Raw genomic sequence first — 87,905 nt, forward strand, 5'->3', positions numbered from 1 at the left:
AGCGTCCGTTTGCGACGGCGACCTACGCCGCGCCCTCAACGCGCTCGAAACGATAGCGTTTGCCGTCGGCGGGCGCGGAACGATAGGCGAGCCGGACATCGAGGTTTTCGCGAAGGAGCGGCGCGTGCGCTACGACGCCGACGAAGACGAGCACTACGACACGATTTCGGCGTTCATCAAAAGCGTCCGCGGTTGCGACCCCGACGCGGCGATGTACTGGCTTGCAAAAATGCTCGTCGGCGGCGAAGACCCGCGGTTTATCGCCCGCAGGCTGCTGATTTTGGCGAGCGAAGACGTAGGTCTTGCGGACTCGCGCGGAATTCTTGTCGCAAACGCGGCGTTCGACGCATGCGAGCGCGTGGGGCAGCCCGAATGCGAGCTTAACCTTGCCCACGCCACGCTTTTTCTGGCGACCGCCCCCAAGAGCAATTCCGCAACGAACGCGCTTTTCGCCGCAAAGGCGGAGGTCAAAAACAAGCCCGTTCAGCCCGTTCCGCTCCATTTGCGCGACGCCCACACTTCGACGAACCGCAAGTTCGGCAACGGCGCAGAATACGTCTACAACCACGACTGCCCCGATTTCATCAGCGGGCAGGATTATCTTGAAAAAAACGTAAAATTGTACAACCCTACAAACTACGGTTCCGAAAAACAAATCGCCGAACGCCTGCAAGGCTTTCGCGAAATAAAACGAAGGATACAAAATGCGGGAAAATCTAAACGATAGCGGAGAACCCCAAACCTCCACAATGCGGATAACAAGAAGGGTGGAGCTTAACTTCTGGCGCACCTGCCTGCTCAACGCGGCGGGGCTGTCGCTGGCGTGGCTTACGACGCCGTCGATTCAGTTCCACAACATTCTCGCGTTCGGGCTGCTTGTGGTGCTCATATGGTTTCTGAACTGGATTCTCAAACCCGTGCTCGTGCTTTTTGCGCTGCCGTTTATAATTTTTACAATCGGCGTCGGAATGCTTTTCATCAACGCGTTCATCATATATTTCGCCGCGCGGCTTATCCCCGGCGACGACATAATAGTAGGCTCGTACTGGGCGGCGTTGTGGGCTTCGTTTCTCGTGTCCGTGCTCTCGTGGGGGTTTGCGCTTGCGCGGAGCGAGCGCATAACGGTGCGCACTTTTGTGCAGAACAAAAAAGACCCCGAAAAGTCGGATAACGACGACGTTATCGATGTCTAATAAAACCATGTTCGGAAAATCGGCATTTTTTACGGTATTGGCGGCGTGCGCGTGCGCGTCGGGGCTTTGGGCGCAGTCGTTCGGCGACGCTCCGAAAACAAAATATTCGGCGTTCTCGCAGGTGTTTGCGGACGTCGTATTCTTCTCGCCCGAGCAGGCTCTCGAAGCGTATTCGGGCAGTTGGGGCGGAACGCAGTCGATTTCCGTCGGCGACAGGCAGGTCGCGACGGCGGTCGTGGAGCAGAACTACTACCCGTCGCGCGACGTTTCGATGCTCAAACTCGTCGGAAGCGGCAAGCTCATGGGCGCGGGCGCGACAGTCCCGACCCGCTGCTACATGTACGTCGAAAACGGCAAACTGCGCCTCGACATTAAAACCGCCGACGACTTGGTCGTGCCCTATTCGGGAATCGTCGAAGACAACAGGGTAATCTGGGTTCCGTACTACGGCTTTTTCCTCTACGACGTGCAGACCGACACTTTCTCGAACTCGCCCGACGGGCTTCGCATAGACTCGCGCGGCGAGAAATTCGTATCGCTGCCCGTGTTCACGGGAATCATGGAGATTGACTCTGTGCTTGTGCGCAGCGCGTCCGCGTACTCGGCAAACAAGGTCAGAACTTCGCGCAACGCAAAGTTCGAGTTCCCGACCTCCAAAATGCAGGACTGATTCGTTTCCCGCTTTCAACGCGTCCGCCACCATGCGCGAGCTTCCCGTAGATTCGCTGAAACCCGCCCTCCAAGCCGCGCTTGCGCGGGGCGGGCGAAGGCTTGTCGTGTCCGCGCCGACGGGTTCGGGCAAATCAACGCGCCTGCCCGTAATGCTTCTCGAAAGCCTCGGCGGGCGCGTGCTTGTCTTGCAGCCTCGGCGCGTGGCGGCGCGAATGCTCGCAAAGGGCGTTTCGTCGATTTTCGGCATGGGCGATTCCGTCGGCTGGCACGTCAGGTTCGACAAACACTACGGCGACGACACGAAAATCGTCTTCCTCACCGAGGGCATTCTCGCTCGAATGCTGCTTTCGGACCCCGAATTGCGGGGCGTTTCCGCCGTGTTTTTCGACGAATTCCACGAGCGCAACATCTACGCCGACGTGTCGCTTGCGCTCGCGCTGAGAACGCAGAAAAACCTGCGCCCCGACTTGGCGATAGCGGTCTGCTCCGCCTCGATGGATTCCGACGCGATTTCCGCGTATTTGGGAGGCGCGGAAAAATTCGAGTGCGGCACGCGGCTTTTCCCCGTCGAGACCGAATACGCGCCGCCGAAGGACAGGGACTCCAAAATTTGGGACTGCGCCGCCCGCGAGTTCGACAGGCTTGCGCGGGAGGAGTCCGACGGCAGTTTTCTTATTTTCATGCCGGGGGTTTACGAGATAAACAAGACCGTCGCGAAAATTTCGGCAAGCCCGCGCTCGAAGGGCTTTGACGTGTTCGCGCTCCACGGCGATTTGCCGCCCGAACGGCAGGACAGAATCCTCGCCGACACGGGCAGGCGCAAGGTGATTGTGGCGACAAACGTCGCCGAGACATCGCTTACGATAGAGGGCGTGCGCTTCGTCATAGATTCGGGGCTTGCGCGCGTGGCGCGGTTCGACCCGAACAGGGGCGTCAACACCCTGCTGTGCGAGCGCATAAGCCTTGCGAGCGCGACGCAGCGGGCGGGGCGCGCGGGCAGAACGGCGGCTGGGCGCGTCGTCAAGCTTTGGCGGAAGGGAGACGAGGAGTATTTCGAAAAATACACGCCGTCGGAAATCTCGCGGCTCGACATCTCGCAGATTCTGCTCTGGCTTTCGGCGGCGGGCGTCTCGCTCGACTCCCTCGACCTCTTCGAAAAACCGCCGACGGAGTCGCTAATCCGCGCGGCGGCGACGCTCAAAACACTCGGCGCAACCGACTCGCTCGGGCGCATTACAAAGCTCGGCCGCGACATGGCGTCGTTCCCGACCGAGCCGCGCTACGCAAAGCTTTTGATTGACGGCGCGCGCTCGAACTGCCTGCGCAAAACCGCGCTCATCGCGGCTCTTACGGACGTCGGGCGCGTGAAGATTCAGCTTTCCGACGCGTTCGCCGAGGCGGAGCGCGACGCGCTTGTGGGCGACGCAAAAAGCGAGCCCGAGGAAAACGCGCGGCTTTGCGAAATCGCAAAGGAAAACTCCTTTGCGGAGGATTTTTGCAGGCGGCTCGGAATCCACTCCGCGAACGCCCGCAAGGCTTTTTACGTGGCCTCCGACTTGGCGCGGCTCGCCCGCAGGTTCGAAAATCCCGACGGCGCGGGCGATTTCGAAATCGCCAAATGCGTGCTCGGCGCGTTCTCCGACATGGTTGGCGTGCGCCTCAACAAGGGCACTCTCGCGTGCAGGTTTTCGGGCGGCAGGCGAGGCGAAATTTGCAGGGAAAGCCGCGCGTACGCCTCCGACGTGTTCGTCGCCCTCGACATGAGCGAGCGCAACGTCGCGGGGGGAGTTTCGATAATGGCGTCGTCTGTCGTGCCGGTTTCGCGCGGGCTTCTCGCCGAGCTTTTCCCCGACGATTTTTCCGAGACTGTGGAAACGAAATTCGACGAAATCCACAAGCGCGTGGTGTCGTCGTCTTCCGTGAAATTTCGCGACTTGGTTTTGTCGGAATCGTCGTGCGGGCGCGTCGACGCGGACGCCGCGGCGAAGATTCTGCGCGGGGAAATAGAGTCGGGGCGTCTGCGCCTCAAAAACATGGACGAGGGCGCGGAGGAGTTCATTGAGCGCGTGAATTTTGCGGCGGCGGTCTGCCCCGAAAGCGGAATCGCGCCGATAGACGACGCGGCGAAGTCGGAGATAATTTTGCAGATGTGCTGCGGGCTTACGTCCTACGCGGAGGTCAAAAACGCCGACGTCCACGCCGCCCTGCGCGACTGGCTTTCGGCGGGACAGCTTGCGCTGCTGAAATACCTCGTCCCGAAGACCGTCGAATTTCCGCGCAGAAAAAGGCCGTGCCAGATACGCTACGACGCGTCCGCGCGCCGCGCGACGGTGTCGTCGTTTTTCAGGGATTTCTTCGATTTCGACCCCAAGAAAATCAAAATCTGCGACGGCAAAATAAAGCCCACTTTCGAGCTTCTCGCACCGAGCGGGCGTCCAGTGCAGACTACGCAGAACTTGGAGGAGTTTTGGCAGACTTCGTGGGCTGCCGTCAAAAAGGAGCTGAAAGCCCGCTACCCCAAGCATTTTAAGCCCGACGACCCCCACTGAGCATTTCGGCGCATGCGGGTTTCCGCCAAAATTTCGGCGCGGAATGGGCTACGAGAGCGCGACAAACAGGCACATGACCACGAATATCAGCCACGTGGTTCTGCGTATTTCCCCTGCGCGTTTTTTCGCCACAAGAATGAGCGTGTAGGCTATGATTCCGAACGCGAAGCCCTCCGAAATTTTAAAGGTCAACGCCATTATCATCATGCAAAAAAACGTGGGGATAACTTCGTCGAGGTCGTCGAATTTCAGGTCTTTTAGCCCCTGCATCATCATGATTCCAACGAGCACGAGCGCGGGGGCGGTCGCCGCGGCGGGGATTGCGTTTATGAGCGGCGATATGAACAGCGAAAGCAGGAAGAGCGCGGCTACGACAAGCGGCACAATTCCCGTGCGCCCGCCCGCCTCTATGCCCGCGGCGGACTCGACATACGCGCCCGTCGTGGAAGTTCCCAGCATCGCGCCGCCGATTGTCGCGGTTGCGTCGGCTACGAGCGCGCGCCCTATGTTTTTCATATGCCCGTCCTCCGACATCATTCCGGAGCGGCGTCCCAGCGCGACGACCGTCGCGATTGTGTCGAAGAGGTCGAGGAAAAGCAGCATGAGGATTACGGGCATTGCGCGGCGGAAGTCGCGGAACGGATACGCCCAGTCGAGCTGCATGAAAGTTTCGGAAATTCCGTGCGGGAGCGAGAATATTGCGTCGGGAATCTGCGCCATTTTGCGCCCCTGCGAGTCCGTCGCAAAGAACGCCACAAGCGTCATGAGCGCGATTGTAGAGATTATCGCGGGTCTGAATTTTTTGCATGTAAGAATCGAAACCAGCGCGATTCCGCAGAGCGCGAAAAGGCATTCGGGAGAGGTGATGTCTCCCGCCGTCACAAGCGTGTTCGGGTTGCCAACTATTATTCCCGCGCTTTTCAGCCCGAAGAACGCGATGAACATTCCTATCCCAGCCTGCAAGCCTATTTGAAGCGCGCGTGGAACGCCCGCTATGATTTTCTCGCGCACGCCCGTAATCGAAATCAGCAGGAAGAAAAGCCCGTTGTAGAACACGAGCGCGAGGGCCTCGCGCCAGTCCATTCCCATTCCAACGCAAACGAGAACCGCAAAATACGTGTTCGAGCCCATCGCGGGGGCTACTGCGATTGGCATGTTTGTGAGCAGCGCCATCACGACGCAGCCGAATGCGGTCGCGAGCGCGGTCACCGTGACGAGCGCCGCCTTGTCCATGCCCGCAAGACCGAGAATCGCGGGGTTTACCGCGAGTATGTACGACATCGTCGCGAATGTCGTAAAGCCCGCCGCGATTTCGCGCGGAAGCGTCGTTTTGCGGTCGCGGAGTTTGAAGAATTTTTCGGCAGGGGTTGTCATGCGGTTCTGTCGAGGGAGCGGTAGTTGATTGCCTCGAAAAGGTGGTGGGTTTGGATTTTTTCGGACGAGTCGAGGTCGGCGATTGTGCGCGAGACTTTCAGTATTCTGTCCCACGCCCTCGCCGACAGGTTAAGCTCTTCCATTGCCGCCGAGAGAATCGACGCCTGTTCGTCGTCGAGGGCGCAGTATTTGCGAATGTCGGCGGCGTCCATCGACGCGTTGATTTTCGACGGCCTGCGGCTTCCCGCAAAACGCTCCGCCTGAATCCTCCGCGCCGCCGCGACCCTCTTGCGGATTTCCGCCGACGGCTCTCCCTCGCCCTTCGAGCGTAGCTCGTCTACGGGCAGGGCGGACGCCTCAACGTGAATGTCGATTCTGTCGAGCAGCGGGCCCGAGAGCCTTGCGCGGTAGTCCTGAATTTGGCGCGGCGAGCACCTGCACTTGTGGCGCGGGTCGCCGAGGTATCCGCATTTGCACGGGTTCATCGCCGCAACGAGCATGAATTTGCACGGGAGCGTGGTTTTGCCCGCCGCGCGGGAAATCGTGATTTTCCCGTCCTCGATGGGCTGGCGGAGGTTGTCGAGAATGCTCCCGAATTCGGGAAGCTCATCGAGAAACAGCACCCCGTTGTGCGCAAGCGAGACCTCCCCAGGCTTCGGGTTTGGCCCGCCGCCCGCAAGCCCGACGCGGCTTATCGTGTGGTGCGGGGCGCGGAACGGACGCCGGAAGCACTTGTTTTCGCCCGACTGCGTAAGCCCCGCCGCCGAGTATATTCCGAGGATTTCGAGAAATTCTTCGAGCGTCGGCGCGGGCATGATTGACGGAATCCGCTTTGCTATCATGCTCTTCCCCGAACCGGGAGGGCCGACCATCAGAATGTTGTGCCCGCCTGCGACGGCGACTTCCACGGCGCGGCGCACAGCCTGCTGTCCCTTGACGTCGCGGAAGTCGGGCATGGCGGAGTCGTCAAATTCGCGGCGGAACGGAGAGTCCTCCGCGCGGACGGGTTTGAGTTGGGCGTTGCCGTTGAGGAAATCGACAAGCTCGCGCAGGTTCTTCGCCGTGTAGACTTCTATTCCCTCCACGAGCGCGGCCTCCGCGGCGGAGTCGGGCGGAAGAATCACGCCGCGCATTTTCTTCGACCTTGCCAAAAGCGCGAGCGACACCCCGCCGCAAATCGCGCGGAGGTCTCCCGAAAGGCTAAGCTCTCCCGCGACGACGAACTCGCGCAGCTTTGCGTCGTCCACAACCCCCGTGGAGGCGAGGATTCCCAGCGAAATCGGGAGGTCGTAAATGGGACCCTCCTTTTTGATGTCCCCCGGCGCGAGGTTTACCGTCATCTTCGTCATGGGCATCGCAAAACCGCTGTTTGCCATCGCCGACGAAACCCTGTTTACCGACTCCTTTACGGCGGCGTCGGGCAGCCCCACCACGAACGTTCGCGGCTCTCCGCGCTCGCCCGAATTTACTTCGACCTCCACGGGCAGAGCCTCCACCCCTATCAACGCGCCTGAATTTACTTTGGAAAGCATGTGAAAAAATTTATCCGCGTTATAATTTCAATATTTCGAATTGTCAATTTATACTTGAAAGCCGCCGCCGCGGGGGTAGTTTTGCGCGTATGGATTCCGAATTGCAAAACGCAGCGCAAAGGCTTCTCGAAAAATGTACGCGGGCGGGCTTGACCGTCTGCGCGGCGGAGTCGTGCACGGGCGGTCTTGTTGCGTCGTCGATAGTTTCGGTGCCGCATGCGAGCGGGTTTTTTCTCGGCTCGTCGGTGGTCTACTGCGACGCCGCAAAGGAGAACGTGCTCGGCGTTCGCCGCGAAACCGTCGAAAAATATTTCGCCGAAAGCCCCCAGTGCGCCGACGAAATGGCGGAATGCGCCGCGCGCGCGTTCCGCGCCGACATCGCCGTTTCCGCGACGGGCTTTCTCGACTCCAACGTGGGCGGCAAGCCCGCGGCGCTCGCGGGGCGCGTGTTCATCTCGCTTTTCCTGCGCGGAGGCTTCGACAGGCTCGCGCTGTCGCTCGACGTTTCGCGCGGACGCGCCGAAAACCGAAAGGCGGCGGCTCTCTCCGCGCTCAATCTTATTCTGTCAAAATTGGACAAAATTTCATGAAGTATATCATATCGTTTCTCGGCAGCCTTGCGGCGAACCTGCTTTCGCTTGCGGTTTTCTTTCTGATTGTGCCCGCGTTTGCGGTCGCGGCGATTTTCGCGTTTTTGATGGCGCAGCTCGGTCTTGCGCCGTCGGGAACTTTCGACAACGCGGCGATTGTCCTCAACCTCTCCGACTCCGTGTGCGAGTTTGCGCCGCCCACCGACGCGCTCTCGAACCTCAAACGCGGCGGGGCGGCGTCGAGCGTGCTTTCCATTTGCTCAAAAATAGAGGCTGCGGCGCGGGACGACTCGAATAAGCTGGTTTTCATTTCGGGTTCTTTCGACTGTGCCGCCGAGGACGTCTCATACGCGCAGATTGCCGAGCTTCGCGCGGCTTTGCGCAAGTACGCGGAGTCGGGCAAGGAGGTTGTCGCGTACCTCGAAAATCCGTCCACGCGCGACTATTTCCTCGCAAGCGCGGCGACCACCGTCTTCCTCAACCCGTTCTCCGAACTCGAATTCAAGGGCTTGGGCGGCAACGCGGCGTTCTTCGGCAACGCGCTGAAAAAATACGGCGTCGAAGTCGAGGTCGTGAAAGTCGGCGCGCTCAAAAGCTTCGGCGAAATGTTCACCTCCGACAAAATGTCCGAACCCGTGCGCGAAAACTACGCGGGGCTTCTCGATTCCGTGTGGAATTCCGTCCTCGAAAGCGTCGCAAAATCGCGCAAGATTTCCGCCGCCGCGCTTGCTGGCGTCGCCGAAAAAAAGGCGGTGCTCTCCGCCGCCGACGCGCTGGCGGCGCGGCTTGTGGACAGGCTCGCATACCGCGACGAAGTTATAGACTACATTTCCGAAAAAGTAGGCGCGGACGGGGTTTCGTTCGCCCAGATTTCCGTTGCGGACTACGAATTCCCCGAGTGCGGCCCCGATTGCGGCGGCGTTGTGGCGGTAGTATATCTTAACGGCGAAATCTCCGCCGCAAAACCCGCAAACGACATCGTGGACGCCGCGACGTACTGCGTGCTCTTGCGCGAATTGCGCTTCGACGAAAACGTCAAGGCGGTGGTTTTGCGCGTCAACAGCGGCGGCGGCTCGGCCTACGAGTCGGAATCAATCAGGCGCGAGGTCGAACTGCTCGCAAAGGCCAAGCCCGTTGTGGCGTCGTTCGGCGGAATTTCCGCAAGCGGCGCGTACTGGATTTCCACCGCCGCAAACAAAATCTACGCCGACGCCGAAAGCATTACGGGGTCCATCGGCGTGTTTTCGCTTTTGTTCTCCGCCGAGAAACTCGCGGCGGATTTCGGCATAACCTTCGACGGCGCAAAAACCGCGCCCATGTCGGACATCGGAACGTTCTCGCGCCGCCCGACCAACGCGGAAATTGCGCGGATACGCGCGGCGACCGACACGGTCTATTCGAAATTCGTATCGCTCGTTTCGTCGTCGAGGAAAATCCCGCGCGATGCCGTTTTGAAGCTCGCCGACGGCCGCGTGTTTTCGGGAGCGGCGGCGAAAAAATTGAAGCTTCTGGACGAAATCGGCGGACTTTCCGAAGCCGTCGAATACGCAAAAAAGGCGTCGAAATGCGAAAGCGCGTGCGTGGCGGAATGCCCGCAGCGCGACGCCGTGCGCGATTTGCTCGACATGGTTTCGGAGGGCGGCGCGCCGTTCGCAAAATCCGTGCCGATAAAAACGCTTGAAAGATTTAAAAAGCTGGCGGAAACAAAACGCCGCTCCGCCGTCTACACAAGGATCCCCCTCGATTTCCACATCAGATAACACGGCGCGAGACGGCGCGTGAAAGCACTTCCCTAAGGGCGTTTCCCTGTGCCCGCAGACCGCTCGCGTACGAAAGTACGCCACGCACACGGGGCGTGAAAGCACCAGTCTAAGGGCGTTTCACGCGCGTCCCAGACCGCTTACATACGCCAAGTATGCTACGCGCCCTGTGCCGCGCGTAAAGCCGCCCTTATACAGGCACTTTGACGCCCCTAAAATTACACGGCGGGAAAGCCACCGTCTGAACGGCACTCTAACGCGCCTAATATTACAGCGCACGGCGCAGAAGATTTTTAAAATGCGCTGGGATAAAAGTGGAGCTAATCAGTTAGCGGAGAATCCATGTTAGCGGATTTCCGCTTTTTGTTTATCCGCGCAACGCGCGTCTATTTTATATATATTTCTTGCAAACGTTCGACAATCCCAACGCCAGTAATTGGCGAAGCCAATACGGACTAATAGAGGAAAGCGGCAAGTAATTTGCCGCGCATTACCACAGAAAGGAACGAAGTTCCGTAGGGAGGCGCACCTTGCGCCCGAGTGGCGCGGCTCGCGTCGGGGGAGTGGGTGGAGAATTTCGCAACGCGAAATCCACCCCTGGGGGCGCAAGCCCCCAAGTTTCGAGTGGCGCGGCTCGCGCCCTAGGAGAGGAGTTCGAGGGCTTCGCGGCCAGTCATGCCTACTGCGACGCCTTTGGCTTGGGCGGCTTTTGAGACGGCGACGACATTTTTTGCGAACATGTCGTCGTAGGAGTTCACGCCGGTGACGATTGCGAGGGCGTCGCCGAGTTTGTCGGCGGTTTCGACCTTGACGTATCCGCAGGCGAGCATGCCGTTTGCGGCGGTTATCGCAAGAAGCGAGGCGTTTGTGGTGGGGATAGTGTAGCCTTTGTATGTTTTTCTGTTGAATGTGATTTCGTCCATAAAAAAATCGATTCTGTCGACATTGAAGTATATTTTTCGCTCCGTGTGAAGAATAATAGTGTTGGAATTCGGGAAAAAACCTGTCAACATGCGGACAGGAAAATGGAAGGAATCATGAAAAGATTTTTAATATTCGCATTGGGCGTCGTTTTGTGTACCGCGTGCAATTCGACAACACGGAAGGAGGCTGCTAGGCAGCTGAGGGAGACCGCGGCGCAGCCGCTGGCGAACGAGGCGGCGGTCGCGAGGGCGGCGGAGGAGGCGTGCACGGTCTCCGAGCCGTTCAAGTCGGACCTTGCCGACACGACGTGGGTTCCCGTATTTTTGGCGGGGCAGGGCGAAGCCAAAATGCCGAAATCGGAAAACGAATTCGTCTACCTGCGCTTTGCGCCCGACCTCAAAGTCAGCGGAATGTCGGGCAACAACCTGTTCGGCGGCAGCTTCGTAATAGGGCAGAACGGCTCGTTCGGGGCGGCGAACATGTTCTCGACGCGCCGCATGGGCCCGTACGGCGAGTACGAATATAAATTCATGCAGGCGCTTCAAAAGGCGGACAGAATCTCGATTTCGTCGGACGGCAAAAAGCTCAGGCTTATGCGCGACAAGGACGTTCTGCTCGATTTCAGGAAAATCCCCAACAACACAGTCAAACAATGAGTCCGAAAACGATTATAGTTTGGGCGGGGCTTCGCGTGAAGCCCGAAGCCGCGGAGGAGTTTAAGAGACGCGCGTTGGAGGTTGTGGAAAAAACGCGGCTTGAAGAAAAATGCCTGCGCTACGACCTTCTTCAAGACGCCACAAACCCCGCCACATTCTACTTCTTCGAAGAGTACACCGACGACGAAGGCTACGCCGCGCACCGAGCAATGTCCTACATGCCGCCGTTCCGCGACTTCCGCGGCACGGTCGTCGAGGAATACCTCGGCATACGCGTGCTTGACGAAATAGCTTCGCACTAAGCCGAGCTACGGTATCGAGTTATTGCGCCGTCCGCGCCGCCCGACGTTTTGCCAAGCTCGTCCGTTGCCGTAGCAACCGCAGATTTCGGCGCGTCCGTTTTTGCTTGCGGAAAACGCGCAAAGGGCTTGAATACACAACCGCAACCGGCAAATACCCGCCGGCTGTTTTTGAAAATTTCAACCAAACAACAAACAATACAAGGAAAATTATGTCGTTAATACTCCGCTCTAAATTGAGCATTATGATGTTCCTGCAATTCATGCTGGTGGCGTCCTTCTGGGTTCAGCTGTCGAGCTATCTCGATAAAATGCACGTCGAAGGTATAATGTTCGCGCTGATTATGTCCACAATGGCAATCGGCTCGATTTTCTCGCCGCTGGTCGGCATGTTCGCCGACAGGGTTGCAAACAGCGAAAAGGTTTTGTTCGTGCTGAACGCGCTCGTGGCGGTTTTGCTGCTCGCCGCGTATTTTACGGTCAACCCGACCATGATTTTCGTATGGCTCGTTTTGGCGATGTGCGCGTACATGCCCACATGGGGTCTTACGTCGTCGATTGCCATGGCAAACAGCACGCCGGAAGCGTTCCCGCTTATCCGCGTGTTCGGCTCGCTGGGCTGGGTTTGCGCGGCGGTTTTCGCGTTCGGGGCAAAATTCTTCTTCGATGCTGTTATCGACGGCACGGCGGTTCCGCTCGCATGCGGCGCGGCGGTTGCGGCGGTTGCGGCGGTTTTCGCGCTCTTCCTCCCAGCGACTCCCCCGAAGGCGAAAGGTGAACCGATGTCCGTTGCCGACGCGCTCGGACTTCGCGCGTTTGCAATGCTCAAAGACCGCAACGTTGCGATTTTCATGGTTTGCGTAATCGTCTGGACGGTGGCGTTCACAATTTACTGGATGTACGGTTCGTTCCTCGCGAGCCTCGGCGTAAAGAACATTACGCCCACGTTGAACGTGGGTCAGGTTTCGGAACTGCTTTTCATGGTTCTCATTCCCGTCGCCATTAAATGCATAGGCTTCAAGAACACGATGGGCTTGGGCATCTTGGCGATGTTCCTTCGCTACGTCATGAGCGCGTTCGCGCCCGAAGTCGGCGGACTCTACTGGGGCGCGATTGCAGTTCACGGCATAATCTTCGGCTTCTTCTTCGTAGCCGCGCAGATGTACATCGACAAAAAGGCGTCCGACGACATCAAGGCTCAGGCGCAGGGCTTGTACTTCTTCTTCTACGGCATCGCGCAGATTTTCGGCACGTTCTTCTCGACATGGCTGATTTCGCACTACACAAGCAACGCAATCGTCGCCGACGCCGTTCAGGCGAGCACAAGCTGGCAGTCGATTTTCTGGGTTGAAGCGGCAATTTCGGGCGCGCTGCTCGTGTTCTTCTACCTGTTCTTCAAGGACGACACGAAAAAGGCGTAATTTGCGTATTTTGAATAGAAGAGCCTTCTCCTTTTGGGGGAGGCTCTTTTTTTGTTGCATTGACAGCCCGATTTGGTAAATTCGGCATTTTCATTAAAACAAGGAGAAGTACTTTGAGAGACGATTACATCAAAGAAGCACAGAAAATCATTCCCGACCCCAACATTCTCATCAATGTGGTATCGCGCCGCGTAAAACAGCTCAAAGCGGGGAGCGAGCCTACGGTTAATTCGTTGGAAAAGCTTGAGCTTGAAGATATTGCGCTGCTTGAAATAATCAGGGGCAATATAAGCTACGAACTCTTCTCGCCGCGCACGGATTCCGTAGAATAGGCTTCGTCGGCATTCGGATTGCGGCTGAATCCGCGCGGCATTGCAAATTGCGGCGCGGTTTTTTGTTCGGACAACATGGCAAAGAAAGAATCGGAAAGAAAGGCAGTAGAGATTCGCAACCGCAAGGCGAGTCGCGACTTTTTCATAGGCGAAACTTTCGAGGCGGGCATCGCGCTTTCTGGCACGGAAATCAAGAGCCTGCGCGGCGCGCACGCCCAGATAAACGACGCCTTTGTGCGCGTAGACAACGGCGAGGCAATTCTCTATCAGGCGCACATTTCCGAATACGATTTCGGCAACATCAACAACCACAATCCGACCCGCCCGCGCAAACTGCTCCTCCACAAAAAGGAGATTCTCAAATTGAAGTCGGCGACCGATTCGGGGGGAACCGCGATTATCCCGCTTAAAATCTATTTCAAAAAGTCGCTCGCAAAGGTGCTGATAGCGGTCTGCACGGGCAAAAAACTCTTCGACAAGCGCGAGGCAATCAAGAAAAGCGAGGCGCAAAAGGAAGCGCGGCGGGCGATGTCGAACTTCAAACGCCGATGAAAAGCGAGAATCCGCCCGTACATATAATATTGCACAACCCGAAAATCCCGCAAAACACGGGGAATATCGGCAGAATGTGCTCGATAATCGGCGCGCGCCTGCACCTGATACACCCGCTCGGCTTCATCATTACGGACTCCAAATTGAAGCGCAGCGGCATGGACTATTGGTACGAGCTTGACGTTGTGCACCATAAAGACTGGGAGAGCTTCAAGGCGTCGCCGCTCGCGCCCGATTTGTCGCGCATCTGGCTTTTTACGACAAAGGGCGACAAATGCCTTTGGGACGCAAAATTCGAACACGGCGACGGGCTTCTGTTCGGCGCGGAGGATTGCGGCTGCCCGCAGCGCGTCCACGACGACCTCGACGGACGCCGCCTGAAAATTCCGCAGTTCGCGCCCAAACTGCGCTCGCTGAACCTTTCAACCTCCGCAGGAATCGCCGCATACGAGGCAATGCGGCAAATTACGCACGGAAACGGCGGCGTTTGATTTCGGCTTCGCATTTTTTTCAATTCAGCCGATTTTTTTCGGCAAAACCAGAGTCGCGCGGCGGCAATTTGCCCATACATTCTCGCGCGATTTTGCGCGGATTTTCGCAATTTTGCCCGCATTCACGGCTGGTTTTTTTGTTGTGCGTTCGGAGTGCGGGCGCAAAAAAAGGCGCGTCGGGGAGACGCGCCTATGTTCGGTTCGTTGCCGTGTTCGGGCTAATCCAAGCCGATAAAGATGAAGTTGGGGTCGAATTTAAGCCCCCTGCCGTTCGACAGCTCGATTTCGTAGCCCTTTGCGTCTTTTTCAATCTTTACAATCGGCAGTCCCTTGAAGTTTTCCTTGACGTACTGCCTGATTTTTTCGGGCACGAGGTCGGCGGGAACTGCCGATGTCTTCGCCTTGATTTCCTTCCAGTTGCCGTCGGCGTCGAATTCGATTTCCGTGCCGTCGGTATAGACGATGTTATAGCCCTCGGTGATTGCGCCGAAGAGCATTGTATCGACCTGCGTCGACGCGAGCTGTTTGCCCTTGAAGTTTGCGTTTGCGAACTGTTGCGCCGCCTGCGGTATCGAGCCGAACGCCACTACTTTCTTTTCGGCGTTCGCGCAGACTGCGGCGAGGACGATTGCCAGAATTGCGGTTGTCTTTTTCATTGCGGTGTCTTTCCTTTCTTGAATTAAAGTTCGGTTATGATTCCGTCGGCGAGTCCGTAGTCTACGGCTTCCTGCGCGGTCATGAAGAAGTCGCGGTCGGTGTCGGCGGCGATTTTTTCGAGCGGCTGTCCCGACGCTTCGGCGAGGATTTTATTCAGCTCTTCGCGCATGCGTTCAAGCTCCATCGCCTGAATGTGCATGTCTACCGCCGTTCCGCTCATTTCGCCCATAATCAGCGGCTGGTGAATCATCACGCGCGCGCTGGGGAAGAGGAAGCGTCTGCCTTTGGGGGCTGCGGAAAGCAGTATCGAGCCCATGCTCATGGCGATTCCCACGACCACCACCTTGACGGGAGCTTTGATGAGTTTCATGGTGTCGTAGACCGCCATGCCCGCGCTGATTGAGCCGCCGGGGGTGCTCATGTAGAGGGTGATTTCCTTATCGTGGTCGAGCATGTCGAGGTAGAGCAGCTTGCGCACTATGTCCGCCGAGCTTTCGTCGCTGACTTCGTCCCAAAGGAATATTTTGCGCTCTTCAAGAAAACGCTTGTTGATTTCGTTGGCGAGCGGGTTTTTCTGCCCGTCGTTTTTTGTTTCGCATTCTTTTTCGTTCATTGTTTTTTGTCTTTTAAAATTTCGAATATCGCGTAGCCCGACAGCAGATTCGGCAGGAGGGCGCATGGCGTTTCCCAGTCTCCCCTCAGAAAGTGGGAACGCGCTATGGTAATATCGTTTTCTTTGCAGAATTCTTTAAACGAATTTATGGAAATGGGATTCATGGGGCGGGCGGTGTCCCACCTTTCGGGGAAGACGTCGTTTACTATGCGCGAGCCTGTGAGCGCCATGTAGAGCCTGTTCCGCCAATAGGCGTGGTTGACGAAGCCCACGGCGACGCGCCTGCCCACCCTCAACGCTTCGAACACGACTTCCCTTGCGTTTTCGAGTTCGGGGAGCGTGCGCGAGCAGATAATCCAGTCGAAGGAATCGTCGTCAAAGGCGGAGAGCAAATCCATTATGTCTCCGTGGTAGGCGTTGACGCCGCGCTTTATTGCGCGCGAGATTTTGTCGAAATCCGAATCGACCCCGACGCCGTAGATGTTCTTTTTCCGAGCAAGTTCGCTCAGCAGGATTCCCCTGCCGCAGCCGAGGTCGAGCACGCGTTCGCCGTCGGCAATCCATTCGCCGATTGCTTTAAGCTCTATCTTGCGCTTCGAGAGCGATTTTGTGTTTTTATTCTCCGACATTCAAAAACGATTCCACCAAGTTGTAAAGTTTAGGAGAGTGAATCAGGAACGAGTCGTGCCCCAAGTCGCTCTTGATTTCCGCGTATGACGCCGTTTTGCCTATGCGCAGCAGCGCCTTGACTATCTCGCGGTTCTGTTTCGGCGGGAAGAGCCAGTCAGACGTGAAGCCGACAACGAGCGTCCGCGCCTCGACGTTTTTAAACGCCGCCTCCAAGCTTCCGCCGTTTGTGCGCAGGTCGAAGAGGTCGAGGGCGCGGGTGAAGTAGAGGTATGTGTTGGCGTCGAACCTGTTGACGAAGCTTTGCCCTTGATAGTGCAGGTAGTTTTCTATCTCGAAAGACGGCTTGAAAATTTCGTCGCCCGCGATTTTTTTGTGTTCGCGCCCGAATTTGTCGTCAAGCCCCTTGTCGGAAAGGTAGGTGATGTGCGCCATCATGCGGGCGATTCCAAGCCCTACGCTGGGCACGCGGGCAAGCTCGTAGTTGCCGCCGTTCCAGACGGGGTCCTGCATAATCGCCGAACGCCCGACTTCGTTGAAGGCTATCGCCTGCGCGTTTTGGCGCGATGTCGTGGCGAGGGCGCAGATTTTTTCCATGCGGTCGGGAAAGTCAATCGCCCATTGTAGCGTTTGCATGCCGCCCATCGAGCCGCCGATAATCATTGCAAGCTTTTTTATGCCCAAGTGCGACACAAGCCGCTCCTCCACCGCGACCATGTCGCGGATTGTGATTGCGGGGAATGTCAGGTTGTAGCGTTCGCCCGTTTGGGGGTTTATCGACGACGGCCCCGTCGTGCCGCGGCAGCCGCCTATGCAGTTCGAGCAGATGATGAAATATTTGTTTGTGTCGAGCGGCTTTTCCGGGCCTATGATGTTGTTCCACCAGCCCGATTTTCTGTCGAGCAGCGAATAGACGCCCGCGCAGTGGTGGTCTCCCGTGAGCGCGTGGCACACGAGAATCGCGTTCGACTTGTCCTCGTTGAGTCTGCCGTAGGTTTCGTAGCGGACGTTGAACGAGTCGAGCTGGCCGCCCAACTCGAAGTCGAGCGGGGTGTCGCAAAAGAAGTCGGCGCATTCGACAATACCGACGTCGCCGCCGTATTTTTCCCGATGAATGCCTGTGTCGGAGTCGTTCATATTATTGCCATACATACTTCCGATTTTTTCGAAAGCTTCAACACTTATTTATCGACATTATGGAACGAATTTTGCGCTTCCGCAAGCCGCCTTTTTTTGCCTTTTTGCGCAAGCTCGCGGAGGTCGGCTTGCAATTTCTTCAACTTGCGGCACATGCAAAAGCTACTCAGGACGGGACTCGAACCCGTACGACCGTAAAGTCAGCGGATTTTAAGTCCGCTGCGTCTACCATTCCGCCACCTGAGCAAAATTTCCCTCCGCCTGTCGCGGGGATTTTCCCGTAGCCGAAATTGCGGAGTAAACGCCGTATCGCGAAAAAATCGCCGTTTCGCGGGCTTCGGTGTCCGCCCGCAAGCCGCTTTTCGCAACATTCGGCATTGTCTGCTTCAAAAAATACGCCCTTGGTCTTGGGGCGTATCGTTCGAAATTATAAAAAAACTGCGGCAATGGGGATACTCGGACTCGAACCGAGGACCCTCTGCGTGTGATGCAGATGCTCTAACCAACTGAGCTATATCCCCTGACTATCCGCCCATTCTTTCACATCGGCTTTGCGTTTGTCAAGTATCTTGATTGGCTTTGGCGCATTTTTTCGGCGCGGGGGCGGAAATTTTTGTGTTGAAATCGCGGCGCGGCGGCTCATTATCGTCGGGTATGAGTAAAGAAATAGAAGAAGGTCTCAATTTGCAGCTCGATTTCACGAAGCTTAAAAAAATCGCGCAATGCTCCGAGGACGTAATCCCCGCAATCGCGCAATGCGCCGACACGGGCGAAGTTCTCATCGTCGGATACGTCAACAAGCTCGCCCTCGAAACGGCATTCAAAGAAGGCATGGCTACTTTTTGGAGCACTTCCAGAAACGAACTCTGGATTAAGGGCAAAACCAGCGGCGACTTCCTCAAACTCGTAGACGTTCTTGTGAACTGCGAGCAGAATTCGGTTGTCTATAAAGTCCGCATGGTCGGAAAAGGCTCGTGCCACACCAAGGACAAGTCCGGCAATCCCCGCCGCGGCTGCTACTACCGCAGAATAAAATTCGCCGACGGCAAGATTCAGGGACTTGAATTTCTCGACGGCATGGAATAAATTTTAGCTGGATTTTTCCGCATTTGCATACTATAAAGGGGGCAGTTTTTATGTCCGATACGTTTCGGATTTAAGCCCCGCAAAAACAACCACCAAACAGATATGAAGTTCAAAATCAACAAGGAACATTTTGTGACGGGTTTGCGTCAGGTCGCAAACGTCGTAAGCTCCAAACCGCCGAACGCAGTTCTCAACAACGTGCTCATCAAGGCAGAGGGCGACGTAGTGACCCTCACCACAACAAACCTCGATTTGGGCATTCGCTGCTCAATCAAGGCGGAAGTCGAAAACGGCGGCGAAATTACGCTTCCCGTCAAGAAATTCGCGCAGATTGTGGGCGCGGCTCCCCAGCAGGAAATCACTTTCGAAAGCGACGACGGACAGACCGCAAAGGTGAAGTCGGGCGGCTTCTCCACAAAGCTCAACGGCCTCCGCGCGGAGGAATTCCCCGCGCTGCCGAGCTTCGTAGACCAGCACAGCTACGAGCTTCCCCCGCAGGAGCTTTTTAACATGCTCCGCTCCGTTTCCTACGCGAAAAGCTCCGACGAAAACCGCTACATCTTAAACAGCGTGTATTTCAACTTCTCCGAAGGAAAGCTCACTCTCGTTGCGACGGACGGCAAGCGCATGGCTCTCGTCTCGCGCGACATGAAGATAGAGCAGGAGGACGAAGGCAACGTCATTCTCCCCGCAAAGACCGTCGGCGAGCTTGAAAAGCTCCTCTCGCAGGGCAAGGTCGCAAAAATCAGCTTCAACGAACGTCAGGTTGCGTTCGACATCGACGTCGGCGGCGACGCCTCCGAAAACGGGCTTGTTGGGTCAATCTACCTCGTTTCGAAAATCGTGGAGGGCAGCTACCCGAATTACAAGCAGGTAATTCCCAAAGAGGCGGAGCACAGAATCAAGGTTGACCGCGAGCTCATGCTCGAAACCGTCAACCGCGTTGCGATTCTCACGAGCGACAAGCAGAATTCGGTAAAGCTTACGATGTCCGAAAACTCGCTCGAAATCTCGACGCGCAGCGCGGAGGGCGACGCAAAGCAGGCTATCGAAATCGAATATTCGGGTCCCGAAGTACAAATCGGCTTCAACCCCGAATTCCTCAAACAGCCGCTTGGCAGCATTTCGAAAGACGAAGTTTTCTTCGAATTCAAGGACGAAATGAGCCCCGGAGTTTTCAAGACGCTCGACAACTTTATGTGCGTCGTAATGCCGCTTAGAATCTAATGCGGATATTCGAAAACCCCGTTTACTTGGCAATCATCGCGCTTTTCGGCGCGATGATTTTCGTTGGCGGGGTCAACGCGCGCTGGTTCGGCTCGGCAAAGCTTGTGCTTTTGCGTCGCTGGATTCGCGCGGCGTGCTTTTCGCTCGCGGTTTTTGTCTGCCTGCGGCATTTTCTCGACGACCGCCCCGTTTGGGTCTTGGGGGCGAGTTCGGTTTTGCTTTTTCTGCTGCTCGAATCGGCGTTTTACTGGGCGGGAATTTCGCTTGAAAACACCGACGAGGACATCGAAATGTTCCCGAAGTTCGAGCCTACCGAAAGCGCGTGGAGCACCCTCGAACGCCACGCAAAACTGCGCGGGCGCATTCTTGCGGCGGGCTTTTGCGAGAGCGGCAAATTCAAGCTGCCCGTTGACGACGAGCTTGGGGTGTCGGTTTTTGCGACAACTTTCGATTCCGCCGACGGGCTTTCGCGCATGTGCGTGATGTTTCCGTTCGGGGGGACGTCGTTTGCGATGGCTTCGGTGAAATCGCGGCTTGCCGACGGGCGGGTAATGCTCACCGAGTCGCGCTTCATTCCGAACGGCTTGGACTATCCCGAAAACTACGACGCGCGGAATTTTCCGCTGGATTCGAATCCGCTTTCGGTCTACGCAAGGCATTTGAAGAGGCTTGCGGCGTGCGGTTCGAGCGCGGTCGCCGTTTCGGAAGACCCGCTTGCCGACCTCAACGGCACGATAGACGCGGAGCTTGCGGCGAACATCAAGAGCGGTCTGATAAACCTTCCGTCGGCTTGGGACGAAGACGGCGTCTACACGGACGAGGGAAAATACCGCATCTGGATTTCGACGATGAAAATGTCGTACATTCCGTTCGTTTAGTCGGCGGAATTTTGCGGGGCGTCGTCGCTTTCGCGCTTTGGGAAGCAGATTTTCTCGACGGCGGACTCGAAGTCTTCCTCGCCGCGGAGAATGTCTATTTCAAGCTTTGTGTAGTAGAACGGGATTTCCGTTTTCAGGTCGGGGCGAATGCGCACGGCGTCCTTTTCGGTGCAGACGGCAAGCTGCGCGCCCGCGTTTTTTGCGGCGTCGAAAAACGCGTCTAGTTCGGCGTCGTCGAACCTGTGGTGGTCGAGAAAGCGTTTTTTGTAGACGATTTCCCCACCGAGCTCCACAAGGAATTTTTCGAAGCCTTCGGGCACTGCGATTGCCGAAAAACACGCGACTTTCGCGCCTTTAAGTATTTCAAGCCCGACCCTTTCGTTCGTCGAAAATTCCGCAAGGCACGTCGGTCTGTGGGCGCATTCGATTATTTCGACCGACGGGTTGTATTTGCGTATTGTGCGCTCCAATTCCGGGTCGCGCCTGCCGTCGGATTTTGTGAGGAAGATGTACGACGCGCGTTTGAGGTGCGAGACAGGCTCGCGCAAAATTCCGCGCGGGAGCAGGCTGAAATTGCCGAAGGGGTTTGTCTTGTCGACAAGCAGCAGTTGCAGCTGCCCGCGCAGGGGCAGGTATTGGAAGCCGTCGTCGAGCACGAGGGTGTCGGCGCCGAATTCCGTTATTGCGTAGTGCCCCGCGCGTACGCGGTTTTTGTCTACAATTACAATTACCCCGGGGAGGTTGCGGGCGAGCATGTAGGGTTCGTCGCCCGCGAATTCGGAGTCGAGCAGAATCCGCTTGCCGTCGGAGACCACTTTCGGCTTGGGGGCTTCGCCGTGGGTGAGCCATCGGACGAATTTTTTCAGCGCGCCGTCCGACTTGCTTTTGTAGCCGCGGCTTAAAATTGCGACTTTTCTGCCGCGCTCGTTGAGGGAGCGCGCGAACTTTTCGACAATCGGCGTTTTGCCCGTGCCGCCCACCGTCAAATTTCCGACGACGACCACAAGGCAGCCGAGCGGGGCGTCGCGCATGATTCGTTTTTCGTACATGGCGTAGCGCGTCCGCGCGATTGCCTCGAACACAAACGAGAGCGTTTTCAGAACCGCCGCGTAGACGGAAATCCAGAAGCCCTCGCGGCGGTCGTAGATTACGTCGGCGGTCAGGTGTGCGAAGTCCTCGCCGAACTTCGACAGCCTGCGTTTCATGCGTTTGAGAAAGCCCAAGTTATTCCTCCCCCTTTTCGGGCTTCGCCTTTTTCGGCGGGGTCAGCGTTTCGCGCAGTTTTTCAGCCCTCGCTTTCGACAGTTCGTCGCGCGAGGCGCTTACGAACATCGACACCACCTTGTTCGCGCTTCGGTAGTCTTCGACCGACACGAAAAGTTTTGCAAGCGGCATCGTTATTTTGCGCAGGCACTCGTCGGGGCAGGAGGTCGAGTTTCTCACGATATCCTGATATGCGGGCAGGATTTCCGTTTTGTCTTCGGCGCGGGCGAACATGTCGGAAATCTGGTTCGCGTAGATGTCGATGCCAAGCCCCGTGTCGGAGCGCATTACGCCGCGCATTTCGGCGGTGAGCAGCCTGTCCGCCTCTTTGCCGCGCCTGAGGGCGATGAGGTTTTGGCGGTAGAAATTGAGCATTGCAATGCACATGTCGGGGTAGCGGCGGAACGCTTCGTAGCTTTTGCGCCAGTAAGAGTCAAGCTCGCCCTGCGACGCCCCGAAGCGCGCGCGCGCCGAGATGAACGCGATGTACGCCTCCCAGTTTTCGGGATTTTCCTTGCGGGCTTTGTCGGCGAAAACGGCGGCATCGTTGTTTTTGCCCGCGTCGTAGAGCATGCGCGAAATTTCGAGGAACACGCGCGAGAAGATTCCCGCCTCCGTCGTGATGTGGCGGCGGGCGAGCATGTCGATGTCGAACTTCTGCGATGTCCTCCATGTTTGCGGGTCGAGCGGGCGTCCGAAGAGGTGTTTTGCCTTTTCGCTGCGGGCGACGTCGTGCTTCCAGACCCCCGGCCGCGACATGTACGCAAGCCACGCCTGTTTGCCCTCGCGGAAGAAAAGGCAGGGTATGCCGTTGGCGTTTGCGATTCTCCACGCGCAGTAGACTTTTTCCGCCTCCGTGCCGCCGTATTTGAGGATATTTTTCGGGGTGAATTCGCGCTCCGACGCGTCCCAGTCGGCAACGACTCCGTTTGCGTAGCGCGACTTGTCGGTCTTTATCGAGTGCGCAAGCTTTTCTATCGCGAACGGCGCAATGCTCGTGTTTTTCAGTCCGCGCAGCTCGTCGAGCGGCCCGCCGATTCCGAACACCCAGATAAGTTCGCCGACCGTCAGCCTGTCCATCGGGAACACGAACGTATGCGGGTCTTCCGTGAAAATGTTGAAGGTTTCCTCCGCCTGAAACATCGGGACGGGGTCGGACGGCGTTCCGCAGTTCGGCCAGCCGCCGGGGGGCGGAACGTCGTAGACGAGCGAGACCGCGAACGCGCTCCTCAGGTATTTTTTGAAATTGTCGGGGTAGACTTGGTGGATTTGCGCGAGCGTTTTGCAGACGCCTTCGAGGTTGTCTTCGGGCTTCATTGTCTCGAAAAAGTCGCAGAGCGCGGGAATGTCGGATAGCATTGCGCGTTTTACCGCCGTGTGCAAAGACGTCCCCTCCTTCGAGAAGAGGTCCGCCGCCTTGTAGACGTAGAGCCAGCCCGCGGCTTCGGGGTAGAGCTGTTTGAGGGCGAGGTCGAGGGTTGTCGCGCGGGTCTTTTCGGCGTATTCGCCCCACGCCTGCGCGCTGTCGTTTTCGAGCAGTTTGTCTATGTCCGACTGCGAAATCGGCGAAACGGGAAGCTTGGGCAGTTCGGGCACTGCGTGTTGCGCCGACGCCGCGACCGCCGAAATGCAAAAAATTATTGCGCTAAAAAACCTCATAAATCCATATTTATTCCGCAGTTTTAAATGTCAAGATATGAAAGCGCGGACTGCCCCAAAAATGCAAAACCGAGCGCGGAGTCGGAAGCGGTGCGCGGTGTGGAAAAGGGGCGCGGATAGGCGAGGGTTGCGAATGCGCGCGCAGGAAGTTGCGCGGAGATAGAAGCATGCGCATAGCGCGTCGTTGCGTCGCCGCTTTGCGTTTGGCGTGTTGCCGCGCGGGTCATTTTGCGCGTTGCGTTGAATGTCCGCAAAAAACGCCCGACCTTGCGGCGCGGGCGTCCGAAATCCGAAATTCGGGGCTTATGCTGCGGGCTGTTCTTCCGCGGCGGGGGCAACCTTTGCCGCCTTTGTCTTGCGGCGGCGGCGTTTCGCCTTGGGCTTTTCCTCCGCGGGCGCGGCGGCTTCGCCAGATTCCGCGGCAAGTTCGCGTTCGGCGATGATGTCTTCAATCTTTTCTTTGAGCGTCGCGAGCTCTTCGACGGACATATTGTTCAACGGCTTGTTTTCGTTGACGGGAATGTCCATTCCGTGCGAACGCAGGATTTCGTCGATTTTATCCTGATTCTTTTTGTAGAGGTAGAAGCCTGTCGCTGCGATGCCGATGCCGAGCGCGGCTCCGATTATATGGTCTCTTGTCATGTTTGTTCCTTTCGGTTTTGATTTAAAGTTATTTTAGCGAAGGCGGACGCCCCATATCGTAAAACAATATTCTCATACTGTTGGCTACAACCAGAATTGTCGAGGAATTATGCATCACCGCTCCGAAAATTACGGGAATTGTTCCGAGCGCGCCCAGCATAAGCCCGAGTGTGTTTATGCCGACCGCCGCTATCAGGTTCTGCCGCACGACGTCCATCGTATACTTTGAAAGCCCGTAGATTCCGGGGAGCATGAGGGCGTTGTCGCCTGCTATCGTGATGTCGGAAGCCTCCATTGCGACGTCCGTGCGCGTCTTGCCGAGCGCGATTCCAACGTCGGCGTAGGCGAGGGCGGGGGCGTCGTTTATGCCGTCGCCTACCATCACCACCTTGTTCCCGCGAGCCTGCATGCCGAGCACCACGCGCGCCTTGTCTTCGGGCAGAAGCTCGTACTCGTAGCTGTCTATTCCGAGTCTGCGAGCCACGACGTCCGCCTGCTGTTCGAGGTCTCCCGTAAGCAGAACGATGTCGTCCACCCCCACGTTGCGCAGGCGGTTGAGAGCCTTTTTCATGTTCTCGCGCAGGGGGTCTCTAATTCCGATAAGCCCCGCGATTTCGTCGTCCTTCGAGACGAACACCACGTTTTCGCCCTTTGCGAAAAGCGCGGACGCCTGTTCGCGCATGGAGTGCGTGTGGATTCCGCTTTCGTTGAGGAATTTCTTGTTGCCCACGCGGATTGTAGAGCCGCCTACCGTGGTGTACACGCCGCGCCCGACAATCGTATTGACGTCGCCGTGCTGCGGAATGCGGACGCCCTCACGCGTGGCGGCGTCGAGAATCGCCGACGCCATAGGGTGTTTCGAGGTTTCCTCCGCCGCCGCCGCGTAGCAGACGATGTCTTTTTGCGTAAATTTTTTCGACTGCGGCACTATGCTTTCCACGCACGGTTTGCCCTCTGTGAGAGTGCCCGTCTTGTCGAGAATGAGCGTGTCCGCCTTGCTCATGGACTCAATCACGCCGCTTCCCTTGATGAGCACGCCCTGCCGCGCCGCAGTGTTGATTGCCGCCGACAGCGCCGCCGCCGTCGAAAGCTTTATGCCGCAGGAGTAGTCTATGATGAGCATGTTCAACGCCCTGTTCATGTCGCGCGTGAGCGCGTAGACCAAGCCCGCAAGAACTATGTTGAGCGGCACGAGGGCGGACGAAAATTTGTCGGCGTAGTTTTGTACCTCCGCCTTTTTGCCGCCCGCGTCCTCGACCATTTTTATGATTTTCGAGACCGCCGTGTTCTCGCCCGCAGACTCCACTTTGCAGGTTATTGTGCCCTCCACCACGAGCGTTCCCGCGAACACCCTGCCGCCCGTCTTGCGCGAGACGGGTTCGAATTCGCCCGTAATCGACGACTGGTTGATTACCGCGTGCCCCGAGACAATCTCGCCGTCGGCGCAGATTTTTTCGCCAGAATGCACCACGATTATGTCGCCCGATTTCAGGCTCTTTGCGGGGATTTTTTCGAGCGGGCTGCCGATTTTGTTTTTCAGCGGGTGCCAGACCGTTTCGTTTTCGACCGAAAGCATGTCGCGGATTGCGTTGCGCGTGCGGTTCATCGTGTAGACCGTCATCGACTCCGCCAAGTCGTGCAGGAATAGCACCGTCAGCGCCGACGCCGTTTTGCCCGAAAGCACGCTCGAAAGCACCGCCATTGCGCTCAGCGTGTCGGCGTTGGGAAGCATCGACCTTTTGAACGCGCCGATTCCGCTCTTGAAAAGCGGGTATGCGAGCGCGAGCGCGCCGATTCCCGGAAAGCCGAAAAGTCTGCCCGCGATTGTCGCAGGCACCGTCTTCTTTGCGAGCCACGAGCCGAGCAGTAGCGACGCCGAAACCGCGCTCCGCGTAATGAGCGTCGAAAGCGGTTCTTCGTGCAAATCGCGCTCCTCCACCAAAAGCCTGTTCTTTTCCTCCCGCTCCCTTTGAAGTATGCCGAGCGAGTGCGCGGCGATGATTTCCTCGACCGCCGACATGATTCTGTCGGGCGTAGTTTTTTCGGCGTCGAACTTCACCACGACGGACTCCGCCGCGGGGTTTATCCTCACCGATTCCACGCCTTCCAAAATCTGGAAGTGCGAAAGCAGGTGTTCGCGCTCGCCGCCTTTCCCGACGTAGCGCAACCCCCTGCATGTAATCCTTATTCTTCCGCGTAATTCGTGGGCGCGGAAGCATTTCAACAGAGGCGTTTTTTTCTTGAACATATCCTTATTTTAAATTGTCGAGCGCGGATTTTATCCGTTTTGCCAGCGTTTTTTCGTCGGCTTCGGCGGCGTCGGGCGAGCACGCAATTTCAAGCGTAGCGTTCCACGCGCCGCGAATCCACGCCATTACGGCGTCCTCCGACGTCTCGTTCGGATTGTAGGATACAAGCAGATTTCCCGTGATTTTGCAAAGCGAAACTTCCGTAATTCCGACCCTCTTTTTGAGGGCGTTCAGAAACATCGGCGCGTATTTTTCCGCGTATTCGGGGTACGACTTTATGCCGCCGACGTTGATTCGCAGGCGTCCGCGTATGCTGTGGAGCACTTTCAGGCTTCCGACAAACGAAAGCGCGATTTTTTTCAGCGGGTTCATTTGCAGATGTTCACGCTTTGGAAGAGCCACCAGAGCAGGTTCGTGGGGAACGACGGCGTTGTTGTCTGTATCTTGAATGTCCTGCGGAGAATCGGTACGGTTTTGAGGAGTTGGAGAATCAGCAGAATCGTCATGAGTGCGCGGAGGTCGAAAAGTCCCTTTGTGCGCTGCATGAGAGCCTGATTGAACGCGTAGCCTATTGTGGTAAGCTCGCTTGCAAGCAGCGATTTCCTCGACTTCACCTGCGCCTCGAAGTCGAAGCAATAGGTGAGGGCGGATACCACGATTACGGGCGAAAGCGTCTTGGCGTCGTATTCCACAAGCACCGTTCCGAGCATCGGGTTTGCCGATATTTTCCTTATGCCGCCCACTCCCGACAGCGTTTTTACGATTCGCTCCGCAATGGCGCGGTTCGACTTCATCGACGGTATGCGCACGCGCATTCTGCCCGCTATCGAGTGTTTTACTTCGAGAACTCCCTGAAACGACGGCGCGCGCATGGCGGCGTCCAAAATACTGTTGCCTTGTATATTCATTGAAATGTTGCCTCTTGGTTGGGGGCGTTTGCGCCCATTGTTGAAAAGTTAATTTAGTCTAACTTTTCCGTTTCCCATTGTCAAGTTTTTTGGGGGGCGTGGCGGTTTGGGGTGCAAAAAAAAGCCCGCCGCATTGCGCGTCGGACTCGTATACTTCATATTTTTCGCGGAATGTCCACTCTTTATTCGAACGGCTTTGAGCCGTCGAGCGAGCCGAAGAGCGCGGAGCTCCCAAGCTCCTCCTCTATGCGCATGAGGCGGTTGTATTTTGCGGTGCGGTCGCTGCGGCTAAGCGAGCCTGTTTTTATCTGCCCCGCGTTCGTCGCCACGGCGAGGTCGGCGATTGTCGTGTCTTCGGTTTCTCCCGACCTGTGCGAGACCACCGCCGCGTAGCCCGTGCGTTTTGCGATTTCCACGGTTTCGAGCGTTTCGGTAAGCGTGCCAATCTGGTTTACCTTCACGAGAACTGCGTTTGCGATTCCCGCCGCTATCCCCTTTTTGAGAATGCGCGGGTTTGTTGCAAAAAGGTCGTCGCCGACAAGCTGCGTGGATTTCCCGAGGGTTTCGGTCAGGAGTTTCCAGCCGTTCCAGTCGTCTTCGGCGCAGCCGTCCTCAATGGAGACAACGGGGAATTTTCGTTTCAGGCCGGAGAGGTAGGCGACCATGTCGGAGGCGGTTTTTACGGATTTGTCGGACTTCTCGAAAACGTAGCGTCCTCGCTTGGCATCGTAAAATTCGCTCGACGCAACGTCGAGGGCAACGAAAATGTCTTTGCCGAATTTGTAGCCCGCTTTGAGGGTTGCGTCGGCAATGGCGGAGAGCGCGTCGTCGGAGCTTGCGAATCTGGGGGCGAAGCCGCCCTCGTCGCCCACCGCCGTGGAAAGCCCGCGCGATTTCAGCACGTCTCTGAGCGCGTGGAATATCTCCGCGCCCGCCCGCACCGCCTCGCGCAGGCTTTTTGCTCCCGCTGGGACAATCATGAACTCCTGAATGTCTATCGGCGCGTCGGAGTGCGCCCCGCCGTTTACGATGTTCATCATCGGCACGGGCAGAACGCGGGCGTTTGCGCCGCCCAGATATTTGTAGAGCGGAAGCCCCGCAGCGTCCGCCGCAGCCTTTGCGCAGGCGAGCGAAACCGCGAGAATCGCGTTTGCGCCGAGCTTTGACTTGTTCGGCGTGCCGTCAAGCTCAATCATGGCGGCGTCCACTTTCGGCTGGTCGAGCGCGTCTATGCCGCGCAGCGCGCGGGCGATTTTCCCCTCGGCGTTTTCGACCGCTTTGAGCACTCCGTTGCCGCCGAAGCGCGAATGGTCGGCGTGCTTCGCGTTTTTGTCGCGCAGTTCGACGGCCTCCGCCTCTCCCGTAGACGCCCCCGAAGGAACCGACGCGCGTCCGAAAGCCCCGCATTCGAGAACTACGTCCGCCTCGACCGTCGGATTCCCGCGCGAGTCCAGAATTTCCCTTGCCTTTATTTTCGAAATTGCCGTTTGCATATCCGAACGAATCGGCACAAACGCGGCGCGTCTTAAATCGGCGGGCGGATTGCGGAAAATCGTTGAAAAAAATGGTTGAAAGAAAGGGGCGGCGTTGTAATCTGCCTTTTCGTAAAAACGTCGTCCGCGCGGTGGAAAAAAGACTTCGGAACAGCGTTCCGTCCGTTTTTTGTATGGGATTGCCGTACGGTTCGACGCGATTTTATCAACTATATATAAAAGGAAAAATCATGTCAAAAAGACCTCTAAACGTCGGATTAATCGGCGGCGGTTGCGGCGCGTTCATCGCGCAACCCCACCAAAAGGCAATATTCTCGGACGGCACCCGCAGAGTCGCCGCCGGGGCGCTCCACCCGAATCCCGAAGTCGCGATGAAGGAAGCCGAAAATTGGCCGTACCCCATCAAGGGCTATCCGTCGTACGTCGAAATGATTGAGGACCAGAAGAACCTCCCCGAAGACCAGCGTCTCGACTACGTCCTCATCGTAACCCCAAACTTTGTGCACTTCGACCCCGCAATGAAGGCAATCGAGGCGGGAATTCCGGTCATGTGCGAAAAGCCCCTTACAATCAACCTCGAACAGGCGGACGCGCTCGTTGCAGCCGCCACCGCAAAGGGTCTGCCGTTTGCCGTAGCGCACACATACCTAGGCCACTGGTCGTCGTGGTTCTCGCGCTTCGTGGTGACAAGCGGTTTGCTCGGCGACGTTCGCTGGGTGGATTCGTCCTACATTCAGGGTTGGCTCGCGAAGAAGATTGAACAACAGGGCGGCGAAAGCGGCGCGGACTGGCGCACAGACCCCAAGCGTTCGGGCGGCTCGCTCTGCTGCGGCGACATCGGCACTCACGCGCTCATGCAGCTGCGCTTCGTGACGGGTCTCGACGTAACCCGCGTTTCGGCGCACTTCGAAACTTTCGTAAAGAGCCGTCTGCTCGACGACCACGCAACCGTCTACTGCGAACTCTCCAACGGCGGCAGGGGCATGGTCAGAGCCTCGCAGGTTTGCATCGGCCACAAGAACGACATGGCAATCGAAGTCGCGGGCACTAAGGGCACGCTTGTATGGCGTCAGGAAGAGCCCGAAAAGGTCGTCATCATGCTGGCGGGACAGCCCGACCGCGTTTACTGGCGCGGCGACGTCCAGCCCAACGACGGCTTCCTCGGCGACGTTCCCGAATGGCTGCTCAAAGAACCGCGCATTCCGTCGGGACACCCCGAAGGCTTCCACGACGCCTACGCGCGTCTGCACCGCGAGTTCGAAAAGGACATTCGCGCATGGAAGGAAGGCAAGCCCTTCTCGTACGAACACACCCGCTACGCCACCGTCCTCGACGGCAGAATGGGCTTGGCGTTCGTAGACGCGTCCATCAAGAGCAACGCCAAGGAAGGCGCTTGGGAACCCGTCAAGCTCAGCTAATAAAACTTGCATACTCCGACTCCGCGCGGGCAAAACGCCCACGCGGCGTCGCTGTTTTTTGGACAAAAAAGCGGTGCTGGACAGGAAAGTTGAGAAAATTTCGAAATTCTTAGAAAATCGCGTTTTAATTTTGTTGACATTCCCGCAGGCTAAATAAGCTTTTACGCCTTGTAATTGATTTCGGGCATGCGTACGCGCTCCGCAGGCGGGGTTCGGAAAAATTTGCCCGGGGCATCTATTTCACAACAATAAAATATATCAAACCATGCAAAATCTTACTAAAAGAGAAATTGTGCAAAGAATTTATCAGGACAAAGAGGAATGCCGCCGCGGCGACATTCTCCAAAACGATGTAAAAGACATCGTCCAGCGCACGCTCGACATTCTTTCGGAATCGCTCGCGCAGGGCAAAAACGTAGAGCTTAGAAACTTCGGCGTGCTCGAAGTTCAGGTTCGCAAGCCCCGCGTCGGCAGAAACCCCACGAAGCCCGACCACGACGTCGTTATTCCCAAGCGCGCAATCGTCAAGTTCAAGGCGGGCAAGGAATTGAAGGCGGCCCTCAAAAACCTCGACCTTTCGCTCGTCGAGGAAAGCAAGGCCGCCCGCGCCAGAAAGTAGGCTTTTATGTTTAAAACGCTGCCGGGGTTCAGGGAGTTTTATCCCGAAGATTGCGCCAAAAAGAACTATATTTTCGGCGTCTGGCGGCGCGCGGCGCGCTCGTTCGGCTTTTCCGAGTTCGAGCCGCCCGTTCTCGAACAGCTCGACCTCTTCACCGAAAAAAGCGGCGAGGAAATCAAGTCGCAGCTGTTCGAATTTGTGGACAAGGGCGGCAGGGCGGTTTCGCTCCGTCCCGAAATGACGCCGTCGCTCGCCCGCATGGTCGGCGCGAAGGCGGCGGGAATCAGACGCCCAGTAAAGTGGTTTGCGATAGGCGAGAACTACCGCTACGAACGCCAGCAAAAGGGCAGGCTCCGCGCGTTCTTCCAGTACAACGCCGACATTCTCGGAGAGGAGTCTCTCGATGCCGACGCCGAGGTTATCGCGCTTCTGATAGAATCGCTCCGCGGCTTCGGGCTGACGGAAAACGAGTTCAAACTGCGCCTCGGCGACAGAACCCTCTGGGTGCTTTTCCTCGAAAGCGCGGGCGTTCCCGACGCGAAAATCATTTCCGTGCTTTCGGTAATCGACAAGCTCGAAAAGGTTTCGCCCGAAGCCCTGCGCGAAATGACGGTCGCCGCGCTCGACGGCACGGGGCTTGACGCCGACGCGCTTGTCGGCAAAATCAAAAATTTCATTTCGCTTCGTGATTTGGACTCGATGCGGGCGGCATTCGACGCCGACGGCGAACTCGCCGAACGCGTCGACGCAAGAATAGCCGACTGGCGCAAGCTTGTGTCGATTCTCGAATCGCTCGGCGTGGGCGCGTTCATCTCGCCCGATTTGGGCATTGTGCGCGGCTTGGCGTACTACACGGGCTTCGTGTTCGAGGCGTTCCAGACGGCCGGCACGGGGCGCGCGCTCGCGGGCGGCGGACGCTACGACAACCTCGTAAAAAAACTCGGCTATCAGGACATGCCGGCAGTCGGTTTCGGCATGGGCGACGTCACGGTTTCCGATTTGCTCGAACTCGTCGGCAAGTCGGGCGAATTGCGCGACGCCCCCGACGCGTATTTCGTGATAGGCTCGGAAAACGTCCGCCCGAAGGCTTTGGAGATAATCTCCGCGCTCCGCAGGTCGGGCGTCAAGACCGACTACCCGCTCAAACAGGCGTCGTTCGGCAAGCAGTTCAAGCAGGCGGACGCCGTGGGTGCGGCAAAGGCGTACATTTTGGGCGACGACGAACTCGCGCAGGGAATCGTAAAAATCAAGGATTTGAAATCGGGCGAAACGTCCGCTGTTGCGCTAAGCTCGCTGCTTTGAGCTTCGGCGCACGCGCCGTTTTACAGGACACTCCGCGCCGACAGGTTGCGGAGTTTTTTTTCGCCGCAAATTTGGCGCGGGGCCATGCTCGGGCGCGGGGAGGGCGGCGCGGAGGAAAGAGCTGCGATTCTTTTAATTTTTCATGCTTGCTTTTCTTTGTCCGTTTATTATAAATTATAGAGCATTAGATGAAGATTGATTTAAACAAAAAAACGCTTCTTGCGCTGTCGGCAATTTCCGCGCTTTTCCTTTGCGGGTGCGATTTCGGCGGCGCGGACGCCGCTGGCAAGTCCGCCGATTCGGCGGAGTCGGCGAAAATTTCGGCGGCGGCGAAAAAATATTTTCCCGACAGCCCCGAACTCCAATCGGAGTGGATTCGCAGACAGACCGACGCGCGCGCGGAGCTGTCGCGCTTTCTGCCGAACATATCGGTTGCGGACTTCGCGGAAATCCGCGACAGGGCGGCGGCAAAGTTTCCCGACAACTACGCGGAGAGACTCGCCTACACGGTTGAGCAGTGCGACTATTGCGCGGCGGCGGCTTCGGCGTATTCCGCGCTTTCGCAAAGCGACGCCGCGTTTGTGCGCAAGCTCGCCGAAGCCCGCTACCCCGACGACTACAAGGGGCGGTGCGCCTACGCTGCGGGCTGGCGCGAGGCGTTGTCCGAGCTTGACTACAAACTGAAACAGTTCCCGTCGGAGGAGTTCGAGCCTCTGCGCGCGCGGGCGATTGCCGCGGCTGGCGGAGACTCCGCAAAAGCCGTAAAACTGCTGGAAGCGCAGGCGAGGGCAAAGCGCGAGTTCGACTCGTTCCGTCCGCGCAGCATCTCGGTTGCGACGCTCGAAAATTTGAAGAGCGCGGCGATGTCGGAATCCGCCGACTATGCGGAGCGGCTCGCATCTCTCAAACGCGCGGTTGTAGGGGCGGCGAACCCGAAGCGGGATTCGGGCGCGTCGGATTCTGAAAGCGCGCCGCCGCTCTCCCGTGCGGAGAGGATTTTCGCAAAGTCGCTCTTCACAAAACGAGGCGTCGAAAACGAAATCCACGCGGCGGTGCTCGCAAAATTCAAGGGCAGGACGGTCGTGCTGTGCACAAAGGAATTCATGCCCGAAAAATTCCCCGTGGTGTTCGCAAACGCGGCGGGAAAAGTGTCGTGCTCGCGCGCGTTCGTTTCGGACGAGCTTCCGCTGCTAATGCTCGTGCCCGATTCCGTGCCGCAGTCGCTCGAAGCCTTGGAGATTGCCGACGACTCCGAAGTCCGCATGGGCGCGGAGCTTCTGGCGGTCGCCCCCGACGGCGGCGGATTCCGCTCTCTGGGAGTTTCGGTGTTTTCGGCGGACGAAAAATACCTCAACCTCACCGCCGACACGAACCCGCGCGTTTCGCATAAAATCGACGTAAAACACGTCGGCAGGGACGCAAAGACTTTCGTTTCGGTCTCGGAAATTTCGGAGGTCGGTGACGACGCCGTGGCGGTTGACGCGAAGACGGGGAAGCTTGTCTCGTTCTCGGTCAGGATATACAATCCGGGGGTGCTGTCGCACCACGGAAAGACGGGGTCAATCATCGGGCACGAAAATTCGCCCATTCCCGACTTCACGACTTTCGTAAGGCAGTTCGACGGCAGCGTGAACAAGACTTTCGTTCCGTTCAGCTCGATACGCTTCGTCCGCATGGGTGCGTTGGAAAAATGGAAGCCGCTCGACATCGCAAAATTCGCCCGCCAGAAAAACGAAATCAGGATTCTTACCGACGAAAACAACGACTTCATGATGTTTTTCAAAAACAACACATTCGGCGAGGCGTTGCGGTCGCGCAGGCTCGGCACAATCGCGGAGCGGTACAAAAAGCCGTTTCTGCACGACAGGCTCAGCCGCGAGTCCTACGAACGCTCTTACAGAAACTACATGATTGAAGTTTCGTTCGCGCTCAAACGCGAGCTTCAGCACTACGCCAATCCCGACGCATTCTACTCGATTTACAGGCAGGAGCTTCTCTACCAGCTGAAACTCCGCCGCTCGATGTACGAATACCTCGCGGAGGGAGTCAAGGACACGAACATCGTAAACATTCTCCACACGGACCTCGCAACCCGATACGACAACTGCGGCGTGAACACCGAGCGCGTCGGCGGTTCCATCGGGGGCGGATATTGAGGGCAAATCCATGAAAAATCTGCTGTTGATTCTTCTGCTCGCCGCAATCGGCGGCTGGTACTGCTACGACAAATACGGAAAAACCGCCGCCCCGCGGGGCGACTCCGCCGAGGTCTCCGACCCGCTCGCCGCCGAAATCCGCGCCCGCGCAAAAACGCTCTTCCCGACGAGGGAGGGCGACCGAAACGCTTGGATTTCGCGCCAAGTTGCGGCAATGCATGCGCTGGAATCCCGCGCGGAGGGGCTGTCGAAAAAGGATTTCGACTCAATCATGGACGCCGCCCGCCAACGCTACGGCGCGGACTACGAAAAACGGCTCGAATACGTTTCAAAGCAGAGAACCGCGGCAATCGACGTTGCGAACATCGAGGCGTCGCTCAAAATTCCGCCCGACGCGCTCGCCGAGCTTTCCGCGCGTTTCAGGGAGGCGTGCGAAGGCGACTTCTGCGCCATGCGCTCGGCGTATTCGGAGGTGTCTTCCGCGCTTTCGGAAATCGCGCGGAAGTCGGCGTCGCTGCCGGCGTCCGACGCGAAGAAACTCGCGGCAAAAACCGTTCCGCTGCTGCTGAAAAATCCCGTCCGCGCCGTGGAATTTTTCGACGCGCAGGCTTTGGCGCGGCACAACTTTCTTTCAAAACAAGTGCCCGAAGCCCTCGCAAACGCAAAGGCGGAAATAGAGCAGTCGCTGCCCGACGACTACGCCGCGCAGCTCGCCGCGCTCGACTCCAAATTGGACGGGTACATGCGCTCTGGCGGCGGGTTTGCAAGCTTTGCCGCAGACAAAATTTCGAAGCTCGGACGCGACTACTTCGCAAAATACATCTACGTTGCCGACATCGCCGGCGAGTCCCACCCCGCGTTTTTCGCGGAGGTTCGCGGCAGGGTGTTCGCGGTGTTCCCGAGCGAATATCTGGCGACGCTTCCGAAGTCGTTTTCGCTCGACGTCGGCGCGGGCGAAAAATTTTCGTCCGACAAAATCTACCTTTCTAAAACGTCGGCGTTCGCGATTGTCGCGCCGCCCGCGTCCGCCAACCCAGACCCGATTCCGACGGGCAAAATTTCCTCCGACGACGTCGCGGTGGAAATCGTGGGAATTTCCCGCGCGGGCGCAAAGCTTTCCGTTCCCGCCCGTCTGAAATACGGCAAAAAAATAGAGGCAAACTCCGAAAACGCTTCGCTGCTTGCCGAAAAAATGCGCTCCGGCGCGTTGGTGGTGGAATCGGAAACGGGGAAAGTCGTTGCGCTCTTCGAGGCTGTCCCCGCGCCCGACGCCGCAATCTACGCAAGGTTCGACGACCCCTCGGCGTCGGCTCTCGCAAAAATCGGCGAGCGCATTCCGCGCTGGCGCGGGCTTGACGAAGTGATGCGGACGGCGCGCGCGCGCATGGTATCCGACGGGCGGCGCGAGTTCGCCGCGGTCGCGCTGTCGTCGCTCGGCGACGTGTCCGCCTACGTTCCGTCGAAGTATTCCGCCCAACGCGCGAACCTCGAAAAAATCTGCGTCTCCAACTTTTCCGCGCTCCGCTTCATGCTGATAGGCGGCTACGCCGAAGACGTCGAAACACCGGTTATTTCCGACGTCGCCGAGAAGTACAGGCCGTTTTTCATCACGGGCTCTCGCGTGGGAACTCCCGCGCTATACTCCAAATTTTCGGCGTATATGAACGACGTCAAAAACGCTCTCGTCCGCAACGCGGCGTTCGCCCGCGGCGGCTTCTACTCCGAATACTACTACGATTTTTCCGAAGCCGCAAAGCGGCAGGCGGAGCTTTTCGCAAAGCTCGAAAACGTCATGACCCGCGCCATTGCCGCGCCCGACAAAACCGCGGTTCTCCACGCCGACTTGGCGAAATGTATTGCGGGTTCGTCGTTCGTGCCGTCGGGGCGCGTGTTTTCGCGTCAGGGTTTTTCCGACGGAGGCGGCGGAAACGTGTTGAGAATGCGCAATGTAAAAAAGGACTAAATATCATGAAATATCTTGCAATTCTTCTTGCCGCCGCCGCCGCGGGCGCGTACTTCTATTTCGGTTCGTCCGACTTCGGCGCGTCGAGCCCCGAGGACGCCGCGCTTGCCGCAAAGGCGGAAAAACTCTTTCCCGACGACCGCGCCGCGCGGAAAAAATGGATTGCCGCCGCAAAGGGAGTTTCGGCGCAAATAGCGGCTCTCGCGCCGTCCGCGCCGTCGGCGGATTTCGAAAAAATAAAAATCCGCGCCGATGGAAAGTTCGACCCTGCGTCTCCCGAAAAATTCGAGTACGTACGCGCCCAGCTCGCCGCCCTTGCGAAAATCGAAAGCGGCGCGTCGGACGACGACGTCCTCGACTCGGAGTTTGCGCTTGCAAAAAAAACCGCGGAGGAAAAATCGCCCGACGATTTCGTCGCGCAGTCCAAATTGGCGGCGTCCTACTGCGCGATGTTCGCCGACGCCCGCAGGGCGCGGGAAGGCTGCATGAAGTCCGCAACCGACGGCGCATACGCCGAGTTCATCGCGGCGTTTCCGTCGAACCCGTCGGGCGCGTTTGCGCGTTTCAAAAAGATTTGCGCCGCTCATGCGGCATTCGAAAACGCGCACGTTCCGCCGTTTCTCGACGGAATCAGGGAGCGTCTGTCGGCGGACGTTTCCGACCCCGTCGCGCGGGCTTCCGAGCTTTCGGCGGTTTTGGAGAATCCGCGCAGGCACTTGGATTCGCGCCTGTTCGCGTCGGCGCGTCCCGACTGGCGCGACTTGTCCCGCGCGGGCGAAACGCAGCGCGCCATGCTTGAAAATTCCGTATATACCGCGTCTGTCGGCGGACGCCGGCACACGGCGGTTTACTGCCGCATAAGGGGCGTCGATGTCTTCGCGGTTTCGGGCGCGTGTTTTTCGCGCGGAGAGGTGAAATTTTCTCGCGGCGGCGAAACGGTTTCGGCGAAGCTTTCGAAAGTCGGCAAAAACCTGCTTTTCTACGCGCCGATTGCCAAGCCTTCGGGCGCGCCCGCCGCCGTATCGCGGCTCGACTATGTTCCGTCGTCGGCGTTTGCCGTCGGCGGCAACGCGTTCGGAAAAACGGTCTCCGTCCGCGCCTCTCCCGAAAAAATCTCCGACGGCAAAATCGGCTTCTACCAAAGCGGATTTCAGGATTTGCTTTGCGACGGCGCGGTGCTTTTGTCGGCGGATTCGCGCGAGGTTTTCGCGCTAGGAATCCGCGGCGGCTGGGCTGAACTGCCCAACCCCGACGCGCCAGACGCCGAGGACGTCGCCGCCCGCGTGCGCATGTCGAAAAGCGCAATCCCCACTTTGGCAAAGGAGTTTGCGACGGATTTTTCCGCCGCAAACGCCTCCGCCGAACCGCTCCGCTATTGCCAGCTGGGCGCGGAGTTCGACCAGTCGCTTGGCTACGACGCCGAAAAGGACGCCGCGTTCGGGCATTGTCTTGCCGTGTTTACGCGCCAAAACAATGCCGCGTTCGCCGCGCTTTCCGACAACCGCATGGAAACTTTCCTTTCGCCCGACACCGAGCGCGACTTTCCAAAACTTTACGCGTCGGCAATGCGCTTCAAACGCGCGTTCGGCGACGTCCGCAACGCCGCGCAGCTCCGCGCGAACGCCCGAAATTTCATGCAGCAGGTCTGCTCCGACATGGACTCGTCGCTCCGCGATTTCCGCGCGCGCGAAATCTTCCCGTTCTACGAAAAGGCGGCGCAGGAGCAAATCGAATTCAGGGAAAAGCTCGTTTCCGCGCTGAAAACGGCGCTGAAAAAGTCCCCCGCCGACTCGCTCGTCCCGCGCGACGTCTCCGTGGTGTCGTCGCGCTGACGCGGGAAAAATGGCGTCTTGACAAGCCGCGCGTTCCTGCTAACTCTTTTAGCTTTACGCAACAAACACGCCGTACAGCTAATGAAACTTTTTTACACTCTCGCCGCAATGACACTCTCGACCTGCGCTTTTGCGCAGTCGTACCTGCTGACCGTCGAAACTTTCGTCGGAAACAAATTGGAGGACAAAATGTCCTTCTCTCTGCAAGTCGGAGAGCCACAGACAAAGGGCTTCGACGGCAAGCTTCTGGCGAAACGCTACCGCGCAAAGGGCTTCCCCAACAAGCGTTATGCCGAAATAAAGGCGGCGGCGGCAGACGCAAAAAAAACGGAGGCGGAGGCTAAAATGACCCCGCGCGAAGTCGTGAAAAACCTCGCCGAAAAAACGCGCGGCGAGCTTGCCGCGGCGGAACGCGCAAGCGAATCGGCGGCGGTTAAAACGGACTCCCTTTCGGAGAAACTCAAACTTTTGGAGGAGCTTGAAGAGCTTGGCTCGCGCAATTCGCCGTCGTTCGACAGGTCGTACGAGGCTTTCTGCAAAAAGTACGAGCTGACCCCCGCCGACTTGGAATACAAGAAAATGCTCAAAAAACGCCCCGCCTACACGGGCGACATCGAGGAAATCGACTACGGCTCGTTCTGCGCGGCAAAAATCACGAAGGCCGCCGACAAGGACGCCCTGCTCAATATCGACTACGCGTACTCGCGCATTAGCTCCAGCTTCTACTCGGACGGCACAAACAATTCGAATTCGATAACAAAGCACCCCGTGGTCGAGCGTTTCGAAAAATACGGAATGAAAAACGTGCACCTTGTGGTTGGCAAGCCGTATTGCGTGCAGTTCGGCAGACTGTCGGCGGAAAAGGCGCGGTCGCTGTCGGAGGCTCTCTCGAAATCGGGCATTTTCGGCGACGGCGAAAGCGTGGCGGGAGGAGAACAGGCGGAAGCGGAGGCGGACGAATCGGCGAAGCTCGACGCGCAGGGGCTGTACTCGGAAATCAAGCGCAAATATTCGGGCGAGGGCGGTCGCGTGCTAAGAGCTGTCTTTACTCTTAAACACGACAAAGGGGCGTGAAAACGCCCCTCTAAGAGCGTTTCGCGAGTGTCTCAGACTGCTCGCGTACGAAAGTACGCCACGCACACGGGGCGTGAAAGCACCGTTGATGCGGCGTTTCGCGAGTGTCTAAGACTGCTCGCGTACGAAAGTACGCCACGCACCCTTAGCCGCTCGCAAAGCCACCGCCTGAACGGCACTTTGACGCCCCTAAAATTACAGCGCGGAGCGCGGAATATTTTTAGAGTGCGTTGGGATAAAAGTTGGGTTTATAAAAAAGCGGAGAATCCATGTTTTGGGATTTCCGCTTTTTCTTTTTTCGCGCAAAGCGCGTTTATTTAAATTTTTATATCGCATATCCCAATGCTAGTAATTGCCAACGGCAATACAAACTAATCGGGGAAAGCGGCAAGTATACTTGCCGCGCATAATCACAGAAAGGAGCGAAGCTCCGACGCCGTGCAGGCAGCTTGCCTGCCGCACCTTGCGCCCTCTAATTGACTTGATTAAACAGAGGGTGGGGGTAGAGTTGTGGGGTATGATAAGGTATATAGTATTGGCGATGGCGGTTGTTGCCGTTGGGCTGGGCGGGTGCTCGACGTCGGCGGTGGACGACGGCTCGTATCCGATGGGGGTGATGCTGCCCGCGAAGGGAGTCGGGGCGGCGGCTTCGGCGGAGGTCGTGCGCGGCATGGAGCTTGCCTGCGGCGAGATAAACGCGGCGGGCGGGCTTGACGGCATTCCGCTCAAATTGCTTGTGCGCGACTCTTCGACATTTTTGGAAAGTTTTGAATCGCTGCGCCGCGCGGGGGCGCGGGTGCTGAGCGTGGGCTTCGGGCGCGAGTGCATTGCCCAAAAGGCGTTTCTTTCGAAGCGCGACGACGTTTTTGTAAACTTCATGTGTACATACCCGCCCGCCACGCTCGACATGCCGAACGCAACGCGCATATTCCTGAACGGGGCGCAGGCGGGCGACATCATGGCGAAGGCGGTCGCGCGCGGGGAGGACAGGGACGTTCGGCTTGTCGTCATGAACGTCGACGACTACTTCGGCAAGGCGGACGCCGACTACCTTTCGTTCGACTTAAAACTCGACCGCACAAAACTCTACCGCGACGTTTTCGGCGCGGACGAGCGCGACTTCGACATTTTCGCCTCGCAGATAATGAGGCTCGACGCCGACTGCGTGTTTTACGTCGGCTACGGCGATTCGCTCGACGCGTTCGTGTCGGCGTTGGCTCGCGCGGGATACGGCAAAAAAATCGTGGCGAACTGCGGAATCGCGGCGTCTAAAATCCCCGCCCCGAAAGGCGTCGAACTGTGCATCGTGGAGACCGACTTTGCGCGGGGAACGCTCGGCGGCGAAAAAACGCGGGCGTTCGTTTCGGCGTATCGGGCGAAATACGGCACCGAGCCGACGTGGCTTGCGGCGTACGGGTACGATTCCGTCCGCATGCTTGCCGACGCGGCGAGGAAGTCGCGCTTCAACCCGTCGAAAATGCGCGACTGTTTCCGCAACACGTCCTGCGAGGGCGCGGCGGGGAAAATCGAGTTCGACAACTCGGCGGATTCGCTCTCGCAAATTTCGCTCGTAAAGCGGTAGAATGGATTTCGGTCGGCGCGAGACATCGGGGCGGGGAACGCGTTTTTACACGCCGCTTCTTCCGTATTTGTGCGCGTTGATTGCGTCGTTTTTTGCGGCGGGAATTTTCGAAAATCTGCGGGAGTTTGCGGGCGCGTGTCTGTCGGTTGCCGCCGCGCTGTTCGTCGCCGAGTCGGGCGCGGCGTTGCTGGCGGACTGTTTCGAAATGCCCGAAAGCCGCGCGGCGGCTCTTCGGAAAATCCGCTTTGCGGCGCGGATAGTCGGGGTGTTCGCGCTGGGAGTGTGGTATTTTTATTTCCGCGTACCGCCGAATCCGCACGCCGACCTCGCGCCGCGGCGGGCGCGCGTGGAGGCTGTGATAGACGAGGTTTCGCGCGGAGTGAACGACTCCCGCTACGGAATCGCAACCATTACCAACGCGCCGTATTTTGCGCCGAACGCCGTAGGGCACAAAATGTGGTTTACCGTCTCCGACGGGAAAAACGCGGCGACGCCCAACAAAAATTTTGTCGTTTCGCAAAAAGTTTCCTTCGACGGCGTGTTCTCTGCGGTCTACCCGTCCGAGCCGAAATCGCGCGGCTTCGGCGCGAACACGCCAGAGGGTAGGGCGTTCGAAAAATACCTCCGAAGCCGCTTCGTCTATTTCAAGATGTCGGCGCGGATTGCGGACGCGTCGGTGTTGGAGGGCGAAAGCATGCGCTTCGGCTTTTACGAAGCCGTGCGGAAATACGCCGAGCGTTCTCTTTCGGCGTTCCCGCGCGAATCGCAGGCGGACGGCGAGGCGGCGCGGACGTATCGGGCGATGATTTTGGGCGACAAAAGCCTGCTCACCGAAGCCCAAAAGCGCGATTTCAGGGACACCGGCACGATGCACGTTTTCGCGATAAGCGGGCTTCATGTGGGCTTTGCCGCCGCCGTGCTTTACGGCGCTCTTGCGGCGGTCGGCGTAGGGCGGCGCTTTCAGCCGTTCGTTGCGCTGCCCGCGCTCTACCTCTACGTTTGCGCGTGCGGGGCGCGTCCGTCGGCAATGCGGGCGTTCGGAATGGTTGCCCTTGTGTGGCTTGCGCTTGCGTTCTCGCGCGGAATGCGCCCGTTCGGCGCGTTGGTGTTTGCGGCGGCAATAGCGGTCGTAGCTGCGCCGCAGACGGTTTTCGACGCGGGCTTCGGGCTTTCGTACGCGATTGTGGCTTCGATATTCGTCTATTCCGTGCCGCTTTACGGGTACCTTTCGGGGCTTGGTCGGAGCGGGGTTTCGGACGGCAAAATTTCGGCTTTCGGGAGTTTTGCGTCGTGGGCGAAGTCGTATTTTCTCGGCGCGTTTTGCATATCGCTTGGGGCGATGTTCGCCGCCGCGCCTCTTGGAGCTCATTATTTTTCGTACTTTTCGCCGATGTCGGTTTTGTACTCGCCCGTGTTTGTGGGCGGCGCTGGGCTTGCGGTGGGGCTTGGCTTTGCGGGGTTTGCGCTGCCGAATTTTATTGCGGGCGTTCTCAACACCGTCGCGGCGTGGATAGTGGGCGCGATGTCCGCATGGGCGAAGTTCTGCGCGGAAATTTGGAGCGGCAGGGTCGATTTCCCCTTGCCGAACGCTCTTACGGCGTACTCTGCGGTGGCTGTTTTTCTTGTCGTTTCTGCGTACTGCGCCGACTTAAAAAACGCCTTTTTGAGATTCGGGCTTGCCCCGCTGCTCGCGGCGTCGATAATGCTTTTATTCGAAAATGTTTAGGGAAATCAGAATATCCGATGCCGCCTCCGTCCGCGCGAATCTGGACGATTCCGCGTACGGGCGTCTGCGCTCGATTTTCGCGTCGGGCGGGCGTGTGGGCGTTGCGTGTTCGGGCGGCGCGGATTCGGTTTTCCTTTTGCGCGTTTTGGCGGCGGAATTCGGCGCGGAAAATCTTGCGGTCTTGCATTTCAACCACAAAGTGCGCGCGGCTGCGGAAATCGACGAAAAGTTCGTTGAGTCTGAGTGCGCCAAGCTTGGCGCGGAGTTCGTTCGCGGCTCTCCCGACGAAACCCCGCGAGACCGCTCGGAGGGCGGCTTGCGGGCTTTGCGCCTTGCGTTTTTCGAAAAAAGCGCGGACGATTTGAAGCTTGCGGCGGTTGCCCAGGGGCACCACGCGGGCGACGTCGCCGAGACGCTCCTCATGCGGCTTGCCCGCGGCGCGGGCTTGGGCGGTCTCTGCGCTCCGCGCCCGATTTCGCGCCTGCGCGGGGTGGAGTATCTGCGCCCGATTCTGGGCATGTCGAAGCGCGAAATCGTCGCGGCGATGGTGTCTGCGGGGCTTGCGTGGCGCGAGGACGAATCGAACGCGGGGCTTGACTATTTCCGCAACAGGATAAGAAACGCGGTTTTGCCCGCGTTTGCGGAGGCGTCGCAGTACGACGTTTTCGCGGGGGCGGTGCGCTCTCGCGGGCTTTTGCAGGAGGACGCCGACGCGCTCGACGCCCTGTTTTCCGCCGAGTACGCCCGCGCAAACGCGGGGAAGCCGGACGGCGGCGGCGTGTTTTTGTCGGAGTCGATTTTGGCGCATGCGGCCTTTGTCCGCAGGGCGGTCGAAAAATTTTTGTCGGAGCGCGGGCTTTGCGTGAGGGCGTCGGCGGTCGATGCGTTCGTGCGCGGAATCGCCGCGCATGCGGACGCGCGTCTCGACGCGGGCGCGGTGTTTGTTGATTTTTCGCCGCGCGACTTCTCTCTTTCGGCCGTCCCGAAAAAAACGGATTTCGAGCTTTCCGTGCGCGTCGGCGGAAGCGTCGCGCTTCCCGACGGTTCCGCGCTTTGCGCCCGCATTGTCGCCCTTTCGCCCGACCGCGCCGATTCCATAAAAAGCGGCGGCAACGACGACCGCGTTTCGGCGTATCTCAACCCGTCCGCGCTATGCGGAGGGGATTCGCTCCGCGTGCGCGCGCGCCGCGACGGCGACGCCTACGCGCCCGTCGGCAGGCGTTCCCCGAAAAAGCTGAAAACGCTCTTCGAGGGAAAAAAAACGCCGCGCCCGAAACGAATTTCCGCGCCCGTTGTCTGTAATTGCGCGGGGGAGATTCTGTGGGTGCGCGGGCTTGCCCCCGCCGATAAATTCAAATTGGCGGATTCCGCCGAGGCATTAGAATTGACCTTTTGCCGAACTGTATGATAGCTTTTAATCTTTCAAATGGACAATAGAGACAAGAATTCGGGATTTTCCAAACTGCCAAACAAGCCGTACTTTGTGTGGCTGCTGGTAATCTGCGCGGTGGTGTTTCTTGTGTCGCTCCCGCGCGGCGCGGGCGGCGGGCAAACGCAGGAGCTTGATGTGCGCAAACTCATGCATGCCGTCGAAAACGACACAATCGCTTCGATGACCGTGCGCAACGACCCAACCGCGGGCAAAGACTGGTACGTAATAGAGGGGAAAATCAAGAACCCGACTTTCGGCAAGGAGGGCGCGGACGCCAACACCCCGCGCACGCTTCCGTTCGTTTTCAACGGCCGCATAACCGACGAAATGTACAAAAAACTTTCCGACCCCGCCGCCCCGTGGGATTTGAAGGAAGTTCCCGCAAGCACTTTCTGGGGCAGCATGGTGATGTCGGTTCTGCCTTTCGTGATTGTCGTGGGCTTTCTGTATTTCTTTTTCATGCGCCAGATGCGCGGCGCGGGCAAGGGCGCGATGTCGTTCGGCAAAAGCCGCGCGCGCCTGCTTACGCCAGACAAGGACAGAATCACTTTCGCCGACGTCGCGGGCTGCGACGAATCCAAGGAGGAGGTTTCCGAAATTGTCGAATTTCTGAAAAATCCGCAGCGTTTCAAGGACATCGGCGCGAGAATCCCCAAGGGCATTCTGATGGTTGGCCCTCCCGGAACGGGCAAGACGCTTCTTGCCCGCGCAGTCGCGGGAGAGGCGGACGTTCCGTTCTTTTCGATAAGCGGTTCGGATTTTGTGGAAATGTTCGTGGGCGTCGGCGCGGCGAGGGTTCGCGACATGTTCGAGCAGGCCCGCAAGGCGGCTCCGTGCCTTGTGTTCATCGACGAAATCGACGCCGTGGGACGCCAGCGCGGCGCGGGTCTAGGCGGCGGCAACGACGAGCGCGAGCAGACTCTCAATTCGCTGCTCGTCGAAATGGACGGCTTCGACTCCCGCACGGGCATAATAATCATCGCCGCGACCAACCGCCCCGACGTTCTCGACAACGCGCTTCTGCGCCCCGGACGCTTCGACAGGCAGGTTGTAATCGACCTTCCCGACGTGAACGGGCGCGAGGAGATTCTGAAAATCCACGCAAAAAAAATCAAACTTTCGGACGGCGTGGATTTGTCGAAAATCGCCCGCATGACCCCCGGCTGTTCGGGCGCGGATTTGGCGAACCTGCTCAACGAAAGCGCGATTATCGCCGCCAGAAGGAGCGAAAAAACCGTCTCGGAAGCCGACATCGACGAGGCTCGCGACAAGGTCTTCTTCGGGCGCGAACGCAAAAAACTCATGGACGCCGACGAGAAAAAACTTACCGCATACCACGAGGCGGGGCATGCGCTCATTCAGGCGATTGTCGACAACGGCAGACTGCCCGTCCACAAGGTGACGATTATTCCGCGCGGACAGAGCTTGGGTTCCACAATGTTCATTCCCTCGCGCGATATCCGCACCGAAAGCAAGACGTCGCTTCTTAACAACATCTGCACGAGCCTCGGCGGGCGCGTGGCGGAGGAGCTTGTGCTCTCCGACATCACAAACGGCGCGGCGGCGGACATCAAGCAGGCTACGAAAGTCGCCCGCAAAATGGTCTGCGACTGGGGCATGAGCGACCTCGGCCCGATTTCATTCGGCGAAAATCAGGACCACATTTTCATTGGGCGCGAAATCGCCCGCGAGGAGCGCGTCAGCGAGCGCACCGCAATGGAAATCGACGAAAGCGTAAAGGCGATTATCGACGGACAGCTCGCGCGGGCGCGGAAAATCGTCTCCGACAACCGCGGGAAGCTCGACACAATCGCGAACGAGCTTTTGATTCGCGAGACAATCGACGGCGCGGACGTCTACAAAATCGTGGACGGAACTTTCACCCCGACCGACAGGGAGCAGTGGGAGTGCGAGCAGGCGGAAAAGCTTGCCGCCAAGCGGAAAGCCGCCGCGAATCCCGACGCGGAGCGGAAGCCCGAAGCCGCCGACGGCGCGGAAACGGACGCCTCGGACGCGTCGCCCGAAGCCGCGTCTTAGAGCTTCGATTTTGCAATTCAAAAAAGCCTTTCGGACGGAATCCGAAAGGCTTTTTTTGTGCCCGATTTGCGCGGCTTATTCGAAGCGGTAGAAGCGTTCGGGAGTGTCGAAAAATCCGTCGGGGGCGTCGGACAGCCACCCGTTAAGCTGCAAAAACTTCGGCGCAAACATGTAGCCGCGCAAAATTTCGATGTCGGGCGTTCCCGCGAATTTCAGCGCGGCGTAGAGCGCCTCTACGGTCGCGAGTCCGTGCGGGTCGGAGTGCATTTTGGACACGCGCGGATACGCCGTCTTTATCGAGGGCGGCAGCGAGCGCGACACAAAATTCCCGAAGACTTTGTTGCGTATGCGCGGCAGCAAATGCCATGTGGAGTCGAGCAAAAGCACGGGTCGGTCGGCGTCGGCGGGCGACATCTCTGGCGCGCCGATTTCGAGCAGGGTGAAGCCCGACGCGTCGAACGAAAATCCGTCGGTTGCCGCCAGAAATTCGAAGTTCGGGCGGCCGTGCAAATGGCGTAGGGAGCACTTTTTCAGGTTCTCGCGCGGGTGTCTTATCACGACGACGTTCATTGCCGCGTTTTTTTCATTCCCCGCGCCGATTGTCGAGCGTTTTTTTGCGCCGCAAGTCCTTATTTTTTGCTTGTGGGAGGGCGGCTTTTCGTATTCTAATCTGCGACGCATTTTTTTACATTTATGAGCGACAATATCATCAAAATCGAAAACGGAAAATTAATAGTGCCCGACAGGCCCGTAATGCCCTTCATCGAAGGCGACGGAATCGGACCCGACATCTGGGCGGCGGCGGTTCGCGTGTTCGACGCGGCGGTCGAAAAGGCCTACGGCGGACAGCGTAAAATCGAATGGCTCGAAGTCCTTGCGGGCGAAAAGGCTTTCAAGAAAACGGGTTCGTGGCTTCCGCAGGAAACCCTCGACGCGTTCAGAAAATATCTGGTCGGCATCAAAGGCCCGCTCACTACACCCATCGGCGGCGGCATACGCTCGCTCAACGTCGCGCTCAGGCAGGAGCTTGACCTCTACGTCTGCCAGCGTCCCGTGCGCTATTTCAAGGGCGTAGACAGCCCCGTAAAACGCCCCGACCTCGTCGACATGGTGATTTTCCGCGAAAACACCGAAGACATCTATGCGGGCATCGAATTCGAACGCGGCACTCCCGACGCCAAGAAAATCGAGGACTTCATCAAGGAGAATTTTCCCGCCAGATACGCGAAAATCCGCTTCCCCGAATCGAGCGGCATAGGCATCAAGCCCGTTTCGGAAGAGGGCACGGCGCGTCTTGTCCGCTCGGCAATCAACTACGCGATAGCCCAGAACCGCAAGAGCGTTACCCTCGTCCACAAGGGCAACATCATGAAGTTCACCGAAGGCGCGTTCCGCGACTGGGGCTACAAAGTCGCCCGCGAAGAATTCGGCGCGCAGCCCATCGACGGCGGCCCGTGGTGCAAACTGCCCAACGGCATTGTCGTTAAAGACTGCATTGCCGACGCCTTCCTGCAACAGATTCTCACGCGTCCCGCCGAATACGACATCGTGGCGACGCTCAACCTCAACGGCGACTACATCTCCGACGCGCTCGCCGCGCAGGTCGGCGGCATCGGCATCGCTCCCGGCGGCAACATCAACTACACCACGGGACACGCGATTTTCGAGGCCACCCACGGCACCGCGCCCAAGTACGCAAACCTCGACAAGGTGAACCCCGGCTCGGTAATCCTTTCGGGCGAAATGATGTTCCGCTACCTCGGCTGGAACGAGGCCGCCGACCTCATCATCAAGGGGCTTGAATCGGCAATCGGCGCGAAGGTTGTCACATACGATTTGGCGCGTCTCATAGCGGGTTCGAAAGAGGTAAAGTGCTCCGAATTCGCCGACGAAATCATCTCGCAACTGAAAAAGTAGAAGATGTCGGAAAAACTTTTGGTTATAGGGTCGGTCGCCTACGACTGCATCGAAACTCCCGACGATTCCGCCGACTTCATTCTCGGCGGGTCGGCGAGCTACGCGGCGCTGGCGGCGTCCTACTTCGCGCCGACAATCATCTCGGCGGTCGTTGGGAACGACTTCAAGGAATCCGACATCAAGCGCCTCACCGCGCGTTCGGTGGACATCTCGAACCTCCAATTCGACTCCGCAAAGCCCACGTTTTTCTGGCGCGGAAAATACCACGAAAACTTCAACTCGCGCGAGACGCTCGACGTGCGCCTGAACGCGTACGAAGATTTCAAACCCGCTCTCGACGAAAACGCGCGCAACGCTGGCTTTGTGCTGCTGGGCAACATTTCGCCCGCGGTGCAGTCGGCGGTTCTCGACTTGGTGCGCGAGCCGAAGTTTGTCGTGCTCGACACGATGGACTTGTGGATAGGCACGGAGCGCGACGCGCTTATGAAGCTCGTGCGCCGCTGCGACCTGCTTATCGTCAACGACTCCGAGGCGAAAATGCTCGCCGACACAAGCAACATAATAGTTGCGGGCAACACCCTGCTTAAACTCGGCGCAAAAAGCGCGATTGTAAAGACGGGAGAATACGGAGCAATGCTCTTCCACAAAGACGGATTCTTTGCGATTCCCGCCTATCCCGTGGCGTCGCTCCACGACCCGACGGGCGCGGGCGACTCTTTTGCGGGCGCGTTGGCTGGCTACCTTGCGGGCTGCGGAAAGACCGACTTTGCGTCGATAAAGCTCGGCATGCTCGCGGGGGCGGCGACGGCGTCGATGACGGTCGAGTCGTTCTCGTGCTACAAGCTCGAAGAAAACGGGCTGGACGAAATCGAAAGACGCTGCGAATACATCAAAAAAATATCGCAAATACAATGAGCGAAGTTCTCGAAATTGCAAAGCGCGCCCGCGCGGCGTCGCTTAAACTTGCGTCGTACTCCTCCGAAGCGAAGAACGCCGCGATAGAAAAAATCGCCGACGCCGTGCTTGCGCGCGCCGACGAAATCAAGGCGGCGAACGCCCTCGACGTGGAGGCGGCGCGGGGGAAAATCTCCGCGCCCATGCTCGAACGCCTTTCGCTGAACGACAAAAAAATCGCCGCAATGGCGGAGGGCGCAAGGCAGGTCGCCAAGCTCCCCGATCCCGTCGGCGAGATAATCGAATCGACCGTGCGCCCCAACGGACTGCGCATAGACAAGGTTCGCGTGCCGATAGGCGTAATCGGAATCATCTACGAAAGCCGCCCGAACGTCACGGTAGACTGCGCGGTGCTCTGCCTAAAAAGCGGCAACGCGTCGATTCTGCGCGGCGGCAGCGAATGCTTCAAAACAAACGGCGTGCTTGCGGAAATCATTTCCGAGGCCCTCGCGGCTTCGGGGCTTGACCCCGACTGCGCCCAAATGATTCCCACAACCGATCGCGCCGCTTTCGGCGAGCTTTTAAAGCTCGACAAATACGTTCACTGCATAATTCCCAGAGGCGGCGAAAAACTCATCAGGTTCGTCGTGGAAAACTCGTCGATACCCGTGGTCAAGCACTACAAGGGCGTCTGCACGGTTTATGTGGACAAGTCAGCCGACCCCGACATGGCGGAGAAACTTTTGGTAAACGCAAAATGCCAGCGTCCGAGCGTCTGCAACGCGGCGGAAAACCTGATTGTGCACGCGGACGTAGCGGAGGCGCTTCTGCCGAGGCTCGCAAACGCGCTCGTCTCGCGCGGAGTGGAATTCCGCGCCTCCGAGCGTTGCGCTCCGATTCTCTCCCGCGCGGGCGTTCCGTTCGTCCCCGCGACGGAGGAGGATTTTTCGACCGAATACATCGACCTCATTATTTCGGCGGACATCGTCGATTCCGTGGACGCGGCGGCGGATTTCGTCAACAAATACGGATCGGGGCACTCCGACCTGATTGTGACGGCAGACTCAGCGGCTGCGGAGGAATTTCTGAACAAAACGGACTCCGCCACTGTCTATTGGAACGCGTCCACGCGCTTCACCGACGGCTTCGAGTTCGGCTTCGGGGCGGAAATCGGAATTTCCACCGACAAGCTCCACGCGCGCGGGCCGATGGGCTTGAAGGAGCTGTGCTCCTACAAGTACAAAATCTACGGCAACGGTCAGACGAGAGGCTAAATGGAGGACGATTCCGAAAAAGGCGAACCGCGCATTCTCCGCAAAGACGGCGAAGAAATCGAAATAGTGTACGCCGACGCGGGCGACGAAATAGAAATCGGCGAGGACGAGGAGGTCGAGTTTATCGAGCTTCCGCCGCCGCCTTTCGGCGCGTTCCCGCCAGAATTTGCGCCCTCCCGCCCGCAGGAGGTCCGTCCGCGCCCGAAACCGCAGACGGGGCGCGGCCGCAACCTCAACATAAAAAAAACTTCGAAAAAGTCCGCGGAAACCGCGCCTGCTGAGTCGGACTCGACTGGCGGAAAACCCTTCCGCGCAAACATAAGACCCGATGAAGCGCAGCCCGCGCGGCATTCGGGCAGGCTTGCGGCGTTTTTCAAATTCTTCCTTGCCGCGGCCGTTTGCCTTGCGGGAATCGCCGCGTGCGGCTACGCAATTTTCATCTTCCACGAAAAGCTCGCGTCGTCGTCCGTCGCGGAATCCGCCGAAGCGTCGGCAAATTCGGGCGGCATCGCCGACAAAAAGGCGAACGCGGTTGTCCGCAGTTTCTACGAATTTTCGGGCGGATTGGCGACGTCGGCGGAGTTCCGCGACATGCTCGTAAAGGGCGTCGTGAAATCGGGCGGCGCGGAGAAAAGCTTTTACGGAATCAGGCGTCCGAACGGGCGCACCTACGCAAAGCTGGGCGACACCCGCGCGTACTTCGCCGAAAGGCTCGGCGCGGGCGTGTTCCTTCTGCGCGACATGCGCGTTTCGGGCGCGCGGGAGAAACTTTCGGGGCGCGACGCGCTGTTTGTTCGCACCATGACGCTCTTCGACGAACCGCTGTTTTCCGCGTTTTTCCCGCAGTCGGAAAACGCCGACGACAGCTCCGCGGTGTCCTACGCGGGCGCGGAGATTTTCGACGGGCGCGACGCCGAAGTTGTGGCCGTCGAAAACGGGGCGGTGAAAACCCGCTACTTCTTCGCCGCCGCAAGCGGCGAGATGCTCGCGGCGGAATATTCCGACGGTTCGCAAAAGGCGCTCGTCAAATTTTCCGACTACCGCGCGGAGAACGGCGTGAAGTTTCCGCTCAAAAAGGAGGTTTTTGCGGGCGGGAAAAAGATTTTCGAAATGTCGCTCGACTTGGCGATACGCAACAGGGGCTTCCTGTTCCCGTAGCTACAAAAGCCTTTCGAGCCGCGCGGCAACGCGTTCGCGCCCGATTTTTCCGACGATTTCCGCGAGCGCGAGCCTGTTTTTCAGCCCGCTTTGGGGAATGTTTACGGCAACCTGCATGTAGTTGTCGGTGTAGCCGAGGTAGTCGCCGTTGGCGAGCCTGTTTTCGAGCAGGACTTCGCGGATTTTCCCGACGTTTTTTTCGGCGAATTTCGACCTTATTTCCTCCGCCGTTTTCCGCAGTTCCGCGGCTCTCGCCTTGCGGATTTCCGCCGGTACCTGCCCGTCCATGACCGCCGCGAGCGTTTTGGGGCGCGGCGAGAACGTGAAGACGTGCGCGTACGCCATGCCCGAAGAGAGCAGGCGCGACTTCGTCAGGGCGAAGTCCTCTTCGGACTCGCGCGGGTGTCCGCAGATTAGGTCGGTGCCCACCGCGATGTATTCCGACTTGTTGCGGATTTTTTCGAGCGTGGCGGCGAACTCCGCGTAGGCGTATTTTCTGCGCATTGCCGAAAGCACGTTGTCGGAAAGGCTCTGCGACGATATGTGCAGGTGCGGCGCGAGCTTGTGCGAAGAATCCGCCATGCGTTCGAGAAGCGCGTCAAGTTCGAAGTGCGGCGGCTCGATGCTGCCGAGGCGCAGGCGCAGAAGTTCGGGGATTTTGTCGAGCCTGTCTGCGAGGTCGGCGAGCCCGCCCTCTGGCGACGAAAATTTTGCGATGTTTATTCCAGTAAGAATTATCTCGCGCACGCCGCGCGAGACGAGGTTTTCGGCGTCGCGCACTATGTCGCCGAAAGCCCTGCTTCGGGGCAGCCCGCGTGCGCGGGGAATTATGCAGTAGGCGCAGGCGTTGTCGCAGCCGTCCTGAATTTTGAGGTTCATGCGGTCGTCTAGCGGCGTGTTTCCGCGCGACGCTTCGGGGCTTGCGGGCAGGGCGGAATCGGAAAGCACAAGCGGCTCTTCGGCGGGCGGGTATCTTTTTATAATCTCCGCGGCGCGGGCTTTGAGCGCGTTGCAGACAACCCATTTCACGTTGGGAAGCTCCGCTATTTTGTGCGGGTCGGTCTGCGCGTAGCAGCCGCTTACGGCGATGGCGCAGTGCGGGTTGGCGCGGGCGAAAATGCGTATCGCCTGTCGCGTCTTAGCTTCGGCAAGCACGGTCAGGGCGCATGAGTTTACAACGCCGAAATCGGCCGGCTCGTCCCAGCCGACGACTTCGAAGCCGCATTCCCGCGCGGAGTCGGCAATCGCCGCCGATTCGTAGTGGTTTACGCGGCAGCCGAGCGTAAAGATTGCAATTTTTTGCGACATCGCTATTCGTACACGGTGGGGTCTGGCACGCCGGCAAGCTCGAAAGCCTCGCGGCGTTCGGTGCATGTTCCGCATTTTCCGCAGTGGAATTTTCCGCCCTTGTAGCACGACCACGTTCTGGCGAAATCGACGCCAAGCTCCGCGCCGAGTTTTACGATGTCCGCCTTTGTCATATCGACGAACGGGCGTTCGAGCCTAATCGGCTCGTAGTGGCAGAGGTGCAGGACGCCGTCGAGGGCGTCGGCGAATTCGTTTCGGCAGTCGGGGTAGATTGCGTGGTCTCCGCTGTGGGCGGCGTACGCCACGGAGTCCGTCCCAATCGCGATTGCGCGGGCGGCGGCGACCGCCACGAGAATCATGTTCCTGTTGGGAACGACCGTCGTCTTCATGTTTTCGTCGGCATATCCTCCCTCCGGAACTTCGACCGACTTTTGCGTCAGGGCGTTGTCGCCGAAAAGCGGTTGCAGGGCGGAGAGGTCGGCGATGTCGAGCTTTACGCCGAGCTTTTCGCAGTTGAATTTTGCGCATTCAAGCTCCCGCGCGTGCCGCTGTCCGTAGTTTACCCACAGCGCGCCGTCGGCGCGGTTTTCAGCCGCGAGCTTGTGCAAAAGCACGGTGGAGTCCAAGCCCCCCGAATATACAATCAATGCCATTGTTAGAGAATTATTAAATTGCATTAGACTATTATTTTTGCCAAATTCAACGCCAAATTTTATTTTATGGGTACCGTATTCCAGATAATCGGCAGCTTGGGTTTGTTCCTCTTCGGAATGAAATTAATGAGCGACGGCTTGCAAAAGCTTTCGGGCGAACGTTTGCGCGAGGTCATGCGCAAGATGACGGGCAACCGCTTCTACGGGCTCTTTTCGGGGACGTTCATTACCATGACCGTCCAAAGCTCGACAGTGACGACCGTGATGGTGGTAAGCTTCGTCAACGCGGGTCTGCTTACCCTGCGCGAGGCAATCGGCGTGATAATGGGCGCGAACTTGGGCACGACGACCACCGCGTGGCTTATCGCGATTTTGGGCTTCAAGTTCTCTCTTGCCGACATTGCGCTGCCGATTATCGGCGTGGGCGTTGTGGTCTCGTTCTGCAAGCGGGCTGGCTGGCGAAGCGCGGGCGAATTTCTGGTAGGCTTCGGACTGCTGTTCATGGGGCTTGAATACCTCAAAAATGCAGTGCCCGACATTCAGTCGCACTCCGAGGTGTTGGAGTGGATTCGCGAATACTCCAACATGGGCTTCCTTTCGGTCCTGCTCTTCTTGGCGTTCGGGGTGATTCTTACTCTTGTGGTGCAGTCGTCGGCTGTGGCAATCGCGATTACAATTACGATGGCGGCAAAGGGCTGGATTACCCTCGACCTCGCCGCGGCAATCGTCTTGGGCGAAAACATCGGCACAACCATGACCGCGCTTGTGGCGGCAATTCCCGCGAGCCTTAGCGGCAAACGCGCGGCGATTGCCCACCTGCTTTTCAACGTGCTGGGCGTTGTCTGGATGCTTGCGGTGTTCTACTGGTTTGTGGATTTCATCTGCTGGCTCGTCCCCGCGGCGGGCACTCCCGCGGCGGAAACGCTCAGAGCCATGAGCATTACGGATTTCGATTCGCTCACGGGCGCGGCACGCGACGCCGCCCTCGAAAAAGTGGCGATTCCCGCGCGGCTTGCGATGTTCCACACAATGTTCAACCTCACCAACATTTGCGTGCTGATTGGCTTCGTTCCGCAGATAGAGAAAATCGCGTGCTGGATTATCAAGGGCGGGGCGGGCTACAAGCACCGCACGGCTTTGCAGCGCATAGAATACCTTACGTCGAACGTCTCCGAAATGGGCGAGCTTGCGCTCTTCGAGGGGCAGAAGGAGCTTGTGAAGCTCGCGGAGCTTTCGGGCGAAATGTTCAACGGCTTCGTCTATGTGATTCAGAATCCCGACAAGGATTTAAGCTCGGAGGTCGCCCGTTTGCGCGACTTGGAGGAGGAGTCCGACAAGCTCTCGATTGCCCTCACAAACTTTTTCGTCAAGTGTTCCGCGCACGATCTCAGCCAAAACAGCATAAAAATCGTCACAAGGAACATGATTATCGTCCCCGAGTTGGAGGAAATGTGCGACTCCTGCTACCGTCTCATCACTCTTGCCCGCAAACGCTACCGCAAGCAGTTCTTCGACGAAATGCTCAAATCGCAGGTCTTTATGGAGTTCTGCGCCGAGATGAACAAGTTTGTGCAGTTTGCGGATACAAGCCTGAATTCGCGCGAAATCAGCGCGGCCGACTTGGACAGCTCGCTTAAAATGCGCGAAAAGCTCGACTTGGGGCGCAAGGCTCTTCGCCGCGAGGCTATCCGCCAGATGGAGTCCACGGGCGTTACGCGCGGCGGCATTCTGTTTATCGAAATTCTTTCGGCGTGCGAGCGCGTGAACTCGCACGCGATGAACATTCTCGAAGCAATGAACCCCCGCGCGGGGCAGTAGCTTTTTTTGCGAAACTTTTTTGTGCGCCGCGCGTTTACCCCTTTATATGGCGGACAAAATCATATTTGCCGACGACGGCGCGTTTTTTGCGAAGACGCTCGACGCGCCCGAATCGCTTTCCGACGCCGATTTGCGCGGCTTCGTCGAAACGTGGGTCGAGACAAACTCGCCCATGCCCGCCGAGCGCATGCGCACGGGCTTTTTGCGCGTTGGCGGCAGGGTGCACGTTTTTTCGGGCTTGGCCGAGCGCGTCTTTGCGGGGCTTGACGGCGCGGAGGCGGAGTCTCCCGTGGTCGCGCCCGCGTCGCTGCTGCCGTTGTGCGGGGTGTCCGACGGCTTCGCGCTTGTGCGCTCGCCGAGCTGTATTTCGATTGCCGAATTTTCCGATGGGGCGATTGTCTCTTTGTGCTCCCGCAAAAATTCGGGGGACGCGTCCGCCGACATTGCCGCGCTTCGTGCGGAATCGGGTTCAGCGGGCGGCGGGCGAATGTTTGTCGTTTCCGACGGGCTTGTGTCGGAATTCGACGGGGAAGGCTCTCTTTTGTCGGGCGCGGCAGTTCCGAAAGCCGTGTTCCGCATTCCCGAAAAGGCTCTCGCGACCCTCGACGTGCGCGACGCCGAAATCGTCCGCGCGTTCGCAAAAAAACGCCGCGCCGAACGGCTGAAATCGGCGTGTCTGCGGCTTGTCCCGCTTGCGTTCGCGCTCCTGCTCTTGGGGCAGATTGCGCTGTGGTTCGGGGAGTGCGGGGTGTCGCGCATGGCGGCTGAATTTGCGGAAATAGAGCCGCAGGCGAAGGAGATAGAGTCTCGCGCGGAGCGGCTTGCGGAGCTTCGCAGATTTTCGCGCAAAAAGCTCCGCGCGGTGGAGTCGCTCGCGCTGCTCAATGCCGACCGTCCCGAAAAGGTGCGGTTTTTGCGCTACACGCAGACTTCGCCGAATTCCGCGGAAATACGCGGCTATGCGGCGACGATAGGCGAGACTAACGCATATCTCGACGCCCTCAAAAAGAATCCCGCTGTTGCCTCCGCCGAGCTTAAATCGGAGACTTCGCGCGGCGAGGCAAAATTCGTTCTCGGCGTGGTTTTGAAATGAAAAAATTTTTCGACAAACTAAATCCCCGCGAGCGCTTGCTGCTCTGCTGTGTGGCGGCGGTCGCCGCGTTCGGCTGGCTCTCATACCAAACAAAGGGCTTTGCCCGCGCCGATTCGGAGCGTTCGACGCTTGCGGCGCGAATCAAAACCGCAAAAACCGTCGTCGGAATGTCGGGCGAAATCTCGCGCGAGCTTGACGGCATTCTCGCGTCTTTCGACGTAAACAAAACCCTTGCGCCGCTTGCCTTGCAGCTCGAAACCGAAAAGTGCGCCCGCGCCGCCGCGCTTGAATACTCGCTTTCGAACGTGTCGGAAAGGGACGCGGGGCGTTTTAAAATCAACACGATTACGCTTTCGTGCCGCCGCGCCGACTTAGGCAAGCTTGCCGACTTCGAAGCGGAAATGCGCAAGCTCGAACCCTATGCTACGTTCTCGAAAGCCGTTTTCGACAGCAATTCCGAGGGCGAAATTTCGGCAAAATACGAAATTTCATCGTTCGAGTTCGGCTCTCAGAAGAAAAAATAGCTTTGCGTGTTTTTTGCGGCGCGCTTAGCCCGCCTGCCTACGGCTTTTGCGGCTTACCCCGCCTTATCGTCGGTCAGCCCGCCCACAAAGGAATTTGCGTCGGTCAGCCCGCCTGCAATGGAATTTGCGTCGGTCAGCCCGCCTGCAATGGAATTTGCGTCGGTCAGCCCGCCTGCAATGGAATTTGCGTCGTGCTTAGCCCGCCGCTAATTTGGCAATTTGCTTCAAGTCGAGCTTGCCGCTGGGCAAAAGCGGGATTTTCTCTACTTTTACCAGATATTTCGGCTGCCAAAGGTTGCTAATGCCCGCGTTTCGGAGCGCGTCTTTTGCCTGCGCAAGTGTGATGTCGGTTGCGGCAAGCAGCACGAGTGCTTCGCCCTTGCCCTCGTCGAGCCTCGACGACACCGCAATCAGCGGAATGTCGGAGTCGGCAAGTTTTAGTTCCGCGTTGAGCGCAGCCTCTACCGTAGCGTGCGGCACCATTTCGCCGCCGATTTTCGAGAAGCGCGACACGCGCCCGTCTATATAAAGAAAGCCGTCTGGGTCCATCCGCGAGAGGTCGCCCGTAATCAGCCAGCCGTTTTGCAGTGCGGCGTCGGTCGCGGGTTTGTTGTCGAGGTATCCCGTAAAAATGTTCGGGCCTTCGAGCGCAAGCAGCCCCTGTTCGCCGAACGGCATTTCTTTGAGCGTTGCGGGGTGCAGTATTTTCGCCCGCATTCCCGGGAAAAGCTTGCCTATCGAGCCTTTGCGGTTGCCAGTCGAAAAGTATCCGAAGTCCCTCTCGGGCTGGTTGACGCCAACCACGGGCGACGCCTCCGTCAGTCCGTAGCCTTCAAGGTACGTTTCGCCGAACGCCGCGTTCCACATTTCGTGGAAGCCTTTGGGCGTTTTTTCCGCGCCGGCAATCGCCATTTTGACGGTTTTCATGTCGTCGGGCGCGGCGTGTTTTAAATATGCGCGGAAGAAAGTGGGGCTGCCGATTATCGCGGTGATTCCGATTTCCCTCACGGCGCGGATATTGTTTTTGACGTCGAGCGGGCTGTGGAGGGTTGTCGTTTTCTGCCCGTGCGCCGCCATGTACCACGCCTCGAAAAGGAGTCCGAAACTGTGGAAAATGGGAAGGTTCGCAAGAAGAATGTCGTCTTTGCCGAACAGCCCGATGAGTTTTGTTTGAAGGCAGTTGGCGATTATGTTGCGCTCGGTGAGGATTGCCGCTTTCGGAGAGCCTTCGCTTCCGCTTGTGAAAACGAGCGTCGCCTCCCTTTCGTTGTCGCCGAATTTCGGTATTCCGTGCAGTTTTGCGAAGCCGTCCGCGCCCAGTTTTACGGATTCGGCGATTTCGTCGATTTCAGCCTGCGGAATTTCGTCGAGCAGTTTTTGCGCGTCGATTGTGTTTTCGCTCCACGGGAACTGCGGGTTTGCCTTTGCGATTTTTGCCCTGAAAAATTCCGACGTAATCGATGTTTCGATTTTCGCCGTCTCGAAGCAGCTCTTCGCCGCGACGGGGCCAAGCGTGAAATTGATGTTTACCGGTCTCACCCCCGCGAATACGCACGCGTAGTTTACCACGAACGCTATTTGCGACGGCGCGAGCGCGACCGCCACCCTGTCTTTTAGACCGAGCTTTGCGAAGCGGCGGGAGAGGGCGACCGATTGGGCGAGAATTTCGGCGGCGGAGTACTTTTTTGCGCCTCCCGAAAAGTCGCATAAAAGCCAGTCGGTATGCGATTCGCAAAGCCCCTTGGCGACGGTGTATGCCAGCGTGCATTTCAGTTCGGGGCGTTTTGCGAACTCCTCGAAGCCCATGTCGAGCGTATATAACATGCGTCCGTTTTTAGGGCGCTATTTGCGCCTGTCAACACTATTGCATTTTGCGCGGCACTTTTGGAACACGGCTTTGCGCGGGCGCGCGCGGTTCGGCTCGGGTTGCCCGTTTTCGCGCCGTTTGCGGTTTTTGCCCTCCCGCGCGGGGGAGGGCGCGTTTGCGCCGCGTTCGAGCAGGCGTTTGGGCGACGATCCGAAGCGCGTTTTGATTGCGTTTGAAAGCGAGTACGCGTCGGCGTAGCCGAACTTTTTTGCGCACGCTTTGAGCGTCGCCCCGCGGGCGTATTCTTCGAGTGCGGATTCGAGGCGGATTGTCCGCGCGGCTTGCGCGAATGTCGTTCCGCGGGCGCGTACAAATATTACGTCGAGCGTTTTTGTATCAAGCTTTTCGCGCTTGGCGGCTTTCGCGCGGGTGTGGGGCTTGGCGGGGCCTTTGCGGATTTTCTCCGAAATGGCGTCGGCGGCTTGGGTGTCGCGCTCCGTTTCGCTTTCGGAAATTTCGCGCCTGAGCGTTTCGGCGAGAACTTTCAGAATGTTCCGCAAATGCTCGCGGGAGGCGTGTTCGGAATACGCTTCGTCGGCGTACATCTGCGCGAGAGCCGCGATTTTCCCGAACTCCGCCGACTTCCCCGCCCTTTCTCTTGCGCCGACCAGCGCGTGCCACGGCGACTTCCGCGCGAATCTGAACCACAGCACCCGCGCCCCGCGCCCGCTTACGGCGTCGCGGCAGACCGTACCCGCGGGGAGAATGAAAAATCCGCCGCGCCCGATTTTGAAGTCGCAGTTTTCGGTTTTTGCGCCGTATTTGCCGTCGAGGACGAAAATCGCCTCGTCGGTTTCGGTTTCCTTTCGCATTATGTAGTATCCGCTGCGGTGGGTGGCAAACGCCGCGCCTTCAAGCCCGAACTCCGCGAAGATTTCGGCGCGGGGATTTTTCGGGGCTTCTATTCCGCCCCTGTTGACGAAACGCGGCGGCATGTGTTTTGTGGGCTTCGAAAGGTATTTTATCTTGCTTTCGGCGGGCCACACCTGAATGCGGTCGGTCTTCGAGATTTTCCAGAGCTGTTTGGGCATAATGAGATTTTTTTGCAAAAGATGTTGTTTTTATTAATTGAATGCGCGTCGGTTTTCAAATAAAATGAAATTTTAAAATTTATCGAAAGGGGAAACATGTTTTTCAGATATTCAGCAGTCGCCGCGTTTATTCTCGCGGCGTGTTCGGCTTGGGCACAGGTGGCAACGCTTATCGAAACGCCGAAATCGGGCGCGGCAACGGAGCGCACGTACAAGCTCGAAAAGACCTCGGCGGACTCTTACAGGCTCTTTATTCCGAGGTCGGACATTTCGCCCTCGGCGAAGTGTGTTGAAATTTCAACGGACTTCGCGCGGGCGAAGCGCGGCGACGCGGGGAGCATAATTTTCTCGCGCGGCGAGATTGTCGATTTCGACGCGCCCGACGGCAGGGTGAATCTCGGAAGGTTCATTCTGCCTATTGTCGCCATGAAGACCGACAAATGCAATTTCTGGGCGCAGATAAAAACGCTCCGCAATGAGGCGTCATGCTGGCTCGAAGTCCGCAACGGCGTCTTCACCCCGTTTGTGCGCTACGACATTGCGGGCACGGGGTTCGGCGTGTACGACGACATCGTAATAGAATACAACATGCTTCCGAAAGACGCGGGCTATGTTGAAATCGGCAAGGCGTACCGCAAGAAGCTGCTCGACGCAGGGATTGTCCGCCCGCTCAAAGAGCGCATCAAGGAGCAGCCGTGGCTGGAATACATGGCGAAGTCCGTTCCCGTGCGCATTCAGTTCCACGGCTCGAAAAAGCGTCAGGACAAAGATTTTACCCCCGAAACCGAGCCGCCTGTAATCCCCGTGCTCGACTTCAAAAAGTCGATAGCGTTTGTGGACGAGTTCAAGAAATGCGGAATCGGCGAAGTGACATTCTGCTCGGCGGGCTGGCAGAGCGGCGGCTACGACGGGCGTTTCCCCGACATCTTCCCGATTCCCGAAGAGCTGGGCGGCGAGGCGGCTTTGCGCGAGTTCATTGCGCACGTCAAAAAACTCGGATACAGAATCCACGCGCACACAAATTCCACCGACTGCTACACGTGTTCGCGCATGTGGAACGGCGGCGAGGTCGCGGCGAAGAACGTCAACGGCACTCCCCAGCGCGGGTACTTCTGGGGCGGCGGCAGGGCGTACAACCTGTGCGCAAAAAACGCGTACGAAAAATTCCTTCCCGACCAGCTCAAAAAAGTCCGCGACTTGGGCTTTCAGGCACCGCACTACATCGACGTGTTCTCGGCAGTTCCGCCCTACATGTGCGCCGACCCAAAGCACCCCGCCACGCGCGACGAAATGGGCGAAGTGCAGATTAAAATCGCAAAATTCTGCCAAAAGGAATTCGGCGGCTTTGCGAGCGAGGCCGGCTTCGACCACATCGCGGGGCAGCTCGACTATATCAACTATGTCAGCGGCAAGATGTCGAAGTGGTACAACTCGAAGGCGGGGCGCGAACCCAAGGGCACGTTCTTCGAAAAGCTTTCGCACTATGTAGACGGCTTTGTCCCGCTTTGGGAGATTGCCTACCACGGCATAATTTTGAGCAATCCAGACCGCTTTACGCAGAACCATACCACGGGCAAGGCGAAAACCGACGACAGCGGCGACCTTACCTTCAACAAGCGCGACGGCGTTCAGGATCCCTTTGCCACGCTCAAGCTTTTCGAATACGGCGGCAGGCCGATTTTCTATTCGAGCAATTTCGACGACGTTCCGCGAATCAAAAAGGCTTACGACGAATTTCTGCCCGTGCGCCACTTGCAGCTCGAATTCATGGAAGACCACAAGTATTTGACGCCCGACGTTACCATGACGGTCTTCGGCAACGGCGAAAAGATTGTCTGCAACTACGGCAAAACTCCCTACGTCTACAAAGGCAAAACCGTAGCCCCCATGAAGTATTTGCTGACGAAGTAGCGGCGGCTTGCGCGGCGCGGAAGACTCGCCACGCGCTTCCGGCGAAAAAACGCCCGAATCCTTGCGGATTCGGGCGTTTTTTTCTGCGGGGAAATTTTCCCGAAATTTGCGCGTTTCGCGCGTTTAATTCGTAAATTTGGGGCGGAGCGAGCTTAACGCCTGCGAGTGTATTTGGCAGATACGGGCTTCGGTCAGCCCGAATTCGCGGGCGATTTCGCCGAGCTTTTTTTCGCCGAAATAGTAGCCCTCCAACACGCGCCTCTGCTTTTCGGGGAGCGCGGCTACGCAGCGTCGGATTTCGGCGGCGGTCTCCTTGCGTTCAAGCTCTTCGCGGGCGGTCGTCGCGTTTTCGTCGGCGATGGACTCCGAAAACGACGGCGTTTGGGAGTCGTCGGAGTTTCCCGCTGCGTCGTTTAGCGAAACGAAAGAGTAGGCTTGGGTGCGGCGCATGATTTTGTCGAACTGTTTGCGGGTTGCGCCAATTTCGGCGCGGACTTCCTCGTCGGTGGCGGTTCTGCCGAAGCGTTGTTCGAGGTCGGAGCGCGTCTTTTCGATATTTTTTGCGTCGGCGCGTGCGGAGCGCGACATGTAGTCCAAATCGCGAAGCTCGTCGATTATCGCGCCGCGAATGCGCGTGGAGACGTATCCGCCGAAGCTTTCCTCTCGTTCGGGGTCGAGCCGTCTCACGGCGTCGGCGAGTCCCGAAACCCCCGCCGAGTGGAGCTCGTCCAAATCGGCGTGCGCGGGCAGCTTTGCGCGCATGGAGTTCACCACTTTGTCCACAAGCGGATAGTATTTGACGAACAATGATTTCTGCTTTTTGTTGAGTACGTTTGTCTGTTTTTCGCATGTCGTTGAAACCATGTCTGTTTTCGGGATAATCCCGCCTCCGCTTGGGGTTGATATGTGTGGTTTGTCTTTTACATATCAGATTTTATGCCAGGCGTGCGGATATCGCAAATTCGGGCGTATGTTTTTGATATTTAGCGCGAATGCGCATTTTATCGCTTCGGGCGAATGTGCCATTCGGGCGGAAATGTGGGACATTTTTTCCCGCCTTTCATTTCGTCGCGGCGGGGTGTTTTTTTTTGCGGCGCGGCGGAAATGTTGTTGAAATCGGGCGGCGGAATTTTTTATATTCAAACGAATGCGGCATTGTCCGCGCGCGTTAGGGTTGGGCGTTTTGCGCCGCCCGTCGCGGAATTTTTCAAGGAGGCTTTAATGAGGGGCGTTTTTTTACTTGTTTTGACGTTTATATCGGCGGCGGTTCTGCCGCTCGCGTGCGGGGCTGCGCCGCTCAAACGGCAGGCGGCTTCGACCGCGCCGCGCGTAATGCTTGGAATCGACGTTTTGGAGGCATCGGGTTTTGCGCAGTTGAAGGGCAAGAGGGTCGGGCTGTTGACCCACCCCGCGGGCGTCAACAGATACGGGGTGAGCACCGTGGACGTTCTTCGCCGCGCAAAGAGCGTGCGGCTTGTCGCGCTCTTCGGCCCAGAGCACGGAATCTACGGCGACGAAAAGGCGGACGTTCCAGTTCTCGACAAAATCGACAAACGCACGGGGCTTCCCGTCTATTCGCTCTACGGAAAGTACCGCAAGCCGACGCCCGAAATGCTCAAAAAAATCGACGTGCTGGTTGTGGATTTGCAGACGCTCGGCGTGCGTTCGTACACATTCAAAAGCTGCATGCTCCGCGCGATGGAGGCGTGTTTCGAGCAGGGCAGGGAAATCATGGTTCTCGACCGCCCGAACCCGCTCGGCGGGCTGAAAGTGGACGGCCCGCCGCTCGACGCAAAGTTCAAGAGCTATGTGGGGCTTTTCCAAGTGCCGTATGTCCACGGCATGACGATTGGCGAGCTTGCCCGCATGGCTAAGGGAACTGCGGGCATGATGGAGATAACTTCCAAACAGCAGCGGGCGGGCAAACTCACGGTGATTCCCATGCGCGGCTGGACGCGCTCGATGCTCTGGAAAGACACGGGGCTTCGCTGGGTTCCGACAAGCCCCGCCGTGCCGACTTTCGCGGCGGCGGTCGGATACTCCATGACGGGCTTGGGCTGCCAAATAGGAGGATTCCAACACGGCTACGGCACGGGCTATCCGTTCAGAATGCTAACGTTTCCGTCGAAAACTCCGCGCCAGATTGAGGCTGAATTGCGGCGGTATCCGATTCGCGGCGTCTCCTACGTTCCCGTCTCCACGCGCGACCAGAAAGGCAGGAAAGTCGAGGGCTTGTACGTCGTTGCCGACTGGAACACCGTGCGTCCCACAGAAATCAGCTTCTACATGATGAAGGCGGCGTGCCGCTTCAACGGCGGAAACGTCTTCGCAAAGGCGTCGAAAAACAACGCGCTGCTTTTCAACAAACACGTAGGCTCGCAGGAGTGGTGGAACGAAATTTCCCGAAAGGGCGCGTCGGCGGACGTTTCGAAATTCGTGGAAAAGTGGTCGAAGCAGGCGGCGGAATTTCAAAAGGCGACGGCGAGATTTCGCCTGTACAAATAGGTCAGCACAGTAGAAAACGCGCGGGGGGCTTGGGAGTCTGTCCGCGCGGGCGCGGGGCATGCCGTTCCCAAAGGGCGTTCGGAATCGCGCGGGCGTTGTCCGAAAGGCGCGTCGGCGCGGGGCTTGCGCGGCGGCTTTTTAGGCGTCGGAGATTTTTTTCCGAAAGGCTGTCGGGGCGCGTTGCGGAAGCTCCGGATTTAGCTCCATTTTTTGCTTTAAAAGCGCGGCAAAAAATGCGCTAATTATAGGCATAATTCGCCGTGAGGCGCGGAAAGGTTCTATAAAATGCGTATACAAAAATACATTTCGCAGTGCGGGGTTTGCTCGCGCCGCGAAGCCGAACGTAAAATTTTGGAGGGCGATGTCGAGGTAAACGGCGTTCCCGCCGAAATCGGTCAGGACGTAAATCCCGAAGCCGACAAGGTGTCGGTTGACGGCGCGCTCGTGCGCGGAATCGTCGAAGACAAGGTTGTTCTTGCGATGAACAAGCCCAAGGGCTACATCTGTTCGAACGGCGACCCGTTCAAGGCGCAGACGGTCTTCGACCTGCTTCCCGAACCTTTCGCCTCGATGAAGCTTTTTTGCTGCGGCAGGCTCGACAAAAATTCGCAGGGGCTGCTGCTTCTCACAAACGACGGCGACTTGGCGAACAAAATCACCCACCCGTCGAGCGGCGTAGTCAAACGCTACCATGTGCTGCTCAACCGCGACTTGGACGCGAAAATCATACCCGTGCTCCTGCGCGGCGTGCTTTGCGACGGCGAAAAGCTCAAAGCCTCGAAAATCATTCCCGACAGCTCGAATCTTTCGGACTCTCCGCGCCGCGTGGAGGTCTGGCTCAATCAGGGGCGCAAGCGCGAAATCCGCAGAATGTTCGAGGCAATGGGCTACTTCGTCAAGGAGCTTAAACGCTACCAGATAGGCGGGCTTGTTCTCAAACGCATTCCTGAGGGCGCGGTAAAGATTCTCGGAAAGGCGGACATCGAAAAAATATTTTCAAACCGACACCAATAAAAGGGAGACTTTCAGACTATGGACAAGGACATCGTATTCGACAGCGTCGAGGACTGCATTGCCGAGTTCGCCAAGGGCGGAATCGTCATTGTTGCCGACGACGAAAACCGCGAAAACGAGGGCGACATGATTTGCGCGGCGGAAAAAATCACGCCCGAAATCGTCAACAAAATGCTACGCTTCGCCCGCGGGCTGATTTGCGTTCCGACGACAAGCGAACGTCTTACGCAGCTCGGAATAGACGACATGGTGCGCCTCAACCGCGACGCCAAGGGAACTGCGTTCACGGTGACCGTGGACGCCGCCAGGGGAATCACCACGGGCATCAGCGCGGCGGACCGCGCCCGTACCATTGCGCTCATGGGCAACGCCCAAGCCTGCGCCGACGACTTCGTAACCCCAGGCCACCTCAATCCGCTCAGGGCGCGGGCGGGCGGCGTTCTCGAACGCGCGGGGCACACGGAGGCGGCGGTAGATTTGGCGCGTCTTGCGGGGCTGTTTCCGTGCGCGGCAATCTGCGAAATCCTCAAAGACGACGGCACGATGGCGCGTCTTCCCGACCTCGCGGAATTCAAAAAGCGGCACAACATGAAGCTCATGAGCGTTGCCTCGCTCATAGAATACAGACTGCGGCACGAGTCGCACATCGCAAGGCTCTTCGAGCGCGACATTCTGACGACCGCGGGCAACTTCAAGCTTTCCGCGTTCAAGGCGAGCGACGGGCGCGTCCACTTTGCGCTCGTGCGCGGCACGATTTCGAAAAGCCCGACTCTCGCGCGGGTTCACTCCGAAAACGCGTTCTCCGACATCTTCTGCGACGTCGGATACCGCAATTCGGCCGGCTCTTTCGAAAAGGCCCTCGAAATGATTGCCGAAGACGGCAACGGCGCGGCGGTCTACATAACGCAGCCCAATTCGGGCGTGAACGTCGCCGACGCATCGCCCGTTGCTCCCAACATGCGCGACTACGGCATAGGCTCGCAGATTCTGCGCGAGCTTGGCTTCGAGAAAATCAGGCTTTTGACAACCCGCCCCGGACGGCATTCGATTCCCGAAGGCTTCGGTTTGGAAATAGTAGAGGAAATTAAAATCAAGGAATAACTGACAATGAGCACCAACAAGGGAAAAATGCCTTTGATAGACGCGTCGCACTACCGCTTTGCGATAGTGGCGTCGCGCTACAACAAAAAATATGTGGACGCGCTCGTGCGCGACGCGGTGAAATCGCTTAGCGGGCACGGCGTGGACGCCGAAAACATCAGGCTTGTGCGCGTTCCCGGGGCGGGCGAAATTCCGTACGTATGCAACATGCTCGCCGAAACCGACGAGTATGACGCGGTTATCGCGCTGGGCGTCGTCATCGCGGGCGAGACTCCGCACCACGAAATCATAGCCCACAGCACGGCAAATGCCCTCCAACAGGCGTCGATGATTTCGACCGTTCCGATTGTAAACGGAATTGTGGTCGCCAACGACGAGGAGCAGGCGAAGGCGCGTACCGTCGGGAAAATCGCCCGCGGCGAGGAGTTCGCCGAATGCGCCATGGAGATGGCGTGGCACGCGGCGATTCTGCTCGACGAGCTTGCCGACGCCGACGAAAGGCACGACGCCGAATTCAAAAAGGGAGGCAAATAATGGATTCCGAACGCAAGCCCAAAAACGTCGGACGCCATGAAAACCGCGCCGCGGCAATGCAGTTTCTCTATATGCGCGACCTCAACGGCGGGCGCAGTCTGGGCGACTCGCTCGACGCGTTCTTCGAAACCAAGGACAACGACCGCTCTTTCTACGCTTTCGCCGAAGAGCTTGTCGCGGGAGTGGACGCCCATGCGGAGGAGATTGACAGGACGATTTCCGAAAGCGCGACAAACTGGTCCATCGAGCGCATCGCGAAGGTCGATTTGGCGATTCTGCGCCTCGCGGTTTTCGAGCTTCTCCACCGCGACGACATTCCGCCCGTGGTCTCGATAAACGAGGCAGTCGATTTGGCGAAGGAGTATTCGTCGTCGGAGGCGCGGAGGTTCGTCAACGGCGTTTTGGACAGGGTAAAAAACACGCTCACGCGCCCGCTTAAAACGGCGAACGGCAAATAATGTTTTCAATCCTAAAAAAATTCAGGGAGGGTTTGAGGCGCACCGCGGGGGTCGCGCTGAACTCGCTGACTTCGCTCTTCGCAAAGAAAATCGACGAAGCCGACATCGCGCTGATAGAGGAAACGCTCTACGGGGCGGACTTCGGCTACGAAACGGCGTCGGAGATTGTGGAGGCAATCAGGAGGGAGTACTCGCGCAACCGCGAGCTTCGCGGCAAGGAGGCTGCGCAAATCGGCGCGGACGTGCTTTGCAAAATTCTCGAAGGTTCGGAGGCGGACTTTGTTAGGGCGGCGGACGGGAATCCGTCGGTTGTGTGTCTTGTGGGCGTAAACGGCGCGGGCAAAACCACGACCGCCGCGAAGCTCGCCTACATGCTCGGCAAAACTGGCGACGGCGTGCTGCTCGGCGCGTGCGACACTTTCCGCGCGGCGGCGAACGAGCAGATTCGCGAATGGGCGACGCGCCTCGGCGTAAGGCTCGTGGAAAGCAGCCACGGCGCGGACGCGGCGGCGACGGCGTTCGACGCGTGGCAGTCGGCAAAGGCGAGGGGGGCGCAGTGGCTTGTGCTCGACACTGCGGGCAGGCTGCACACAAAGGAAAACCTCATGGCGGAGCTTTCGAAAATCCGCCGCGTGGTGCAGAAGAACGACCCCGCCGCGCCGCAGAATTCCGTCATCGTGATAGACGGAAGCCTCGGCTCGAACAGCATCGAGCAGGCGCTGGCGTTCCACAAGGCGTTCCCCCTGACGGGCATGATTATCACAAAGCTCGACGGAACGGGCAAGGGCGGCGCGCTCGCGGGGATTTACAGAAAATTGAAGTTGCCGATTCTATACGTCGGCTTGGGCGAGAAGCCCGAAGACTTGCAGAAATTCGACGCTCGCGCCTACGCGAACGGCGTGTTCGGTTTGGAGTAGATTTTATGGAAGAATTGACGGTACGGCTTGCGGGGCGCGAATATCCGATACACGTCGGCGCGGGGGCGTTCGACGTAGCGGTTGCGGATTTCGCGAAACTCGCCGAAAACGGCAGGCGCGTGTTCTGCTTTGCGGACACTGCGGTGCTTGAATCGCACGCGGACGCCGCGGGGAAACTTGCGGGGGTCGCGGAAATCGTGGAAGTGGAGGGCGGCGAAAAATCCAAAACCCTCGAAATGTTCGGCAGGCTCTGCGCGATGCTTGCCGACAGACGCGCCGACAGGAAAAGCGCGGTCGCGGCGTTCGGCGGCGGGGTCGTGGGCGACCTTTCGGGCTTCGTCGCGGCGTCGTACATGCGCGGCGTGGATTTCTACCAGATTCCCACGACGCTTCTTGCGGCGGTGGATTCGTCCGTCGGCGGAAAAACCGGCGTGAACATTCCGGAGGGCAAGAATCTCGTGGGGGCGTTCCACCAGCCGAAGGCGGTCTACACGGATTCGGCGTTTTTGAAGTCGCTTCCCAAGCGGCAGTTTGCCGCGGGCATGGCGGAGGTCGTCAAATGCGCGGTTTTGGGCGACGCGGAGCTGTTCGGCAGGCTCGCGGCGCGGGGAAAACCGATGGAATTCGATTCGCCAGAGCTGGGCGACGCCGTCGTTTCGTCTTGCAAGCTCAAAGCGAAAATCGTCGCGGAGGACGAGCGCGAAACGTCGCCGAACGGCGGCAGGGCATTGCTCAACTTGGGGCACACCTTTGGGCACGCGATAGAGCGCAACGCAGGCTACGGAAAATATCTGCACGGCGAGGCGGTCTCCATCGGGACTGTGATGGCGGCGGTTCTCTCGCGCAGGCTGGGGCTTATCGGCGACGCGCAGGTTGAGGCAATCGCTCGGCTTTTGCGGTCGGAGAACTTGCCCGTGTCGCTTGCGGAGCGCATTTCCGCCGACGATTTCATCGACGCCATGCACGGCGACAAAAAGGCCCTTGCGGGCGCGCTGCGCTTTGTGACAATTTTGGACATCGGCAAAACCCGCACCGAAACGGTGCCCGACGCCCTTGTCCGCGACGCCATAGCCGACTTCTACAAGCGATAGATGTACCTCCACACGACAGACGCCCACTGCCACGCCGATTTCAGCAAATACGCCGATTTCAGCGGGCTTGCGTTCGGCGTGGATTTGTGTGTCGACGCGTGCTTCCCCGGAGACTGGGAGGGGCTGCAAAAATTCGACGCGTTCCCCGTGAAAAAGGCCTACGGAATACACCCCGACCTGCGCGTGTCGGAGTTCGACGACATGTCGTTCGTGGAGTCGGAGCTGTTTTCCACGTTTCTTCCGTCGCTCGAACAGTACCTCATTTCCGCCGACGCAATCGGCGAGACGGGGCTTGATTCGCGGCTCGAAAACCGCATACCCGCCGCCCTCCAACGGCGTCTGTTCGCCGAGCAGCTGAGGCTTGCGGGCAAGTACGGACTTCCTGCGGTAATCCATTGCGTTGGAATGTACGGGGCGGTTTTCGAGATTCTGAAAGCTTGGACTTCGGAGTATTCGCCGACGATGGAGGAGCGGCTCGAAGGCAAAAAGGAGCGGCGGTTTTTGCTCCACGCGGCGTCGTGCTCGCCCGAGATGGCGCGGGAGTTCGAGAAAATCGGTGCGCGCTTTTCGTTCGGTCTGCGCGAGCTTTCGTCGGAGCGCGGGCGCAGATGCGCGGCGGCGGTGTCGCCCGACAGACTGATGGTCGAGTCGGATTCCGCAACCTCCCGCAAAACCATGGAGGAGACAATCGCGAAGCTCGCCGAGATTCGGAACGTCGACGACATTGAGCTGTCCGAATTGCTGTACTCCAATTTTATCGAATTTTACTCGAAATGATTTCCCCCGAATTTTCGCGAAGCGCAATTTTGTACGGCGGCGACGCCCAGAAAAAAATGGAGTCGGCGACGGTCGCCGTCTGCGGCGTCGGCGCGGTCGGGTCGTTCGCGCTCGAAGCGCTTGCGCGGATAGGCGTGGGCTCTTTCGTTCTGGTCGACGCCGATACGGTGGACGTGTCGAACATCAACAGGCAGCTTTGCGCCCTCCACTCGACGATAGGCAAAAGCAAGACTGCGGTCATGCGCGAGCGCGTGCGCGATATCAACCCGAACGCCCGCTTGGAAATTGTGGACAGGTTTATAGACGAGTCCAACTGCGCCGAATTTGTGGGGCTTTGCCCCGACGTGATTGTCGACGCAATAGACTCTCTTGCGCCGAAAGCCGCCCTTGCCGCCGCCGCTCTCTCTGCGGGAGTCCCGATTGTTTCGAGCATGGGGGCGGCCCGCAAAACCGACCCGCTCAAAGTCGCCGTCGCAGAGCTTTTCAAAACGCATTCGTGCCCGATGGCGGCGAGAATGCGCAAGGAGCTTCGGGCGCGCGGATTCAAAAAAGGACAGCCCTGCGTGTTTTCGACCGAAATTCCCGAACCCGCCTCGCACGTCAAAAGCGGCGCGGCGGACGCGAAAAAAATAATTGGGAGCACGCCCATTGTAACGGGGACGTTCGGGCTTGTGCTGGCAAACCTCGCCCTTGCGCAAATTTTAAATTCAAAACGCTGAAAATGTCCATTTACGAAAGAGACTACATGAACGGAAACCGCCGCCGCGCGGGGTCGGGCTTTGCGCTTTCGCCCGTCAAGATTTTCATTTTGCTGAACGTTGCATGCTTCCTTGCCGAGGCCTTCGCCGAGCGCGCCTACGGAAGCGCGTCGGTGTCGGAGTGGTTCGCGCTGTCGCCGGAGGCTCTGGCGCACGGTCGCGTCTGGACGCTGCTGACGTACTCGTTTCTGCACGCCGACATTCTCCACATATTCTGCAACATGCTGGGGCTGTATTTTATAGGGACGTTTCTCGAAAAGGCGGTCGGGGCGCGGAAATTCGCCGCGCTGTACTTGACGGGCGCGATTGCGGGCGGCGCGTTGTGGGCGGCTCTCGCCGAAATTCAGGGTGCGCCCGAGGCTCTCGTGGGCGCGAGCGCGTCGGTGATGGCGGTGTTCGCTGGCTTCTGCGTGCTGTATCCGCCCGTGCCGATTACGTTTTTGCTTTTCTTCGTCCTGCCGATTTCGATGAGACCCATGACGATGCTTAAAATCGCCGCGGGCTTCGAGGTGCTCGGGCTTATCTATTCGCTCGCGGGCGGAAACCCGATTGTGGCGTATTCGGCGCACTTGGGCGGGCTTGCGTCGGGCTTGGCGTTCGTCGCGCTTATGCGGCGCGGCAAACTTTCTTTCATCGACAGTTTGTCGATGCCGAGATTTTCGAAACGCGCCAATCCGCTGGACAGGGGAGGGCGTGCCTCCGACTACAATTTCAGGGTGAACGTCTCCGACCCGCGCGACTTGTCGGCTGAGGTTGACCGAATTTTGGACAAGATAAACACCGACGGCTTTGCGTCGCTTACCGACGCCGAGCGCGAAACCCTGCGCCGCGCCCGCGACAACCTGAAATAGCCGCACGAACAATTCCCGAACTTTCTTGTCAAAAATGAGAATATAATATTTAAAGGAAATTCCGATTTTTTTGCGGTAAACATGAAAAACATAACGAAATTTATATTGTTGCTTGCCCTGTCGCTCGCGTCGGTTTTCGCCGCGACGCCGTCCGCGCCCTCCGATTCGCGCGCCCGCAAACGCACGCCCGTTTCGCTCCAAACAACGACGAAAATGCGCAACGAAACGCGCTATGTCGTATTTCTGCTGGAACGCGGACACTATCTTAAAATGCCCGTAGGCGAGCTTGACGTGCGCGAGTTCGTGCGCGAATACATGCAGAATGTCGATTTCTTCAAGCTGTTTTTCACCTCGGAGGACGTGCAGTATTTTCAGGACTTGTTCGCGCCCGCGATAGAGATAATGCTCTCGCAGGGAACGCTGCTTCCCGCATTCACGATTTACGACAGATTTCTTGAACGCGCCGACGCCCGCATGCAGTGGATTCGCGAGCGCATGAAAAAGCCCTTCGACCTCGACTCAGACAAAACTTTCCGTCCCGACAGAAGCAAGGAGGACTGGCCGTCCGACATGAAGGCGGCCGACGCCCTTTGGGAAAAACGCCTCGTCTACGACATCGTAAACCAAATGCTTGGCTATTCCGACGAGCTTGACGGGGAGTCGGAGGAGGCGTCCGATTCGAAAAAGGGAGAAACTTCCGAGCCCGCCGAAAAATCGGGCGGCGCGGAGAAAGCGGCGTCGGAAACGTCTTCCGAAAGCGCGGGCGCGGCGAAACCCGCGGAGACTCCGCAGGCGGAAGTCGCCGAGCTTGAGGCCGAAAAGCAGTCCGCGCCCAAGACTTTCGAGGAAAAGCTCGCCAAGGCAAAGGAGGAGGTTCTCAAACGCTACGAGCGTCTTGTGGAAAACTACGCCAAGGCGGACGCCATGGAAATTCAGGAAATCTACCTCAACACCCTCGCGCGGCTTTACGATCCCCACACGGCTTTCCTTTCCGAATACTATCTGGAAGAATTCGACATCTCCGTGCGCAACTCGCTCGTCGGGATAGGCGCAATGCTCCAAGACAAGGACGGCTACTGCACGCTCGCCGAACTCATGCCCGGCGGTCCGGCCGAAGAGTGCAAGCAGCTCCACACGGGCGACAAAATTTTGGGCGTTGGACAGGAGGTCGGCGAGATTGTTGACGTCATCGGCATGAAGCTCCGCAAGACCGTGCGGCTCATCAGGGGCAAGGAGAATACGAAAGTGCGCCTGCTTATAGAGCCTGCTTCGAATCCGTCGGCGCGGAAGGTGGTAACGCTTGTCCGCAGGGAAATCAAGCTCACTACAAAGCTCGCAAAGGCGGCCGTCTACACAATTCCCGTAGGCGACAAAACCGTGCCCGTGGGCGTGATAGACCTGCCCGCATTCTACGGAGAAAGCGGCGGCACGGACGGCTCAAAGGGTTTCAGCACATCGAAAGACGTCGAGGAGCTGCTCGTAAAACTCAAAAAAATGGGCGTCAAGGGCGTCGTGCTCGACCTCCGCAGAAACGGCGGCGGCTTCCTCAACGAGGCTGTCGACTTGGCGGGGCTTTTCATCAAGACGGGGCCGGTCGTTCAGGTTCGCGACGCCGCGGGCAGAACGAACCGCCTGCGCGACGAAAACCCGAAGCTCGTTTGGGACGGTCCGCTTGTCATCATGGTGAGCCGCCTTTCGGCGTCGGCTACCGAAATCGTCGCGGGCGCGCTCCAAAACCACAAGCGCGCGATTGTCGTGGGCGACAAATCAACGCACGGCAAGGGAACCGTTCAGGCGGTCTACCACCTCGAAAATTTCGATCCCCAGCAGAAGAGCGCGGCTAAAATCACGGTGCAGAAATGGTACGCGCCCAACGGAGATTCAATACAAATCAAGGGCGTGCACTCCGACATCGTGCTTCCGTCGGTCTACGACTACATGGAAATCGGCGAGGAGTACAAAGACTACGCCATGAAGTGGGACGCCATCACGCCAGACTCAATCGAGGAAGTCTGGGGCTACGGCTTCAAGGAGACGCTCGCCGACGCGCTCATGGCGAAGCTTACGGAGCAGTCGCTTGCGCGGCGCAACAGCCTCGACGAATTCAAAATCTGGAACGAGCGCATAAACTGGGTCAAGGAACGCCAGAAGAAAAAGGATTGGAGCTTGAACTACGCCGTGCGCGAGAAAGAGCTTAAAGCCGACGAGGACTTCAACGAATCCCTCAAAAAACGCCAGCGCAAATTCACAGAAGCCGACTACCCCAAGACCGAGGTTCTGCTCGACTCCGCAAAGGAAAACGGCGGCGACAAAAAAGTTTCCGCCGACAAGAAAAAGCGCAAATCCAAAAACGACGCACTTGAAGCGTCGGAGGACGACGAGGACGCGCCCGATTTCGACGTGCAGCTCCACGAAGCCCTGCGCATCATGGGCGACTGGATTGACCTTGTCGACCACCCCGACAAGCTGAAAGCCTACGCCGACGCCGGGAAAAAGGCGGACGCCGCGAACTCCGACAACACCGAAAAAGAGGCTGTGGATTCCGAAGCGGCAAAGCCCGCGGCGGGCGAATCGGCTCCCGCTCCCGCTCCAAAATCCGACGCCGCGCAAAGCTCCGCGCCGCAAAATTAAACGCATTTTGCGTGCGTTCGGAACGTCCCGCGCAAAAACGGGGCGTTTTTTTGCGCGCGCGGGGTATGCCCGCGCAGTGTTGCGCGGGTTTTGCCTTTGCGGGGAGTCGGCGGCAGTTGGCGGTTATTTTACGTCTATTATAGCCGCGCTTGCGTAGGATACGATTTTCGTTTCTATCGCGCTTTCGTCCAAGCCGAAGAGTTTTGCGACGGCGGCGCGGTAGATTTCAAGCTGACGTTTGCGCGAGTCTCCGCAGAACGCGCCCGCCTTGAAGTCGGCGACAATCGCCGAAACGGGATTGCCGTCGGCGTCGGTTTCCACAATCAGCTTGTCTATCACTCCGCTTGCGAGTTTCCCGCCCAAAAGCGCGTCGAACGGAAATTCGTTGTAGATTTTCCTGCGTTCCGATTCGGCGAAAAGCTCCGCTATTTGCGGGTTTGCGAGAGCGCGTTCCACTTCCGCCGCCGCGCGGAGGTCTGAGGCTGTTCCCGCGAGCTCCGCCGCGCGTCGGACGGCTGCGGGGATTCCGCTGTCGAGCGTTTTTATTTTTTCGAACGTGGCGTGCACCGCCTTGCCGTGCCTTATTGCGTCGGCGGACATCGCGCGGCTTGCGCCCCTTTCGGAGGAGGGCGTGAGTTTGGGGAATGTGTTTGCGGCGTCGGCGGGCTGCACGGCGTCAATCGGCTTTACTGGGCTTGCGGGCTCGGGCGTTTGGACGTGTTCGAACCAGCGGTCGTCGCCGATTGACACTCCGCCCGCGGCGGCGGCTTTCTCGTACGCGGCGGCTTTTTCCTCGTCCGACGCCGCGGGGTCGCGCAGGGCGGGGATAAACGAGTTCAGAACGAGGTTTTTTATTCCGAAATCCTTTGACTTTGCGTCTTTGTGCTTCGACATGACGACGTACAGCGCGTCTTCGGCGCGGGTGAGCGCGACGTAGAGGTTGCAGATTGCGTCGAAGTCGTCGTTTTCGGAGTCTATTTTCAGGCTCTCGGAAAGCGACGGGCAGAGCGAGCAGACGATTTTCTGCGGCAGGTAGCTTATCGTGAATTGTTCGGTGTTTTCGCCCGACCGCCGCGCGATGTATTTCAGCCCGCTTGGGGGGCGTTTTTTTGCCGTGTGGAGGTCGGGCAGAATCACCGAGCCGAAGCCCAGCCCCTTCGATTTGTGGATTGTCATCACCTGCACTGCCGTTTCGGCGGACGAAAGCCTGAACGTTTTGCCCGAAAGGAAAAGTATGCAGTTGTCTATTCCGCGCGATTCGGAGGCGTCGAACTCGCGGCAGGCGTCCACGAGCCGCGCGAGGTTTTCGCGGGCGTCGCGGCTTTCGCCGACTTTTTCGGCGACGGCTTCGGCGTATTGTTCGGCGAAGTCGGCGAAGCGTTCGGCGGCGATTTTTTCGAGCGCGTTTTTGCGGAAGTCGGGCGCGTTCACGGCGTCGGCAAAGGGCGTCATTTTCAGGTATTCGGCGGCGGCGGTGTCGGACGGGTGGGCGGCGAGTTTCAGCGTTTGCAGGAACGCGGGCACTACGGCGTTGTTGCGGGCGACGGTTTGTTCGAACTCGCACGAGACTTCGATGTCAAGCCCTGCGTCGGCGATTTTCCCGCGCAGCGCCTTGACGAACGCGTCTACCGTGTCGTTTTTGCGGACGAGGATTGCGCACGTTTTGCCCGTCTTTGCGGGGTTCGAGTTTTTGACGATTTCGAACACGGCTTCGCACCGCGCGTCGAAGTCGGCGGCGCTGTCTTTGCCGAAATATTCGGTGAGCACCAGCTTCGCAAGCGACGGCTTCGGCTTTTTGCCGCCCGTGCTTTCCGCCGAAACATGCGGAATGTAGATTGAAGAAAATTCCGCAGCGGCGGCTGGCGAAAAGCACTGCGCGAGTTCCGACGGGTCGGCGAAAAACGAATTGACCGCCCGGATTACGTTCGCGCCCGACCTCCACGAAGTCGCGAGCGGCTCGCCGTCGAAGACGCGTTCGGCGTCGGCGTTGTACCGTCGCTTCACTGCGTCGAAGAGCTTTCTGTTTCCGCCGCGGAACGAGTAGAGCGACTGCTTGACGTCGCCCACATAGTAGAATGTTTTTTGCCCGTCGGACTCGTAGACCACGTTGTCGATTATGTTTTTGAAAAAGTTCCACTGCGTTTCGGAGGTGTCCTGAAATTCGTCGAAAAGCCAGTGGTCGAACTTTGCGTCGAGCCTGTATTCGGCGAGCGTTCCGACGATGTCCGAACCCGATTCGAGCAGCAGGGGAATGTCGTCGAACGCGAGTCTGCCGCGCCTGCGCATTGTCGCGTCGTAGCGTTCCTCGTACATTTTCGCGATTGTTCCGACCGCCTTTGCGGCGTCGCACGAGCGCAAAACGTGGGCGTCGAGCAGGCGCGTAAAAAGGCGTTTGAGCGGGGCGGCGACTTCGGCCGGAACTTCCGTTTCGCCCCTGCCGATTTTTACCGTAAACGCCGCGTTCAGCCCGCCAGTCGCGTACATTTCGGCGAGCCGCTGTTCGAGCGTTTTTGCGTCGGCCAAGATATTGTTGTTTGAGTCGGCGAAGAATTTTTCGACTCCCGCGAATTTGCCGTCGAGCTTTGCGGCGGCGAGGGCATCGCGTAGGGCGGCGCGGTCGCTATCGTATGCGGCGGCGTCCCACTTTTGCGGATCGTGTCCGAGTATTTCGTGCGCATTTCCCCAAAGCGAGAGGTTCGGCGTTTCGAGAATTTTGCCGTGGGCGGCGAACACCTTTTCGAGGAGTATTTCGCGCATGGATTTCTCCTCCACGCCGAACGATGCGCGTTTGACGATTTCGGAAAATTCGGCGAAGGTTTTTCTGTCGGACGATTTTTCGCGCAGGATTTCGCCGACGATTTTTTCGGCCGCGCTTTTGTGCGAAATTTCGTCGTCTATTTTGATTTCCGAGAAAATCGAAAGCTCGTTTGAAAAGCATTTCAGAATCGACGAGAAGAAAGAGTCTATCGTCGAGAGCCTGAGCTTGTCGAGGTTTGTCAGGCACTGGCGGAGCAGCGCGAGCGCGTCTTGGCGCGTGAGGAAGCCGCCGCCCGACTTCGTGCCGCGCGTGAGTTTTTCCACTTCGTCGGACAGCGCGTCCGCCGCCTTGTCGTCCTCCGCGGCTTCCGCAAGGCGCGTGAGGATTTTTCCGAGAAACTCGCCCGCCGACTTGCGCGTGAACGTGAGCGCGGTGATTCGCGACGGGTCGGGAAGCCCCGTTTCGGGGTCTTTTGCGTTGGCGGCAAGGGCTATGAACCTGTTTGTGAGCGCGTAGGTTTTTCCCGAACCCGCCGAGGCGGAGACGCGTTCGTTTTTGAAAATTTCGGGTCGTTCTTTCATCGTTCGAATTCGAGCATGTTTTTGAGCGTTTCGGCGTCGGCGTTGAAGACGTCGTCGAATGCGGGGTATTTCGGCGGCTTGCCGGGGGCGAAGTTTCCGGCGCGGATTGCGGCTATTATCTCCGCCGCCTTTTCGAGCGCGGGCGTTTCGAAGTCGGCGACATCGTCCCAAAAGTCGACTTGCGTAGAGGCGGTGTCTTTGGGCGCGACGAAGAACGCGGCGGAAATTTTCGCGTCGGGGCGTTCTTCGCGCAGGGCGCGGGCGTAGAGCGGCAGTTGGAGCGATTCCCACTCGATTGCGCCGTCGGTTTTCATTTTCAGGTGGCTGTCGCGCGCGACGCCGCGGCGGCATTTGTCGTATGTTTTGTAGTCGAGCACGAGCAGCGAGCCGTCGCTTTCGTTTTCGTCTATTCTGTCGAATGTGCCCGAAAATTTTTCGCCGAAAATTTCGGTCGCGAACGGCTTTTCGGCGGCGGTTATGCGCCAGCCCGCCGCGCGGTGGCGCGCCTGAATTTCGGCGCACGCGGAAAGGCGGTTGCGCAGGTTTTCAAGCTGTATGCGCACTTGGGCGCGGGGTCGGCGTCCGAATGCGTCGATTGCGGTTTCGTCGAAAGCGTCGAGGAGGGCGCGGCGGATTTCGTCGGCGTTTGCGGAGTCGGCGGCGGCGGACTTCGCGAATTTGAAAAACGCCTTGTGGAAGAGCGTTCCGAATTGCGCGGCGTCAAGCTCCGACTTTTGCGCGTCCACTTTCTCCATTTTGAGGACGTAGCTCAGGTAGAACTCCCAGGGCGATTTCATGTACGCCGCGAATTTTGTGTGCGAGTATCCGCCCTCGAAGCGTTTGTTCGGGACGCGCAGTTTCCATTCGGGCGCGGGTTTCGACGGCTTGTCCGACTGCTTCACGGCGGCGAAGAGCATTTTCACCCGCGCGGGAAGTTGCGGCGTCTGGAAGAGGATTCTCGACGGCGCGAGCGGCTCGCCCCTGCCGTCGGTTTGCGGCACGCAGACGGAGACCGCCCCGCCCGACGCCGCGCGGCTTTGTACGAGGGCGTCGAGCATGTAGGCGTCGCGCGCGCGGCGCAGTTGGCGGTTGCGCATGCCGAGCTTTATTCGGACGGCGTCGTTTAGAAAAATTCCGTCGGAGCTTGCAAGCGGCACAATGCCGTCGTTCATGTCGCACAGCGCGAGGTGTTTTGCGGGCGACCAGAAAATCTCCATCCAGTCTTGCAGGGGCAGGCGTTCGTCGTCGAGCCTTTCGGTGTCGGTCGCGGCGGCGAGGTGTTCGGAGGCGATTCCGAAAATTTCTTCTGGCGAAAATTCCATGTTCTCCGAAATTTCCGCGTCCGAAATTTCCGCGAGCGTTTCGCCCAAGACTTCCAATGCGCGGGCGTTGCGTTCGTCCGTTTCGGCGTCCCCGACGAGCGCGGCGACGGCGTTCCCGATTTTCTCCGCGGCTTTGCCGCCGCCGATTTCGAGCGTTTCGGAAACGAAGTCGAAGACCCCGCGCAGGAATTTTATTTTTGCGAATTTTGCGGTGTCGCGGTCGGGCGAATTTGCGTACAGGCGGGCGAGCAGAGCGCTCCGCGCCTGTTCGATGTCGGCGCAGGCTGATTCGGTTTTCAGCGTGTCGGCGGCGGCGAGGGTTTCTTCGGGCGTCTTTTCCGCCCTCTTTGCGAGCGTTTGGAGGGCGAACGGGTTGCGGAGCAGGTTGAGGAAGTTTGCGTAGCTTGCGTCGGCCGAGAATGCGGCGATGCAGTCGAGCAGGTCGCCGACGGCGGTTGCCGCCATGTTCCCGGCGTCGAGCTTCACGGCGTTGATTCCCGCCTCCGCGAGCGCGGTTTTGAACGTGTCGGCAGAGTCGTTTTGTTCGCAGGCGATTGCGAGCGTTTCGTAGACTTTGTCCCCGTACTTGCCTGCGAGTTCCGCGACCGCACGCGCCTCCGCCGCGACGCTATGGTAGACGCGGATTGCGCCGTCTTCGAGCGCGGTGTTTTTGTCGCGGTATTCGGGCGTTTTAGGCGCGCCGTAGGGGTCGAAAAGGTTTTCGTTTTCGCCGACCACGGCGATTAGCGAGCGTCCCGCGAATGTATCGAGCAATGATTTTAGCGTGGGCGAAACGTCGGGGTTGCCCGCCACGACTATTGTTTCCCAGCCCGCGTTTGCCGTGCGTTCAACCGCGTTTTTCAGCGATTTTGCGTGCGGGGTTTTGCCCCTTTTCGCCACGCGCTCGGCGAAGATTTTTTCGAGAGCGGCGAGCTCGTTCCACCGCGCGGCGTCGGGGGTGTCCGCGAGTTTTTTTGCGGCGTCCGAAATTGTCAGCAGGTTTTCCGCGAGGGCGTCCTGCAAAAACATAAACTGGCGGCAGACGCTTGCGAAATCCTCGCGCTTCGGCGTTTCGGCGGGGAAGAGCGACGCGAATTCCGAGAGGTCGCGCGAGTCCAGAATGTCTGTCCAGATTGCCCTTGAGAGCGTCGATTGCGGCTCGTCGCGGTCGGTTCCGTTTCGCGCAAGTTCGTCTTCGAGCGTGCCGGCGCGCAGTTGCGAAATTGCGTCTATCCCGCGCGACAGGCATTCGGCGAAAACCGCGTTTTTGAAGTTTTTTGCCGCGTTTCGCGTTGGGGTAAGCACGAGGATTTTCTCGAAGCTTGCGGGGCGGCGTTCGAGTCTGTCGGCGAATTTTTCGACAAACCACTTTGCGCACGCTTTCGGCAGCGATTCGACGGGCTTTATAAAATATCTTTCAATCACGTTTTTCATATTACGGCGCAAAAAAATTCGGGCAAGTTTTTTACCCGATTTTTCTTTTTTATCTGCGGGGCGGTGAGTGGAGGAGTGTGTCGGTTGCTGCGGCTTGCGCGGCGGGTTCGGCGGGGGATTCGGCGGATTGGCGGGTTTTGCGGATTTTCGCCCCCGCGCCGTTTCCGTGTTTGTCTTGCGGCTGTGTTCGGTATTTGAAGGGGTAATTTTTCGTGTTTGGCGCAAAAAAATACCGCGCGGAGGAATCCGTGCGGTATTTTTATAATTCGGGTGTTCCCGATTAGAAGAGAACCTGAACCTGCGCGCGTACGCTGTTGCTGTATGTGCGAGCCGCGCCGCCGTCTACGTCCTGATCGAAGTAGCCGAATTCGTAGCCCAACGATGTCTTGACCGACGCCGTCGCGTACCAGTTCAAGCCGAGGTAGCCCGTCATAGCCTGGTTGTAGGCGAGGTCGTCGGAGAATTCCGAGACAATCGGGCCGCCGTTCGCGTAGACGTAGGACCAACGCGCAACGGGTTCGATTGCGCCCCAGTCGCCCATATCCATCTTGTACGCAACCGTGAGGTTCGCGCCGAGCGGGGTCTTGCAGATGCCGCTGCCGCTGCCGAGCGGAGTGTAGTCTTCATACTGTTGGAGGAAGAATTCCGCGATTGCCGTCAGCCCCTTCCAGCTAGCCGTCGCATAGGGGTTGATGCCCCAAACGCTGCCTCTGGATTCGTTTACGACGTTGTTGCGCATGCCCTGCGGAGCGTAGCCGAAGTTCATGCCGAAGTCGTACGCGAGCGATTCGCCCTTGATTTCGGCGATGTTCTTGTAGCCCATCGAAGCGTAGAAGCTCAATGCGCTGCTGTTTTGCGCGCTCGAAAGGAAGCCGTCGGTCGATTCCGTCAGACCCGAAGTTACAGCGAGGCTGTAATAGAGGCCTTCGACCTGCGTGATGTTGCCGTCCCAGAATACGCCGACCGTTCTGCCGCCGAAGTTCTTGGAATAGTCGCCGTACGAGCCGCGGGTGAAGAAGTTTGTGGCGACGGAGCGTTCGATTGCGAGCTGTCCGAAGTCGCACATATTCTGTTCGTAGCCCATGTTCGCCTTGCGGAGACCGAGCTGGAGCGTGCCGTTGAGGTAGTCGAGGTCAACCTTCTTGGAGGCTACGACCTTGTCGAGGTAGTTGCGGGACGAGCCTTCCGAACCGAAGTCCGTAACGACCGTCGCGCTCCAACCGCCGCCGACGTCCGCTTCAACGCCGAGTTTTACGTAGCGGAGTGTGAAGCCGCTTGTCTGTTTGGGGGAGGTGGCAGTGCCCGCTTTTACGGTGTCTTTGCCCCATGTATACCAACCCTGCGCGCCGCCGAAAATCTTAATCGACTTTGTGCTCTTAGTGGCGGGTGTTACCGCGACCGATTCCTTCGCAATCTGAGCCGCTTCCTGCTGGGTGAGCATGCCCTTCTTGACGAGCGTTTCGAGAAGCGCCTTGTCTTGCGCGTTGGCGGCGATTGCCGCGCCTGCTACGAGTAAGCCTATTATTGCTTTTTTCATATCTATTTTTTTGTTTGTTTGTTCTTAATAGATTCGCCGTTTTTATACAGTATATGAAAACGGTGAATCCATTTTTACACTATCCTTGCAAAATCCGCACAAAAATCAAGCAATTTTTTGTCGGCGGATTTTCGGGTACGACAACTTTTTTATCGTAAATCGGCTTTGCTTTATAACCGTTTTGCCGTCGGAATACACAAAAAAACCGCCGTTGCACGCCGGCGGTTTTGCGTGCCTATTTTGCGGATTATCCGAGAAGCGGCTTTTCGGAAATTCCGAAAGCTTCGAACAGGTAGGGGGCGTCGGCGGAGAAGCCGAAGTCGTCCGTGCCGACCACCTTTGCCGCGTACTTGTACCACGGCTGCGAAATTCCCGCCTCTATCGCGATTCTGTTTTTGCAGGACGCGGGCAGAACTTCGTTTTTATACGCATCGCTCTGGCGTTCGAAGATTTCCATCGAGGGCATAGAGACCACTCTTGTGCCGTTCTCCGCTTCGCCGGCTTTCATTGCCCATTGCAGTTCAGAGCCTGTGGCGATTATGATTTTCTTCAAATCGCCATTTTCCTTTTTTGCCACATACGCGCCTTTGAGCGTGCCGAGGCGTTTTGTCTGGGCGGATATCGAAGTTTGCAGGGGAAGGTTTTGGCGCGAAAGTATGAGGGCGGTCGGGCCGTCGTTGCGCGAAATCGCCGCAGCCCACGCCGCCGCGCATTCCTCCGAATCCGCGGGGCGGATTACGTCGAGGCGCGGTATGCAGCGCAGGATTGAGACCATTTCGACGGGCTGGTGGGTGGGACCGTCCATTCCCACGCCGATTGAGTCGTGCGTGAAGACGTATTGCATGGGAAGCCTCGACAGCGCGGAGACGCGTATGGAACCCAGCATGTAGCCCGCGAACGTAAGGAAGGTTGCGCAAGACGGCTCGAATATTCCGCAGTAGGCTATGCCGTTTGAGATTGCGCCCATTGCGTGTTCGCGGATTCCGAACCAGATGTTGCGTCCCGCGCGGTTTTCGGGCGAGAAGTCGCCCATGTCTTTAAGGTAGTTTTTCGTCGAGCCGTAGAGGTCCGCCGCGCCCGTTGTCATGTAGGGCAGGGCTTTGGCGAGGTCGTTCATTGCTTTGCCGCCCGAAGCGCGCGTCGCGCTCCTGTCTTCGGAGGGAAATTCGGGAACGAGTTTGAGAAGCTCCTCCGCCGAGGGGCGGTTCGTCTTTTTATTCAGGCACTTGTCGAGCTTGTCGGCAAGGTCGGGGTTTTCCCTCTGCCATTCGACGAACGATTCTTGCCACTGTTTGCGCGTTTCGGCGCGGCGTTTTGCGGCTTCGTCGAAGAATTTGTAGGTGGCGTCGCTTACGAAGAATTTTTGTTCGGGCAGTCCCAGCCCCTTTCTTGCGGCGTCGGCGAACTTTGCGCCGCCCTCGCCGTGCCCCTTTGCTGAGTTTTCGACTTCGGGGATTCCCTTTGCGATTGTCGTTTTGAAGATTACGAGCTTGGGCTTGTCGGACTGCGAGTCTCTCGCGGCGGTGAGGGCGCGGCGGATTGCGTCGATGTCGTGCCCGTCGCACTTGGAGACTTCCCAGCCGTAGGATTCGAAGCGCATTGCGGTGTCTTCCGCCATGGTTTTATCCGCCATGGCGTCGAGCGTTACGTCGTTTGAGTCGTACATGAGCACGAGGTTGCCGAGCTTCTGCACGCCCGCTATTGCCGCCGCTTCCGCCGAGATTCCCTCCTGCATGCAGCCGTCGCCCGCAAGGCACCAGATTTTGTGGTCGAACACTTTGAAGTCGGGCGTGTTGAAGGTTGCCGCCGCCATTTTTTCGGAAATCGCCATGCCGACCGCGTTTGCCACGCCCTGTCCGAGCGGGCCGCTTGTGGCTTCAACCCCGACCGTTTCGCCGAATTCGGGGTGTCCGGGGGTCTTCGAGCCTTTTTGGCGGAAGTTTTTGATGTCTTCGACGGAGAGTTCGTATCCCGAAATGTGCAGCCACGAGTACAGGAACATGCTGCCGTGCCCCGCGCTGAGCACGAATTTGTCGCGGTTGAGCCACGAGGGGTTCTTGGGGTCGATTTTGAGTATTTCCCCGAAAAGCACCGCGCCGATTTCCGCGCAGCCGAGCGGCAGACCCAAGTGCCCCGACGAGCATGCGTTGATTGCGTCTATTGCGAGTCCGCGCGCTTCGTTTGCGGCTTTTTGGAGTATTTCGTTGTTGTTTGTCATGATTCCTGTCTGTTGTTAGGCTTTTATAAAATTGTACCGACGGTTTATCGGTTTTTTTCGAAAAATTCAACTCTTTTATGTGTCCGTTCCGCGTCCCGCGCCCGATTTTACGCGTAAAAATATTGTTGAAATAGTTGCGCGCTTTATGCTAGAACTTCGAACCAGTATGATTAATTTTATAAAATTTAGGCTTTTGCTTGCGGGGGCAATCCTTGCGGCATTGTCGTGCTTTGCAAACGGGGCGGAGAATTCGCAGGGAGAATCGCAGTACAAACTGCGTCCGCTCGACGTTCTGACTATCAAGGTCTTTCAGGAGCCCGATTTGGATACAGTGTATAAAATCAGCCAAAACGGCATGATTGTTCTGCCGCTTGTAAACGCGGTAAAAGTCGCGGGGCTCACCGTTCAGGAGGCTCAAAAACTCATAAAGCAGCTTTACGAGAAAGACTTTTTGGTCAATGCCGACGTCTCCATTTTCATTTCGGAATATTCGCCGAAGTGCGTGTATGTGGTTGGGCAGGTCAACCGTCCCGGAACTGTCGTGTTCCCGCCCGAGGAGGCTATGACGCTCTCGAAGGCAATCGCGTACTCGAACGGCTTGACGAGGCTCGCCAACCAGCGTTCGGTAATCGTAAAACGCCTGCTTCCCAGCGGCGAACTCAAAGTTTTCGACATCGACTTCCGCGCAATACTCAACAACGAAAAAGTGCGCGACTTCCCCGTGCTTGAAGGCGACACAATCGAAGTGCCCGAAGCCATGTTCTAAGGCTCGCTTTTTAACTTTTCGACAACACAGATTTTTTATATGGAAGACAACGAACAGAATCCGAAGGCGTCGGCAAACCCGAACGCCCCGCAGACAAAAACCGTCAAAAAGAAGAAAGTAGTGGTCGGCTACGGCTACGGAAACGGCGGTTATGGCGGTTATGGCGGCTACGGCGGCTATGGCAACGGAGGATACGGCGGCTATGGCGGCTACGGAAATGCGGGCTACGGCGGATACGGCGCGGGCGGCTACGGCGGCTACGGGAACACTCCCGTGGCGGGCGGAGGCGCGGTAATGCCCAACCGCACTTTGCGCGACTATTTGATGATTTTGCGCGAGCGCATTTGGTACATCATCGTGACGTTCTTCGTCATTTTTGCGGGCATTCTCCTTTATACGTTCAGAATGACCCCCATGTACACGTCGGTCGCGACGGTTCAAATCCTCAGAGACTCCGACGTTCCGATTGACGGCCCCGGCGGCGTGCAGCGAAGCCACAACGACATTGTTTCGAACGTCGAAGACTTCAACACTCAGGTCAAGCTCATGGAGAGTTTCGAGGTTATCTCGGCGGTGCAGTCGCGCCTCAAAGAGGACGACATGAAAAAGCTCATGGCACCCTACAACGACATGATTACTTTCGGGCCGAAGCGCACGGAGGCGGAAATCCTCCAAGAATACAGGTCGATTACGCCCGAAAGGCTCTCGCTTGTAGTGAGGGTCGCGTTCCGCCACCCCGACCCCGCAATCGCGATGCGCATTGCAAATCTGTTCGCCACTGAGTACATTTCATACACGCACCAAGTGAGGGTTCAGAAGCTGATGAACTCAATCGACGAATTGCGCACAAAGGTTTCCCAGCAGGAGGCGAAGGTAAAGGAGCTTGACAAAAAGCTTGTGGAATACCGCAAAATCAACGGGGCGGTTTCGCTCGACCAAATCGACGACGTCGACAGAACCGAACTCCGCGAAATCAACACGATTCTCACGAGCGACAAGCGCATTTTCGACGCAATGTCGACACAGTGGAACCTTGTGCAGGAATACAAGCGCGAGGGCAAAGACCTTTGCACGCTTCCGTTTATCGCCGACATTCCGTCGGTCTCGAGGCTCGTTTTGGACAAGTCCACGCAGCAGGTTGCCGTGGCGACGCTCGAAAAACGCTACAAGGAAAAACACCCCCGCATGATTGAGGCGCGCAAAACGCTCGACCAAATCGAAAAGGAACTCAATGCGGCGGTCGATTCGGCGTGCGCGAAAATTCAGGCGTCCTACGAAAACGCCAAACAGAATTACGAGCAGTCGCAAAAACGCCTGAGCGTGAAAAAGGAGGAAATCCTCCAACTCGGTCAAAAGGCTATTATATATAAGTCTATCGAGCGCGAGCGTCAGGTCGCGGAGGGCATGCACCAGTCGCTGATTTCGTCGCTCAACGTCCGCATGGCGCAGGTCAGCCTCATCAACGAACGCGCAAGCATTATCGACAGGGCGGGAATGTCGCCGCGCCCGTCAAGCCCCAACTATGTTCTCAACATTCTGGCGGGCTTCTTCGCGGGTATCGTAGGAGGCGTGGGCATGGCGTTCCTCGTTGCGTTCATGGACGACCGCGCAAAGAGCGCGTACGACGTCGAATCGGTCATCGGGCTGCCGCTCTTGGGCGTCATTCCCAGAATCAAACGCCTCAATTCTTCCGAAAAGGCGCAGGTTGCGGCGTCGAACGCCGACCGCGCGACGACGGAAGCGTTCCGCTCGCTCTATTCGACTCTCAAAGTAAATCCGCTCGGCAAAAACGCAAAAGTGGTGCTCTTTACGAGTACGACGCCCTCGGAGGGCAAGTCTTTCGTGGTTTCCAACCTCGCGTTCACATGCGCGCTCAACGGCGAAAAAGTCATCGTCATCGACGCCGACCTGCGCCTGCCCGCGCTCGCGAAAATCATGGAAATCAAGCCGACCGAAGGCATAGTCGGCTGCATAGAGGAGGGCAAGCCCCTCGAAAGCGCGATTATCCGCGACTACTTCCCGAACCTCGACGTTCTCGTCTGCGAAAAGCGCGCGAAAAATCCGACGCAAATGCTCAATTCGCCCGAATTCATTTCGCTAATCGAATCGTTGCGCGACAAGTACGACAGAATCTTCGTGGACTCGCCGCCGATAGGCGCGGTAAGCGACGCAATCTCGCTCCTGCCAAGCATGGACGGCATTATCTACGTCATCAAATTCAACGCCACAAAGCGCAAGATTATCCGCAATTTCGTCCGCAAAATGATGGAGTCGAACGTGCCGATTATCGGCGCTGTGATGAACATGGTTTCGTCGGGCGTGTCGTCGTCGTATAGCCTGAACTACTACGACAAGAGCTACCAGAGCTACTACACGACTCCGCCGCCGGACGAATCCTCCGATGAAACGGAAAACTCGTAGCCCGCAAAACAGCTTTGTTCCCGAAAATCCGCCGCAACTTCGCGGCGGATTTTTTTGCGCGGGTTTTTCATAAATAAACGCCGAACGTTCCGCGGAAAACGCGTTGCTTGCTGATAGAACGGCGCAAATATCGCCGTGCCGCGGCGGATCGGCTGTCGGACACGCATGGAGGGGGCTCGCAAATCGAATCCGCAAAATAGGCGGGGGCGAATTCGTAAAAAACGGCGGAAAACCGGGGAGGAGGCTCAATGCGCCGTCTTGCGCCAAGCCCGAAGCGCGCGCGGCTTTGCGGATTCCGCAGCTTTCGCGCGGCGAAATTCCTCCGCCCGCAAAGGACGTTTTTGCTTGCAGCGCGGGGCGGCTTCAATTTAAATATATACATGAAAAGCTATCTGTTGTGTGTTGTGGGGGCGGCATGCGTTGCCGCCGAAAGTTTTGTTTTTGCGGACGCGCCCGCAAAGCCTGCGGAGTTTAATCCCTACGGCGTCTGCGCGCATTTGTCGCGCTGGGAATTTCCGTTCGCCGACGACGAAATGAAGCTCATGAAAGACGCGGGCATCGGCGGCTTCCGCACCGACTTCGACTGGGGCGCAATCGAAAAAAAGGACGGAACGCTCGACTTTTCCGTGTGGGACGCCCTTGTCGAAAAATCGCAAAAGCACGGCGTCGAAGTTCTGCCAATCGCGTCGGGATACGTACCCGAACGCGTCCGACCCTTCCCGCGCCACCCCGACGAATTCGCCGAATTTTACGCAAAGGCGGCGGCCCGCTACGAAGGCAAAATGAAATATTGGGAGGTCGTCAACGAGCCTGACCATATCAGTTTCTGGGGCGGGCTAATGCCAAATCCCCGCGAAT

Annotated in this window: 72 protein-coding genes and 2 tRNA genes (2 of these 74 cut by a window edge); 48 read left to right on the forward strand and 26 right to left on the reverse strand. The window is 58.1% G+C overall.

Annotation, left to right across the window (positions count from 1 at the left end; all coding sequences use genetic code 11):
- The 4 genes in view from P3B99_006865 to hrpB are tightly spaced (at most 31 nt apart) and all read left to right on the forward strand, a layout consistent with a single transcriptional unit that may run on beyond the window.
- Nucleotides 1-727: the 3' portion of a replication-associated recombination protein A gene (locus P3B99_006865; protein WYJ06928.1), read on the forward strand. Its footprint begins 629 nt before the window's first position; the window shows 727 of its 1,356 coding nt (coding positions 630-1,356); its start codon lies off the left edge, out of view; it ends in the stop codon at nt 725-727.
- Nucleotides 705-1,193 (forward strand): phage holin family protein, encoded by a 489-nt coding sequence (locus P3B99_006870; GenBank protein ID WYJ06929.1) that lies wholly within the window; start codon nt 705-707, stop codon nt 1,191-1,193. The genes P3B99_006865 and P3B99_006870 overlap by 23 nt, the downstream gene beginning before the upstream one ends.
- Nucleotides 1,194-1,200: 7 nt before the next feature.
- Complete coding sequence (locus P3B99_006875; GenBank protein WYJ06930.1) at nt 1,201-1,863, forward strand: hypothetical protein; 663 nt, start codon at nt 1,201-1,203, stop codon at nt 1,861-1,863.
- A gap of 31 nt (nt 1,864-1,894) precedes the next feature.
- A complete protein-coding gene (gene hrpB / locus P3B99_006880; GenBank protein ID WYJ06931.1) occupies nt 1,895-4,414 on the forward strand; it encodes an ATP-dependent helicase HrpB in 2,520 nt (839 codons plus the stop codon).
- 48 nt (nt 4,415-4,462) lie between these two features.
- On the opposite strand, the gene P3B99_006885 is transcribed toward hrpB, so the two are convergent.
- Nucleotides 4,463-5,788, reverse strand: a complete 1,326-nt coding sequence (locus tag P3B99_006885; protein WYJ06932.1) for an NCS2 family permease — start codon at nt 5,786-5,788, stop codon at nt 4,463-4,465.
- Entirely contained in the window at nt 5,785-7,320 is a 1,536-nt protein-coding gene (locus P3B99_006890) for a YifB family Mg chelatase-like AAA ATPase (protein ID WYJ06933.1), read from the reverse strand. The genes P3B99_006885 and P3B99_006890 overlap by 4 nt, the downstream gene beginning before the upstream one ends.
- Nucleotides 7,321-7,409: 89 nt before the next feature.
- Between P3B99_006890 and P3B99_006895 the strand changes: the two genes are divergently transcribed.
- Together P3B99_006895 and sppA are read left to right on the forward strand one after the other, a co-directional pair.
- Nucleotides 7,410-7,910, forward strand: coding sequence for a CinA family protein (locus P3B99_006895; protein ID WYJ06934.1), 501 nt, complete (start codon nt 7,410-7,412; stop codon nt 7,908-7,910).
- A complete protein-coding gene (gene sppA, locus P3B99_006900; GenBank protein ID WYJ06935.1) occupies nt 7,907-9,670 on the forward strand; it encodes a signal peptide peptidase SppA in 1,764 nt (587 codons plus the stop codon). Before P3B99_006895 ends, sppA begins: the two co-directional genes overlap by 4 nt.
- Before the next feature lie 641 nt (nt 9,671-10,311).
- Here the strand turns inward: sppA and P3B99_006905 are convergent.
- The gene (locus tag P3B99_006905; GenBank protein ID WYJ06936.1) at nt 10,312-10,593 is read right to left on the reverse strand and encodes a DUF1805 domain-containing protein; all 282 of its coding nucleotides are present in this window, start codon (nt 10,591-10,593) and stop codon (nt 10,312-10,314) included.
- Nucleotides 10,594-10,707: 114 nt separating this feature from the next.
- On the opposite strand from P3B99_006905, the gene P3B99_006910 reads away from it, so the two are divergent.
- The 6 genes from P3B99_006910 to P3B99_006935 all read left to right on the forward strand — a co-directional run bounded on the left by P3B99_006910 (nt 10,708) and on the right by P3B99_006935 (nt 14,345).
- Complete coding sequence (locus tag P3B99_006910) at nt 10,708-11,250, forward strand: META domain-containing protein (GenBank protein WYJ06937.1); 543 nt, start codon at nt 10,708-10,710, stop codon at nt 11,248-11,250.
- Nucleotides 11,247-11,552 (forward strand): putative quinol monooxygenase, encoded by a 306-nt coding sequence (locus P3B99_006915; protein ID WYJ06938.1) that lies wholly within the window; start codon nt 11,247-11,249, stop codon nt 11,550-11,552. Before P3B99_006910 ends, P3B99_006915 begins: the two co-directional genes overlap by 4 nt.
- Nucleotides 11,553-11,761: 209 nt before the next feature.
- Nucleotides 11,762-12,970: an MFS transporter gene (locus P3B99_006920; GenBank protein ID WYJ06939.1), complete on the forward strand. Its 1,209-nt coding sequence runs from the start codon at nt 11,762-11,764 to the stop codon at nt 12,968-12,970.
- A gap of 113 nt (nt 12,971-13,083) precedes the next feature.
- Nucleotides 13,084-13,302, forward strand: a complete 219-nt coding sequence (locus tag P3B99_006925) for a DNA-directed RNA polymerase subunit omega (GenBank protein ID WYJ06940.1) — start codon at nt 13,084-13,086, stop codon at nt 13,300-13,302.
- A 75-nt stretch (nt 13,303-13,377) separates the two neighbouring features.
- Nucleotides 13,378-13,854 (forward strand): SsrA-binding protein SmpB, encoded by a 477-nt coding sequence (gene smpB / locus P3B99_006930; GenBank protein WYJ06941.1) that lies wholly within the window; start codon nt 13,378-13,380, stop codon nt 13,852-13,854.
- On the forward strand, nt 13,851-14,345 hold the full coding sequence (locus P3B99_006935) for a tRNA (cytidine(34)-2'-O)-methyltransferase (protein WYJ06942.1): 495 nt from the start codon (nt 13,851-13,853) through the stop codon (nt 14,343-14,345). Before smpB ends, P3B99_006935 begins: the two co-directional genes overlap by 4 nt.
- Nucleotides 14,346-14,563: 218 nt before the next feature.
- Here P3B99_006935 and P3B99_006940 read toward each other — a convergent pair whose 3' ends face one another.
- The 6 genes from P3B99_006940 to P3B99_006965 form a co-directional block, all read right to left on the reverse strand.
- Entirely contained in the window at nt 14,564-15,001 is a 438-nt protein-coding gene (locus P3B99_006940) for a PepSY-like domain-containing protein (GenBank protein ID WYJ06943.1), read from the reverse strand.
- Between the two features lie 23 nt (nt 15,002-15,024).
- Nucleotides 15,025-15,615 carry an ATP-dependent Clp protease proteolytic subunit gene (locus tag P3B99_006945; GenBank protein ID WYJ06944.1) on the reverse strand — a complete coding sequence of 197 codons (591 nt, stop codon included), beginning with the start codon at nt 15,613-15,615 and terminating at the stop codon, nt 15,025-15,027.
- Complete coding sequence (locus tag P3B99_006950; protein ID WYJ06945.1) at nt 15,612-16,244, reverse strand: methionine biosynthesis protein MetW; 633 nt, start codon at nt 16,242-16,244, stop codon at nt 15,612-15,614. Before P3B99_006950 ends, P3B99_006945 begins: the two co-directional genes overlap by 4 nt.
- On the reverse strand, nt 16,231-17,379 hold the full coding sequence (locus tag P3B99_006955) for a homoserine O-acetyltransferase (GenBank protein ID WYJ06946.1): 1,149 nt from the start codon (nt 17,377-17,379) through the stop codon (nt 16,231-16,233). The genes P3B99_006950 and P3B99_006955 overlap by 14 nt, the downstream gene beginning before the upstream one ends.
- Before the next feature lie 163 nt (nt 17,380-17,542).
- Nucleotides 17,543-17,625: transfer RNA gene (locus tag P3B99_006960), tRNA-Leu, on the reverse strand.
- A gap of 201 nt (nt 17,626-17,826) precedes the next feature.
- Nucleotides 17,827-17,900: transfer RNA gene (locus P3B99_006965), tRNA-Val, on the reverse strand.
- Between the two features lie 133 nt (nt 17,901-18,033).
- Between P3B99_006965 and P3B99_006970 the strand changes: the two genes are divergently transcribed.
- The 3 genes from P3B99_006970 to P3B99_006980 all read left to right on the forward strand — a co-directional run bounded on the left by P3B99_006970 (nt 18,034) and on the right by P3B99_006980 (nt 20,570).
- Nucleotides 18,034-18,465, forward strand: coding sequence for a phosphoribosyl-AMP cyclohydrolase (locus P3B99_006970; protein WYJ06947.1), 432 nt, complete (start codon nt 18,034-18,036; stop codon nt 18,463-18,465).
- Nucleotides 18,466-18,567: 102 nt separating this feature from the next.
- Complete coding sequence (gene dnaN / locus P3B99_006975; protein ID WYJ06948.1) at nt 18,568-19,692, forward strand: DNA polymerase III subunit beta; 1,125 nt, start codon at nt 18,568-18,570, stop codon at nt 19,690-19,692.
- On the forward strand, nt 19,692-20,570 hold the full coding sequence (locus P3B99_006980) for a hypothetical protein (protein WYJ06949.1): 879 nt from the start codon (nt 19,692-19,694) through the stop codon (nt 20,568-20,570). Before dnaN ends, P3B99_006980 begins: the two co-directional genes overlap by 1 nt.
- On the opposite strand, the gene lpxK is transcribed toward P3B99_006980, so the two are convergent.
- From lpxK to eno, 7 genes are all read right to left on the reverse strand, one after another.
- On the reverse strand, nt 20,567-21,775 hold the full coding sequence (lpxK, locus tag P3B99_006985) for a tetraacyldisaccharide 4'-kinase (GenBank protein ID WYJ06950.1): 1,209 nt from the start codon (nt 21,773-21,775) through the stop codon (nt 20,567-20,569). The two genes, P3B99_006980 and lpxK, sit on opposite strands and share 4 nt — an antisense overlap.
- A 19-nt stretch (nt 21,776-21,794) precedes the next feature.
- Entirely contained in the window at nt 21,795-23,492 is a 1,698-nt protein-coding gene (locus P3B99_006990; protein ID WYJ06951.1) for a hypothetical protein, read from the reverse strand.
- A gap of 303 nt (nt 23,493-23,795) precedes the next feature.
- Nucleotides 23,796-24,134 carry a hypothetical protein gene (locus P3B99_006995; protein ID WYJ06952.1) on the reverse strand — a complete coding sequence of 113 codons (339 nt, stop codon included), beginning with the start codon at nt 24,132-24,134 and terminating at the stop codon, nt 23,796-23,798.
- A 28-nt stretch (nt 24,135-24,162) separates the two neighbouring features.
- Entirely contained in the window at nt 24,163-26,382 is a 2,220-nt protein-coding gene (locus P3B99_007000) for a heavy metal translocating P-type ATPase (protein WYJ06953.1), read from the reverse strand.
- A gap of 4 nt (nt 26,383-26,386) precedes the next feature.
- On the reverse strand, nt 26,387-26,755 hold the full coding sequence (locus P3B99_007005) for an HMA2 domain-containing protein (GenBank protein ID WYJ06954.1): 369 nt from the start codon (nt 26,753-26,755) through the stop codon (nt 26,387-26,389).
- The gene (locus tag P3B99_007010; protein ID WYJ06955.1) at nt 26,752-27,291 is read right to left on the reverse strand and encodes an HMA2 domain-containing protein; all 540 of its coding nucleotides are present in this window, start codon (nt 27,289-27,291) and stop codon (nt 26,752-26,754) included. The genes P3B99_007005 and P3B99_007010 overlap by 4 nt, the downstream gene beginning before the upstream one ends.
- Before the next feature lie 182 nt (nt 27,292-27,473).
- Complete coding sequence (gene eno, locus P3B99_007015; protein ID WYJ06956.1) at nt 27,474-28,784, reverse strand: phosphopyruvate hydratase; 1,311 nt, start codon at nt 28,782-28,784, stop codon at nt 27,474-27,476.
- A gap of 230 nt (nt 28,785-29,014) precedes the next feature.
- Here eno and P3B99_007020 point away from each other — a divergent pair, with 230 nt between their 5' ends.
- From P3B99_007020 to ftsH, 11 genes are all read left to right on the forward strand, one after another.
- A complete protein-coding gene (locus tag P3B99_007020; GenBank protein ID WYJ06957.1) occupies nt 29,015-30,202 on the forward strand; it encodes a Gfo/Idh/MocA family oxidoreductase in 1,188 nt (395 codons plus the stop codon).
- 265 nt (nt 30,203-30,467) lie between these two features.
- A complete protein-coding gene (locus tag P3B99_007025) occupies nt 30,468-30,821 on the forward strand; it encodes an HU family DNA-binding protein (protein WYJ06958.1) in 354 nt (117 codons plus the stop codon).
- A 6-nt stretch (nt 30,822-30,827) separates the two neighbouring features.
- A complete protein-coding gene (gene hisS, locus P3B99_007030; protein ID WYJ06959.1) occupies nt 30,828-32,123 on the forward strand; it encodes a histidine--tRNA ligase in 1,296 nt (431 codons plus the stop codon).
- A 188-nt stretch (nt 32,124-32,311) separates the two neighbouring features.
- Nucleotides 32,312-34,279 (forward strand): hypothetical protein, encoded by a 1,968-nt coding sequence (locus P3B99_007035; protein WYJ06960.1) that lies wholly within the window; start codon nt 32,312-32,314, stop codon nt 34,277-34,279.
- Between the two features lie 10 nt (nt 34,280-34,289).
- Nucleotides 34,290-36,242, forward strand: a complete 1,953-nt coding sequence (locus P3B99_007040; protein ID WYJ06961.1) for a hypothetical protein — start codon at nt 34,290-34,292, stop codon at nt 36,240-36,242.
- A gap of 5 nt (nt 36,243-36,247) precedes the next feature.
- The gene (locus P3B99_007045; GenBank protein ID WYJ06962.1) at nt 36,248-38,074 is read left to right on the forward strand and encodes a hypothetical protein; all 1,827 of its coding nucleotides are present in this window, start codon (nt 36,248-36,250) and stop codon (nt 38,072-38,074) included.
- An 81-nt stretch (nt 38,075-38,155) separates the two neighbouring features.
- A complete protein-coding gene (locus P3B99_007050; GenBank protein WYJ06963.1) occupies nt 38,156-39,148 on the forward strand; it encodes a hypothetical protein in 993 nt (330 codons plus the stop codon).
- A gap of 517 nt (nt 39,149-39,665) precedes the next feature.
- On the forward strand, nt 39,666-40,730 hold the full coding sequence (locus P3B99_007055) for an ABC transporter substrate-binding protein (GenBank protein WYJ06964.1): 1,065 nt from the start codon (nt 39,666-39,668) through the stop codon (nt 40,728-40,730).
- Nucleotide 40,731: 1 nt separating this feature from the next.
- Nucleotides 40,732-42,456 carry a ComEC/Rec2 family competence protein gene (locus tag P3B99_007060; GenBank protein WYJ06965.1) on the forward strand — a complete coding sequence of 575 codons (1,725 nt, stop codon included), beginning with the start codon at nt 40,732-40,734 and terminating at the stop codon, nt 42,454-42,456.
- Entirely contained in the window at nt 42,449-43,864 is a 1,416-nt protein-coding gene (gene tilS, locus P3B99_007065; GenBank protein ID WYJ06966.1) for a tRNA lysidine(34) synthetase TilS, read from the forward strand. The genes P3B99_007060 and tilS overlap by 8 nt, the downstream gene beginning before the upstream one ends.
- 18 nt (nt 43,865-43,882) lie before the next feature.
- Entirely contained in the window at nt 43,883-45,925 is a 2,043-nt protein-coding gene (gene ftsH, locus P3B99_007070; protein WYJ06967.1) for an ATP-dependent zinc metalloprotease FtsH, read from the forward strand.
- Nucleotides 45,926-46,000: 75 nt separating this feature from the next.
- Here the strand turns inward: ftsH and P3B99_007075 are convergent, their stop codons facing one another.
- On the reverse strand, nt 46,001-46,606 hold the full coding sequence (locus P3B99_007075; protein ID WYJ06968.1) for a hypothetical protein: 606 nt from the start codon (nt 46,604-46,606) through the stop codon (nt 46,001-46,003).
- A 12-nt stretch (nt 46,607-46,618) separates the two neighbouring features.
- Here P3B99_007075 and icd point away from each other — a divergent pair, with 12 nt between their 5' ends.
- Genes icd through P3B99_007095 form a run of 4 tightly spaced genes read left to right on the forward strand, consistent with a single transcriptional unit; the run spans nt 46,619 to nt 51,168 of the window.
- Nucleotides 46,619-47,842: an NADP-dependent isocitrate dehydrogenase gene (icd, locus tag P3B99_007080; GenBank protein WYJ06969.1), complete on the forward strand. Its 1,224-nt coding sequence runs from the start codon at nt 46,619-46,621 to the stop codon at nt 47,840-47,842.
- A gap of 3 nt (nt 47,843-47,845) precedes the next feature.
- Nucleotides 47,846-48,757 (forward strand): PfkB family carbohydrate kinase, encoded by a 912-nt coding sequence (locus P3B99_007085; GenBank protein ID WYJ06970.1) that lies wholly within the window; start codon nt 47,846-47,848, stop codon nt 48,755-48,757.
- On the forward strand, nt 48,754-50,010 hold the full coding sequence (locus P3B99_007090; GenBank protein ID WYJ06971.1) for a glutamate-5-semialdehyde dehydrogenase: 1,257 nt from the start codon (nt 48,754-48,756) through the stop codon (nt 50,008-50,010). The genes P3B99_007085 and P3B99_007090 overlap by 4 nt, the downstream gene beginning before the upstream one ends.
- Nucleotides 50,011-51,168: a hypothetical protein gene (locus P3B99_007095; GenBank protein ID WYJ06972.1), complete on the forward strand. Its 1,158-nt coding sequence runs from the start codon at nt 50,011-50,013 to the stop codon at nt 51,166-51,168.
- Here P3B99_007095 and mtaB read toward each other — a convergent pair whose 3' ends face one another.
- Together mtaB and queC are read right to left on the reverse strand one after the other, a co-directional pair.
- Nucleotides 51,169-52,476, reverse strand: a complete 1,308-nt coding sequence (mtaB, locus tag P3B99_007100) for a tRNA (N(6)-L-threonylcarbamoyladenosine(37)-C(2))-methylthiotransferase MtaB (GenBank protein WYJ06973.1) — start codon at nt 52,474-52,476, stop codon at nt 51,169-51,171.
- Nucleotides 52,477-52,478: 2 nt separating this feature from the next.
- Nucleotides 52,479-53,129, reverse strand: coding sequence for a 7-cyano-7-deazaguanine synthase QueC (queC, locus tag P3B99_007105; protein ID WYJ06974.1), 651 nt, complete (start codon nt 53,127-53,129; stop codon nt 52,479-52,481).
- A gap of 66 nt (nt 53,130-53,195) precedes the next feature.
- On the opposite strand from queC, the gene P3B99_007110 reads away from it, so the two are divergent.
- The 3 genes from P3B99_007110 to P3B99_007120 are packed head-to-tail and all read left to right on the forward strand — an operon-like array spanning nt 53,196 to nt 56,564.
- Complete coding sequence (locus tag P3B99_007110; GenBank protein WYJ06975.1) at nt 53,196-54,947, forward strand: Na/Pi cotransporter family protein; 1,752 nt, start codon at nt 53,196-53,198, stop codon at nt 54,945-54,947.
- A 46-nt stretch (nt 54,948-54,993) separates the two neighbouring features.
- Entirely contained in the window at nt 54,994-56,040 is a 1,047-nt protein-coding gene (locus P3B99_007115; protein ID WYJ06976.1) for a hypothetical protein, read from the forward strand.
- Nucleotides 56,037-56,564, forward strand: a complete 528-nt coding sequence (locus P3B99_007120) for a hypothetical protein (GenBank protein WYJ06977.1) — start codon at nt 56,037-56,039, stop codon at nt 56,562-56,564. Before P3B99_007115 ends, P3B99_007120 begins: the two co-directional genes overlap by 4 nt.
- A 195-nt stretch (nt 56,565-56,759) precedes the next feature.
- On the opposite strand, the gene P3B99_007125 is transcribed toward P3B99_007120, so the two are convergent.
- Together P3B99_007125 and P3B99_007130 are read right to left on the reverse strand one after the other, a co-directional pair.
- Entirely contained in the window at nt 56,760-58,388 is a 1,629-nt protein-coding gene (locus tag P3B99_007125) for an AMP-binding protein (protein WYJ06978.1), read from the reverse strand.
- An 18-nt stretch (nt 58,389-58,406) separates the two neighbouring features.
- Nucleotides 58,407-59,462 (reverse strand): helix-turn-helix domain-containing protein, encoded by a 1,056-nt coding sequence (locus P3B99_007130; protein ID WYJ06979.1) that lies wholly within the window; start codon nt 59,460-59,462, stop codon nt 58,407-58,409.
- 96 nt (nt 59,463-59,558) lie between these two features.
- Between P3B99_007130 and P3B99_007135 the strand changes: the two genes are divergently transcribed.
- The gene (locus P3B99_007135) at nt 59,559-61,373 is read left to right on the forward strand and encodes a DUF5696 domain-containing protein (GenBank protein ID WYJ06980.1); all 1,815 of its coding nucleotides are present in this window, start codon (nt 59,559-59,561) and stop codon (nt 61,371-61,373) included.
- A gap of 123 nt (nt 61,374-61,496) precedes the next feature.
- Here P3B99_007135 and P3B99_007140 read toward each other — a convergent pair whose 3' ends face one another.
- Nucleotides 61,497-62,237: a FliA/WhiG family RNA polymerase sigma factor gene (locus tag P3B99_007140; protein WYJ06981.1), complete on the reverse strand. Its 741-nt coding sequence runs from the start codon at nt 62,235-62,237 to the stop codon at nt 61,497-61,499.
- 381 nt (nt 62,238-62,618) lie between these two features.
- Here P3B99_007140 and P3B99_007145 point away from each other — a divergent pair, with 381 nt between their 5' ends.
- The 11 genes from P3B99_007145 to P3B99_007195 all read left to right on the forward strand — a co-directional run bounded on the left by P3B99_007145 (nt 62,619) and on the right by P3B99_007195 (nt 74,010).
- Nucleotides 62,619-63,878, forward strand: a complete 1,260-nt coding sequence (locus P3B99_007145; protein ID WYJ06982.1) for a DUF1343 domain-containing protein — start codon at nt 62,619-62,621, stop codon at nt 63,876-63,878.
- Between the two features lie 285 nt (nt 63,879-64,163).
- The gene (locus P3B99_007150; protein ID WYJ06983.1) at nt 64,164-64,892 is read left to right on the forward strand and encodes a pseudouridine synthase; all 729 of its coding nucleotides are present in this window, start codon (nt 64,164-64,166) and stop codon (nt 64,890-64,892) included.
- An 18-nt stretch (nt 64,893-64,910) separates the two neighbouring features.
- Entirely contained in the window at nt 64,911-65,993 is a 1,083-nt protein-coding gene (gene ribB, locus P3B99_007155) for a 3,4-dihydroxy-2-butanone-4-phosphate synthase (GenBank protein WYJ06984.1), read from the forward strand.
- A gap of 6 nt (nt 65,994-65,999) precedes the next feature.
- Nucleotides 66,000-66,527 (forward strand): 6,7-dimethyl-8-ribityllumazine synthase, encoded by a 528-nt coding sequence (ribH, locus tag P3B99_007160; protein ID WYJ06985.1) that lies wholly within the window; start codon nt 66,000-66,002, stop codon nt 66,525-66,527.
- Entirely contained in the window at nt 66,527-66,985 is a 459-nt protein-coding gene (nusB, locus tag P3B99_007165) for a transcription antitermination factor NusB (GenBank protein WYJ06986.1), read from the forward strand. Before ribH ends, nusB begins: the two co-directional genes overlap by 1 nt.
- Nucleotides 66,985-67,902, forward strand: coding sequence for a signal recognition particle-docking protein FtsY (gene ftsY / locus P3B99_007170; protein ID WYJ06987.1), 918 nt, complete (start codon nt 66,985-66,987; stop codon nt 67,900-67,902). Before nusB ends, ftsY begins: the two co-directional genes overlap by 1 nt.
- A 5-nt stretch (nt 67,903-67,907) precedes the next feature.
- Complete coding sequence (gene aroB / locus P3B99_007175) at nt 67,908-68,993, forward strand: 3-dehydroquinate synthase (GenBank protein WYJ06988.1); 1,086 nt, start codon at nt 67,908-67,910, stop codon at nt 68,991-68,993.
- The gene (locus P3B99_007180) at nt 68,994-69,770 is read left to right on the forward strand and encodes a TatD family hydrolase (protein WYJ06989.1); all 777 of its coding nucleotides are present in this window, start codon (nt 68,994-68,996) and stop codon (nt 69,768-69,770) included.
- Nucleotides 69,767-70,489: a tRNA threonylcarbamoyladenosine dehydratase gene (locus P3B99_007185; GenBank protein WYJ06990.1), complete on the forward strand. Its 723-nt coding sequence runs from the start codon at nt 69,767-69,769 to the stop codon at nt 70,487-70,489. Before P3B99_007180 ends, P3B99_007185 begins: the two co-directional genes overlap by 4 nt.
- A gap of 2 nt (nt 70,490-70,491) precedes the next feature.
- The gene (locus P3B99_007190) at nt 70,492-71,379 is read left to right on the forward strand and encodes a rhomboid family intramembrane serine protease (GenBank protein WYJ06991.1); all 888 of its coding nucleotides are present in this window, start codon (nt 70,492-70,494) and stop codon (nt 71,377-71,379) included.
- A gap of 81 nt (nt 71,380-71,460) precedes the next feature.
- Complete coding sequence (locus P3B99_007195; GenBank protein WYJ06992.1) at nt 71,461-74,010, forward strand: carboxy terminal-processing peptidase; 2,550 nt, start codon at nt 71,461-71,463, stop codon at nt 74,008-74,010.
- Between the two features lie 123 nt (nt 74,011-74,133).
- Here the strand turns inward: P3B99_007195 and P3B99_007200 are convergent, their stop codons facing one another.
- The 4 genes from P3B99_007200 to tkt form a co-directional block, all read right to left on the reverse strand.
- A complete protein-coding gene (locus P3B99_007200; GenBank protein ID WYJ06993.1) occupies nt 74,134-77,349 on the reverse strand; it encodes a UvrD-helicase domain-containing protein in 3,216 nt (1,071 codons plus the stop codon).
- Nucleotides 77,346-80,105, reverse strand: a complete 2,760-nt coding sequence (locus P3B99_007205; protein WYJ06994.1) for a PD-(D/E)XK nuclease family protein — start codon at nt 80,103-80,105, stop codon at nt 77,346-77,348. The genes P3B99_007200 and P3B99_007205 overlap by 4 nt, the downstream gene beginning before the upstream one ends.
- 280 nt (nt 80,106-80,385) lie before the next feature.
- A complete protein-coding gene (locus P3B99_007210; GenBank protein ID WYJ06995.1) occupies nt 80,386-81,642 on the reverse strand; it encodes a hypothetical protein in 1,257 nt (418 codons plus the stop codon).
- Between the two features lie 247 nt (nt 81,643-81,889).
- A complete protein-coding gene (gene tkt, locus P3B99_007215) occupies nt 81,890-83,860 on the reverse strand; it encodes a transketolase (GenBank protein WYJ06996.1) in 1,971 nt (656 codons plus the stop codon).
- A 166-nt stretch (nt 83,861-84,026) separates the two neighbouring features.
- On the opposite strand from tkt, the gene P3B99_007220 reads away from it, so the two are divergent.
- The 3 genes from P3B99_007220 to P3B99_007230 form a co-directional block, all read left to right on the forward strand.
- Nucleotides 84,027-84,626, forward strand: a complete 600-nt coding sequence (locus tag P3B99_007220; protein WYJ06997.1) for a polysaccharide biosynthesis/export family protein — start codon at nt 84,027-84,029, stop codon at nt 84,624-84,626.
- 39 nt (nt 84,627-84,665) lie between these two features.
- Nucleotides 84,666-87,047: a polysaccharide biosynthesis tyrosine autokinase gene (locus P3B99_007225; GenBank protein ID WYJ06998.1), complete on the forward strand. Its 2,382-nt coding sequence runs from the start codon at nt 84,666-84,668 to the stop codon at nt 87,045-87,047.
- A 380-nt stretch (nt 87,048-87,427) separates the two neighbouring features.
- On the forward strand, nt 87,428-87,905 hold the 5' portion of the coding sequence (locus P3B99_007230) for a glycosyl hydrolase (protein WYJ06999.1). It continues 1,454 nt past the right edge of the window; the window shows 478 of its 1,932 coding nt (coding positions 1-478); its start codon is at nt 87,428-87,430; the stop codon falls past the right edge of the window.

It is taken from the genome of Opitutia bacterium KCR 482 (assembly GCA_029269845.2).
GTDB lineage: Bacteria > Verrucomicrobiota > Verrucomicrobiia > Opitutales > Intestinicryptomonadaceae > Merdousia.

Coding starts and splice junctions, on each gene's coding strand:
- P3B99_006970 (WYJ06947.1), top strand. CDS start 18,034: ATGAGTAAAGAAATAGAAGAAGGTCTCAATTTGCAGCTCGATTTCACG.
- P3B99_006910 (WYJ06937.1), top strand. CDS start 10,708: ATGAAAAGATTTTTAATATTCGCATTGGGCGTCGTTTTGTGTACCGCG.
- P3B99_007110 (WYJ06975.1), top strand. CDS start 53,196: ATGGGTACCGTATTCCAGATAATCGGCAGCTTGGGTTTGTTCCTCTTC.
- P3B99_007225 (WYJ06998.1), top strand. CDS start 84,666: ATGGAAGACAACGAACAGAATCCGAAGGCGTCGGCAAACCCGAACGCC.
- smpB (WYJ06941.1), top strand. CDS start 13,378: ATGGCAAAGAAAGAATCGGAAAGAAAGGCAGTAGAGATTCGCAACCGC.
- P3B99_007075 (WYJ06968.1), bottom strand. CDS start 46,606: ATGCGTCGCAGATTAGAATACGAAAAGCCGCCCTCCCACAAGCAAAAA.
- P3B99_007000 (WYJ06953.1), bottom strand. CDS start 26,382: ATGTTCAAGAAAAAAACGCCTCTGTTGAAATGCTTCCGCGCCCACGAA.
- P3B99_007045 (WYJ06962.1), top strand. CDS start 36,248: ATGAAATATCTTGCAATTCTTCTTGCCGCCGCCGCCGCGGGCGCGTAC.
- P3B99_007025 (WYJ06958.1), top strand. CDS start 30,468: ATGCAAAATCTTACTAAAAGAGAAATTGTGCAAAGAATTTATCAGGAC.
- P3B99_006950 (WYJ06945.1), bottom strand. CDS start 16,244: ATGTCGGAGAATAAAAACACAAAATCGCTCTCGAAGCGCAAGATAGAG.
- P3B99_007020 (WYJ06957.1), top strand. CDS start 29,015: ATGTCAAAAAGACCTCTAAACGTCGGATTAATCGGCGGCGGTTGCGGC.
- ribB (WYJ06984.1), top strand. CDS start 64,911: ATGGACAAGGACATCGTATTCGACAGCGTCGAGGACTGCATTGCCGAG.
- P3B99_007150 (WYJ06983.1), top strand. CDS start 64,164: ATGCGTATACAAAAATACATTTCGCAGTGCGGGGTTTGCTCGCGCCGC.
- tilS (WYJ06966.1), top strand. CDS start 42,449: ATGTTTAGGGAAATCAGAATATCCGATGCCGCCTCCGTCCGCGCGAAT.
- ribH (WYJ06985.1), top strand. CDS start 66,000: ATGAGCACCAACAAGGGAAAAATGCCTTTGATAGACGCGTCGCACTAC.
- lpxK (WYJ06950.1), bottom strand. CDS start 21,775: ATGAAACGCAGGCTGTCGAAGTTCGGCGAGGACTTCGCACACCTGACC.
- ftsY (WYJ06987.1), top strand. CDS start 66,985: ATGTTTTCAATCCTAAAAAAATTCAGGGAGGGTTTGAGGCGCACCGCG.
- P3B99_007140 (WYJ06981.1), bottom strand. CDS start 62,237: ATGGTTTCAACGACATGCGAAAAACAGACAAACGTACTCAACAAAAAG.
- sppA (WYJ06935.1), top strand. CDS start 7,907: ATGAAGTATATCATATCGTTTCTCGGCAGCCTTGCGGCGAACCTGCTT.
- P3B99_007185 (WYJ06990.1), top strand. CDS start 69,767: ATGATTTCCCCCGAATTTTCGCGAAGCGCAATTTTGTACGGCGGCGAC.
- P3B99_007040 (WYJ06961.1), top strand. CDS start 34,290: ATGAAAAATCTGCTGTTGATTCTTCTGCTCGCCGCAATCGGCGGCTGG.
- P3B99_006935 (WYJ06942.1), top strand. CDS start 13,851: ATGAAAAGCGAGAATCCGCCCGTACATATAATATTGCACAACCCGAAA.
- P3B99_006945 (WYJ06944.1), bottom strand. CDS start 15,615: ATGAACGAAAAAGAATGCGAAACAAAAAACGACGGGCAGAAAAACCCG.
- P3B99_007210 (WYJ06995.1), bottom strand. CDS start 81,642: ATGAAAAAAGCAATAATAGGCTTACTCGTAGCAGGCGCGGCAATCGCC.
- ftsH (WYJ06967.1), top strand. CDS start 43,883: ATGGACAATAGAGACAAGAATTCGGGATTTTCCAAACTGCCAAACAAG.
- P3B99_007220 (WYJ06997.1), top strand. CDS start 84,027: ATGATTAATTTTATAAAATTTAGGCTTTTGCTTGCGGGGGCAATCCTT.
- P3B99_007035 (WYJ06960.1), top strand. CDS start 32,312: ATGAAGATTGATTTAAACAAAAAAACGCTTCTTGCGCTGTCGGCAATT.
- P3B99_006995 (WYJ06952.1), bottom strand. CDS start 24,134: ATGACAAGAGACCATATAATCGGAGCCGCGCTCGGCATCGGCATCGCA.
- queC (WYJ06974.1), bottom strand. CDS start 53,129: ATGGCATTGATTGTATATTCGGGGGGCTTGGACTCCACCGTGCTTTTG.
- P3B99_007115 (WYJ06976.1), top strand. CDS start 54,994: ATGGCGGACAAAATCATATTTGCCGACGACGGCGCGTTTTTTGCGAAG.
- P3B99_007055 (WYJ06964.1), top strand. CDS start 39,666: ATGATAAGGTATATAGTATTGGCGATGGCGGTTGTTGCCGTTGGGCTG.
- nusB (WYJ06986.1), top strand. CDS start 66,527: ATGGATTCCGAACGCAAGCCCAAAAACGTCGGACGCCATGAAAACCGC.
- P3B99_006915 (WYJ06938.1), top strand. CDS start 11,247: ATGAGTCCGAAAACGATTATAGTTTGGGCGGGGCTTCGCGTGAAGCCC.
- hisS (WYJ06959.1), top strand. CDS start 30,828: ATGTTTAAAACGCTGCCGGGGTTCAGGGAGTTTTATCCCGAAGATTGC.
- eno (WYJ06956.1), bottom strand. CDS start 28,784: ATGCAAACGGCAATTTCGAAAATAAAGGCAAGGGAAATTCTGGACTCG.
- P3B99_007050 (WYJ06963.1), top strand. CDS start 38,156: ATGAAACTTTTTTACACTCTCGCCGCAATGACACTCTCGACCTGCGCT.
- P3B99_006875 (WYJ06930.1), top strand. CDS start 1,201: ATGTTCGGAAAATCGGCATTTTTTACGGTATTGGCGGCGTGCGCGTGC.
- P3B99_007200 (WYJ06993.1), bottom strand. CDS start 77,349: ATGAAAGAACGACCCGAAATTTTCAAAAACGAACGCGTCTCCGCCTCG.
- P3B99_007090 (WYJ06971.1), top strand. CDS start 48,754: ATGAGCGAAGTTCTCGAAATTGCAAAGCGCGCCCGCGCGGCGTCGCTT.
- P3B99_007135 (WYJ06980.1), top strand. CDS start 59,559: ATGTTTTTCAGATATTCAGCAGTCGCCGCGTTTATTCTCGCGGCGTGT.
- mtaB (WYJ06973.1), bottom strand. CDS start 52,476: ATGTCGCAAAAAATTGCAATCTTTACGCTCGGCTGCCGCGTAAACCAC.
- tkt (WYJ06996.1), bottom strand. CDS start 83,860: ATGACAAACAACAACGAAATACTCCAAAAAGCCGCAAACGAAGCGCGC.
- hrpB (WYJ06931.1), top strand. CDS start 1,895: ATGCGCGAGCTTCCCGTAGATTCGCTGAAACCCGCCCTCCAAGCCGCG.
- P3B99_007180 (WYJ06989.1), top strand. CDS start 68,994: ATGTACCTCCACACGACAGACGCCCACTGCCACGCCGATTTCAGCAAA.
- P3B99_007205 (WYJ06994.1), bottom strand. CDS start 80,105: ATGAAAAACGTGATTGAAAGATATTTTATAAAGCCCGTCGAATCGCTG.
- dnaN (WYJ06948.1), top strand. CDS start 18,568: ATGAAGTTCAAAATCAACAAGGAACATTTTGTGACGGGTTTGCGTCAG.
- P3B99_007195 (WYJ06992.1), top strand. CDS start 71,461: ATGAAAAACATAACGAAATTTATATTGTTGCTTGCCCTGTCGCTCGCG.
- icd (WYJ06969.1), top strand. CDS start 46,619: ATGAGCGACAATATCATCAAAATCGAAAACGGAAAATTAATAGTGCCC.
- P3B99_006920 (WYJ06939.1), top strand. CDS start 11,762: ATGTCGTTAATACTCCGCTCTAAATTGAGCATTATGATGTTCCTGCAA.
- P3B99_007060 (WYJ06965.1), top strand. CDS start 40,732: ATGGATTTCGGTCGGCGCGAGACATCGGGGCGGGGAACGCGTTTTTAC.
- P3B99_007005 (WYJ06954.1), bottom strand. CDS start 26,755: ATGAACCCGCTGAAAAAAATCGCGCTTTCGTTTGTCGGAAGCCTGAAA.
- P3B99_006870 (WYJ06929.1), top strand. CDS start 705: ATGCGGGAAAATCTAAACGATAGCGGAGAACCCCAAACCTCCACAATG.
- P3B99_006990 (WYJ06951.1), bottom strand. CDS start 23,492: ATGAGGTTTTTTAGCGCAATAATTTTTTGCATTTCGGCGGTCGCGGCG.
- P3B99_007125 (WYJ06978.1), bottom strand. CDS start 58,388: ATGTTATATACGCTCGACATGGGCTTCGAGGAGTTCGCAAAACGCCCC.
- P3B99_006885 (WYJ06932.1), bottom strand. CDS start 5,788: ATGACAACCCCTGCCGAAAAATTCTTCAAACTCCGCGACCGCAAAACG.
- aroB (WYJ06988.1), top strand. CDS start 67,908: ATGGAAGAATTGACGGTACGGCTTGCGGGGCGCGAATATCCGATACAC.
- P3B99_007095 (WYJ06972.1), top strand. CDS start 50,011: ATGGAGGACGATTCCGAAAAAGGCGAACCGCGCATTCTCCGCAAAGAC.
- P3B99_007085 (WYJ06970.1), top strand. CDS start 47,846: ATGTCGGAAAAACTTTTGGTTATAGGGTCGGTCGCCTACGACTGCATC.
- P3B99_007120 (WYJ06977.1), top strand. CDS start 56,037: ATGAAAAAATTTTTCGACAAACTAAATCCCCGCGAGCGCTTGCTGCTC.
- P3B99_006940 (WYJ06943.1), bottom strand. CDS start 15,001: ATGAAAAAGACAACCGCAATTCTGGCAATCGTCCTCGCCGCAGTCTGC.
- P3B99_007190 (WYJ06991.1), top strand. CDS start 70,492: ATGTCCATTTACGAAAGAGACTACATGAACGGAAACCGCCGCCGCGCG.
- P3B99_006890 (WYJ06933.1), bottom strand. CDS start 7,320: ATGCTTTCCAAAGTAAATTCAGGCGCGTTGATAGGGGTGGAGGCTCTG.
- P3B99_007130 (WYJ06979.1), bottom strand. CDS start 59,462: ATGCCCAAACAGCTCTGGAAAATCTCGAAGACCGACCGCATTCAGGTG.
- P3B99_006895 (WYJ06934.1), top strand. CDS start 7,410: ATGGATTCCGAATTGCAAAACGCAGCGCAAAGGCTTCTCGAAAAATGT.
- P3B99_006905 (WYJ06936.1), bottom strand. CDS start 10,593: ATGGACGAAATCACATTCAACAGAAAAACATACAAAGGCTACACTATC.
- P3B99_006980 (WYJ06949.1), top strand. CDS start 19,692: ATGCGGATATTCGAAAACCCCGTTTACTTGGCAATCATCGCGCTTTTC.
- P3B99_007010 (WYJ06955.1), bottom strand. CDS start 27,291: ATGAATATACAAGGCAACAGTATTTTGGACGCCGCCATGCGCGCGCCG.
- P3B99_006955 (WYJ06946.1), bottom strand. CDS start 17,379: ATGAACGACTCCGACACAGGCATTCATCGGGAAAAATACGGCGGCGAC.